This is a genomic window from Staphylococcus sp. OJ82 (assembly GCF_000294465.1).
GTDB lineage: Bacteria > Bacillota > Bacilli > Staphylococcales > Staphylococcaceae > Staphylococcus > Staphylococcus equorum.
The window spans coordinates 346,029-461,371 of sequence record NZ_ALPU01000003.1 but is presented as its reverse complement, the minus strand read 5'-3'; the positions used below and the strand labels follow the sequence as shown (position 1 = coordinate 461,371).

Below are 115,343 nucleotides of genomic sequence, written 5' to 3'. Positions count from 1 at the left end.
ACGCTTTTGTCAAAGATAAAGTTATTGATATTTTGAACTTAATCAATCAAACGGAGCATATTACATATACCTTCAATAGAGATAAAATAAATGTTTCTTGTTCTCCTAAAGTTTTCGCGAAACTCATCCAAATGGTTGCTACTCATAACATTGATGTACTTGGTGCAATATACCAACCACGATTAATGAGTAAAGCTAGGATTTCGTAATTCGTTTATATAATGAAACACAGCCCGTATGGAACCGTTCCATACGGGCTGTGCTTATTTTTTATTATTTATTTAATCTTGCTCTTCTTCGTTAACGATGTTTTCAAAAGCTTCTCTTACTTGTGGTACTGACATACCAACAACGACTTGGACATTTTTACCACTTTTAACTAATCCGTGTGCCATTTGATTATGCGTGAAATAACCACTATCTTCTACTTTATCTATATCATTCACTGTTAATCTTAAGCGTGTCGTACAATTTGTTACGTCCTTGATGTTTTCTTTACCGCCAAGGCCTTCTAAATAATAATTTGCTTTATCTTCGAATTCATTACCAGTAGATGTTGTGTTTGCTTTGTCATCACTACCTTTTTTACTCTTATAATCATTTTTACTATACAACTTCACGTCTTCTTCGTCTTTCTTGCGACCAGGAAGTGGAATATTGAATTTTAAAATTAAGAATCTGAATAAGAAATAATAAATAGCTGTAAATACAAGACCAATAATGATTTGAATTACATATGTTAACCAATGATTTTGTGCTAAAGGTATCCAATTCGTAGCAAAGAAGTCTAATAGACCGCCACCAAAGTTACCTACGAGGCCAAATCCATACATAAGTGTATCCATTGTTGCAGCTAATAATGCGTGCAATACAAATAAATAAGGTGCAATAAATAAGAATGTAAATTCTAATGGCTCTGTAATACCTACAACTACAGCAGTTAATGTAGCTGGGATAAGTAACGCTGCAATTTTTTTCTTATTCTCTTTAGGTGTTGTTGAATACATTGCTAATGCAATACCTATCGAACCAAATACTTTACCATTACCCTGTAACATAAATCCATAAGGAAATTGTTCTTTCAATGGCTTTGTACTCGTCGCAAATTCATTTACATGCGCAAACCATTCTGCTTTTAATCCGTGGTTTACCACTACCGGGCCTACTTCAATTGGTGCATAAATAAAGTGATGTAAACCAGTTGGAATAAGCACTCTTTCTAAGAAGTGATATAGCCATACTCCAATGTAACCTGATCCTATGATAAATCCTTGTAATGAAGAAATGCCACCTTGAATCGTAGGCCAAACAATACATGTTATTAATGCAATAGGTAACATAACAAAAAACGAAATCGTTACTACAAATGTTAACCCTTGGAACACACCTAACATTTCAGGCAGTTTCTTACTATAGAACCTATTATGTATCCATGTCACAATGCTAGAAATTATGATACCACCTAAAATATTGGTATCTAACGTTTCGATCCCAGCAATTGCTTTGAGTCCAGTAACATTCTCGACACCTTTTTCCAAATTAGCTCCAAATGTATGTGGCCATTGCGTGAGAATAGCGTTAATAAATGTATTAAACATTAGATAACCCATTAACGCTGCTAGTGCAGCATGACCAGGTGCTTTTTTAGCTAAAGAAAGTGGCAACCCGACAGCAAATACAATTTCCATGTGATCGAATATTACCCAACCACCAGATTCTACTACGGACCATATTCTAAACCAAGTCGTCCCATCTTCTGCAATACTTCCCATTATTGCAGGATTTTTAAATAATGTAGCAAACCCTAAAACAATACCGAAGAAAGCAAACATCAATACTGGAACTATCATCGCACTCCCAAATCGTTTAATTGCGTTCATAGAAATATACCCCCAAATACTATTAAATTTAGATAACTTACATTCAAATACTTATATGTAAATTTATCATTTTTAGATACGTTTGTTTCAAATCTTATCTCAATACTAAAGGAAACGCTTACATATAAGCAATGGTTTGACTACATTACGAATAGTTTTGTATAATCAGATTATATTTCCAAAACTTGAAAATATTTTCATGAAGTGCGAGGTTATCATATTGTTTTTAGATGAACGCGTTAATAATAACTTTAATAAATTAAATGAGAATGACTTACATATTGCTCATTTTATCAATACACATACGACAGAATGTAAAACCATGAAAATTCAAGACTTAGCAGAATTTACACATGCTTCAAATGCAACTATTCATCGTTTTACGCGTAAATTAGGTTTTGATGGTTATAGTGACTTTAAATCTTACTTAAAGTTTGAAACTGAAAAATCTCATAATCTCCCTTCCGACTCTATCGAGGGATTCAAACAAGACGTCGAAAATACTTTTACATATTTAGAACGTATCGATTATAATCTTGTCACTGATAAAATCAACGAAGCAGAGACCGTCTATTTGTATGGAACAGGTGTCGCGCAAATGAATGTAGCCCAAGAAGCGCAACGTATTTTGTTAACAATTCATAAAAATATTATTGTATTACATGATGTACACGAATTTAAAATGGTACTTAATAGAACTACACCTACAGATATTTTCTTCATTATTTCTCTTTCTGGTGAATCTCATCAATTATCAGATATCACCAACTTATTACAGTTACGTCAAAAATATTTTTTCTCCATTACTACTTTAAATGATAATACACTTGCTCAAAAAGCTAATTATAATATTTATGTTTCTAGCAACACATTTTATCTTGCTGACGGTATAGATTATTCAAGCTTTATAAGTTATCACATATTTTTCGAAACATTATTGCGGAAATTTAATGAGCGCATAGAAAAAGGTGAAATTATATCGTAATAATTCACCTCCTTTATCCTGAGCTTACTTTTGAAATATAACTACACATCTCTATGTTCAAAAACCCTTACCCTAATCCATTAGCATATACTTATGGATTGGGGTAATTTCAATTTACCTTAACTTGATTTCATATGGGACATCTGTAGGTACAATACGAGGTAAAATTTACAAGCTAGGATTTGTGCCCTACAAGTAAGTATGAAACATTTATTGTAAAGTAGATATTATACTTGGTGGAAAGCGTAAAAAAACTGTCAGCAAAGCTAAAACTTTGCTAACAGTTTATATTTAAAATATCTTATTAAATATTAAAGGTCTGATTCAAATTCTTCTAATACCACTTGTAATTTATCAAATAATATTTCGAAACCATGCGCAGTAGAATCATGATATTCTTTTTTCTTCTGCTTATATTCCAGTATTGTATATCTACGTTCTTTTGGCACAAAAGCTTTATAATTAAAAATCATTTGAGCAATGCCCGCTTCTCTTTCGAATATTTCAATTTCAATGGTATCTTCAGAATCACTTAACTCTGGCATACCAATTGTCATGACGATATATTCATATGGCGTTAACGTAATAAAAGAACCTTTTACTACATTTTCTTTCCCTTTACGAACGTCAACAATTTCATAACTTCCATTTTGTTCAGCGTTAATATGAATTGATTTATTTGTTCTATCTGTTGTCATAAACCATTGTTTAAGAAAACGTTGATCTGTCCATGCTTGATATAATAATTCTGGTTCAACTTTAAATAGTCGTTCAAGTCGTATCTCAACGTATTCATTTTCAACATTATATTTACCCACGATTGTTCACCTACTTTCACTCTTAATTCTATTCTAACCTATTCTACAAGACTTCTAAACAATAATCCTATGAATCATAAAATGTTCTAGTCTTTATTTTAAAACGTTCAGCTTCTATATTTTATCGTCAATAGTCAGTAAACGTCAAAATTTTAAACGTCACTTTCGCAAAAACATGTATTTAAGTACTTTTTATAAACTTACTGTATATCAAAGCATAATAAAAAGGGAGGTTCATCAGATACAAACACTGCACTGATTCGCCTTCCCTTTTAACCCCTTATTTCTTATTTAATCTTGGTAAGTTAAAGAAGATTGCAACCAAACCACAAACGCCCAAAATCATTGGATAAATAGAGTAGGGTAATAACTCAAATGGGGATATAGACGCCACGCCTGCTGCTGCAATTAACTGCGGGCTATAAGGTAAGAGCCCTTGGAAACAACTCGCAAACATATCCAAAATACTTGCCGATTTTCTTGGATCTATATCATATTCTTCTGAAATTTCTTTTGCTAATGGGCCAGACATCAGTATCGATATCGTATTATTCGCTGTTGAAATATCCGCTGCACTGACTAACCCAGCTATACCTAATTCTGCGCCACGTTTCGATTTCACTCTATTACGAACAAAGTGAAGTAACCATGTGATACCGCCGTTATGTTGAATAAGCGCTACGAGGCCTCCGATAAGTAAGGCAATCATCGCAATATCTTCCATACCAATAATACCTTTTGAAATGGACTCTAATAAGCCTGTCCAACCAAATGATCCATCTATAAGGCCGATTATTGCTGATAATGCGATACCACCGATAAGTACAATAATTACATTAATACCAATTAATGCTAATATTAGTACCATTAAATAAGGTAAGACTTTGATAATATTATAATCATAACTTTTACTTGCATCAATTTGTGCTCCATTTGTTAAAAACCACAAAGCTATAATCGTAAATATAGCACCTGGCAACACAATTTTAATATTCACTTTAAATTTATCACTCATTTTTGTCTTTTGAGTACGTACGGCAGCGATTGTTGTATCTGAAATCATTGATAGATTATCGCCAAACATTGCACCACCTACAACTGTAGCCATTGTAATAGCTGCTGAGACGTCTGTTGCTTGACTCAATCCAAATCCAACAGGTGCTATTGCTGCTACTGTACCTACAGATGTACCCATTGAAAGCGAAACAAACATACAAATAATAAATAAGCCTACGATAATTAAATTCTCTGGAATAAGTGACAGTCCTAAATTAACTGTAGATTGTACGCCGCCCATGTCTTCAGTAGTTTGAGAGAAGGCACCAGCCAGTATAAAGATGAGCATCATTAAAATAATATTTGAATGACCCGCGCCTTTTGTGAAGACTTCCACTTTTTTATGAAACGTTTCTTTTCTATTTAAAATCAAAGCTACAATAGATGCTACTAAAATAGCTACATTTAAAGGCATTGTTGAAAAATCTCCTGTACCAATACCTACACCTAAAAATAAACCTACAAATACGAGCAATGGAATCAATGCCCAAGCATTACCTTTCTTTGTCTTCTCCATACAAAACCAACTTTCTATAAGGGTAAAAGCGTGAAATTTATTCCCCGCTATTTCTTTGTGTTTCTTTTTGAAAATAAAAAAACTCTTTTCTATTGAAGAAAAGAGTAAACGTTGTGTCTTCGTTCTTATCTTCTAGCATACATCTATGCTACTGGAATTGGCACACGCATCATCATGTTGCCGAAGCATCGACGGGCCAGTCCCTCCACTTCTCTAGATAAGTTATTAAATTGTTTTATTACAGTATATTTTAACTGTAATTCGTGAAATACTGATTTAGCTTAATACGTTAAAGCACGTTTGTCAACATTACTTTGCAACCATACGATATTTTCAACAAGTGTAACACCCTTATTCAGTAGGTCGCACAATCGTAAATGTTTCTCCTAAAGATGCATAGTCATTGCCAGCTAAGCGAGAAATAGCTGTTAACGCTTGGGTATCAATTTTACTGTCTTCAAAGTATACATCATCATCGATATGGAACATAACGACTTCACCAATAATTAAATCAGAACCTTCTTGTGGATCCCCTAATGGAATAATTCTGTTTAATTTACATTCCATACGGATTTTTGCTTGTTGTATTCCTGGCACAGAAACAAGTTCTGAATCAATATATGTTAAATTTGTTCTTTCTAGCTCATTACTTGTACGTTCTATTGGTGCTGCTGTTTTATTAACTTCTTCAACTATGGTTTCATCAGTAATATGAACGACAAATTCTTCGGTTTCTTCAATATTGACTGACGTGTCTTTTCGTTTACCTTCTGAGCGTACAGTAGAAATCATAATCATTGGCGGTGCGCTATTCACTATATTAAAGAAACTGAATGGCGCTGCATTTAAATGACCTGACTTGTCTTGAGAAGTAACAAATGCAATCGGTCTTGGAATAATACTCCCACTCAGTAATTTATAATTTTGTTTTTTAGAAAGTGTATCTGCTTTAAATTGTTTCATATTGTATTATCATACCTTTCAAAAAATAAAAGCTAGATAATCTCATAGAGATTTCTAACTTTTGATATCATTAGTCTAACTGAGTTCCGCCTGTTACACCATAAACTTGCCCAGTCGTATAACTCGATTCTTCGGCAGCTAAATGTACATACACTCCTGAAAGTTCAACAGGTTGTCCTGCTCTACCTAATACTTCTTTTTGACCAAATGTAGGTATTTTAGATTGTGGCTGGCCACCAGATATTTGTAAAGGAGACCAAAACGGCCCAGGTGCTACACAATTCACACGAATACCTTTAGCACCTAATTTCTTCAGATAAACTTTTAGTTAATGAAATGATTGCTGCTTTTGAGGCTGCATAATCATGTAAAATTGGATTTGGATTATATCCTTGCACTGATGAAGTCGTCGTAATTGTAGCACCCGGTTGTAAATAATCTAGTGCTTTTTGAACTGTCCAAAATATAGGATAAACGTTCGTTTCAAATGTTTGAGTAAATGAAGCTGTATCAAAACTTTTTAAATCATCTCTGTATTGTTGATGTCCTGCTACAAGGGTTACATTGTCTAAACCACCTAGTGCATTATAAGCTTGCTCTACTAAATCATAGTTAAATTGTTCATTTCGGAGATCTCCTGGTATTAAAACAGCTTTTCTACCTGCTGCTTCAATCACTTCTTGTACTTCTTCGGCGTCTGTTTGTTCTTCAGGAAGATAATTTATCGCTACATCTGCGCCTTCTTTTGCATACGCTATAGCTGCTGCTCTTCCAATGGCAGAATCTCCACCCGTCACCAACATTTTATAATTTGTTAATCTGCCATAACCAATATATAAAGTTTCCCCACAATCTGGTTTAGGTTCTAATTCTTTTTGTAAACCAGGAACCGCTTGTTCTTGTTTTGGAAAATCTTCACTTGAAAATTTTGTTCTCGGATCTTGGGCTGCCATAATACAACACTCCTTAAATAATTATTATATCTTTACATTACCCAAATTTTATAGGAGTTAATACATATATAAAGTGTTTGGCAACTTATACTTCGTTCAATAATTTTTGCACAAATGTAACAAAATACTCAGGTACTTTTTCTAGAATACGTTCATCTGGGTCATACTTAGGGTGATGTAAATCATATTCACTATTCGACCCAATAAATGCAAAGACGCTTGGGTATTTATTTGAAAAACCAGAAAAGTCTTCCCCAATTGTTAAAGGTTTATCCATAACTTCTACATTATATCCAACTTGTTTCGCTACTTCGATAGCGTCATCCGTTAATTTCTCATCGTTTTTAACGGCGCCTGGTAAACGATGATATAGTGTTTCTATTTCGACATCAAACGCTTCTGCAAGCCCATTTCCAATTGCTCTAAGTCGTTCTTCAATATAAACACGTTTATCTTCATCAAAGCTTCTTACAGTACCTTGGACATATGCTTGATTAGCGATGACATTCCATGTATTCCCACTAGATACTTCACCTATAGTTACAACTGCGCTATCAAAAGCAGATAGATTTCTACTCACAATCGATTGAACACTGTTAATTAATTGTCCTAGAACGATGACAGGATCATTACCCTGTTCTGGTTTAGCAGCATGCGCGCCTGTGCCTTTTATTTTAAATTCAAAACGATCTACAGATGACGTAATTACACCAGGTTTCACTGCAAATTCACCCACGTCTAACGACGGATAATTGTGATAGCCTAACACAGCTTTTGCACCATCAATCGCTCCTGATTCAGTGATATGTAGTGCACCATAACCCAGTTCTTCTGCGGGTTGAAAAATAATACGGACACGCCCTTTTAATTGACTTTCAATGTCTTTAAGTCTTGTTGCTACGGCTAAAATACTGGCCATGTGTATATCATGTCCACATGCATGCATAACGCCTTCATTTGTTGAAGTGAATTCATGTACCACTTGCTCATGAATAGGCAAAGCATCAATGTCTGTTCTTACAGCTACGAATGTTTCACCTTGTCCTACTTCAGCAACTAAACCAGTCTCTAATGGTAAATCAATTATTTTAATATCATACGCTTCTAATATTCGTTTCAATCTTTTTGTCGTCTCATATTCAGCATCTGAAAGTTCAGGGTATTGATGTAAAGTTCTTCTCCAATTCACGTAATCTTCATATTGTGGCATTATATGTCACGTCCTTTCTTATTAATAAAACGGAAAATCATGTAATAACTTATCGTTACAACAACGACGCCTAATGCAAGGTTATTCGTAATTAAAATAAGCAATACAGTAGATATAATTAAAGTACTATTTAACAAAGGTGCTTTGCGAATGAATGGCACCGTTCGTCTATCAAATGTACCAAGTGAAATTGTGATCAACACAGTAGCTAACACTGCCATAGGTATTCGTCCGATAATTTCTCCAAATATAAATAAACAAATCAATAAAAAACTGCCTGTGATGAAAGTAGACACCCTCGAATTTGCACCCATAGCTATGTTAAAGCGCGATTGTCCAACAAGTGCGCTACCGCCAAAACCTCCAAACAAGCCAACGATAAAGTTTGCAATGCCTTGACCAATAGATTCCTTATTCTTATCACTAGTTGTCGAAGTTACAACATCAACCATTTGTGCTGTTAACGTCGTTTGGATTACGGCTACGATAGCCATTGCTACACCATAAAGTAATGCAACCATCACTATATTCAAATCACTCATTTCATTTGGTATGGAAGGTATTGGCATTTTTATATGTATTGAAGCCATATCAGAAACATATTGAATGTTTGGCTTAATCACTCCCGCAAGTAGCGTCAATATAATAATTGCTATTAAAGGTGCTGGTATAAGTTTGATATATTGCCCTGCAAGCCAAATAATAAAGAATGAAGCTATTGCAAACACATATGTCGAAGCTGAAATATTAAATATATGCTTTAATTGGGATGTAAACAATAATAAACCTAATGCATTCATAAAACCAATAACAACACCCGTAGGTACAAAGTTTAACAATTTATTTATGTGACAGTATCCTAATATGATTTGTATGACGCCCATAAACAATGTAGCTAAAATAAGCGCTTTTAGACCATGACTTGCCATTAATGGTGCAACTACTAGCGACACACCACTACTTGGCGCTGAGACCATCAACGTTCTATTGCCAGTAAAGCTCAACACGAGCATCATCAAACCAGTACTTAACATGCCTATCGTTGGACTTACGCCAGCGATGAAAGAGAATGCAATTGCGCCTGGAAGTAATGCAAGGGCAAGTAATATACCTGTGAGCATATTTTGACTTAAATCCCCGCTCCATTGTTTAACATAAGTAGTTTGCCCCACATTCGATGTCACCTCCCATGTATGCTTTAAATAACATGGTACCATAATTGTCAAAATATTTAATCAACTCAAACTTAATTAATTTACACTTAAAAAAGAAGAGTGAACTTGAAAAAGAGCTTTACATTAGCTCTTTTCAAGTTCACTCAATTCACAACAATATAACAATTAAATCTGAGACATACGTATATACCCCAGACTCAATATTATTAGTTATTTAATTTAATTTGGTTATCAACAAGTATTTGACCATCTTTGATTACTTTTTCAGCATGGTTTATACCATAATGATACGGAATATACTCATGGTTTGGTGCATCCCAAATGACGATATTGGCTTTGTCACCTTTATTAATTGTTCCAGCATCAACATCAATTGCTTTCGCTGCATTCACTGTAACAGCATTCCAAATCTCATTCGGTGATAATTTTAATTTCAACGCAGCAATCGACATCACAAGTTGTAAGTTGTTTGTCACACAACTCCCTGGATTAAAGTCTGTTGCAATTGCGATAGCTCCACCATTATCTAACATACCTCTAGCATCTGCGTATTGCTCCTTACCTAAATAAAATGTGGTACCTGGTAGTAATACAGCTACTGTATCGCTATCTTTAAGTTTCGCTTTACCTTCTGTACTTGACGCAACTAAATGGTCTGCAGAAATTGCACCTTCATCAATTGCTAATTCTAGACCACCTAATGGATCAATTTCATCTGCATGGATTTTAACATCAAAACCTAAATCTTTTGCTGCTTGCATATATTTTCTAGATTCTTCTACTGTAAATACGCCTGTTTCGCAAAAGATATCTGCAAAATCAGCATACTGTTTAACTTCAGGTAGTAAATCAATCATTTCTTGTAAAAAAGCTTGATTAGATTTCGCGTCTTTTGGTACTGCATGCGGACCTAAGAAAGTATGTTTCATATCTAAGTTATATTTTTCTGCTAAACGTTTGGATACACGTAGTTGTTTGAGTTCACTTTCTTTATCTAAACCATAACCACTCTTACTTTCAACAGCTAAGACTCCATGTTGTATCATCGTTAACAAATTCTTTTCAGCTTTATTAAATAGCTCTTCTTCAGTTGCATTTCGTGTAGCTTCTACTGTGGATAAAATACCTCCACCTTGCTCAAGTATTTCTAAATATGAAACGCCTTGTCTTTTAAGCGACATTTCATGTTCTCTTGAACCGCCATGCACTAAATGAGTATGTGCTTCAACAAGTGATGGTGATACAACTTTCCCTGTAGCGTCGATTGTTTCCTTCGCCTCATACTCATCTGTATGGGCACCCGAGTAAACCACTTTGCAATCTTTAACAACAACCGTTCCATTTTCAATGATTTCTAATTCGTCTAAATCTTTTCCTTTTAAAGGACGCTCTGTAGATTTTGGTAAAATTAATTCTTTAATGTTTTGAATAATTAAATCGTTCATTTTATATCTCCTTTACCCGTAATCATTGGAATTTTTACACCTTTTTCTTTAGCAACATTAATTGCTGATTCATAACCTGCATCTGCATGTCTTACAACACCCATACCCGGATCTGTCGTTAATACACGTCCTAAGCGACGATCTGCGCGTTCTGAACCATCAGCGACAATGACCATACCAGCATGTAATGAGTAACCCATACCTACACCACCGCCATGATGGAACGAAATCCACGAGCCACCAGCCGCTGTGTTAATTAAAGCATTTAATACTGCCCAGTCTCCCACAGCATCTGAACCATCTTTCATACCTTCTGTCTCACGGTTTGGACTCGCAACAGATCCTGAATCAAGATGATCACGCCCGATAACGACCGGTGCAGAAATTTCTCCGTCACGAACCAAACGATTTAAGGCTAAGCCCATTTTGGCACGTTCTTCAAAGCCCAACCAAGCTATACGAGAAGGTAATCCTTGGAATGCAATTTTTTCTTGAGCTAAATCTAACCAGCGAATAAGCTTTTCATTATCTGGGAATAGTTTTCTCATTTCTTCATCTGCACGTTCGATATCTTTAGGATCTCCACTTAAAGCTGCAAAGCGGAATGGCCCTTTGCCTTCACAGAATAAAGGTCTAATATACGCTGGTACAAATCCTGGGAAATCAAAAGCATTTTCTAAGCCATTATTATATGCAACTTGTCTAATGTTATTCCCGTAATCAAAAGCAACTGCACCATTTTTTTGGAATCCAATCATTAACTCAACGTGTTTTCTCATTGAATCTTGCGATAATGCAACGTATTCTTTAGGGTCTTTATCACGTAGTGCTTTTGCTTCCTCTAAGGAATAACCTTGTGGAATATACCCGTTCAATGGATCATGTGCACTTGTCTGGTCAGTAACAACATCAATTTTAAATCCTTTATCTAAAATGGCTCTGTGTGTGTCTACAGCATTACCAACAAGTCCGATAGATAATGGTTTGCCCTCTTGTCGTGCTTCTTCGGCTAAACGTAATGCCTCATTTAAGTCATGTGTCTTCACATCGCAATAACGCGTTTCTATACGTTTATCAATACGTGTCTCATCAACATCTACACCAATTACAACACCGCCATTCATTGTAACAGCCAATGGTTGTGCACCACCCATGCCACCTAGACCAGCTGTTAAAGTTACTGTTCCATTTAACTTGCCATCGTAATGTTGATTAGCAAGCTCACCAAATGTTTCATAAGTACCTTGAACAATACCTTGGGAACCAATATATATCCAGCTACCCGCTGTCATTTGTCCATACATCATTAACCCTTTTTTATCTAATTCGTTAAAGTGATCCCAATTTGCCCACTCAGGTACAAGTACGGAATTTGAAATTAATACACGCGGTGCTTCTTCATGTGTTTTAAATACAGCAACTGGTTTTCCGGATTGTACTAACATTGTTTCATCCGCTTCTAATGAACGTAACGTCTCTTCTATCGCTTCAAATGCTTCCCAGTTTCTAGCAGCTTTACCAATACCGCCATATACAACTAAATCTTCAGGACGTTCAGCTACTTCTGGATCTAAGTTGTTATACAACATTCTAAGCACTGCTTCTTGTTCCCAACCTTTACATTCAATATCTAAACCTTTTTTTGCTACTATTTTTCTCATGAAAATCACTCCTCATTTTAATTAATTAATTAACCTTTGTTTAATAAATCTTAAAATAGCCATAATGCGAATGGTATCGTGATTAGTAATGTAAGCACTACTCTTTCAAACCATATCAAGACCAATTTACCAACTGAAATTTTTATCTCAGTTGAAAGAATCACAGGTACCACACTTGAGAAAAAGATAATCGCCGAAACACTCATTACTGCTACTATAAATCTCGTAGCTAAATCAGCAGTTTGTGCAATGGCAGCAGGTAATAACATCTCAACAATTGAAATGGTTGAAGCTTGTGCTAATATTGCTACATCCTGAACTGGGAATATACTTATAAATGGGTAAAAAATATAAGATACATATTCTATTATCGGTGTATATTCAGCAATAATTAAACCTAAGAAGCCGATAGACATAATAGAAGGTAATATCGCAATTGTCATTACGACGCCGTCACGTAAATTTTCACGTACGTTTCCTATTAATGAGTCAGCATTTTTAACTGCTAACTTAGCTTCTAACCAAGATTCTTTTAATAAAGGCATATTTCTGCGTTTTTCTTCTTTATATGGTTGGTTCTGATATGTCGTGTTTTTCTCAAATCTTATAGGTGGGAGTTGTACGGTGATGGCAGTAACTATAAAAGTCACTGCAAGTGTGAACCAAAAATAAAGGTTCCAATGTTCAATAATACCTAATGTATTGGCTACTATAATCATGAAAGTAGCAGATACAGTTGAGAAACCTGTCGCAACAATAACTGCTTCTTTATGTGTATATCCACCATTTTTATAGACTTTATTTGTAATTAATAAGCCAATTGAATAACTACCTACAAACGAGGCAACCGCATCAACTGCTGATTTACCAGGCGTTTTAAAAATAGGTTTCATGACTGGTCTCATAATTACGCCAATAAATTCTAATAATCCGTAACCTACTAAAAATGTTAATAAAATAGCACCTACTGGGATTAACACACTTAGTGGTATCGCTAATTTATCGTATAAAAACGGTCCAATACTTTCTTTCAATACAAACCCTGGTCCAAAATCAAAGACAATCATGAAAGCAATGAAGACGCCTAATACTTTAAATAAGCTAAAGATAATATCAGTTTTTGATTTGTTCCATTTTTTATTAATAAATGGATGTAATGCACCTATAATGATTAAAAGTAATACATAATAAGGTAAAATTGGATTCACCAAAAATGTAATCCATTGAACAATATGATCAATCAGAATTGTTGATTTACCATTAATCGTTATAGGTACAAAGAAACATATAATGCCAATTAAGCTATAAATGAAAAATTTCCACATGTACTTCACGCCCCTAACATGAAAGTACGCCTCCCGCTATATCTCTCAGTATAATATGATATGATATATACTACCAATATAAATAAACTAATTATTGATAGTTTAAAACTATAAGATAAATACATATTCACGGAGGAATTATATTGAAAATCATTCAATTAGAGTATTTTGTCGCCGTTGTGAAATATAATAGTTTCACTAAAGCTGCTAACTTTTTACATATTAGTCAACCGTCATTAACGACTACAATAAAAAAAATGGAAGCCAATTTAGGTTATGACCTTTTTATGAGAACTACTAAGGATGTTAAAATCACTGAAAAAGGAATTCATTTTTATAATTACGCGCAACAATTGATACAGAACTATCATCAAACAATCGAAAAAATGTATGACCTCAATATGGGACATGCGCCTAAAATCAAACTATCTATTTTAGAATCAGCAAATCAATGGATTTCTCAAGTGCTTTCTATCCATTTAAAATATAATCCTAACCAGACTTATCTTGTATCTGAAGTGCATGACCAAAATAAAATACTGGAACAACTCATCAATTTTGAAAATCATCTCGCTTTGACCAACGAACAAATTAGTCACGAAGATATTAAATCTATTCCTTTATACGAAGAATCCTATGTCGTTATTACACCTAAAAATGCTTTTCCAGATACTAAAATAACGTCTATTAAATCATTGCCATTATTTTTACCTACAAAAGGCTCTCAAGTGCGTAAACATCTTGATGATTACTTTACACGTATGAATATACATCCAAATATCATTATGGAAGTTGATCGTTTTGAAGCGGCTACGAATTTTGTCCATAGAGGATTAGGATATGCTGTTATTCCACGCGTATATTATCAATCATTTAATGCACGAGATTTAGATGCACTAGAAATGCGTCCCAAACTAGGCCGTTCTATTTATATTAACTATCTAAAAAAAAGAAAGCACTCAGAGCGAGTACTTTCTTTTATAGATCAGTGCATTGATTATTGGGATATTAAAGAATAAAATGATGTAAAAAATTAGCAGATAATTTAGCAGTTCGATTATCCACATCATATTTTGGATTTGTTTCAGCAATACTAACAGTCGAAACTTTCTCATTTGGAATAATACGTTTCGCCAATTCAAGTACAACATGCGGTGATAGACCTAATACAGCATTTGCACTTACACCCGGTGCAAATGCACTATCAATAACATCCATACATATCGTAAACATAATCACATCATGATCATGTACGAAACGTTCTATCTTATCCTTAATTGGAGGAGAAATTTGATGTAACAATTCATCAGAATAAACAAAACCGATGTCTCTTTCTTTCGCGTAATCAAATAGTGCTTGCGTGTTACCACCTTGTTGAATACCTAATACTAAATAATCAGTGTTTTCATCCTGTTCTAAAATTTGTCTAAAGCTCGTACCAGAAGTAGAACCAGATTCTTTTCTAGTGTCAAAGTGTGCATCAATATTGATGACACCAATAGAAGCATCAGGAAACGCCTCACGCGTGCCCAAATACTGTGCATAAGCGATATCATGTCCGCCACCTAATAAAAAGGTTTGGTTATGTCTTTGTATCGATGAAGCAACATAATGCGCAAATTCTTGTTGGGTTTCTTCTAAAGTTTCGTGATTATGTTCAACATTTCCATAATCATAAATTGAACATGTTCTTAAGACTGGCAAATTAGCAAAAGTCTTCTTGATTGCATCTGGTCCTAACTTAGCTCCGATTCTTCCTTTATTAAGTTCAACACCCTTATCAACCGCATAACCTAGCATACCTACACCGTGACGTGGTTCATCGTACTCATCTTCAATATTACGAAATTGTATCGTTTGAAAATGTCTGAATTCTGTTTCCTCTGTTTCACTATCTATTCTTCCTGTCCATAAATCACGTTGTGCTAATTTATACATAGTTCTCCTCCTTTTGAAACTATATCAACACTTAAAGTATACGCTTACATTTTTGCCAATTCAATTATATTTATAATTACCTTTACCCACTTGTTTAAAAGTTAATTTTGAAATTCACATTAAAAATTGTTGCGTTTACACGTTTGATTTTGTAAAAGTATTACATTTCAATGATAAATATTTGAATTTAATTTATTTATCACTAAGAAGTATGTATAATTAAGCATAAATGATTTTTCTGAACCCTATTGGAGGTTACATAATGAATACAAAACGTATACCAGGTTTTCAATGGGCAATGATGATATTTATTTTCTTCATTATTGCTTATGCAGCACCTATTATACTTAAAGATTTTCAAGGTACAATTTCACTTAAAACTTTTGTTTTTGACATAAGTAGCTTAGCACCATTTATTGCTGCTATTATATGTTTACTCGTCTTTAAGCACAGAGGTACGCAACTCGGTAGTTTAAAGTTTTCAATTAGTTTAAAAGTTATAGAACGTATCATTTTAGCACTCGTTATACCATTAATTATTTTTATTATTGCTATGATTTGCTTCAATGTTTATGCAGATAGTTTTGTACTACTACAAACAGAAGATTTATCTGTTTCAATTATATCAATTATCATTGGTCAAATTATCATGGCTTTCTTAGTAGAGTTTGGTTTCCGTTCTTATTTACAACATATTGTTGAAACTAAGATGAATACATTTATCGCATCTATTATTGTAGGGATTATGTATTCAATATGGAATGTTAATATTTCATTTAGCTTTGATTATGCGATATATAGTTTCCTTTATTCTTTCGCTTTTTCAATGATTATTGGTGAACTTATCCGTGCTACAAAAGGACGTACAATATACATTGCGACAATATTCCATGCGACAATGTCATTTGGACTCGTTTTCTTATTTAACGAAGAATTAGGCGATGTGTTCCCAATGAAAGTAATTGCTTTAAGTACAGTTGCTGTTGCCGCTGTTTACATTCTATTAAGCATTATCGTTCGAGCGATTCTTTATTTCTTCACAAAACGTAATTTGGATGAAGTGGATGATAACAACTATCTTGACCATGTTAACGAAACATCTGAAAACGATGCTCAAATCGATGATGATGTTGATGAAGATAGTGTTCAAGATGAAAACAAGACAAACACTTCGACTTCAGACAGCTCAAAATCAACGACTGTTGCAAGTGGTGTTGCTGTGGCCAACCGAACGACACATGACTCAGATCAACAGCCGCACACTGATGACACAACAAAGACGACAGCTTCAACAGTCGATGATAAAGATACAACATCTCCTGTTAATGAAGCAACTGAACAAAACAACACAGATTTTACTACTGATGTTAATCAAAAAAAGACAAACACTGAAAACAACACGATGTATCATAATAGTGATGAAATAAATGAACAAGATGACAACACAAAATCTAATGATAATGACAATAACGACTCAAACAATTTAACTAATAGTTCAGTTGAAGCATCTACTGAAAAAGTAAAGCATGATTCAAATGACAACGATAATGAGTCATTAAAAACAAGTGCGCGTTATTCAACTACTCGTAAATCTTCAGCAGTAAGTAATGCGAAAGCATCCATTACTGAGGATAATCATGTTGAAGACACATCATCAACTGAAGCAAACACTACACACGCAACACATAATGATGCAACAGTAGATAATGATTCAAATGATAAACACACGCGTTCTCCTTTTAATCTTAAAAGTAAACGTGGTCACCGTCGTTAATTACATCAATGCGTTACATTATTAAATCTCGAGGAAGTATTGTATATATAATATTTCCTCATAGAGTGTCGACAAAGTCTCTGGCTTTGTCGGCATTTTTTGTATACATTTTCCGCGAAACCCGTAGTCTTCAACTAGTACTTTATTAACGAGTCAGGCGTCGCCTAAATCACTACCATCTTTATATAAAAAAAGTGATAAATAATCCTTTAGGACCTTTATCACTTTTTTATTATTTATTTATCAAGAACTTTCACACCGTCTGGTGAACCAACAATAATTTGGTCAGCAACATCTAAGAAATAACCAGTTTCCAATACGCCCACAAGATGGATTAAATACTCATGCATTTCGTAAGCGTCTATATTTTCGTATAATTCTAAGTCCAATATATAGTTACCATTATCTGTAATAAAAGGCACATCATCAACAACGCGGCGTATTGCTTTAATATTACCCTTACCATATGACTCAATCTTTTTAGATACGAGTAGCCAATTAAATTTATCTACTTCTACAGGAAGCTTAAACGTTTGGCCTAAATAATCTACGCATTTACTATCATCTATTAAAACAATAAATCTATCTGCCATAGCATCAATTACTTTCTCTCTAAATAGTGCTCCACCGCCACCTTTTATAAGGTTTAATTGGTTGTCTACTTCATCAGCGCCATCAATTGCGATATCAATTTTATCTACATCGTTTACATCGACTACACGCATACCTAATTCTTTAGCGATATAAGCCGTTTTGTTTGAAGTACAGACTCCAGTTATATCAATATGTGCTTGTTCTAATTTCTCTGCGATTTTTGGCACGAGTAGTTCAATTGTTGAACCTGAACCAATACCCACAATCATACCATCTTTAATTTGGTCTAATGCATCATCAAATGTACTTAATTTCAACTGTTTTTTATTCATAATGCTTCCCCTTTACACACAGTACTTTTACCTTTATTGTACATGAGATTTATAAAAATACATAGCTAAAAAACGTAAATATAACACGCTAATATATGTTCACTTGCATATTCCTAAATTTGTTTTAAAATGATAATCACTAAACTGCAGGAGGTACTGAATTATGATTTATACGCTAGATGCAATTTCTACAGGTAAAATTCAAGATTTATCATACAGTACGAAAAGACCAATGCGCTCAGCCTTAAACAAAAAGAGAATCACAAATCAAATGTGGTTATCGAAGACTGGGTTCATTGAAGATGAGCAAGAATATAAAGGGCATGGTGGACCAGATAAAGCGCTATGCCTTTATAGTAAGAAGAACTATGAATTATGGAAAAATGATGTTTCTACATTACCTGACTATGCTATGTTTGGTGAGAATCTAACTGCTGTCGATTTAGATGAAAATGACATTTATTTGGGTGATCAATTCCAATTAGATGAAGCAATTGTAGAAGTATCTGAAATAAGAGAACCATGCTGGAAAATTCAAGAAAAGTATAAAATTCCAGATCTAGTTAAGCGCATGTCGCGTTCTTGCAAGACTGGGTTTTATCTTAGAGTTATCAAAGAAGGGTTTGTAAATGACGCTGCAAATTTAGAATTAATACATTCTTCAAACACGCATATGCCTCTTACAGTGTTCGAACTTAATGACATCTATTATAACGATAATAAAAATATAAGACGTTTAACAGATGCTTTAAAGAACCCCTATCTAACTGACGAGAGACATTTAAAGTTGCAAAAATTTTTAAAACGTGCACAAAACATCGCAGAGAAATAACTATATAAATGGGAACTGGAGAGAAAAATAAATTTTTCTCATAAGGTTTCGGTCTATGATTCGCTCTCGGCAAAGATGTCTAGAAAATAGACTACAAGAATTGCAAGTCTTTAAAAGTTTAATATAAGCCCATTTCCAATTCAGTTAACTACTGCCAATATAAAAATAAGGCTGAGACATAAAGTAATGTCCTAGCCTTATTTGCATAATATCAATTTAGTTTCTATAACTCTTTTTCAAAAATTTTATATGACGTTTTTGAATAGTATGGTTGATTAGCTTCCAATATAGATGGGGCTTTTTCTCCCATTAAGTTAATGTCATTTGGTATACATTGCGTCTCAAGTGTAAAACCAGAATGTGCCTTGTAAATATTAAAGTCACTTTGCCAACTTGTAGTATCATTAAATGTGAAAATTACAACATTTGGCATGTCAGTATTCACTGTTAATAAAAAGCGTTTATTTTCAACGGTCATTTCATTGCCACCTATATCAAATGGATGATCGATGCCGCCAAAGCGTTCCATTTGTGCTTTCACAACTGGATGTTCACTCGTAAAAATGTCTTTAAATTGTATGTTTTTTTCGTTAAACGTGTCCACTAAATCAATTGGTTTCATGCTTTCAACAATATTATCTTCGCCTAATAAATACATATCTAATTTTGAACTTGAAATACTATGGTTATCAATTACATTATTATCTCTATTCAAATTAAAATAAACATGATTCATCGGATTAAATAACGTTTTCTCTGTAGCGGTTGCTTTGTATTCAATTGTCCATTTATGGTCAACATCATAAGTATGAATTACTTCTAGGTCAATATCACCAGGAAAATGGTCGTCTGAACTTTTTATAGTTGTTGTAAAAATAACTTTTACTTGACCTACTTGCTCTTCAATTTCATAATCAAAAAAGCGTGTACCAATACCTTCTGGACCACCATGTATGTTATGTTCACCGTTATTTGCGTCAAGCTGATACGTTTTTCCATCTAATTCGAAAGTAGCATTTGCAATTCTACCACCATAACGACCAATTGTTGCCCCGAAATGAAATGGGTTTTCCTCATAGAATTCATCTGCTTCTACAACATTTCCAAGTACAATGTTATTATCATCGTATTTCCATGAGACAATACGTGCGCCATAATTTGTAAAAACAATTTTCGTTTCTTCATTATCAATTTTAATTAAATCAATACCATTACTTTGGCTTTCTACTTTTGCAAACATCATCAATTACTCCCTTTCAAACCCAATACTTTTTCAAAAGTTAATATTAAGTTTTATCATGAATAAAAACATCACTTACAAACGTGGCCTGTAAATCACAACTCAGAAGGGGATCTTCATTGTGTTTAGGCAATGTAAACTTTCTCACTACAAGTCCAATTAATTTGAATATTTATTTTGAAAATAATAATTCAATTGTAGTAAACAAACCCTATCACACATAATACGATTAAATGTAACAACATCAATGTGATTAACTATGCTTCCCTCTAGCATAAATTAACTTGCAAAGTCACTATGATGCAATAACACAAATCTTGTGTAATATTTAATACTCCCTATTTCTTCTATTACTCTCTTATATTGTAACAATTTAGTCAAATGTTTATCTATACTAATCGTCAATTTTAACAAACAATCATAAAAATTGTTATACTTTTTCTATTATTATACAAATAATAGCCAAATTTTCATTGTATAATATTATAACTTTGTTGAATTCCTCTTTATTCTACTACTTAATTTATATAAGTACATAGTAATTTTATATAAACAACTTTCTATTTACTCTAAAAAGATACGTTTTTTATACACAATAATCGTATCAATATTAAAAAATAAACTACCTCCACATATTACATGGTGATGGTAATTTATTTTAATAGCGCACTTTAAATTATTATTTTTTGTTAAATATACGTTTTACCGAGCTCATAAAGCCTTTATCAAAACTCAAAATCGTATCTTTATAACTACGCACTGCAACCCATAATAGTATAAAAATAGTGATAATAGATATAACCATACTTAATACGATTTCCCAAATAGCAACATCAGGCGTGGATGCACGAACAAACATTACAAATGGTGAAAGTAATGGTATAAAGCTCGTGATTTTCACTAATAACGTATCTGTGTTCATGATACTGAAAAAGGAAATATAGAAAGCAATCATACTAATTAATGTCATTGGCATTAATGATTGATTAATATCTTCTATACGCGCAGTAATAGATCCCAAAATCGATGCTAAAATAATATATGAAAGTATACCAATAATCATTGATATGATACCTACGACGATTAATTGCACAGTCAATTCGTTTGGTTCAATATCAAACCCTTTTAACATATCTCCAATATCAAACACTAAGAAACATATAATGCCAGCCACAATAAATATACTGATTTGGGTTAATGCTACTGAAACCACACCTGCCATCTTCGCAAGTATATGCGTCACTGGTGACACACTCGTAATAATCATTTCAATAACTCGTGATGTTTTCTCAGTTGCGATTTCCATTGCAACTTGGCTCGCATAATTGAAAACGATAAAGAATATGAGCATCACGCCTGCATATACAATCATTGTATTAAAGCCTTTTTGAGCTTCATTTAAATTTGAATTGTTGGCATTATCTGCAAGCACTTCTGAAGTCACTTCACTTTGAGACTGCAATTGTTTTAATTCATCTTGTGATAAGTTTAAATTCGCTGCAACAAATTGTGTTTGTACAGTTGATAATGTTGCTTTTAATTTTTGCTTATCTTGTTCTGAAACAGTATCTTTACTCAATATTTTACCTGAAAGTTTTTGATCTTCACTCAGTTTAATAACGTATGCTTTATCTAATTTTTCGTTTTTAACCTGTGACTTTGCTTGTTTTTCTGATAATTGCTTAAAGTCTGCCCCTTCATCAAGCTGATCACCTTGTGATTTAATGACTTTATAAATTTCATCATTCGATGAGACAACCCCTACTTTATCAGGGCCATCGTCAAATAAATCAATGATTTTATTAATATTCGCCGCTCCAACCATTAACAGAATCACAATAGCTGTGAATATAACAAATGACTTTGTTTTAACTTTATTTTTATAAGTTAAGGAAAAAGTTGCAAAGAATTTATCCATTGACGTCACCTACTTTTGCTATAAAGATTTCATTTAGTGATGGTTCTACAACTTGGAATCTTTTGACGAAACCATACTGTATTACAACTTCATAAATTTTCTCAGCAACCGCTTCTGTCTCAATCATTGCTTTAATTTCTCTTTTACTTCTATCTACATTTAATACACCATCAATGCTATCTATCTCTGACATTTCATGTTCTGTTTCTATGACGACGCTTTTCTTACCATGATTCGCTTTCACTTCATCAATTGGCCCTGAAACAACAAGCTCTCCACGATTTAGAATACAGACATTATCACATAACTCTTCTACATGTTCCATTCTATGAGAACTATATATAATAGTAGTACCAGCATTATTTAAATCTTTAACCGCTGATTTTAATAACTCTACATTTACTGGATCTAAGCCGCTGAATGGTTCATCCAAAATGAGTAATTCTGGTTTATGTAACATACTTGCTAAAAGTTGAATTTTTTGTTGATTCCCTTTGGATAGTGCTTCAATTTTCTTTTCTCTATTTTCATTAATACCAAACCTATCTAACCAATAGTCTATAGCTTCTGTAATTTCTTTGGACTTCATTCCTTTTAAAGTAGCTAAATAACGTAATTCATCTTCTACTTTCATTTTAGGATGTAATCCTCTCTCTTCTGGTAAATAACCAATGTGGTTGTATGAAGTCTTGTCTATGGGTTTGTCATTATATGCAATTTTACCTTCAGTGATTGGCGTTAGACCTAAAATCATTCTGAAGGTTGTCGTTTTTCCTGCGCCATTTCTGCCTAGAAAACCTAACATTTTACCTTGTTCTAAAGATAATGAAATATCATTAACAGCTGTAAAATCTTTATACTTCTTGGTTACATGTTCAATGTTTAGTGACATTGTGTCCCGACCCCTTTCTTTTTAATAATTATATACTTTGATAATACCATTAGATTAAGCAAAGTTACATTTTAAATTTAACTTTGCTAGACATGATTCTATTTTATTAATGATCTTAGCTCATTGCCGTAACTATAATCGATTAAAAATATAACTTTGTTACTTCTTATGCAAATGATAGAACGCAATAAAAAATAACGCTGTTTCCACTTAAACTAAGTTGGTAACAGCGTTTTAATTTCAATATTTTAATTCATCTTGTTTTTGAGTTTGTCCAAGTTGCCCATTTTCTTTTGTATTAAAAATATCTTCATAACCATGAGCACTCGAACGAATGTGATTACCGTATTTATGGCTCGTCCCATATTTATTTGTTCTTCTTTCACTATCCAAACAACAAATAACTAAACAATATATTCCTAAAACCATATAAATGATATATATCAACAATAGCGTAATGATACTAGAAATATTAGCATATTCAGGATCCATTGCATTTATTGATGTAATAATAATATTAGTAACAATTAATACAGCAAAATAAATCACTGGAGTCACCATTTTTCTACCAGTATCATGAAATCTTCTCACCAATAATGCCCAGCCAGGAATCAGTGTAGCTAATCCATATATAACAATATATATACAGGATATGACTATTAAAATGCCCCCAATTATAGTAACTTCACCGGAATAAGATGAAACACCTGAAACAAGCATGATTAAACCTATAATAAGTATTATTAGCGCTGGTATCATAAAAATCAAATGCCATAACGTCATGTACCAATATTCGCTACGACGTGAGCGCCCTTTAAAATTAACATAGTTTGTCCAAAATAATTTGAGCGCTTGAAGAAAACCAATTTTCCGCTCCATATTACTCCCCCTTCATATACATTTGTTAAAGATAATTTTTAAATTACATTAAACTTTGGTACATTATATGTAAATTCTTTAAATATCTCATTTAGTTTAGTGTAACAAACTATTTTGCAAGTAGTAATACAATTTTACTGATTCTAAAAAAAACATTTAAAAATATTTATTTTTTTAAAAACTAGAAACCGGAGGAACAACTCATGGATTTTTTACATCGAGATACAATAGCTATTGCTAAAGATTTATTAGGTGTCAAAGTGGTTTTCCTGGATGAACTCGAAACATTCACTGGATACATTGTAGAAACTGAGGCCTATGTTGGCAAAGAAGACCGCGCTGCTCATGGTTATAATGGAAAAAGAACGCCCAAAGTAGAATCTTTGTATAAACGTGGTGGAACGATATATGCGCACGTTATGCACAATCATCTTTTAATAAATTTTGTCACAAAAGATGAAGGCATTCCTGAAGGTGTATTAATTAGAGCTGTAGAACCTGAAGAAGGTATTGAAACCATGAAATTAAATAGAGGAAAAAGCGGGTTTGAATTAACTAATGGCCCTGGAAAGTGGACAAAAGCATTTAATATCCCTCGACATTTAGATGGTTCTCGCTTAAATGAAGGACGCCTATCAATCGACACTAAAAACCGTAAGTACCCATGCGCTATTGAAGAAAGCGGACGTATTGGGATTCCAAATAAAGGTGATTGGACATTTAAACCACTACGTTTTACTGTAAAAGGCAATCCGTATGTCTCTAAGATGCGTAAATCAGATATGACAGATACAGATTATACGTGGCTCTAATACAATATAATAATATAGAAAAAAGAGCTTCCTAAGATGGAAACTCCGCTACGTTCGTTTCTATTTCTTTTATCGATTGCTTTATTCAACATTACAGACCTCACCACTGTTTAATTTAAACATATTATTTTTGTTTGAAAAATGGCAGTAATTTGGACCGACTCCTGCGGGAAAAGCACTAGCCGAAGACTACAGGCTGAGGCTGTGCCCGCGGAAAGCATGCACAAAAAAGTGTCGACAAAGTCAGAGACTTTGTCGACACTCTGAGAGCTTCCAAAAATGGAAGCTCTTTTTTCTATATCAAGCATAAGTTTTTCATCAACTATTTATTTTTTAACTTTTTATTTCCATCTAATAAACCAAATTGAATTGTTATAATTGTACAAATAACCAATATAACTGGATAGAATGAATATTTTAATACTTCTAAATAGGAGACATCACCATATTGTTCTACCATTAACATCCCACTATCATGGGGTAGAACCATTAAGGCACTACAAGCAAATATATCTAGTAAGCTGGCCATCCGTTTAGGTGGCACTTTATATTCATCACCAATCTCTTTTGCAATTGGTGCAGAAATAATAATCGCTAACGTATTATGTGAAAGTGCAGCAGATAGCACACCTGACATCATACTGATGACATATTCAGCACTTTTACGTCCTGTAGCCTTTCTCTTCATAGCTTGAATGATCCAATCTACACCACCATAGTATCGAATCAATGCTACAAGGCCAGATACTAAGAATGCAACAAGGAAAATGTTGAACATACTTTCCATACCGTCGCCCATTGCTTTAGTAAATTGGAAGATACCCATTTGACCTTGAACCAAACCTAGTAGTCCAGCCATCCCAATACCAAGAATAAGCACAAGAATCACATCTAAACCTGCAATAGCCGCTATTAATACAAATATATAAGGCAAAATATTAATGAAGTTGAAACTTAAATCACCTTCTACATTACCAGTGCCACCAACAATGGCGTATATAATTGCAGTGATAAGCGCGGCAGGCAAAGCAATGAGTACATTCATTTTAAATTTATCTTTCATCTTAGCGCCTACACCATTCGTTGCGGCAATCGTTGTATCAGAAATGATGGATAAATTATCACCAAAGTAAGCACCTGCAATAACCGCTGCACCCGCTGCTGCAACACTTAAATCCGCTGCTTGTGCTACAGCTACACCAACAGGTATAAATGCTGCTTGCGCTCCTGTTGAAGTCCCTAAAGTTAACGCAGCAAACCCACTCATTATAAATATTCCTGGGATAAGTAAACTTGGTGGAATGACGGAAAGTCCCATGTTCACCATAGCTTCTTTACCACCCATTTCAGACGTAACCGTTGAAAAAGCACCTGCAAGTAACAAGATTAATCCAAGATTTACAATGCCTGAGTTCCCTGCATGTTCAGTAAAAATTTGAACTTTTTTCGTGAATTTCGTTTTTCTATCATAACAAGTCCATGCTATGACAATACCTATAAAAATAGCGACATGTCGCGGCAATTGATCAAAAGCATCCTCTTTGCCCATAATCGTAAATGTAATCCCCACACCGATATATAAAACTAAAAATATTAATAACGGCAATAATGCTAACGCACCATATTGTTTTTCACTTCTTAATGATTCACCCATATACTTACTCCTTATAACCTAGTATTTACATATGATATATAGTATATCAAAACTGATAGAATGTCATCGGATAAAACTTCATTTCTTTTATATAATAGTCATTTAGTCTTTTTTAGCTATTTGATTATACTTGATTATTTTAATTTTACTTCCTTTAATTAACTTTAATACTATATAAATTAAGTTCTATTATAAAATTCGGTGTTAAATTACACAAAAAACTATATATTTCTTAGCATTTAATTTTTTTGTAGCATTATCATATTCGAGAATGTATAATAAATATCATGGACTTTTGTAAGCACTTTCTTGCTTTAGTACAAAAATTATTTACATATCACAACTTAGGAGAGATTTATTTGTAAAATGAGGGGGAATGAAAATGCTAGAGCTAGACGCTATTACTACTTTAGCACTCGCATGTGTTTTATATCTTTTAGGGGTATATATAGTGAATCATATTGGCATCTTAAAGCGATTATGTATTCCTGCACCAGTAATTGGTGGTTTGTTATTCTCAGTACTTGTTGCTATCTTACAATCAACGAACATTATAACAATAAAATTAGATTCTGAATTCTTTCAGAACTTCTTTATGCTTGCTTTCTTTACAACAATTGGACTAGGAGCATCATTAAAACTACTACGCTTAGGCGGAAAAGTGTTAATATTATATTTTATCTTTTGTGGGGTTCTTGCCGTATTCCAAAACATTATTGGAGTATCCTTAGCAAAAGTTTTAAATATTCCACCATTACTTGGACTAACAGCTGGTTCAATGTCAATGGAAGGTGGACACGGGAATGCTGCAGCATATGGTCAAACCGTGCAAAACATGGGTATTGATTCAGCATTAACAGCCGCTCTAGCAGCCGCAACATTAGGTCTTGTTGCTGGTGGATTAATTGGTGGTCCTGTAGTTAAATTTTTAATAAATAAATATAATTTAAAACCAGAACACGCAGAAGAAACAACAAAAGATTACAGTAATGTAAAATCTAACGCATATTTAAGAAATCGCATGACACCGACAACAATTTTCCTATTACAATTTTCAATTGTAGCCATCTGTATGGCCATTGGTTCTTATTTAGGTAATACATTCTCGGACATAACAAACATTAATGTTCCTGTTTATGTGGGTGCTATGTTTGTCGCAGTTATTATACGTAATATATCAGAATATAATAATTTAAATCTTATTGATATGAAGATTGTCGATAGTATCAGTGATGTTTCTCTTAGCCTATTCTTATCTATTGCCTTAATGAGTATTCAACTTACTGAAATTTATCAATTAGCGATTCCATTAATCGTTATTGTATTAGTACAAGTCGCATTTATCGTATTATTCTCAGTCTTCGTCGTCTTCCGAGGACTAGGTAAAAACTATGATGCCGCAGTTATGATTGGTGGTTTCATCGGACATGGTTTAGGTGCTACACCTAACGCAATGGCTAACTTAGATGTTATTACTAAAAAACACGGTGCTTCACCTAAAGCTTATCTTGTCGTTCCGATAGTCGGAGCATTCTTAATAGATTTACTTGGTGTACCAATCGTTACAACATTCATTAACATCTTTGGTTAAAGTAAAAATGACATTTGAATCAAACTGAAATATAAACATTTTCAGTTAAATAAAAAGATGATTGAGACAAGTATTTATGTCTCAGCCATCTTTTTTGTTATCTAATATCTAACCCTCTTTGTTCTATCCATGATTCTAGCTTAGGGCTAAAGATCATTTGTGATTGTTTTAAATCTTTAATTGTTGGTGTATCAAGCATTGTCATAATTTTCTTCATGTGATCTGTGAATTGTTCAGCATAATTAATTGCCTCTGTAATACCATGGTGCTCGACTTGGTTTAAAAATGGTCGTGACATACCAACAGCACTAGCGCCTAATGCAAGACATTTCACTGCATCTAATGGCGTTCTCACACCACCACTTGCTAATATATCCATATCTTGTTGGTGTGCAGTACTTTCTAATAGTGATTCAACAGTCGTTTGCCCCCATAAACCAAGATAATCCATATCTTTATATGTACGTCTTTCATTTTCAATATCTACAAAGTTTGTACCGCCACGTCCACTTACATCAACGTATCGGATCCCAATCTCATGCAATTGTTTAATTGTTTCTTTGCTCATACCAAAACCAACTTCTTTAACAATCACTGGTACATCCACATGCGCTACAATTTGCGCAAGATTTTCCATCCATGTAGAGAAAGTTCTATTCCCTTCTGGCATGACAAGTTCTTGAGGTGCATTTACATGAACTTGTAGAGCTTGTGCATCAAGTAATTTCACTGATTCAACTGCTTTATCTACAGGTACATCTGCACCAACATTACTGAATATAATACCATCAGGATTTGTTTCTCTTACTATACTAAATGATGAAATCATTTTACTATTACGTAAAGCAGCATGTGTAGATCCCACAGCCATTGCCATTCCAGTTTCACGTGCAATGATCGCCAGTTTCTCATTGATCTCTTTCGTCCATTCACTGCCACCTGTCATTGCATTAATATATAATGGTTGCTTAAGTGTAAAGTCCTTTAATTCACTTTGTATATTAACATCATCCACATCGATATTCGGAATTGAATGATGGACAAACCTTATTTCATCAAAATCTGAAATTGTAGCATCTTGTTGTGCCATTGCAATTTCTACGTGCTCATTCTTTCTTTGTTCTCTTTTATTATCACTCATCTTATGCCCTACTTTCAATCCTTATTATGTTCACTCTATTATTTAAAACATTACCTATATTTTCAAATATAATATTAAAACCATTTCTCTTTTTTAAAATAAAAAATACTACCTATACTAATTGCTAACATGATTACAAGTACAATGTAATAACCGTAATGCCATTGAAGTTCTGGCATATTTGAAAAATTCATTCCATATATACCTGTAATTAATGTTAAAGGAAGGAATACAACAGATACTAAAGTAAGTATTTGCATAATGCTATTCATCTTATAGTATGAATATGACGAATAATTATCCCTTATTTCTTCAGTCATTTCTTGTGATAAGTTTATTATATTTTCTTGTTTAATCATGTGATCGTCTATATGTTGAATATACATATGATTCTTGTCATCTACAAGTAATTGACTGCTTTCTTTCATATTATCTACTAATTCTCTCATCGGATATATAATACGCTTTAATTTTATGATTTTCGAACGTATTTTAAATACATCATCCATTATTTCTTTAGTTGAGCTACCATGTGTTTCTCTATCTTCTAACTCATAGACTTTATTTTCGATATCATAAATTAATTCAAAATAAGTATCTACAACTTTGTCTAAAATATAAAGTATCACATCTGAAACATCTAAATCCGATTCATAATGGCTTGAGATATATTGCTCTACTTCTTGTAATACCTCAAAATGTTTATGGTGATATGTAATTAACATATTGTCTTTATTGTACAGATTCAGAACCTTGTCTCCAGTATATTGCGAATCAACGCTATGAAACGCTATATACTGATACGTGTTATAAATTTTATATTTAGCCCTTGGAGTCCCATTTATTGTATCATCGATTTCAAGTTGATTAAAATTAAAGTATGATTGTAGCATCTCGTTTTCTTCGTCAGATGGATTATTAAAATCACACCAAATAAAAGTAGCTGATTCAGGAATTTCTTTAAAGTGATTAACTTGGGATAAAGATTCTTTAGAAGTCTGATATTTTATTGTCACACTCATAATTTCCCTCCTCAAATCATTTCTTTTATTTTACCATGAAATACACTGTATGTATGGTTTAGTAAGTTTTAGTTATTTTTCTTTAGTAAATACATTTACATGTTAAAATTTAACTATTACTTTTGTTTTTAACAACCAAGGAGCTGTTTACATGAAAAAGCCTTTTACAGTAGTACAAACTGTTGCCAAAGAAATGATAGATCATAATGGTCACGTACATGATGCCAACTACAATATGGTTTTTAGTGATGCAATAAACCAATTTAATTATCAGCATGGTTTATCACTTCAAGAACGAAAAGCATTAAATTATACAATCTTCACTGTTGAAGAACAGACTGCTTATTTATCGGAATTAATTGAAAATGACCAATTCTACATCAGTGTATATATATATAATTACGACGTTAAAAGAGTACATTTCTTCTCAATAATGAAGAAACAAGATGGGACGACTGTAGCTACAAATGAAGCTATGATGTTAGGGATTAGCAGAGCAACTAAAAAATCCGCCCCATTCCCTCAACATTTTTTAGATCAAATTGTAAGTTATTATGATAATCAAGAACGCATCGATTGGCCTAAACAATTAGGTCATCGTATCAACATTTCACAGTAAGGAGATGTATATTCATGTCACAAAATATAAGAGAAGTCGTACAATTACAGCTATATGATTTATTCGATAATACTAAATTTGAACTTAGTGAACTCAATCAAAATAAAAGTCTCGTTATTAATGGCCCTGATAGTAAACTCATCAAGCGTGGTTTAGATATAAGCTATCTCCAAGGTCAAAAGAAAGCAATCGACGCGATTGATACACTTTTAAAAACATATACAGATGATCGTATATTCATTGAACATTATAATAATTACGCGCTTATTACTTCAGAAGAATTTGAAACATCTGCTTCTAACTTTGGTTCAATGATTGAACCTCAAGATGAATTCGAATTATTTTTAGCAACTCATTATAATCTAATGGGTCAAAAACTAATTATCGATACGATTAATACACTTATAAATAGTTAAACGCAATAAAACAGTTCCAATCTATGTGCAAATTGGAACTGTCTTATTTTCTTCTATTTATACTTTGAGTTTATAAGTTGGCTTTTACTTAAAGTAAATAACTTTATCGTTCATTATACGTCAATTGTATTAACGATTTGTTTAACAACTTTATGAGACTCTCTAATAGGCAATAGTTCGAACGCATGAACCATGTTTTTGTATTCATAATAATGAATTGGTTGTTGACGCTCTTCTAAAATATAAACCAATTTTTTCATATCTGGTTGATAAATCTCACGAGTACCACCAAACATAAATATCGGTGGTAAATTAGTTAAATTACCATTGATAGGTGAAACTTTAGATTCATCTAGTGATAAATCTTTTGACCAATAACGCATAATTTTTTGAATACCATATTTATTTAGAATGACATCTTTCTTTTCTAAATCTTCTGTAATTGCTTCGTTTTGTAGATGCGCATCTAGAAGCGGAGATAGTAAATAAACCTTATTTGGCAACGGTTGTTGCTTATCTTGCAATTGCTGCATAAAGCTTAATGCTAGTGCACCACCTGTCCCATCGCCCATAATGATGATTTCATCACTACTCACTTCGGATAATAATTGATTATACACTTCAAAAATAGCACTGTATGTGTCATCAATATAATACTCAGGTGCTTTAGGATAAATTGGCATAACAATTTCATGTAATGTACTCAATGCAAGCTTATCCATTAATCTCCAATGAAATGCTGAGGGTTGCAATACATTGTAGCCACCATGTATATATAGTATTTTTTCTTGCGACTATGCCTAAAACAAAATCTGAAAAGTTGCATGTTCCCTATAGTTTGCTTATCCAAATCGGATTTCACATTTAATGGTTCTGGTTGTTTATGCTTTTTTTCATTCATTTTTAACCTTGTGTCTAAAAAACGTTCAAAATCTTGCTCACCTTCAAATAAAATTGATCTATGTGGTAATAAATACTTGTTGATAAATTTTGTTGTCAGTCTTGATTTCATTCATAATCAACCCAATCTCTATATTTAATGTGCATTTTATCAGAATTTTTTAATATAATTTAGTATTTAAAATTAATGTTATGGTAAAATTAATACAATGACATAAAAACGAAGATATAATATAATGTAAGTAACATAAAACCCCTATTTTAAATGCTATTGAATATTAAATACATTATATCGATAATTAAAATGTATCAGTTATTTAGCATTATAACAAAACAAAAGTCATAAAATAAGCAGATGCTAATATTAGTTTAGCGAAAGGAGCACCTTATGGCCGAAAAAAACAAACAGTTTGCCGATTTTGAGCACACACTAACGAGCGAGCCTATGCAAAGAGGATCTCGATACGGTAAAAAGAAACTTTCTTGGGTAAACATACTTATCCAACTTCTCGTATTAATATTAGTAGCTATTACAGGCTATAGTATGTTTAAGGAACCTATTTTCAATCTAGTGTTTGTCAAAGAAACAATTAACTTCCACCAACTTACAAACTTTCAAGAAACGATCAATAGCTTCTCTAACTTAAATATCAACGTTGAAAACATTGACAACTTACAAACAAGTGTCGATCGTTTGATATTAGTGTTTTATGTATTTTTTATTGCTTGTATTTTTAGTTTAGTTTTAACTATTTTTACGATCATTTTTAATAGAACTTCATTAAAAATTGTCAATATGTTTGTTATTGCCATTATGTTAGTTATTACATTTGGTTTTTCTTACTTAATTAAAAATATTGCTAGACGTATCGCTGATTCAATAAATCAATATTATGTTTCCGTTAAGCCTATTGATATTTTGACTGAGGCTGATGCAATTCATAATGCGCTCATCCTTTTAGGATGTAGTATTGCATTGATTATTATTAGTATGCTTTTCAGAAATCGTAAACCTCGTATACGTGCTTAATAATGAAAGCATAACTGTTCATTCATTAAGCTAACACAACTAAATTTTAAAATAGAAAGAACCAATCCATTAGACAATGGATTGGTTCTTTCTATTTTGAGAATAGGTACTTATATCTCATTTTTAAATTTTATAGTTACTTTAATTTTCTTTTGATAAATAATGCTCTTTCCCTTTTAAGAAAAGACTTAATATAAATGCAAGTGCACTTAAACCTGTCGCAACTAAAAACGCGCTATTCACACCGTTAATGGAAGCAATTTTCTGAACAAATTCTAACAATTGTGATGTCGCTAATTGTTCGCCGCCCATTGTTTGTGCCATTTCTTGTAAACGATCTTTAATAAATGGATTCGTTTTATCCAAATCTTGTGAATAAGCAGCGATATGTTCAGTTGTTTGTGTTGACATTACAGTCACTAATAACGCTGTACCTATAGAACCTGCAAGTTGTCTTAATGTATTTGATAAGGCATTACCATGAGAAATCAACCGTTGTGGCAAGGAATTCATGCCTGCAGTCATAATCGGCATCATGATAAAACTCATACCAAATGAACGAATCATATAAACTATCATTAAGTGAGTATACGTTGTATTCGTATTCAGTTTCGACAATTCCCAAGTTGCATAAGTCATGATTCCTGTGCCTATAAGGGCTAACGGTTTAATACCAATTGTATCTAATAATTTACCTGCAATAGGACCCATTAGTCCCATAATTAATGCACCAGGTAATAATAGTATCCCTGAATCCATAGGACTAAACCCTTTTAAGTTTTGTAAATACAAAGGCAATAGAATCATACCACCGTATAAACTCATCGTAACAATCATATTGATTATAGTTGTTAATGTGAAACCAGAATATTTTAATACTTCCATATTCAACATCGGTACACGCATTGTAAGTTCTCTAATAACAAAGGCAATAATAAAGATAACACCTAGTATTAATGAAATTAACACGATAGGTGAAGTCCATGTATTATTCCCTGCTTCACTGAAGCCATACAATAGCGCACCAAAACCAATGGTACTAAAGATAATACCTGGGACATCTGCTTTAGGGTTTGTTGTAACTTGATATACTCTAAACCATATATAACCAATAATTAATGCTACCAGTCCGATGATAAACATACCATAGAACATAACATTCCATTGGTAATTTTCAACGATATATCCAGATAATGTTGGACCAATCGCTGGTGCTAAGATCATTGCTATACCTAATGTTCCCATTGCCGCTCCACGTTTTTCTGGTGGGAAAATCGTCATAAATACATTTGTACCTAACGGCATTAATACACCAGCTCCAATGGCTTGCAATACGCGTCCTACCATCATCATTCCAAACGAACCTGATATACCACAGACTAAAGAGCCTAATGTAAATAATGCCATCGCAACTAAAAAGAGTTTCCGATAAGAATATTTATTAAATAAAAACGCACTGATAGGAATTAAAATACCGTTGACCAACATAAATCCTGTCATTAACCACTGTCCGGTATTTGCAGAAATATTAAAATCAATATTGATTTCTGGTAAAGCCACATTCAATAACGTTTGATTTAAGATTGCAATAAACATACCAAAAATCATTGCTACTAAAACTTTGGCTTGTGTAGCACCTTTACCAAACATAAATGAATTATGTTTGGCTTTTAGTTGTTCATTGACTTGGGCTTCTTCTGAATTTGGATTTATAGTTTCATGATTTGAATCAGTTTGTTGTTGTACTTCTTCGGTTTCTGTATTAAAAGTTTCATTTTCATCATCAAGCACATCAGATTCTGATGTAACGTTTTCACTTGTATGATGTGTTATTGCAGATTGTTTCGTTGTTTCGCTAGATTTTTCATTGTTTCTTATATTAAATTTAGATTGATAATTTTCATTTGATGTGTTGTTTTCATGCTTAACATGTTCCATTTGTCGCATTGATTTCTTTTTATTTCTTTTCGTTATAAATAAATTCAATAATCCGACAAGAATGAGCGCTATGACTACGTAAATAATAATGAAGGCCATTGTCATTTCAAGCCCTCCTTAGTTTTTATGGATTTTAACTTCAGCGTTCATTCCTGGAACAACATTATTAGATGGTTTTGAATCTAGTGAGATTTTTACAGGTACTACTTGAGAAACTTTAGTATAGTTACCATCACTGTTTGTTGAAGGCATCATAGAAAAACTTGACGCTGTTGCTTTACCAACCTCTTCTACTTTACCTTTAAGTTCAGCGTCTTCAGCGTCTAGTGTTATATTTACATCTTTACCTTCTTCAACATCTGCAATGTCTTTTTCATCAACATTTGCAGTAATGTATGAATCATCTAAATTATAAGCATAGGCAATTGGCGATCCAGCTTGCGCCATTGAACCTTCCATACCATCAATTTTTACAATTGTGCCGTCTTGAGGCATTTTAATATCCATTTTTTGTGATTGGCCGTCTTCACCTTTTGTTGCAATCTCTGCAACTTTATCGCCTTTACTTAATTTCTCATTATTCTTAACGTCAAAAGATTTAATTTCGCCTGCTGCTGGAGCTGAAACTTTAATTTGCTCACCATCAACTTTGGCATTATCTGTACTGACGAATCCTGTAGCTTGATTATAAAAGTGGAAGCCAACTACTCCTATTATTACAAGAACTACAATGGTAATGACATTAATTAACACCATTTTCTTCATTACACTTTCCTCCTATTTGCTTTTAAAATTCACCTTATATATTATAGAGTCATGCTAAATAAAAAAACACCGACACTTCTACTAAATGTGTCGGGTAAGTAATTATATGTTTTTTGAAGGAGATAAAATGAGACAGAAAGCTAAAAATAAAATCATTCGAAATATGATTATCCTATTAGAAGAACATCCATTTGAACATATTACTATTAAAATGATTTGCGCTTATAGTGGGGTCAATAGAACGACATTCTATGACTATTTTGTGGATAAATATGACCTTTTATCTACAATTCAAACTTATCACTTAAAAAAGTATATAAAATTATTAGATGTTTTATACAATAGCTTTGAACACACAGAAATCAACTATGAGAAATTATATAAATTTTTTAAAATTATTTTGTGCTATATCCATCGTCATTATGGCTTCTTTCACGCAATATTTGTTACACACCCAAATCGTGACTTATTTAGCGATTACGTTAAAGAAACCAAACTCAATTATACAAAATTGTTAGATGATTATACGACCGTAACAAATAAAAAACAGTTTGTTACGTATGCTATCGGTGGGCAACTTGGTATTATCTATTACTGGGTACGTGAAGACTGTATTGAATCACCAAATGAAATGGCACAAATTTTACTTGCAAATGCCATTAAATTAGGGCGTTAATACTGTAATCATTTTCGTATTACAATGTTTTTATAATATAGAAAATAAAAACGGCTGCTAGATATCCACAAAGGAATCTAACAGCCGTTTCTCATTTTCTTTTTATCCAATTTCACTATTTAGGAGCTACACGTTTAAATACATAATAATTTATTATTTGAAGTATAATCAACAATAATCCTACTATTAATATAATCGTGACATAGGGGATATAACTATCTTCCCCCATCACGCCAACTAGTGGTGACACAAGGCCACCTATTAAGAATTGAACTAACCCTAATAAGCTAGATGCACTACCATTGCCGACTGTGTTCTCATCCATTGCAATCGAGAAACCTAATGTCGCTACTCCTGTAACAGGAGCCACTAGAACAATAAAACCTATAAACAATAGCCAGATAGATAGATGCATGTATAAAATAACGCTTATCCATACAACACCCACTAATTGAATGATTGTTAATACACGTAAAAGAACTTGTCTATCAATATAATCCACTAACTTACCTGTCAATTGACTAGAAACAATGAGACTTATACCTACAGATGCAAACATTAGGCTAAATTGCTGAGCAGACATGTCATAAATACGTTGTGCAATAAAAGGAGATGCAGAAATATAACTAAACAATATAACGAATGTCACACCTTGTATAAGCATAGGTAATACAAATCGAGGTGTAGCTAATAACTGTTTGAAACCTTTGAAGATACTAACGAGATGGGGGTTATCTCGTTGTTCAGTTGACAATGACTCTTTAATATTAAATATCGTTCCAAATAACATTAGCAGACCAAATATAGTTAATATAACAAAGACCATACGCCACGTAGAAAATGATAGAATGACACCGCCTAATGCCGGTGCTAATACTGGTGCAACACCGTTTACTAACATGAGTAACGCTAAAAATTTAGTTAATTGTTTTCCGGTATACAGATCACTTGATATCGCTCTAGAAATCACTGCCCCTGCTCCACCACAAAATCCTTGTACAAATCTTAAGGCGATCATCAACCAAATATTATCCACAAAAATAATACCTATACTTGCCAATGTAAATAACGCCATAGCTACGATTAATGGTGTCTTTCGTCCAATAGAATCTGATATCGGACCTACAAATAAATTACCTAATGCTAAACCAATCATAAATAAAGATAAAGTTAGTTGCGAATTAGATGTTGTTGTATTGAAATCTGATTGTATCTGTGGCAAGCCTGGCAAGAACATATCAATAGATAATGCGCCTATCGCAGTTAACGCGCCTAAGATAATAACAAACAGTAAGGAATTCTTATGTTGCTCTTGATAATTGGACATTTCTATTCTCCTCAATGCTGAAGCCCTAGCATTTTTAGCTATTTATTAACACTTCATCTCATATCATTATAAGAAAAAATTCATTGCTATTATTATAGCCTTTGCTAACACAATTTTAAATAGATGTAGTTAAATTGATATGTAAAAGACAAAGGGAGCGATGATAAGAAATCAAAATTTGAAATTTGATTTCTTATCATCGCTCCCACAAAGTTGACTAAAAAATAAGCTTTGCATTAATTTTTTAAATATTTAACTTTGCTCTGAATACTTCACTACTTTTAAATCATTCGCTTTGTCATTACCTTCAAGTTGATATTCTACTTCACCATATTGGCCATCTTCTTTTAATGTTTGACCCGTAACATAGAATGTATCACCTTCTTTTACAATATCAGTAATCTGTGGTTGCTGAAGATAGAATAGTTCATTAGATTTAACGTCTTTTTTAGTATCCTTATATTTTTCACTATCTTCCTTTAAATAGGATGATACTAAATTAAAATCACTTTGACTGCGTGCACTAATCATTGCCGCAGTGTAATCATCGAAAAAACGAGACACCTTATTTCTAAAACTATTTTCTTCTTTTTCTTTTTTCTCAACATACTTCTCGATTTCATCATCATCAAAGTTTAAAGTGACTTGTGTTTTATCTTTGAGGTTATCTGTTTTCACTGTTGTTTCTGCTGATTTAAATGTTTTCTTCTTAGCTTGTCCTTCAGCAGATACCGTTATATCTTTTGTTTTAGGATATGGGCCAAATTCTTTAGCTTTTGCATAATCATAAGTTTTGTCATTGATTTTAACTTTAACTGAATCTGTATCTATTTCAGATGCACCATTTAATTCAACTTGTATATATGCTTCGTTAAAGTCTTCAGTAACATCAACTGATTCATTGTTACTGTCATTAAAATTGAATTTGAGGTGACCATTGAATTGACCGTTCGACATTTCTTTCTTAGCTTCAAGTGTATAATCACCTGGAATAAATTTACCTAAAGAAGTTGGCTTATTTTTCTCAGCTACTACAGTTTTTTGCTTATCATCTGCCTTAAATTTATACATTGTTTCTTGTTTAGGTTTTACAATCGCTTCTTTAGTTGGTGCAGTAAAGCTCATATTATCAAATATTAAATAGCGAGTCCCATTTTTACTGATTCTCAGAACTTTTTCTCCATTTTTGGCTGTGACAAAATCTGAATTCTTAGTATCATTTTGGTTCAATTTCGCAATTTTACTATTTACATCTTTCACAAAGTTATCCATTCCAACTTCATTTTTTATGTATTTAATATAAGCATCAGCTTCATTTTCATCAACACTGTTATTTTGAGTACTCAAAAGAGTTGAAAGTTTTTGCGTATCGTTATTATCTACTGCATTTATTATAATCTCTGATTGCGCTTCAGGTGAATTAAAGTTTCTTACCAAGAAAAAAACAATGATAAGTAAGATAAGGATAAAGAATGCAATACCCCAAGGAATAACTTTACGTACGTTAATATTGGTTGTGTTTTTATTTGTTTTTGTAGAGCGTGTCATTTTTTCTGAATCGCCTTGCTTTGCACGATACCCGCAATGACTACACCTTCTCTGCCCATTTCTTATGTTTTCTCCACACTTCGGACATTTTTGCATTTTATCACCTCTTTACGATTACCCTTGTTTTTTACACTATCCCGCTATTTTAACACATTATAGGATGAAACTATATGGCAGATTAATACTCCATTAATCACTATACTCATGCATAATCAAAGTATACTAATAGTATATTTTAAAGCTAGAATATTTATTATATGTGCCTTGCTTAAAAATTGATATACGCATTTAGTCTAATGCTTTGTTCTTTTACTGAATCGTCTATTGTTCATAACAATGTACCTTCAAAATTAATATCTAAATGTTTTATAAGTTAAAAGAGACTACTAGTCACCCTAGCTTGGATGCTAACAACCACTTAATAAGACTCATCTTTAGCTAATTAAATCTCGATGTATTTTTAAATATGTCCTATCATACTTATATTGATTAATGTTACGAATGATGTTTAATATTAAAGTTCTTCAACCTTTGATCAATGATTTCTAATACATAACGCGCTTGTTCAATTTCATCATCTGATAGATCATGCAGTATATCACTGACTATGTCATTTATAATAGACTTACTTTTTCTATTAAACTGTTTGCCCTTCTCAGTTAATTTAATATATTTTAATCGTTGATCTCCTGTGTCTTCAGATTTATCCCATTGTACAACCTCAGCTTGAATTAATTTTTTTATTCTTCGGCTGACGGCAGCTTTATTTACACCTTGTCGTTCTGTAATTTCTGTTAAAGTCATCGCTTTTCCATTTTCAAGCATTAATATAACGTTTGCCTGTTCTTTGGATACATTGTATTCTTCTCTTAATGCCTTTAATAATTTAGCTAATAATGTATTTACATCATCTATAAATTCTCCCATGAATTCTATATGACTACTTAAATTTTTCACCATTGGTTGCACCTCTTTAATCTCCACTGTATGTAATATCATTTTGTAATTTGTTATATTAATAGTATCAATATTTTAACGTCTATAAAAGTTAAAATATACAATGCTTCCATTTACGGATATTGTATGTTGCTTAATATTAATACTAACGCTTTATCCATTTGCATATTTTAATGGATTCAACTACATTTAATATACTATAAAACACTGGGGTGAAACATGAATATTCTGGCACTACTTTGTAGTTTACTGATAGTACTTATTTTCTTAAGTATGTATTTTAATTTTAAATATTTTGCAAATATTAATATTTTTATTTCCCAGGTAATATTAGGTTATATTGTAATTATCTTACGTATTGGTTCTCATCAAATCCCTATAGACATCATTGTTGTAATGATTATTGGTTTCTTATTAGTACATATAAAACACAAACATATACTGCAGTATCGTATGAGCGCGCTATTTTTAAAACGACTTTATCGCTTATCTTTTAAAATTATCGTTTTCACACTTGCTTGTGCATACATTAGCTTGCTACCTTTTGGATTTAATGTTGTATTCCTATGGTTATCAGCGATTGCCTTTAGCGCGATTTTCACTTTTATTTGTTATGTATCTTGCGCTTCTTGTTATTTAAATCAGAAATATATAGCAAAGTTTGATACGATACTCGTCTTAGGTGCGGGTATTTTTAATGAACATGTCACGCCTATGTTAGCTAATAGATTAGATCGAGCATTAAAATTGTATAATCAACAACCAGATACCCAATTTATCGTAAGTGGTGGACAAGGTCCGGATGAACCTATATCTGAAGCTTTGGCCATGTTTCGTTACTTAGTTGATCGTGGCGTGAACCCAGCTCAAATTTTAATGGAAGATGCATCTACGAGTACATATGAAAACATTAAATTTACAAAAGCACTAATACAGCAGTCATTCAATACAAAACCTAAGATTGTCTGTGTCACAAGTCAATTTCATATTATGCGTGCAGTCCGCTTCGGCCAAAAGTTAGACCTTAAATTAAAAGGCGTAGGAAGTCATACACCTTATCACTTTTTTGAAATTGCCTTAATTAGAGACTTTTTAGCATTAATGTATCAATACAAGTTATTGCTTACAGTTTACTTTGCTACATTATTTTTTGCTTGTATTTTTGCATTGTGGCACATCCCTACTTCTTAGACATATAATGTTAAAAACAACCAGCTTTAAATCGATTAAAAATATCAATTTAGCAAATAGATCAACGTGACATAGTATTAAGTATTTATTAATAGTACTAAACATAAGGTGAATAAGAACGTAAAAAATAAGAGGCTGGGACATATCACATGTCTCAGCCTCTTATTTTTATTGGCAGTGGCTGACTGAATTTAAAAAGCGCTTCGGCCCTTATATTCCATTTAACAGTCAGCTGTGTCGGGATGGCTCATACAACGAAATTTCATTGAAAAAAAATAAATTTCTGTCCCATTCCCTTCTCCCCGTTCTAAAAAGGTTATTTATTATTTTTATCTCCCAAGCGCTTCAAAAGGAATTAGACTTTTATGGGTTATGAATTCACTATTACACCATTATCTAATTCAATTACTCTGTCTGCATACTGAAATAATCGTTTGTCATGGGTAATCATTATACCTATCATTTTTTTACTTTGTATTTGATTTTTAATCATGTGAATAACTTCAGTTGCACGTTCTGCATCTAAACTTGCTGTAGGTTCATCCGCAAGTATAATTTTAGGATTGTTCATCAATGCTCTCATAATCGCTACACGTTGTTTCTCCCCACCAGATAACATATGTGGAAATACATTTAAACGGTGTTCTAATCCTATTTGTTTTAATAACATTTCCGCTCTTTGATTCGCATCATTTTTAGACATCCCAGCTTCTTTACCTATTGTCGTTAATTGTGCTTTCACTTTTAAATAAGGCACTAAATGTGAAGATTGGAATATAAATCCAATTTCATTCAATCTTAATTCTGATGCTTTTTTATCTCCTGCATATAATGGAGAACCATTATACAAAATGTCACCACTATTTTGTGAGAGTAATCCACCTAAAATAGTAAGTAATGTTGTCTTACCTGAACCTGATGCACCATTTAATATTACGAATTCTCCATCATTTACTTCAAAGTTTATTCCTTTTAATACAGGCGTTTCTGATGGACCTTTACCAAATGTTTTTTTAATATCTTTTACTTGTAAACTCATTATTCTCCACCTCCAATTGCTTCAATAGGGTCTACTTTAAACAGTTTAATGAACGATAATACTGCACCTATAATTGCCACTACAATAAATACGCCTACAACTAATAATAGATTAGATAGTGTTACATGGAATGGCATGGATACGGGCATAATTAATGATAAACCACTCACAAATCCTACAGAAATTAACACACCGATCATAGTAGTAATTAATATTTGAATTAATAATGCACTTAATAAATGTTTTGTTTTGATGCCAATTGCTTTTAAGATACCGATTTCTGGTATTTTTTGAATCGTCATAACATAGAAGAATGCGCTAAGTACGATCGCTGAAATCACGAATAAACTTACAATCATCATATTTAATGGCGCTTGCTCTGCTTGATAACTTGGTATTTCACTTGTAATATCATCTTGTGTAAATACTTTGACATCTGAGATTTTATTTATTTCATCTTGTTGTTTACTTGTTAAGTCTTTAACAGGATAAACTGTACTCACTTGTTTGTTCAAATTGTCGAAGCCACTATCACTCATCATCACGACTGAGCTATGTGAATGCATCGTATCGTTGATAACACTTGATACTCTTAATTCTTTACCATCTTTAACTTCAACCATGTCACCAACGTTTATACCTTCTGCAGTGAGCTTACTATTAATTGCAAATTCATTATCTTTTGTTGGATAACTACCTTCTGCCAATTCAGGCTTGTCATTATTCACTGTATTAATCATCACAACATCTTCTTCGGTTTTATCAATTTTTAATGTTTGTGACGCTAATTTTAATGGTTCTTGGTTTGTGATATCTTCTATTTTCTTTTGTTGTTCTGGTTTGATAATTGATTTCTCAATTTGTGGTTGCTTATTGTCCTGTAAAACATATTTTTCAGTTTTCATATTGTCTAACATCGATATATTTTCTCTTGCTAACCCCTGTGCTAATCCGCTAATAAATAGAACCATAATACCTAGTAATAAAATGATTAACATAATTAAAATATAACGGAATTTATAATATTTTATCTCCTGCCATGCTAATTTCATCATTTCCACTCCTTCTCCAAAACTTATATCTAGAGTTTATCCTCCTTATGTGAACTCAATATGAACTTATGTTCATTTTTTAAAAACTTTTGTTATTTGTGAAGTCTATGAGTAACGTTTATAATGACAATAAAATGAAGAAGGAGACATTGCCCATGACAACTTGTCTTATTGTCGATGATGACAAAAAAATATTAGAGTATGTTTCTAATTATATTCGTCGTGAAGGATTAGAAACAATTACGCAATCAAGCGCTGAAGACGCACTGTCCTATCTAGAATCAAATCTAGTAGACATTGCCATTGTAGATATTATGATGGGTGGCATGAGCGGTTTTGAGCTCTGTAAAATTTTAAAAGAAGATTACGATATGCCAGTTATCATGTTAACTGCGCGCGATGCGCTAAGTGATAAAGAACAAGCTTATTTAACAGGCACAGATGACTATGTCACGAAACCTTTCGAAGTAAAAGAGCTCATTTTCAGAATTAAAGCTGTGCTGAAGCGCTATAATATAAATGCTAATAGTGAAATTACTATTGGCAACCTGACGCTTAATCAAGCGTATTTAGAATTACAGACAGCTTCTAAAACAATGAATTTGCCTAATAAAGAATTCCAATTGCTATTTATCCTTGCTTCTCATCCAAGACAAGTTTTTAATCGTGATGATTTAATAGAAAAAATATGGGGATTTGATTATGAAGGTGATGAACGCACTGTCGATGTTCACATTAAACGCCTTAGAAAAAGGCTTGAAAAATTGGAAGCATCAGTAACAATTCATACAGTGCGTGGATTGGGTTATAAGGTGGATGATCATGTTTAAATCACTCTATACACGCATTGCAGTGTATACTATTGTTGTTATGCTCTTCAGTGCAGTAGTCAGTTTTTTATGTACAAATATTATTTATCATAATTTTTTGAAAGAAAATAATGACGCAAAAATTATGCGTACTTTAAAAGATTCAATGGAATATCAAAAAGAATCAAAAATTGATAGTCATCCACCATTTTTCAAACATTTAGGTGAAATGAATTACCAAATTATGACTATTTCAGAAAATGGAAAAAGAACATACTATGGTGAAGCATTCAGAAAAGATAATATAGCACAACAAGATGTTCAAAGTGTATTAAACGGTAAAGATTATCATGGTATTAAAAATTTACCTTACACACCTATTATTACTGGTTTTTTTGAAAATACTACTCAAAATACAGTAGGTATTGCTTTTGAATCCGAAGGTCAAAACTATGCCGTCTTCATGAGACCTGATATTGGTAAAACATTTAGTGAATTTAGAATATTCTTAGCGATACTAATATCGTTATTACTTATTATCTCTATCATCCTAGTTATTTCTTCAACTTATACATTAATTAAACCCATTCAACAATTGAAAAACGCGACAGAACGTCTTATGCAAGGTAATTTTGATACAGCAATTAAAATCACGCGTAAAGATGAATTAGGCACGTTACAATATCGATTTGATAAGATGAGACTTTCATTAAAACAATTAGATGATATGAGACAACATTTCGTTCAGAACGTTTCTCATGAAATCAAAACACCATTGACACATGTTCATCATCTACTTGATCAGCTCAAATTTGCTAAGAGCGATCAGGAACGTGAGCGCTATATTGATGATATTTACCAAATCACTACACAACTTAGCGAATTAACAAAAGAACTTTTATTGTTATCCGAAATTGATAATGGTGCACATCTTGAATTTAAAGATCACATTGAACTTAATCAACTTTTAAAACAAATTATTCGCCATGAACAATTTTCTGCCAATGAAAAAGATTTAATCATCATGTCAGATTTAGAAAATATTGAAATGGTTGGTAACGAACGCTTATTACATCAAGCATTCCAAAACCTCATTACAAATGCCATTAAATATTCAGTTCAAGGCGGCACAATAGATATTATACTTAAGCAGGATTTAGATTCTATTAAGTGTACAATTACAGACGATGGTCAGGGTATGACTGAAGAAACACAATCACGTTTGTTCGAACGTTTTTATAAAGCAAGTAATCATGACAATAGTAATGGCTTAGGCCTTGCTATTGCTAAGGCCATTTTTGAACTACATGGGGGTACGATATCCATAGTAAGCGAAAAAAATAAGGGCACTACATTCTCTATCGAAATCCGTAAAAGTTAAATTAAAAGCGCACGGTTAGCCTAGTATGATACTAGATTAACCGTGCGCTTATTTTCATTGCTTATTATCATATCAATGCCAAAGCAATATTAATTTATTTTTAAATTTTTCGTAATTTCTTCATTCAATTTCGTATAAAGTGCTTCATTATCTGATAGTTTCATGCCATATGAAGGCACCATTGTTTTCACTTTGTCTTCCCATTGTTTAAATTCTTCACCATAGCAGCGTTTAAGCATATCAAGCATGATATCTACTGCTGTAGAAGCACCAGGCGACGCACCTAACAATGCAGACAATGAACCGTCTTCAGAAGTTATAACTTCGGTACCAAATTGCAATGTTCCTTTACCATTTTCTGTATCTTTGATAACTTGCACACGTTGACCAGCTACAACAATTTCCCAATCTTTACTCTTAGCATTAGGAACAAATTGACGTAAGTCTTCCATACGCTCTTCATTTGAAAGGGTAAGTTGTGAAATTAAATATTTTGTTAAACTCATTTCTTTAATTCCTGCAGACAGCATTGTAATTAAGTTGTTTGGTTTCACAGACTTAATTAAGTCCATATTTGAACCAGTTTTCATGAATTTAGGTGAAAATCCAGCAAATGGACCAAATAATATTGTACGTTTTCCATCTATGTAACGTGTGTCTAAATGTGGTACTGACATTGGTGGTGCTCCTACTGAAGCTTTTCCATATACTTTAGCAAGATGTTGCGTTGTAATTGATTCATCTTTACATACTAAGAACAAACCACTTACAGGGAACCCACCAACATGTTTGGATTCTTTAATACCTGTTTTTTGTAGCAATTGTAAACTTGCACCACCAGCACCGATGAACACGAAATCACTTTCAACAAATGTCACGATATCTGTTTGTAAATCTTTAACTTTCATTTCCCAAACACCGTCTTCACGTTGTTTAAGATCTTGTACTTCATGTTCATAATTTAATTCAACTTGCTTTTCTTCTAAGTTTTCAAATAACTTTTTAGTTAATGCACCGAAGTTAACATCTGTACCAGTTTTATCATAACTCATTGCCACTGGTACATGAGATGTACGACCTTCCATCATCAATGGTACCCAATCAGCTATTTTATCTTTATTATCAGTAATTTCCATATTACTGAATAGAATATTTTTGTTTAATCTGTCTACACGTCTTTTTAAGAAATCTACGTTACGGACGCCTTGTACAAAACTCATGTGAGGTACTGGTTTAATAAATGCTTCAGGTTGCGTAAGTTGACCTTGTTTAACTAAGTAATTCCAAAATTGTTTAGTAACTTGGTATTGTTCATTAATTTTTACAGCCTTATTTATATCTATTGAACCATCTTTATTTTCTTTTGTATAATTCAACTCACATAATGCAGAGTGACCCGTACCCGCATTGTTCCAACCATTAGAACTTTCTTCTGCTGGCGTAGATAACCTTTCATACATCTTAATCTCTTTCTCTGGTGCGAGTTCTTTTAATATAGTTCCTAATGTTGCACTCATGATACCGCCACCGATTAAGATGACATCTGTTTTGCTATGTTTTGTGCTCATAACAAACACAGTCCCCCTTTTATATATGTTTATAGAAACGTTATCTTTATCCTTTTAGAAAAGTGGATGAAGCGTTTTCTATAACTAAAAAATAAAAAACCTTGCCGTTATTATTGATTAAAATGTAAAAATAACGAAATATATCTTTATACTTCTCTAATTATATACGTAATCGCCCTATGAAAAAAGGGCTTTCAGTAATTCTACACAAATTTTGTTAATATGTGTTAACCAAACTGTTAGTTAAAAGATCTATTATATCTTCTAAAAAGACGTTAAAATGCTTTTTAAATACTGAAATAAGTTTGATACTACTAATAAAAACACATTATACATTTCATGATATAATGAATTCTAATTTAAGTTAAGAAACATTTGGAGGTTTTCCGATGAAATCAATCACTTTTTTCATGCATAATATCTATGCCATGGGAGGTACTGTAAAATCTATTTCACAATTAGCTAATACACTGGCTAAAAAAGGTCATAAAGTCGAAATCATTTCTATATTTAAAGGTGATTTAAAACCTTATTTCGAACTCCATGATTCTATCGTTATAAAACCTTTAATCAATTATCAGTTGCACCCTAAAAATTTCAAAAATTTACTTTTTAACCGTATTAATAAATACACTTCATTTTCTAAACCTAAAGTACTTTCAAAAAATGAACCAGGTTTAAACCAGTTTTCACGTTATATAGAGAAAAAGATGATTAAATCCATCCGTAAAATTGATACAGACGTTTTAATCGGGACTAGAGCCAGTTTTAATATATTGATTGCAAAATATGCACAAAACAACATTGAAACTATCGGCATGGAGCATATGAATTTTGAAGCCCATCCTGAAGCATTTCAACAAGAAATCATTGATGCATATACCGCTTTAGATAAAGTGACTACACTTACTACTGTAGATAAAATTAAATATCAATCTTATATTCAAACACCTGTTTATGTTGTTCCAAATATTTTAGATGAACCTAGACTTAATAAAACAAAAGAAAAAGTCATTACTGCAGCTGGCCGTTTAGAATATGAAAAAGGATTCGACATACTCATTGATAGTATTAATCCCATTCAGCATATCGTCAGAAAATTTGGCTATAAAGTACACATCTTTGGAGAAGGACAAGAAAGAGATGCATTACAACAACTTATTGATCGATATGACTTATCAGATATTGTTTTACTACAAGGTTCAACGCAACAATTAAATGAACAATTAGCAATTAGTGAAATTACAGTGGTTCCTTCACGTAACGAAGGTTTCGGCATGGTTATCTTAGAAGCCATGAACCAAAGTAATATTGTAGTAAGCTTTAGTGGGAACGCTGGGCCCGATTCTATTATTAAAAATAACGTGAATGGTTATTTAATAGATCATAAGAACGTGACTGAATTGTCGAATAAACTGCGTAGGCTAATCAATCAAGAATTCAAAGAACAAGTCCTTATAGAAAATGGTTTCAAGACCGTAGCTACTTATGCACCTGAGGCTGTTTATCAACAGTTTTCAAATATGCTTAATTCAAAATAAAAAAGATGTTGGAGCATATCAATTTATACTCCAACATCTTTTTTATAGTTAAATATCTATCGTGATTCGGGTCAATCTTTCATCGAAGACTACAAGATAAAACTTTGATTTAGGCAAATAATTATAGATTTATATAAATTAGATCTATCTACGTAAAACAAAAAACTGTCAACAAAGTCTGAACTCTGTCGACAGCTAAATATTATTTATTTCTAGATAAAGAAATTCAAGATAAATGTCCAAATACATATGAAGACGAGCATCGCAATACTATAGCGTAATGTCATTTTCAACAATTGAGATTCTTTACCAACTTGTTGTACAGATGCAGTTGCGATTGCAATAGATTGTGGAGATATAAGTTTCGCTGCTACACCACCAACAGTATTGGCAGAAACGAGTAACGCGCCACTTGCTCCTATATTATTTGCAACAGCTGCTTGAATCGGCGCAAACAACGTATTATTATTTGTCACTGATCCAGTTAAAAAGACACCAATCCAACCTAAAATTGGAGATAGTAATGGGAATATAGCGCCTGTTTTTGCAATACCTTCACCAATTACATTACTTAATCCTGCATACGTCATAAGTTTTGAAATTACTAAGATAAAACATATTGTGATAATTGGTAACCAAAGTTCTTTAAATGAAAGTTTAAATAGTCGACCACCATCAGCAAAACCAACACGTTTAGACATTAAAATAGTAATAATTATTACTAAAAGAATGGCTGTACCTGTTTGACCAATTATGTTTAATGGAAGACTAATTGCTTTATTTGCAATCTCACTATAAGTGCCCGGCAATGTGATGTTAAAGACGAACGCTTCTAATGCGCCACCTGGCTCAAACAGTGCTTTGAAATTTGGTGCACTCCATATCATTACAAATACTGTTAAAATGAAAAACGGGCTCCATGCATAAACAATTTCTTTTGCTTTATGTTGGTCAATTTCTTGTGGTTTTTCTTCTTTATTAATTCTAAAGATATGTTTTGGTTGGAATTTTTTAGAAAATAAAGCTAATGCTAACATTGCACCTAATGGTGGAATAATATCTGCTAATTCAGGTCCAACAAATAATGTAATTACAGCCTGTAATACTGTATAAGTAATACTTACAATTAAGATGGCTGGCAACGTTTCTTTAATACCTTTGAAACCATCAATAATCCATATTAATAGGAATGGTACTGCCATATTCATAATAAATAAAGTGAGCGTAGACATTTGCGATACTGCCATACCTGTAATATCTTCTGGTAATCCTAAAGTGTTAATTACAGTGATAGGTAAACCAATCGCACCAAACGCCCCTGCTGTAGCATTTGCAATTAAACATAACATCGCTGCTTGTAATGGAGCGAAACCAAGTTGAGTAAGTAAAAGAGCACATATTGCAATTGGCACACCAAAACCTGCAGCGCCTTCTAAGAATCCATTAAACGCAAAACCAATAAGTAATAATTGGATACGTTGGTCTTGTGAAATACTAGATATACTATCTTGGATAGTTTGGAACTGCCCTGTTTCAGTTGTAACTTTATATAATAATACTGCCATGATAACAATATAACCAATAGGTATGATACCTTGGAAAAATCCTTCGACAACTGCACCAGAAGCAATACTTACTGGTAGTTTAAAACACAATATTGCAATGATTAATGTAACGACTACAGTAGTAATTGACGCATATATCCCTTTCATTCTAAATACAGTTAAGCATAACAAGAATAAAATAATAGGAATCGCTGCAATGATAGATGAGACTAATACATTGTTAAAGGGGTTAAAAGTTTCTACAAACATTTGCTTCACTACTTCTTTCTATTTAAATTTATATTGAGATAGTTCGTTATTGTGATTTTTTTCACAATGAAATTATAACATTTTCTGTATTAAATACAATATACTTTTTAAAACTTTCCTTATTTTTTCTAGGGTAACACGAAGTTTAAAATTTTAAAACCTGCTCTGCAAGGGATTCATTTATCTCAAGTGCACTCCGTGGTAAAATAGTAACAATAATGATTAAGTAGAGGGATATTAATGATAAAACAAATTGAATTAGTTGAGTGGCAACATTTAGAAACTCAACTAAAAAAAGCAACACTAGAAGATTATACACATTTTGTTGTAATTAACAACAGTATAAAAATACACCCAAATATGATTGAGGCAGTTAATTTGAAGCCTTGCACGATTGTATCTGACTATACTGTTAACCAACAATACATAAATGATTGTCGTTATTTTGGTAAATTAGAGATTACATTTAATGACTGGGTAGAAAATATTAATCACTATCCAAACATCATTTTCCATATAGAAACAACGCAGCGTATTTTAGATGAATTTAATATACAAAATTTATTTGACTTAGCCTTAATATCACTACTGCAAGATGATGTTGTTACTGACAGTCATGTCATTTTTGATTTCAGTCAGTCATTTACTACAAGTAGCAAGATATGGAAGGATATACACCAACTGACACCATTGAATACGACAAAATTTAATTTAAATAAATTGGCATATGAACATAAACATGGGCTTCCATTTAAAATGAATGAAACATTGGCGCCTGAACAAATGCGTTTTACTGATAAATGGTTGAATGCTACAGGTTTCAAAATGCCCCATTGGTTTTTCAATATTGTGCAACGCCAGTCAGTTAAAAAGCATCGAGAGAAAAGCTATATATATGAAAAAAACCCGTCAAAAGTTAAAAATCATATTGTATTCTTAGGCTTTGATTATGGTTTTAGAGGTAACTCTCGTTACTTGTTCAATCATTTTGCTAAACATTTTTCAAAATTACCAATATATTTTATAACCGATGATGTCAATGGTCCAAACTTCATCAAGCCAGATGATCCAAAAGCAAAAGATCTTATAGAAAGCGCATGTGTAGTGATATTAGAAAGTAATATTCCTGATACACTAAAACCTAATGGAACTATTATTCAACTTTGGCACGGTACACCTATTAAAAAACTGTTTTTAGATAGTAATGAACCATCACAAAATCTAAATATTTACAATTACCGAGCACGTAAATATAATAAATGGTTACAGCAAGATTATTTTGTGTGCGATAGTGAATCCATTATTGAATATTTCAAATCTGCTTTTCCACAACAACAAACACATATTTTAAACTGTGGTTATCCTAGAATCAGATATTTGCTAGATAAACAAACGGATCACCATTATATTTCTTTTATTAAACGAGAATTGAAGTTAGACCCTGAAAAAGAAACTTTACTTTATGCGCCAACATGGAAATCTCACCAAGATGATTCAGATCTATTACCTATTAGTGACGGATTACTCAATAAATATAATGTTATATTTAAAGGACATATTGAAGATCAAGCTTCTTATATTCCTGAAAATGCAATTCTTGCACCGCCACATATAGAAGTTCAAGACTTATTATTAGTTTCAGACATTGTACTCACAGACTATTCTTCTATTATTTTTGATGCATTAACAATTAATAAAACTGTTTGTCAGTACACACCAAATCACGCTAAATATATTGCTGAACGTGGGGTCTATGATGAAGTTATGCATTCATTAGCTACTGTTAGATATAGTGATGCTAAGGCTTTGTTAAATGATTTAATTAGTCATCAAATGACAGAGATTCATTCCAATCCCTTTATCAATAAAGATAATCATGCTTTTGAAACACTGTCTCATATTATTAAAAAGTGTAATAAAACATATAACTAATATAGAAATATCGTTAATCATATAATAAAAAGGCTAGGAAATCTCATTACAGTAATGAGAGCTCCTAGCCTTTTTTTGTGTGTATGATTACTACTTCAATTGATTATTGATGATAAGCTGGATCTACAACTCGTACAGTTCCTTGTTGATCTACTGTAGCAATTGCGTATGTTCCTGGTTCAGCTTGATTTTGGAAACTAAAGATATAACTATAATTACCTTCGCTTCCTTCAATGGCATAATCATTATAAGGATTAGATTGACCATTAATTGAGTTAACTTCTGCCATTGCATTATTTAATGAGTTTTGGAAGTTAGGTAAATTCTGTAATGCGGCTTGATTATCAACAGTTCCTGACGAAATATTTTGTGAAACTGGAACCGCATTTTGTCCTTGGTACGGTGGTACATATTCTGATGTCCCTGAATTTGCTGTACCATTGTTTGTATTCGCATTGTTTGATGCATCATTGTTTGCATTCGCATTACCATTTGCTCCGTTTGCATTTGCACTATCTGCAGAACCATTAGCGTTACTACCACTGTTAGTTGCATTGCTATTAGAATTTGCATCACTTGAACTATTAGCACTATCGCCACTATTAGAACTGTTAGCGCCATTACTATCATTTGAATTTGAATCATTGCTATCTGAAGCATTTCCACTGTCGCTTGATGAACTATTACTATCTGAGTCACTATTACTGTTGCTATCAGAACTATCATCATCGCTTGAATTGCTGTCACCAGATTTACTATCTGAATCTTTGTCAGAGCTATCATTGCTCTTCTTGTCATCATTCTTAGAATCTTTTGATTGGTCGTCGCTAGATTTTTTGTCATCTGAACTATCGTCTTTGTTATTACTTTCGTCATCGCCACCATTTGAACAAGCAGCTAAAGCTAAAGATAGTGTCAACGCCCCTGCTAATAATTTTTTCATATAGAAAACCTCCTTATGTTTTAATACTCATAACTTAATAGTTTAGCCATATGTATTAATTTGCCAATAAGTTAGATGAGAATTAGTATGTTATTCACTATAAATTTAAAAATAAACATCTTTTGTCAAAATTCTTTTGAAAGAAAATATAAATTTAATGAGAACTAAAAACTTCAAAACTTTAATTTACATTATTATCAGCTTAATAAATTAACTTAATTTACGATATTTAAATTGTTACTTAATTATTCCATTAATTTATTTGATCCAATTCATGCTATTTATAAATATTTCTCCATAATTAAATCCGTATCGATAATAGAACCTGTATAAAATTGATGTTCTCCAGTCACTGCAAGCCCTTGTTTTTGATAAAATCGATAAGCTTGCGTATTATGCAACCATACACCTAACCAAAGCTTTGATTTGTTCAGATCTTTTGCTTTAGCCACTGCAAAATCAAAGACACTTTTACCTTTACCACTACCTTGCGCTTGAGGTAAAAAATAAATACGTTGTAGTTCAAGATATTCATTACCCATAGCTTCCGTTTGAGCGTCATTAATATTCAATTTAAAATAGCCAATAACTTTATTATTCTCTTTATAAAAGTAAGTGAATGAATTTTTATTTAGTAACTCTTTTTTTAGTTGTTCGACAGCATATGCTTCATTAAAGTAATGTTTGAAATCTTCATCAGAATATTCTCCCTCCTCAAATGTTGTTCTAAACGTTGTCATACACAAATCTCTCAACATGTTAACTTCAGATTGTTTAACATGTTCAATACAGTGGGTCATGATTCCACCTCTATTTCTATTAATATTTGTTATTTATTATACTAAAATAAGGATAATTTTACTATAAATTTTTCATAATTCTGCCATTTTCGAAAGAGTATATTTACAATAATTCTCATCTTGTAACAAAACCAAAAGTTTTTACTTTGAAGCGCTTACTTCTAAAACCTTATGTCTAGCCTTATTGTGTAATTTGCAATTACGTGATAAAGTTGATTCTAGTTTTTTAATTGTGCATAAATATATACATAAGGGAGTGCCCTAAGGCAATGACTGAATCATTTAAAGCTTTTGTGGTCGACGAACAGGACGGCAAAGTAACAAATCAATTTAAAGATATAACTATAGATGACCTTCCAGAAGGTGAAGTGCTGATTAAGGTTAAGTACTCAGGTATCAATTATAAAGATGCATTAGCAACGGTTGAAAATTCAAAAGTTGTTAATACTTATCCAATGGTTCCAGGTATTGATTTAGCAGGTGTAATAGAACATTCTGATACGCATGCATTCGAACCTGGCGAAGAAGTAATCGTAACAGGTTACGATTTAGGGAGCAGTCATTATGGTGGATTTAGTGAATATGCTCGTGTCAAAGAAGAATGGATCGTGCCATTACCTAAAGATTTAACACTGGAAGAGGCTATGATTTACGGAACAGCTGGTTATACAGCAGGATTAGCAATAGAGAAATTAGAGCGTAACGGACTTTCAGTTGAAAAAGATGACGTACTTGTACGTGGTGCTACAGGTGGTGTTGGAACACTTGCTGTTATGATGTTAGATTCTATTGGCTTTGATGTTGTAGCGAGCACAGGTAAATCAGATGTTGAAGAAAAACTTAAATCACTCGGTGCAAAAGAAGTTATACCTCGTATTAGCGAAACTGATAATAAACTCCTTGGCAAACGTACTTGGCAAGGAGCAATTGATCCTGTAGGTGGCGAAAGCTTATCTCAGATTATCAAACAAATAGATTATAATGGAAGTATCGCAGTAATCGGTATGACTGGTGGTCATAAATTTGATAGTTCAGTATTTCCTTTCATATTAAGAGGTACTAGTATTATAGGTATTGATTCAGTTTATACTGAAATGAAACAACGTAAACATATTTGGCGTCGATTAGCTAGAGACTTAAAACCAGATCATTTACACGAAATTAAACAAGTAATCAAATTTAGCAATATCGAAGATAGTATTAAAAAAGTCCTTGAACATAACAATTCTGGCCGTATCGTAATCGATTTCGAAGCATAGTAAAACAACAATTCCTTACCCCTACTTCAATTCATATTTTGAAGTAGGGGTTTTTGCATTTTAAATATAAATTCATTTTTATTCACATATAGAAAATATTCCGTTTGATATAAACACATATGAATTAATAAAAATCTTATACTTTAATATTTACAACCAATATATGAAAGCGTATACTTATATCTATCGAATTAAATCAGGAGGGTTTGGGAATGAAAATAAATAAGAAACTCATCTTTTTCCTTGGTGCCTTAGGTGGATTACTCTACGGTTATGACATGGGAGTCATATCTGGTGCTTTATTATTTATAAAAGATGATATTCCTTTAAATAGTTTTACAGAAGGTTTAGTCGTTTCATCTATGCTTGTTGGGGCAATTGTTGGTTCGGGAGCGAGTGGACCAATGTCCGACAGACTTGGACGTAGACGTGTTGTGTTTATCATAGCAATCATTTACATTGTCGGAGCATTAATACTAGCATTAGCACCATCAATGCAAATCTTAGTGCTTGGTCGTCTAGTTATTGGTTTAGCCGTTGGTGGTTCTACCGCAATCGTTCCAGTATACTTATCTGAAATGGCACCAACAGAACAACGTGGATCATTAAGTTCATTAAACCAATTAATGATTACAATTGGTATTTTATCATCATATTTAATCAACTACGCTTTCACACCAATTGAAGGCTGGAGATGGATGTTAGGTCTTGCTATTGTACCTTCTATCATCTTGCTTATCGGTGTAGCATTTATGCCTGAAAGTCCAAGATGGTTACTTGAACATCGAAGCGAAAAAGCTGCTCGAGACGTTATGAAATTAACATTTAAACATAACGAAATAGATAAAGAAATTGCTGATATGAAAGAAATCAACAAGGTTTCAGACAGCACTTGGAATGTCTTAAAATCAGCTTGGTTAAGACCTACTCTGTTAATTGGTTGTGTGTTTGCCTTACTGCAACAAATCATAGGTATTAACGCGATTATTTACTATGCACCTACTATTTTTAGTAAAGCTGGATTAGGAGATGCTACTTCTATTTTAGGTACAGTCGGCATCGGTGCAGTGAACGTGGTAGTTACAATTGTCGCTATTAATATTATTGATAAAATTGACCGTAAACGTCTATTAATTATCGGTAATATCGGTATGGTTGCTTCATTATTAATCATGGCTATCTTAATATGGTCAATGGGAATTCAATCATCAGCTTGGATTATTGTTGCTTGTTTAACTCTATTTATTATATTCTTTGGTTTCACTTGGGGACCAGTACTATGGGTTATGTTACCAGAATTATTCCCAATGCGTGCACGTGGTGCAGCAACGGGTCTGGCAGCATTAGTATTGTCAATTGGTAGTTTATTAGTTGCACAATTCTTCCCACTCTTGACTGAAGTATTACCAGTAGAACAAGTATTCTTAATATTCGCAGCTGTTGGTATTGTAGCTTTAATCTTTGTTATTAAATACTTACCAGAAACTCGTGGACGTAGCTTAGAAGAAATTGAAGCGGAATTACGTACTAGAACAAATGCAAACGAAGCAAATATAAATGAAACAAAATAATTTCATTATATAAAAACGCTGACATCAGTTTCACCTCATAGCTGACGACAAAATCTTACGATTTTGTCGTCAGCTTTTTTGTTCGCGTTTTCTGTGTGCACAACTTCATCCTGTATCGGTTATTGCTTTATTAGCTAGTCAGGAGTAGGAGCAAATCACTACCATTTTTCAAATAAAAAATTATTCATCATATTAAGGCAAAAGAAATAAATATATTAAAAATTAGTGAATAAATGACTCTTTTCATAGAAAAACACTTTCGTTGAATACATATTAAAATGTATTCAATGAAAGTGTTTTTATGTTATTAGCTGAGCCAACTTTATTATATTTTAATATTTTCGATACATCCCTGCCGAATGCGGTTCTGTCGTTATAAAACCGTATTGTGCATATAGCTGATCTGCTGGATAGTCAGCAATTAAACTGACATATGTGCCTTGTTCAGCTTCAGCAGAAATGTACGCCATAATATTTGTCATAATCAACTTGCCATAGCCTTGCCCTTGATAATTAGGATTAACAGCTATATCAATAATTTGAAACGCTGTCCCACCATCGCCAATCACCCTCCCCATGCCAATAAGCAATTGATTATCATAAATTGATACATCAAAACAAGCATTAGCTAAACCTTTTGCTGCTGCTTTTTGTGATTTCTCACTCAATCCTGCTATTTTGCGTAAATTTCGATACTCTGAAACTGCTGGGGCTTTGTGCTTTATTTCTATCATTTACGAACAACTCCTAAAAAAAGACTATGTAACATTTACCATATCACATAGCTTCTTAGCTTACTTTTGTTTTATAGATATTTTTTCATAACCACTTTATTTGATTCTTTAAACACATCATTGTGACTAGATACATAACCCTCAGGTGTGGCTTTAGGCTCGACATATAATTTAGCTAAGTTTGCGGCATTAGCTGCATCACTAAATGCACTAGCAATAAGATGTGCTTTTGCCTCGTGATAGATAATATCACCACATGCATACAGCCCTTCAATACTCGTAGATGTATTGCCAAAACCTTTAATACTATATTCGTTAAACATATCAACTTGAGTTGAAGATTCTTCTAGTAATGTGTTTTCATGATCAAAGCCATGACTAATAATTACTTCATCAAATGTTTTAGCAATTTGTTCTTTCGTTTCTGTATTTTCTAAAATAACCTGTTCAATTTTAGTTTGTGTAGAATCACCAATAAGTTGATGAATATGTGTGTTAGGTAATTTTTCAACTTCTAATTTATCCAACACATCTTTCATTGCCTCATAACCTTTAATATCTGCTTTACGATAAATTAGTGTGACACTTTTGGCATAACCACTTAAATCATTTGCCCAATCTAATGCAGAATTCCCAGCGCCTGAAATCAATACGTTTTTATTTTTAAACTTTTTCAATGATTGTACTACATAATGTAAATTCGTTAGTTTATAGCGCTCTGCATCTTTGATATCTAATTGCTTAGGATTAATAATACCACCGCCTATTGCAATGATGACAGATTTGGCGTCATAAATATTATGCTTATCCGTTTCAATTTCAAAATGTTGTTCCGCTATTTTTCTAATGTCTAAGACACGTTCTTCCAAATTGACTTCAGGATTAAAATGTAAACCTTGTGTAACCGTATCTTTAATTACTTCGCCACATGGTTTAGGCGCTAAACCGCCAATGTCCCATATAATTTTTTCAGGGTAAACATGCATTTTCCCACCAAGTTTATCTTGTATATCAATAATTCTAACACTCATACCTCGTAAACCCGCATAGAAACTTGCGTACAATCCTGCTGGTCCACCACCAATAATTATAACGTCATTCATAATGAATCCTCCCAAAATCTATCTTTTCTCTTGATACTATTATGCTTGAAATGATAATGATTATCAATGGAAACGCTGTTATTTCTAGTACATTTTACATTAATTTGTATACTTAAAATGGATATAACGATACGGTCATTTTTCTTAGATTATACTTTATTAACGAAGTTTCTCATCTAGAAAATAAAGGAGTGGAACCACCCCGGCAAAGCTGATTAGAAATGACGTATAAAAGCTGAAGTGCTTTTTCAATTCAGTCAGCCACTGCTAATATAATGAAAGAATCTGGGACATGTACTTATCTCCCAGATTCTTTTTAAATTTATGATCATACTTAATGTAGCATTACAATTTATTTTTCATTTTTAGGATCTTTGATAATTGCACCTTTTAACAAGAAGAATAATAAAATAAATCCTGCTGTTAAAATTGTATGTCCGATACCAGCAAATCCTGCAAATGATTCTGGTACTGTTTTACCTATGACTTGATATGTCCCTTTAGTAAACATCATCCCTATTGTTGTTAATACACCTAGGTTAAATATAATGTAGAACCAATTAAATAGATAATAACTACTTAAATTAAAGACTTTTGTTACAGGTAATAAAATAAGATGCATAAACATACCTAATATCAACGTATGTGTGTGTACAACTACAAGTTGTGTTTCACCAGTAAAATCATACGCTAACGTTAATTCACGATAATAAAACCCACTTAGTAAACCTAAGATTGTATAGACTAAAAAAGCATACAATATTCTGCGCATCGAGACTCCTCCTTATAGCTATTATAGGATATTTTTTAAAAAATTACAGTGACAATTCAACAAACTTACTCATTAAAAAGACAAGTCATATTTTTAAGATGACTCGTCTTTTTATTTATTTTATTAAATAACTTTATACACCTATTTTATTTAGCTGTCTTTTTAAAGATTGCTACTAACGACAAAATGATGGCAACAATAGATACAATCCATAGTGCTATTGGGCCATTATTAGATTGACTGCTTCCAGCAGTATCTTCGTTCCCCTTAGCTACTTTAGTAATAGGTGCAGGTTTTTCTGCATCTTCCTCTCCTGTCCATTTAACAGTTTCACCATCATCGTATGTTTGATAAGCATCCCATTTAAATTCGCCTTCTTTTTCAGGATTCGCCACTTGGATTGGTAAATCGATGAATTCATTTGGGCCAATGCCTTTATCTTTTGCCGTCCAAGTAATTTTCGTAATATTACCATCATCATCTTTAGTTAATTTATGATCAAATTGATCATTAGGTTCAACACCAACTACTGTAAGTTCTTTCGGTACTTTTAATTCAATTTTAGTCGTATTTGCATCTTTTTCGACTGGAACTCTGACATCATACTTTTCATATGAACCCGGTTCACTCGTATCTGGATTTAGCGTTACGTGAGCATCTGCACTTTTAGAAAAGCCCACTACAATGATACATGCGACGATTGCTGCCATAATTTGTTTAAACATAATTTTTATCTCCCTTTATCCTGGAATATTGATTTGACTCATAATTACACCAACTAATATCAATATAATTCCCATAATTAATTCAATATACAATGTTACTTTATTTGCGCGATGTTGTTTTCCTAACGCTCGTGTCGTTTGATAAAATCCTAGTGTCATCATGATGAGCGTTAATACCACTTTAACGATGAGCAATGCACTCCATGTTTGTATATTAGTCCAAATAGCTAATATATTTGTTTGGTCTATAGACATCAATACGCCAGAAATTATAATAAGTGCTACTGCAATCGTATTTAATTTCAATAAAAATGCTCTGATAGCATGGCTACTCTGATTTGATTTCGCACGTATGACAAGGAGTAAATAAATCAATGCACCTAACCAAAGTGACATCCCGCCTATATGTACTGTTCTAATTAAAATCGACCAAATAGGCACGCTTTGAGACCATGCGTGTCCAGACATACTCAATGTGATTAGCATTAACATTGTTATGAATACATACCAACTCTGTGACATGTGTTTCAATGTAAATAGCCCTAACAATACTATAATGGCCACCATCGTTAAGACAAATGGCACTTGTATTAGCGCTGCTGTTTGTAATGATAATACATCAGAAACAACATCTGAAGAAAGTGTCATCATATAAACTAAAGCAGTCATTACTGATAGCATCATAAGCATCCATACAATAGGTTTAATATATTGATTAGACTGAAATGTTAATAACCCTTTTCTACTTGCCAATTGATTTACTAGAAATAGGCCTGATAATGTAATAATGAGTCCTTCAGTTATAAAGCGTAATGCTCCAAACCAAAAATCTGCTTTTTCATAAAATGGTGGTGTCGTATCAATTCCATTAGCAGTTTCTTTACCAATTGAAAATTCAAACGTATCGCTTATCTCGTGACCATCTGCTGACATTGTTTGCCATTTTACATTATGTGTTCCTTTTTCTAACTCATCCACAGGAAATGATAATGTCTGTGAAGAACCCGTTGTACTCGGTTTCACTTCAGCAATTTCACTTCCAGTATCATCAAAAATTTGCATACTCGAATATTGTGCGTGTACTGGTTCATTAAATTGTAGTTCAATTTCTCCTGGTTGTTCATTTACAACGCTGTTCGCGTTTGGCGTTGCTTTTTCAAGTGTAGCATGTGCTGACACTTGTTGCGTTAATGCCATAAACACTATGATTATAGTGATGAAAAATATAGACATCGTCGCTTTAGGAAATCTTATAGACAGTTGCACGACAAATCCCCCTACTTATGTCTTGTACTTCTCATCATATTAAATTCAAAGTTTATTCACAATATTAATTATTAATTGTCATTTTTCAGACATATCATTTACATTAATTATTTTAATTCATGTTATATACTTGCAATCAATTTATTACATGTTATTGATTTGTACAATGCTATCTTTTAAAGTATGATGCTTTTATTTTTACAAAATAAATATCACTCATTTCCTCTCTAAACAATAAAAAGCTCATTCCCAAATTGTTGTGATTGGGAATGAGCTTTTTTAATATATGAATTGATTTCAAATTATATTTTAGTTGTTTTCATTATTTTCAACTTGGTCTATTTTATCCACTTTACGCTGTGAACCGCCTTCCCAAGTTACATTGAGATAAGCTTCAACATTCTTTTTAGCGACTTCTATGCCAACAATTTGAGCGCCCATTGTCAAAATTTGTGCGTTATTACTTAATTGTGCACGTTCTGCAGAGTAATAATCATGTGCAAGCGCTGCACGAATGCCTTTGAGTTTATTAGCGGTGATTGCTACGCCAATCCCCGTACCACAAATTAAGATGCCTCTTTCGTTTTGTCCTTGTTGAATGCTTTTACCTACTTCAGCAGCTACATCTGGATAGTCAGTTTCTGCACATTGATGACAACCAAAATCTTCTACCTCATGTCCTAATTGTTCGACATGAACTTTAACCGCTTCTTTTAATTCATAACCATTATGGTCTGCACCAATTGCTATTTTCATACTAATTCCTCCTTATAGATTTAGCTACAGTAATTAAATAAATGATTTAAAAGTTTCTAACATAAGATATGAAGATGTCGCGCCTGGATCAACATGTCCTTGGGCACGATAACCTAGTCTTTTAGAACGTCCTTTATTAGAAATAATCTCTTTCGTGCTATCCATTCCAGACTTCGCTTTCACCAGTGCTTTATTAAAAGCGTCCCCAAATGATTCATCCTTATCTAGTGACGTTTCTAAAGATTTATAAAACGGGTCAAGCGTATCTATCATTGTCTTATCTCCGATTTCAGCTTTACCTCTATCTTTAATACCTTTACTAAAAGCAATCCAAAATTGATATAATGCTACATCATCTAATTCAATTTTGTTTTTTACTGCAACAGCCGCCTTAAGATAACCAGAAGCATAGAGTGGACCCACTGAAGAACCAACTGCATCTAAAAAGCTTTTACCGACTGCAACGCTAATTTTTGCGATATCATTTTGTGTTTGCAATTCATTATTTATCGTTTTTTGTACAGCTTGATAACCAATATTCATCGTTACACCATGGTCACCATCACCAATTTTTCTATCCAATTCACAAAGGATATCTTGTTGTTCTTCAAATAAAGTTGTTAACGCTAAGATATATTGTTTAAATGATTGACTCGTCAACGCCATAACTACTTCCTCCTACACTTCTTTAAAGTTTGGGCAATCTACTGGATGGTCCATACAAGTTTTCAACGTTTCATCTAATTTCATTAAGCTCACCGAAAAGCCGCCCATTTCCATTGAAGTTATAAAATTACCTACATAAGATTTATATGTTTTAATGTTTTGTTCTTTTAAAATTTCATCTACCTCTTTATTTATGATGTACAGTTCCATTTGAGAGGTTGCACCTAAGCCATTAACCAATACAATCACTTCATCATCGGCGTTGTATAGTCCTTCTTTTAAAATATTTTGCATAATCACATGAACTGTTTCTTTTGCTGTGCGAATTGTTGTTTTTTCAATACCAGGCTCACCATGATGGCCTAAACCAATTTCCATTTCATTCGCTTCTAAATCAAAACTTGGTTTTCCAGTTTGAGGTAAGTAGCACGGGCTTAAACCAATACCCATTGAACGGGTATAACCATTAGCTAATTGGGCAATACGTCTTACCTCTTCTAAATCATAACCAAAATCAGCTGCTGCGCCTGCTGCCTTATACACTAGCAACTCTCCAGCTATCCCTCTACGATCATCAATATCTTTTGAAGACGCAACATCATCATTACCTATGACCACTGCAGTTTTGATATCATCTTCAATTTCAGTCATTTCACTAGCCATTTCAAAGTTCATCAAATCTCCAGCATAATTACCATAAATGTATAACATACCGTGACCTTCACTTATTTCTTTAGTTACAGCTTGTATTGGAATAGGAGATGGAGAAGCAAATATATTACCGACAGCAACACCGTCTGCCATGCCTCTCCCTACATAACCTAGGAACGCTGGTTCATGTCCTGAACCACCACCTATTAATACACTTACTTTTCGATTAGTATTGCGTTTTTTTCCAATTAACGCCCTTTGGTGAAGTTTTGAACGTTTAATATAGTCAGGGTAGGCAATCACATAACCAGTCATTAACTCTTCAATGACATTATCGGGGTTATTAATCATCTTTTTCATTTCAATTCTCTCCTTTTTACGATGCTCTATATTTGAACTTGGCTGTTAAGGTACCAGAACAATTTTTAATGATTGATCACCTTTTTTCATTAGTTCAAAACCTTCCTCAAAATCTTTAAGTGCTAATTGATGCGTCACAACGCCGTCTGTTGGAAAATCTCCTTTTGCTATACCATCAATAACAAGCGGATAACAATAAGGTCCTAAATGGCTACCCATCAAGTCTAATTCTTTACGGTCTGATATAATACTCCAATCCACTGTAACGGGATCAGCAAATACTGAAAATTCTACAAAACGGCCTAATTTTCTGATTGCACTCAAACCTTGCTCTACTGATTTAGGATGACCGGTCGCTTCGATGTAAGTATCACAACCATACCCTTCAGTCAGTGCTTTGATTTCTTCGACGACATCTACTTTTGATGGATTCATAACAATATCAGCGCCGAATTTTTTCGCTAATTCTAAACGATCATCTTTCATATCTAGCACTACTAACGTTTCAGCACCTGATTTTTTAGCAGCGCCCACCATGCCAAGTCCTAAAGTTCCTGCACCAGATAACACAACGAAATCACCGAGTTTAACATTCGCACGTTGTACAGCGTGTAGACTACATGCGTAAGGTTCAATTAAAATCGCTTTTTCAATCGGCATATCTTCTGGCACTTTATAATTAATTGCTTCTTTCGTAAATTTCATATATTCTGCCATACCGCCGTTTACATTGTTTTGGAAGCCATATAAATCATGTTTTTCACACATCCAATACTGACCATGATTACAAAATCTACAATCCCAACAAGGTACAATTTGTTCAGAAATTACACGATCATCAATTTCAAAATCTGTAACTTCATCTCCTTTTTCTACAATGCGTGCGATAAATTCATGTCCAGGTATCATCGGTGCCTTGATATATGACGGCTGTGTTTCATCACCCCAAAAGCTAGGTGCCCCATCATATGCTTTGATATCGCCTGCGCAAATGCCGCAAGCTTCTACTTTAACGACAATTTCCTTAGGATTATCAATTGTTGGCGTATCTACAGTTTCATATTTATATTCTCCAGGTGCATAAGCTACAACAGCATTCATTTTTTCCGGATAATTTTTCTTTGTCATTATTAACAGCTCCTCCACTTTTTTAGAAAGCGTTTTCATTTACAATTACAATTCTAATATATATTTTCGTTTCTTTCAAATATTTTTTCGTTTCTTTTCGTTTTGATCTGTTTTTATTTGCTTGTGTACGATTTATGTTAAAATAGTTAATGATACGAAGGAGGATATGATTCATATGAAAATGTACGCGGATGAACGAAGAGAGCATATATATACTTATATAAAATCACATAAACGTGCGACTGTTAAACAGCTTTCAGATTATTTAAATGTGACAGAAGCAACTGTTAGGAGTGATCTTAGACGTTTAGAAGGTGAAAACAAAGTCACTCGAACACACGGTGGTGCAAAAGTAACTGAAAATATGACATCTAAATTAAACTTTTCTTATCGTCTGACACAAAAGCATAGTGAAAAGTATAAAATTAGTAAATATGCATTAAAAAAGATTGAACCACAACAGTGCATTATGATTGATGCAAGCTCTACAACATATGAATTAGCAAAATTATTAGCAGAAACTACGATGGAACTTACAATTATTACAAACGGTTTAGAAAATGCGGTACTTTTAAAAGAGAACCCACATTTAACTGTTCTAGTAGTTGGAGGATTTGTTTCGCAAGACTCAAATGCTATTACTGGTAATATAGATTCACAAATATTAGAAATGTATCATATTGATTATTTCTTTTTATCCGCAAATGGCTTTACACTTGATAATGGATTAACAGACTTCTCACTACCTGAAGTTCAATTAAAAAAACAAATGGTGCGAGAAAGTGAAAATGTAATTGCACTTATTGATAAAAGTAAATTCGATATTTCTTCTACACTTTCCTTTGCAAAAATCAGTGATATCACCGAAGTTATAACAGATGAACCACCAACTCAAAAATGGACACATGACGTCCCTTTCACGCTCACAATTGCACACTAAATAAAAAAGGAACAATGATGAAAACTGTTATTTTAAAAGTTAAATATGACTTTTAAAATATCATAGTACATCATTGTTCCTTATATTTTTGTTATTTTTAAACGCCGCCACTCCAACCTACAGCAGTAAAAATGTAAAGTATAACCGAGCCAACGACAATCCAAATTAGAAATAGTGGTACCATAAATTTAAACCACGAGCCAAAGTTTGCTTTGGCAATCGCAATAGCACCTACTGTTGCACCTAAAGTTGGTGTAATTAAGTTACCTAACCCTCCACCAAACGATAAGGAGGTTAATAACATTTGATCATTAACACCTAACGCATTAGTCACAGGTTGTAAAATAGGAATCATCACGCTCATTAACCCTGAACCAGATGGTACTAGTAAATTAAATATACCTGCGACAATAAATACGATAACAGCTACCATGCCAGACGATGAACCATCAAGTTGTGTAGTAAGACTGTTTACAATTGTGCTCAATATCTTACCTTTTTCTAAAATCACACTAATTGTATTTGCCATGATAATTGCAAATGCTACGACTAACATCGGTTTAGCACCTTCCAAAAATCCATCAACCATTGCAGTTGTCCCTTTTTGTTTTATTAAATAGGCTAAAACAAAACTAATACCAAAAACAGTAATAAATACACCATTGCCGTATTTTTCTGTCCAGTTTAACATACCATTACCTAAGGCTAATATAATCGGTGTCACAATGACTAATGTAGCTACGATGATATCTCTCCAATTTACTTGTCTATCTTCAATTGCCATATCATCATTAATTTTTTCTTTATGATTAAACAGCCACTTTTGTGTCGGCATCATACTCTTATTAGGATCTTTAATGACTCTTCTTGCGTACCAAATCACATATAACAGAGTGATAATTAAAAACACTGCATACATTATAGCTCTTCCACCATAACCAGAATAAAGTGCTACTTCAGGATAAACAATTTGTCCAATTTTAGCCATACCTGAAGGTGAAATTGAAAAAGCCATATACAAAGGTAAAAATGTAATGGCTAGTGCCATAATAGGGTCTAATTTCAAACGATTTACGAGTATGACTCCAAGCGTTACGAACACGATCATTTGATCTCCACCAACGAAGAAACCGATAAACGCCATCAAGGAAAATAACCCGATAATTAATGGCAATGCACCAGCATGTTCGAAACGAAAAATCATATAATTCGTTAATTTTGTCACAGAGTCTAACTGTAATATACCACCCATTGCACCACCTATAAATAGTAATAGTGTAATCGTTTGGGCTGATTGAATCCCCCCATTAAGTATGAGTGTAATAGCATAAAATGGATTCACTGGGTTTTGTGAAATTGCATGATACGTCCCTTGTATCATTGATCCATCTTTACTTGTATCAAATTGCCCAGCAGGAATGACATACGTCAATAAACAAGCAAACATCATCATAATAAGCATCATTAATAGCACATGAGGTAATTGGAATTTTCTTTTCACTTTTGTTTCAGTTTGCTCTGGCGCAGTGTTGACGTTACTATGGTTTACATGTTGATATGATGTTGTACTTGATTCTGACATGAACTTCACTCCTTATATTTAAAAAACAGACGCAACGTTTTAAAACAGAGGCGTCTATCCACTTTATTGATTACTGAGTATTAGTGTGTTACTTCTGTCCTACTATATCTATTTTCTTTAAAAGGAATACCTATATGATCTCGTAATGTATCCCCCTGATATGCTTTATCGTAATAACCTTTTTCTTCTAAGATAGGTAATACATAATTTAAAAACTCATCATATACAGGTCCATTAATATGGGGGCCGAAGATAAATCCATCTGCTGCGCCATGTTCAAACCATTCAATGATTAAATTTGCTACTTCTTCATAAGTACCAGTGAAAGGAGAGCGACGGGCTGTTTCTTCCAAAGCGACATCTCTCAATGTTAAATTATTTTGTTTTGCGCGTGCCGCAATAGAATCTGCAGTAGCACGGAAACTATTTTGACCCACTTCACCTAAATCTGGAAACGGTGCATCGAGATCATATTGGCTGAAATCATGATGATCATAATATCTACCTAAGTAATCTAAAGCTTCGTCAATTGTCGCCAATGATTTTATTTCATCAAAGCGTGCTTCTACCTCATCGTTCGACTTACCAATAACTGGGGATAATATAGGATATACTTTAATGTTTTGTGGATCGCGTCCAAACTTTTTGGCTTGTGATTTAATACTGTCGTAATTACTTTTAGCGGTATCTAGTGATTCACCTAAAGTAAATACTGCATCAGCATATTGAGCTGCATATGCTTGTCCTTTAGGAGATGCACCTGCTTGAAATATAACAGGTTGGCCTTGTTTAGAACGACTAGCATTTAATGGACCCTTAACTTGAAAATATTGTCCTTTATAATCTAACGTATGCATTTTTTCCTTATCTAAATATGAGCCAGTCTCAACATCAAATGTAAAGGCATCATCTTCGTAAGAGTCCCATAACCCTTGAACGACTTGCAGATGTTCCTCAGCAATATCATACCTAACATCATGTTCAGGATGATCTCCTTTACTATAGTTATCGGCACTACCAGCAAGTGGCGAAGTTACTATATTCCAACCTGCACGCCCATGACTGATTTTATCGATTGTTGCGAGTTGTCGTGCAACAGTAAAAGGTTCACTATATGATGTTGAAATAGTACCAACTAAACCAATACGCTGAGTTACCGGAGCAAGCGCAGCTAAAAATGTTAACGGCTCATGTCTATCTAAAAAATGTGGAATAGATTTCTCATGAATAAATAATCCATCTGCCACAAATACAAAACTGAATCCTGCCTGTTCAGCTTTTTTAGCAACATCAAGTTGGAATTCAAAATTTGTACTGGCATCGCTCGGTACATCTTTAGATTTCCAAGCATGCATATGACCACCAGGACCGTTTAACATGATTCCAAAATCGATTTTATTTTGACTCATAATACCCCTTCTTTCTGCTTTTCTTTGTTATTCGTAATAGCTAATTGGTCTACTGTTTTAATTCTTAATTTATGATTTTGAACTGGCATATGTAGCATAAATTCATCTATATTGCCGTCACGATTTAATTGATTTAGCTGTTGCTTAATTTCATCCGCGGAACCATTAAAAACATCTATTTGCTTTTCTTCAACTTCAAAGTCTTCGTCACTTTGTTTTTTAAATGTTTCTACTTGTTCCTTTGTATTAACAGTGATTTTTCTACCATCATCGAAATGTAAAGCATAATTTGTACTACCTTCTTTAACTAATGCCTGTTCGTCTTTATTCTCTGATACAACGGCAGCTACCCCTACAATGACTCTGCCTTCAGGAAATTGTTGCTTATAATCTTTAAGGGCTTGTTGTAATGTTTCAATATTTGAATTTATGAAAAATGCATATATAAACCCAACTTTTTCTGTAGCAGCAAATTGAGCAGAACTTTCACTACCACCTAGTAGATAAATTTGTGGTGTGGAGATTTCATTATTGCGTATCGTTGTTTTTAATTGTCCATAATCTTCGTTTGCAGAAAAATCTCCATTATTAAATTGATTTAATAAATGAAATTTATCATTGAAACTTGTTTGTGGCGACTTTAATTCTGTTTGCAACGCCTGTGTCGCTAAAGGAAAGCCTCCCGGTGCTTTACCTATACCTAAATCGACTCTTCCAGGTGCTAAATGACTAATGAAATGAAATTGCTCTATAACTTTGAATGGACTATAATGTTGCAACATTACGCCACCAGAGCCTACACGTATATTTTTTGTGTGATTCAATATATGTGTTACAAGTATCTCCGGACTCGTACCTGCAACTTCTTCTATATTGTGATGTTCAGCAACAAAGTACCTTGTATAGTTTAATTTATCTGCTAGTTGTGCCAATTCAACTGTACGAGCTATACCGTCGTTTACTGTTTCATTTTTATCTATTGGACTTTGATCAAGAATGCTAATAGCTGTCACACGCTGTCCCCCCATATCAGTTTTCTGAAAAATTTATTATATGTAATATTATGCCTTCTATGACTTTTTGTCAAGTATCCCTATCTCTTTACTAAGGATTAAAAATAAAATGATTTGATACATGTGATTTATTGTTCCAAATACAGCGATATTGGTTAATTTTCAACAATACAAAAAAGTTGAGAAAGTCTGTTTTACAACAAACTTTCTCAACTTTTAATTTTATATTTAATTATACTTTAGTAAGTCCAGCCCACAGTATGTTCTGTTTCTTCTTCACTTGAAAGTTCGTCAATATCAATCATTGCTTCTGATACATTTCTCGAATGATAGCCAATACGTTCTAGTATAGCAATCATATCTAGATATAACAGACCACCTTCTGGTGAACATTCACCTGAACTTAAACGCTTAATATGTTTTTTTCTTAAATCATGTTCAAGTGTATATGAATCGTTACTTAAATTAACAATTTCATCTTTTTTAACTTTGTCATATACGCTAAACATTTCAACTGATTTATCGAATGACATATTCACGTGTGAATAAAGTTTATCGATACTTTGTGCAGCTTTATCAGAGATTTGTACTGGTTCATTGTGTAACTGTTTCAAATCTAATATATACGCTTCAGATAATCCAGCTACTTTTAACATCGTACGGTTTACGTCAAATAACACAGACATTCTTTCTGCATCTTTTTTGGATATTTTCTTCTCAGATATTTTCGTTAAATATTCTTTTACATTGTCATGCATATTTTGAACAGCCGCATGTTTTTGAAGTACTTTTTTCTCATTTTTTTCATTGTATTCACTAACATTCTCTAATAATGAGTATGTCATACGTCCAATGTTTTGGATTTCATCTTGTGCTTCTTGTAAAGCAATACTTGGAGCTCTATTAATTAAATTTTTATCTAGATGTCTAGGTTTATATTTTTCTGTTATATCTTCACCAGGAATAAGTTTTGTTACGATCCAAGCTAGGACAAATATAAATGGCAATTGAATCAATGTATTTGTAACATTAAATGTACCGTGTGCAAAGGCAATCGTCATTTCTGGATTTAAGTGCATTACTCCTTCCATCCATTCAACAACCCATTGATAAATAGGTAAAATCGCTAAGAATATTGCCGCACCTATTACGTTAAACATAACATGTACTGCTGCTACACGTTTTGATGCAAGTGAGCCAGCTAAACTTGCGAGTATAGCCGTGATTGTTGTACCAATGTTGTCCCCTAACAATATAGGTAACGCACCATTTAAACTAACTAAGTCATTCGCATAGAATCCTTGTAGTATACCAATTGTGGCGCTTGAGCTTTGGACAATAACTGTTAAAATCGTACCTGCTGCAACGCCAAAGATTGGGTTAGTTGACATGTCTAACATGAATTGATGGAAACCATCTAAATTAGCTAGTGGTTTTACGGCACTGCTCATTAATTCTAATCCGTAGAATAACGAACCAAAACCAAATAAAATCATACCGATATTTTTAACTTTTCGCTTTTGAACAAAGAATATTAAAAATGCACCAATAGCTAATATTGGTAGCGAATATGCACCAAGATCAATACCTATAATAAATGCTGTAACTGTGGTACCTATATTCGCTCCCATTACAACACCAATGGCTTGACGCATTGTCATAAATCCTGCACTTACAAGTCCAATGGTAATTACCGTTGTACCAGAACTACTTTGAATCAAAATCGTAACTATCGCACCTGCAAGTACGCCCATAAGTGGGTTGCTCGTAAATTTATTTAATATACTTCTAAGACGGTCTCCTGCTGAGGCCTGTAAGCCGTCGCCCATTTGCTTAATTCCGTATAAAAATATACCTAATCCACCGATAAAAGTGAAAATTGTCTCCATAACAGATGAATCCATTGTCACACCTCTTTAAATTATTTGTAAACTATGTGAATTATAACGCATATTTGTAAATTTAGTGTTAATTTTTTATTAAAATTATAGAGTAATTTCTAAATGCTTTTGCAATCATATTTCAACGATATATCAGACCACCTAACAAATGCTTTGCTATCAGTGTTTTCCTATTTATTTTATTGATTTTATGTGTAAAATAATTATGTCTTTTTAATGAATTTAATCATATAAATATACTCAAAAGAGTTAATTCTCTTTATTTACGTTTTTATTGAGGTATATGTATTAAAACCGTCTCCCCAAATTTTGAGAAGACGGTTTTAATTTGAACTTAATGCTTATATAGAAATTTTTCACTAAATGATTGTTATATACTGTTAATTACTTGATTTAAGATGGTAATTCTGATCGTTTCCCACTATGCTTTCTAATCATTGCTGCTAATATCGATGAAATTATGCCGAAAATTATAAATCCTACAAACATCCACATCGTTGAATTCATTTCTAATGACTGATGCATATAGAGTAATTCTCTTAAATATTCAGCATAGTGCGTAAATGGGTTCCAATCCACTATATAGTCTTGATAAAATTTCGGTAACATTTGTTTTGGCGATGTTACGAGTTGCATACTAAAGAACATTGCTATAAAGAAAATAGGAATTGATTTCATACCTAGCCACGTCATTACACCTAAGATTAAACCCATAAATCCTAGAATAGAAATGGATATATAAATTGCTATTTTATTTATATCAGGGAAGTCAAAACCTAACACACCTGACATGAAATAAACATACCCGAATCCACCAACAAATGCTGTAATCACCCCTACAATCATTTGTCCTACTGAAGCGATAATACGTTGCGAAATTTCAACATTATTACTCGTTCTAAATGCAAAGAATAGTAGTAATGAAGCTACAATTGAGCTTATCCAGACTGGCATAAACATTAAGAACGGCGCATTACCACTAGCTTGGTGGTCCTTCACTTCATTCACCTTTTTATTTATTACATTTACAGGCGTTGTAATATCTTTGATATCGCTCGCATCTATTTGCACATTCTGTTGGTCTAATGTATCTAAACTCTGCTTGGAAATTTGTTTGTTAAGATTATCCCCAATACCTTTCAGCATATTAGATGACATTTGTGAAGCCTGCATATTCGCCCCACTATTCGTAAGTGTTTTAAATTGAGCTTGCTTTACTGTTATATCTTGGTTACTACTTTCTTGAGCCATTTTCTGTTGCATTTGTTTGGATTGAGCAGCAGGTATTTCACCTGATTTCACTTTATCTTCCATTTCTTGTTTCTTATTATCCATTACTATCTTTTGAGTTTTACTCATCGCATTTTTTGAAAAATCTTCTTCGAAAATTGCAGCACCAAAATATTTTTGTTCATCTAATCCTTTACGTGCTTCTTTTTCACTATCTACATTGATCCATTTTATTTCGTCAGAGTTACTATCTTTCAATTTATCTTCTAAATTTTCACCTATATTTATATCTTTACTTTGAATAGATGTCCCTTCATCATGATTCACAATTGCGATTGGCATCTCTTTAGGTTGAGGATTATACGCTGGATAAAAACCAATTGAAAAAATTGCAAGTATGATTAATATCGCTATTGGCGCAATCCAAAGTAATTTACTTTTAAATATATTCATACCATTTACCTCCTTATTGAACATCATGTTGATTATTCACTACTTTGTTTATTATAATGAGGTTAATAGAATATTCAATATGCAATAACAATCATATTGTCTTTTTATCAACATATCATTACATATTGTTAATTAACTAAAATGAGGTGACTACTATGCCGGAAGATCGACGTGTACGTAAAACTAAATCAGCGATTAAAAATGCTTTTATACAATTGCTTGAAGAAAAAGAGTTAGAAAAAATTACGATACAAAATATTACCCAATTAGCCGATGTGAACCGTGGTACTTTTTATTTACACTATGAAGATAAATACATTTTACTTTCTGATATGGAAGATGAATTTATATCAAGGTTAGCCGATAGAATTGTATTCGAAAAAGTCATGATGCATGATGTAAGTATTGAAGCATTTGCCAAAGCATTTTCAGAGGAAGTTTTAAAGAATATCATTACTTATTTATATGACAATATTGAATTTTATAAAGTGATTTTTAAACTTGATAGAAAAAGTAAAATAGAAGAAAAAATTTCTGATTTAATGTTAAATAATATGAAAAAAAGCATACCTTTTAGTAATACTGTTTCTGATATTCCTATTGATTATTTTCATAGTTATGTAAATGGGGCCACAGTTTCGTTTATAAAACATTGGGTACAAGACGAAGATAGAATGGATCCAGATACGGTAGTTGATTATTTGTTTAAAATTATCTTTAATGGTCCTTTACGTCTTATGGCAAATGAGCACCAGCATACTGATCATACAAAGTAAACTTGTCATCTTTGTATTTCTCCGCCAGTATTTAAAAGAATTTTAGAGAAAGGAACTATTATTATGATTAGTGCATATAAACACTCACAAACACATGAGATTGTTGAATCTCCATTAGATCAATCCGCTTCTTGGATAAATGTAGTTGATCCAAATTGGGAAGAAATTGATTCCTTAATAAATTTATACGGTATCCCAGAGGATTTTGTTAGAGATCCATTAGATGCTGAAGAAAGTGCTCGTGTAGAATATGATGAAGACACACGTTATTCACTGATTATTCTCGATATACCAGTTGTAAATGATACAAATTTAAAAGTACTTTCTTTTATTACTATTCCTTTAGGTATCATCATTGGCAATAAAAAAATAATAACTGTTTGTAATACTGAAAATGAATTTCTCGAGAACTTTAGTCGTCAAAATATTAATTTACATTTTCATAGTCGCTTTGCACTTAATATATTACTGACGATTTCCAATCACTATAATAGAAATCTTAGATTACTTAATAAAACAAGATTACGCATCGAACGCGATTTAAAAAATAATGTCACGAATAAACAACTTTATAATTTAATGGAAGTAGAAAAAAGTTTAGTATATTTTCTTGCGGCACTTAAAGGCAATGAAGCCATTATCAAAAAATTATTTCGACTACCTGCAATTAAGCGTTTCGATGAAGATGAAGATTTGTTGGAAGATTTGGTTATCGAGAATAACCAAGCCTTAGAAACCACAAAATTATATACAGACATTTTAGAGAGTATTACAACCTCTTATGCTTCATTGCTTTCTAATGAAATGAACAATACGATGAAGACATTAACGTTGTTTACTGTTTTCTTAACCTTACCTACATTAGTATTTAGTTTTTTTGGTATGAATGTACCCTTACCTATAGATAATCACAGCTATGTATCATGGCTCATTGTTATTGCTATTTCATTAGTCATCGTGACGATTGTTGGCGCATTTTTATGGCGTAAACAAAAGCTTTGAAGGCATCCTAAAAATTGATATTTAACATAAAAACAAACCCACGTCGTAATGGCACTGAACCCTTAAAATGGGAACTTAATAAAAACACTATTTTCTAGGATGCTAATTTCCTGAACTCTATAGGAGATAAGTAGCCTAGTTTTTGTTGAATTCTTACTTTATTATAGTTTTCAATGTAATTTTCGACAATATCTATTACAATGTTATTAGAGCTCTTGAGCTCTTTATTTAAGTAGAATGTTTCACACTTTAGCGAGGAATGGAAACATTCAATTGGGGCATTATCAGCTGGCGTTCCCTTACGGGACATGCTTCTGGTAATGCTTTTTTCTTCGCATAATTTATAATATTCATACGATGTGTAAACACTTCCTTGATCGCTATGAAGTATACAACTATCTGGAATTTCTAATTGGTTCAAAGTCTCGTTCACTAAATTTTGATTCTGGTGATTATCTATAGTATAAGCAACTATTTCCCCGTTATAGACATCCATAATTGACGATAGATACAACATTGTATTACCGAAAGGTAAATAAGTAATATCTGTTACAAGTACTTCTAATGGACGATTTGCATTAAAATTCCTCTGTAACAAATTGCCTGTTTTATAGAATGGATTACCTGGTTTTTTAGATTTTTTAGGTTTAACCCTACAATTCAATTCGTTTTCTTGCATAAGCCTTTGCACTTTCTTGTGATTAATTTTTTCCTTACTAAATTTATTTAATTCAGCAGTCACTTTTCTATAACCATAGGTATATTTGTGCTTATGACAAATCGATTTAATTGCTTCTAATTCCGAATTTGTTTCATGTTTTTTACATTTCCAGCGATAATAGGTAGATTTGGGTATGTTAAATACCTCTAATATCATTTTAACTGTATATTTTGATTCTAATGCTTCAACCACTTGTATTATTATTTTGGGCGACACTCCCTTTCCAATTCCTTGTACTTTTTTAAAATTTCTAATTCTGCGTTTTTTCTTTTATTCTCCAATTTTAATTGTTCAATTTCTGAAAGTTCTTCTAATCCCTTTCCGTAGGAATATTGTTTTCCAACTTGTTGATGAAATCTATAATGTTCACCATTTTGGTACCATTTCCACCAAGTTTTCACTTGTGATCTATTTCTAATGTTTAATGTATTCATAATTTCTTTTGCACTATATCCCTCAATTTTCATTTCAATAGCTTTATTTTTGGTTTCTAGTGAATAAGTAACTCTTTTCATAGAAAAACACCTCCGTATAAATTCATTTTAGTATGAATTCAACGAAAGTGTTTTTATTTTATTCCCACAATTGGGGGTCAGTTCATAATTAACGTTGGGTTTGTTTTTATGCGTTATAGCAAAAGTCTAAATCTCACTAGAATTTATATAATTATCCTGCTTCATTTTTATATTTATTTCTAAAAGATAAAGTGTAAGTAACCGCAAAGGCTACGATAAAGGTAATGAGCATCGCAATACCATAATGTAACCAACCATTATTCTGACCGCTAATAGATATAAAACCTGGAAGTCCTGCAGTACCTAAAGCAATTGCTTTAACTTTAAAGAATGAGATATAAGCTGAACCAATACCTGAACCTACAATCGCTCCAATGAATGGATACCTTAATTTTAGATTCACTCCAAACATTGCAGGTTCCGTAATACCTAAAAGTGCTGAGATGCCCGCAGCAGATGCTACACCTTTTAATTTCTTGTTCTCTTTTATAATAAAGAAAGCGGCTAAAGCTGCTGCACCTTGTGCTATATTAGACATCGTCGCTATTGGGAAAATAAATGAACCACCTGTAGACGCACTATCTGCAATCAATTGTGTTTCAATTGCAATAAAACTGTGGTGCATACCTGTAATTACAATTGGCGCATATAGCAAACCAAAAATAAGTCCGCCAATTGCACCACCAAATTCATATAACCACGTTAGTCCATCAGATAACCAATAGCCTAACGTGCGTGTGATGGGTCCAACAAATAAAAATGTTAAAAATGCAGTAACTAAAATTGAAAGTAGCGGTGTTAATAAATTATCTAATACAGCTGGTACTACTTTACGTAAACCTTTTTCTAAATTAGCTAAAATATAAGCAGCTACTAACATTGGCAATACTTGCCCTTGATAACCTACCTGATTTATTTCTAAACCAAGCACATTCCAAGAAGGTATTTCTTTCCCTTCTTCTAAAGCTTTGGGATAATCATAGGCGCTCATTAACTCTGGATGCACAAGAATCATCCCTAAGGCTGCTCCAAGAAAAGCGTTTCCTCCAAAGCGTTTAGCAGCGCTAAATCCAATTAAAATTGGCAGTAGTGTAAATGGTGCATTCGCAAAAATGTTAATCATTTCTGCCAGACCTTTGAATTGATTATGTACTTCTATTAATGACTGTTTATCATAGAAAATACCTGGTGCTGTTAGAATATTATTAATTCCCATTAATAAACCACCTGCTACGATTGCAGGGATAATTGGTACGAATATATCAGATAACATTTTCACAAATCTCTGGAATGGATTCATGTTTTTATTACCTTCTGCTTTTACTTCTGATGTCGTAGCAGCTTCTTTACCTGTTATGCTTTCTAACTCTGCAAATACCTTGTTCACAGTACCTGAACCTATAATAATTTGATATTGGCCACCAGTAGAAAATGTTCCCTTCACAACATCCATTTCGGATAATTCTTTTTCATCTACTAAGCTTTCATCCTTAAGAACAAGACGTAATCGTGTGGCACAATGTGCCATCGCATCTATATTTTCTTCTCCACCGATTGCTTGTAGTATTTCTGTAGCAGATTTTTTATAGTTCATCTCTATACCTCCCATTTAAATAGAACCGGTTCCATAAATATGAATATTTTTATTGTAACCGGTTCCAATAAATTACGCAATAGCTAAATGAACTTTTACACCGCTTATTCTACGATATATATACCACTTACTAAATGATGTTCAGCCCATATTTTCGAGTTCAGAATCAACAACTTTATTATAATAGCCTTGAATTTTACTTATAAAATAATCTTTTAGTTTTAGTATAGATTCTGAATTTGTCTGTGCATCTTCCAGATGAATCTTCCATGCTCTGTCTGGGCATTCAGTTTCAAAAAATTCTTTGTGTATTCTAACGGTATTTCTGTTCACTGGTAAATTGTATTTTTTTAATAATAGTGCAGCAACCCAAAAACTAACTTCTTCATTTTTCATAAATTCTTGATCTGTAAGCACACCATCTCTTTTAGATTGGCATCGTTCTACACCTATAAATTGTGTATTGGCATAGACGTTACCACAATGCCATTCAACATATTCTGTTGGGTGAAACCAATAGCAAGTATCCTGATCTACATAAACACTTGCCCATCCTTTTTCAAGTTCATTTTTTTCGATTCTATTATTTAGCCAATCTATATAATCTTTGGCAGCATAATTCTCAGCATCATCATGAAGAACAATGCCTAATATATAAGGTTTTAAATCAGTTATTTTATTATTTGTGGTATAAAAATTGGAATAAATATGATTCATAATGAATAACCTCCTCTAAATAATACGTATATGAATTAAAAATTCGTTATCGTATAGCAAAAATTTATACGTACCTCACTTTACATTGTTCTAAATTTAATTTTTACATCTTTATAACAACATTATATTCAAAAATATTTATATTTAAAGTATTACTGTTCACAACATTTTATTATATAATGTAATTTGTTCAACAAATCATTTTTCTATTAGGAGTTGCTTTTATGATGGAAAGTACAACACTTTGTATTCATGAATATTTAAGTACATACACACGACGTTGTATCGACCGAGTAATCTTGTTATTTTCTTTAAATAACCAACTTGACGTCGTGATCAATGGGAAACATGAGTCTGTTGGCAGCAATCTTATCGTTATCAATCATAGCGATTTATATCAAATAACGAATGCTGAACAACTTGTTGAATTAATAATACCTGTACAGCAATTTGCGGAAATAGATCAATCATTCTTTCATTGTTATTATAATTTCAAATTGATAAATTCTAGTGAATATATCAAGTATTTAACATTAACTATGATTGAGCAATTAAGTCGCTTAAATGATACGAAATCTTCAAATATCATTGAAATTATTACCATTTTAAATAAAGAAGCTAAAATTAAACAAGATTTTATTTATGTACCTTCTATTCAATCTGAAAGTAACTTGTTAAATAAAATCACTGTATTTATTAAAGCTCACGTCACTCAGCCTATTTTTTCAAAAGATATTTCTAATTCTTTTTATATATCGGCACCGTATATCTCTATTTTGTTCAAGAAATACTTAGGCATAAGTTTTAAACATTATATTGCTAGTTTAAAGATAGCCGCCTCCTTAGCAGAATTAGTTCATAGTAAGGAGACAATCCATGCCATTTCAGAAAATATGGGATTTAACCATTATCCAAATTATACACATCAATTTAAAAACCACTTGAATATGACACCTAATGAATACAGGAAAAAGTTCATGGTATTACAGCGTATCCCTGTTAAGCTAATTAACGAAGACGTTAGTAATTATATCCCCTATTTCGAATCTATTTCAGTAGAAAAGCCATTGCCATCTAATCAAGTCAACATCGAATTGGATCAATTAACCTATAAAGATATTGCAAAAACACCGACGCTTTTTATTCACATTGATGATCTGATGGATATCGTTCAATCAACTTTAAACACTAACCTCAATTTCGCTGATTTATCCGAATCCTATTTAATGATTAACAATGTTAGTAAGCTCGCTTTAGAAAAGTTGAATTTCACTGGCTTGATTGACTTCATTGACTCATTATTTTCAAATAATGTAGGTATCGCAATTAGGGTTAAATCTAGCCATCAATTTAAATTTATTCAAGATATCATCTTACAGTATTTAAAATATAAAAATGAGCACCATTATCAACAATCTAACTCTAATTTTATAATGCTTTTCGATGCTGAACATTTGTCATTAAAAGAAATTAACCGTTTATATATTAAAGTAAAAAATTTAAATATACGTATAAAACTAGCTATAACAGTAGAAGGTGTAATCAAACAAACGCATTCCTTAAAAAGCGCATTTGATATATTACATAGATTCAATTTTGATTTTTACTTTATTGATATTGAACAAAAAGAGGTCCAATCATTGCTTAATAAGAAAAGTAATATGTTTAATCACTCAATGAGCTATTTTGACTATTATAATCAACTCATTGACGCATCTCAAATTCACACCTCTAAATTTGTATATACCAAACTCACCAAAAAGTGTTTTAAATTATATAAAGAAAATACTCCCTTAGAAACTGCCGACTTAATGTGCCATATATTAATTATGCTCAATCGCGGAAGTGGTGTAGGTTACGAATTAATGTCTAAAGATAATATGGATATTGCATTAATGAATCGTCACGGAATATGTGAGCCTTTAATATATCTATATCAAATTGTGAAACCTTTTATTGGTAAACCTTTATCAATTCATGAAAATTATATCGTTTTTAAGGATTTTCAATATATACACATCTTATTATTTAATTCATTGAAACATCGCTTTTCGCCACAAGAAGTACATAAATTTGTCCTAAGACCTCATGCATTACCTACTAAGGCAATGCTATTTATACAAACACTTAACAGAGAACATGGTTTTATTGATTACGCCCTACCAACTTTATTAAATGAAACGTATATCGAACGCACACTTTTACGTCATATAGAACAAGCAAATACGCCAAAAGCCGAGATAAAACAATTTATACGAACAGCTAATCCCCTAGAGTTTGAACTTCATTATGACGAGCTAAAGTATATACGTATCTCACCATTCTAAATAGCAATCAATGTTACACTTAATGTAGCTTATCTTATAAATAAGTCTAAAATAGTACTATTTATTATAAATCGAATAAAATTACCCACTTTATAATTGCATTATTTTAGCATTTCAGATATAAAAGAAGAAACGGATATAAAGGAGATTTCAACTTTGAAAAACAAAAAAATGTTTGCAATTGTTATTAGTTCAGTAATGTTAATTGTTGCTATTGTTTTAGTCGTTATGATGATGTCTAGTGGTCCAAAAGAGACTTACTATGGCTATATGGAAAACAGTACAACAGCTGAAAAAGTAATCAGCGAGAAAGATAAAAAGATAGAAAAAGATGTGAAGTTACCTTCTGAATCTGGCTTTTCACCTAAGAGCGGAGATTTTGTTAAATTAGTAAAAGCTGAAGGTGACGATACTTATAGTGAAATGGAAGTTATCGATCATGACGATATGCCACATGGCTTAATGATGAAAATTCATGACATGGGTGAAATGAAAGGCATGTAATCTACAAGATTATGTAAATGCTTAACTTCTTTACTCACATATATAAGAGCAGTTAAATTTTCTTAAATAGAGATTTACTGCTCTTTTTTTAATCTATATAGTCTCTGTAAAAAAGAAGTATTAATAAAATTAACGAACAAATATTATTTTCAAAGAAACTAACTAAAAAAGAGGCTGAGACATAATGACATGTCTTAGCCTCTTTTTTTATATTGGCAGTGGCTGACTGAATTGAAAATGCGCTTATACCAAGCTTTTTTCAATTCTAGTCAGCTGTGCCGGGGTGGGACGACGAAATTTTATTAGAAAAATTAGATTTCTGTCCCACTCCCTTGTCTATGTTTTTATTTTCTTAGTTAGTCTTTAATTTTATAATCTTTTTTAAATGCATTATGTTTGGCACCTTTGATATCTTTATTTGTCTCCGGATCAAAACCTTGGACTACAATTCCTGTAGTCATGCTGATTGGTTGAACTACATAAGTATGTTTTGGATCATCTTTAAATTTAACTTCTTTATAAAACAAACCTTTTTTAGCACTGTACAGTGTTTCTTCAGATTTAATTTTCTCTGTCAAATTTTGATCTTCCATATAATGATCAACCAATTCTAAGTGTTTATGCCCTTGGTATGTTCTCATGGCAAAGAATAATACAATTGAAATTATAAGCGCTACAAGTAATACACCCATAATTTTAAGAAATGTCTTCATTTATAATCTCCTCTGGTTAACGCGATATCTTTCTATAGTAAAGTAAGTCATTAACTTAATATGTAAGTTATATCTTACTCAAATCATTAATATTCGCTCATTCAAATTGATAATAGTAATAGTATGACTGATTATAATACAATTATAAAGCGTTATAACTGTTTTGTAACAAAATCTCCTTATATTTCAGAGCAACCCAAACATCAAGTTAACATTTCTTAATATCATTTAATACATAAATTCTATTTCAAGTTTAGTCGAATTGATTTAAAGACTATAATCTTTATATGAATTCAAGTAATTAAGACGTACGGAATGTTATAGTATTAAATTTTTACTTATTTAATAAGATAATAGTTAAAAAATAGTATAAAAAGCTATATCTAAAGGTGCGCAACCGTTCCTTGACAATGAATGGTGTTCATAATATGGTTAAATTTCAAAAGGGGTGATTAAATGGAGGAAAAGGACAGCTACCTAGAACAGCAACTATGCTTTCTATTTTATGTTTCTTCTAAAGAAATTATTAAGAAGTATACTTCTCATTTAAAAGAGTATGATTTAACATATACAGGTTATATTGTCTTACTCGCAATTAAGGTGGACGAAAAAATTAATATTAAGACGCTTGATGAGCGTGTCTTTTTAGATTCTGGAACACTTACACCTTTGTTAAAAAAACTTGAGAAAAAAGGTTATGTAACAAGAACTCGTGAGATTGATGACGAACGTAACTTACAAATTGCACTTACTGATAAAGGGACAAACGTGCAAGAACCGCTTTCAAAAGTTTCAAAAAAAGTTTTTAGTGAATTCGATATGGACATAGATGAAGCTATAGACTTAAAAGATACATTGCAAAAATTTGTTAATAAACATTTCTCGAAAGATATTTAAATCATATGGGGTTTGTTGAGGTTAAATGGGACAATGTAATACATACATAACATTTTTATCTTCGACTCACCTCTTTTTAATCCTACTTACTACAATACCCACTTACTTACTTTACTCCTGAAACTTAACTATCCAACGCTTGTTATAAAGCATTCTCTACATCTTAACGTTTCATTTTAAAATGTTTCAACTTTCATGCTAAAATAATGTGAATACAATGATTAATAGTTTGACTTTGATTTTCTTTGACTATTTTATTATAATGTATTTGTAAGGTAAACTAAGTATTCACCTTTATTTTATACTTTTTATAACTTAAACTTCAATTCCATTCGATTAAATATAATAATTAAACTACGCTGAGGAGAGATGTAGCATGACTTTTGAAAATAAAAATTTTAACAATCCGTTTATCGATGTAAATCCAGGTGATTTATTCAGAGATTTTGGAAAACAAATTTTCGAACAATTTCCTGGCAATGAGAGTATTAAATCAGATATTAAAGAATTAGACAACGCCTATATCGTTGAAGCTGAACTTCCAGGTATTAAAAAAGAAAATATTAGTTTAGAATTTGAAAATAATTTGCTAACGATTGAAGGTAAACAAATTGTCGAAGTTCAAGATGAAAACGACACTAAACGTGCAGTACACCAAGAACGTAACCATAGTGATTTGAGCCGCCAATTCCCATTTGAAAATGTTGATGATAGTAGTATCAAAGCTTCTTATGAAAATGGCCTACTCACTGTAACGTTGCCTAAAAAAGAGCAAAAAGAACAACCGAAATCAAACATCAAAATAGACTAAACATTCAAAAATAATAAATAGACTAAACATTCAAAAATAATAAATAGCGCTACATTTCCAATTTATGGTAATGTAGCGCTATTTGTTTTCTTATTTTTTTCTATATTTAAGAAATCAGTCTCAAATTGTCTTTTTTTACGATATGTAGCATGGTAATGATGCCAATAACACCAAAGAATACTAAAAATATAAATGCTAAATGGCTTGTACCAGTCATCATTGTGACATAAGATATGACAATTGGAGGGAAGAAACCACCAAGTCCGCCCATCATTGAAACAATACCATTCGCTGCTCCTGATTCTTTGGCAAAATAGAATGGAACGAGTTTGAACACGAGACCATTACCAGTACCTGCACATATACTAATAAGTAAACAACCGATTGTAAACAATAATATATGACTTGAAAACCCTAAAATAATTGCACCTATAATCATAAATACAAAATCTATCATTAATAAAATAACTGCATTAAATTTATCTCCTAAAATCCCACCTAATGGCCTTAAAAAAGTGGCTAACGCGATAAAGATACCAGATCTAATACCAGCATCTACTTCACTAATACCAAAGTTTTGAACTAAAAAATTCGGTAAAAATAATCCAAACGCTACAAAAGCACCAAATGTAATAAAATACCATAATGATAAATAATAAAGCTTAAGATCTTTCATTAATTTTTTAGACTGCTTAACTAGTGGCACCTTTATTTTTTTCTCATTCGCATCACCCAGAAGAAACATTAAAATTGCAAATAAGACAATAACAATCAAATAGCCTCTAACTGTCGTTTGCCATCCAATCATACCTGCAATAACTGGAGCTAAAAATGAAGAAATTGCAGTACCAATGTTCCCCATACCATATATTCCATTAGCAAGTCCTACTCTTTCTTTAGGAAAATATTTAGGAATTGATGTGACACCGACTGAGAAAATTGCGCCCCCAACACCTAAGAAGAAACCAGAAGCCATTAACATGCCCGGCGTTTGGGCTTGGCTTAAAAAGTAAATAGGAAATAATAGAATAATAAAGCTACAGAAAAACACCCATTTAGCACCAATAATATTAGTTAAATATCCAAATGGCACTCTTAAAATAGAACCCAATATAACGGGTATTGCTAAAATAATTGAAAGTTGATTCCCCGTGATATTAATATCTTGGGAGATAAAAGGCATTAATGGAGATATAATACTCCATGCCATAAATCCAACTACAAGACTTAGCGTTTGTAAGCTAAGTTGGAAACCACCACTTGCTTTGTTCATTCATTTCACCTTCATTTTCATCTATTTAATTTCAATGATTAAATAGCCAGTATTTCGCAGTTACTCTATAATTAAAAAATATGGATATTATTTAATATTTATGAAAGTTCAAACTGGTGTAATATAAACGAATTGAAAATTGCTTTTTGTTTACAAAATACTAGCTACACTTTCATTTTATGTTTATTGTGAAAAAATTAACATAAGGATTATCCCTTAAGTTAATGTGTGGTTTCCCCTATATTCATCAACCATTATTATTACTTTATATTTTGGTTTCACAGCACAGTAAATAAATCTTTTATAAAAAAAGTTAGCACGAAAAAATGACTGAATAGAACAATCATTTTTCGCGCTAACACTATATTGATGAATCTATGTGATTTAAAAGTCGACTAGTTTTTTCTTCATTGCATATTCAACTAATTCAGGTTTTGTTTTTAAGTCTAGTTTTTGCATGATATGTGTTTTATGTGCTTCCACCGTTTTGACAGAGACGAATAACTTTTGAGCGATGTCTTTATTGCCATATCCCTTTGCAATTAAAGGCAAAATCTCGATTTCTCTTTTAGATAAAATTTTAAATGGATCATTACTCGCTTGAGTATCTTGAAACGAATTGTTAACGAATTCGTTTACTAGCGATGTTGTGAGTTTCATATCTACGTAAGTTTCACCTTGGTAAACGGTTCTTATAGCCAATAAAAGCTGTTCATCTGGAGCATTTTTTAAAATGTAGCCTTTGGCGCCATTCCTTAATACATGAAATAAATATTCCTCATCGTCAAACATCGTTAATATCAATATCTTTGTTTCTGGAAAACTCTCAGATATCTTACTTGTTGCAATAAGCCCTGATTCACCCGGTGGCATGCTTAAGTCCATAATTAAAACATCTGGCTTGTATTCCATTACTTTCTGGTACGCTTCTACACCATCAGCTGCCGTCCCAACGACTTCCATATCTTCTTGATAGTTTAAAATCATAGAAAATCCTGTGCGCACAACAGCATGATCATCTGCTATCACTATTCTCAAAATTAATTTCTCCTTATTCCCTTATATTGGAACTTCTAATGTAACGATAGTACCTCTATCAATCTGTGTATCTATACTTACTTCTGCATTAACGAGTTCTGCGCGTTCATTCATACCATAAAGTCCTAACCCGGTACCTTGTGGTTGATCTGTTTTAATAAAGCCTTTGCCTCTATCTATAATTTCTGCAATTAATTTATAGTCGTTTACATGCAAATCAATATCAACAGTATCTACACCAGCATATTTTATTGCGTTAAACAATGCCTCTTGAACAACACGATATACGACTGTTTCAATCTCACTATCAAAGCGATGTGAAGCTAGATTAGAGTGATATTCTATGCGTATGCCATAATTGGCTTCAACTTGTTTGAAATAGGTTTTAAATGCTGCATCTAAACCTAAATCATCCAAGGATGACGGCCGCAATTCAACAGATAAATTACGAATATCATCTATCAATTTGGACATTAATCCTTCTATTCGCTTAGAATTATCTACCAAAGTTCGCATTTCTCTATGGTATTTTAGCAGCCGTAATTCCACATCGATGTTTAACATTTCTTGTACGAGACTGTCATGCAATTCACGTGATATTCTTTTTCTTTCATTTTCTTGTGCAGATATCGTTTTTTGCATCATTTTTCGCTGATACATCTTGTCATGACGCTCTATTTGAGGTGAAACATTTTGTAATGTAAATGCTTTAATATCTTTTGTTTCATCAATAGTTTGATATGTCGCTGTAAAAGGTTCAACTGTACCACGCGTCGTTTTCATAAATACTTGAAAACTTGTATTTCCAACTGAATCAGCTTCTAAAAAGCAATTTGTACATGATTGTAAATCATATTCATTTGTATACCCATCACAGCGACTACATATCGTATTAGTCATTTCTTGGTAGTCATTATCCGGTGAAATAATATCATGGGCTGCTTTATTCATCGCTATCACTTGACCATATTTATCAACAAATACTATTTTTTCAGTTGTATTATTAAAATATTGAACTAACAATTGGTCTATATTTTCCACTTGATTCGTTTTCATAAAATCACCTAGTCTTCTTCATTAAAAACACCCAATTTATTTACGATTGAAATAGAGTGACATGTTTGAGGTAGTGGTCTATTATTTCTTTGACCTAATAATAGCACACCATAAACGTGATTTTCATACCATAATGGTATTGCCATCACTGCTGTTAGCCGTTCACATAATATTATTGGATATTTGTGTTTTTCGCTCGGTAAGAGAAATTGATTGATATCTTCTATCACCATTCGCTTACCTGTTTTCATCACATTTCCTGCAATTCCTTTACCTATTCTAAGCACAATAAGTTTATAGCGAGAATTGGTACTTCCAGATACATAATTCCATTTTATCGGTGACAATTGGTTTTCATCTTTGTAAAATGCCAATCCTGCAAAATCAAAACCTTCTTCAATACGTAGCGTGTCTAAAACGGCTTGATAATTCACTTGTTCATTAAAAGATAATAGGCTCAATCTTTCGCCTCCATTCACACTTTATGCTTTCGATAAATAATGTAACTACGGCTCACATAAGTTAGTGGTACACTCCACACATGAACTAATCTAGTAAACGGCCAAAAAGCCATAATCACAAACCCTAGAAGTATATGCATCTTAAACGCGAGTGGTACATGCGTCATTAATGTAGCATCAGGTGAAAACATAAATAGTTGTCTAAACCATATTGAAATTGTCTCTCTATAATCAAATGTTGGTATCGTTGCATTTGTTACTAAAGTAGCATAGCAGCCCATGAAAACAATAATTAGAAGTAAAAAATTCACAATAATATCTGAGGCAGAACTCAATTTTCTAATGTTCTTTTTAGTTACACGGCGTGCGGTTAGCAACAACATACCTATCATAGTTATTATACCAAATATACTCCCAATATACACTGCTCCTATATGATACAAGTGATCATTAACACCGACTGCTGATAACCAAGATGCAGGTATAACTAAGCCTACAAAATGCCCCATAGCTACGGGAATTATGCCTAAATGGAACATGAGACTGCCCCATTTCAATTGTTTCTTTTCAATAAATTCACTAGATTTAGCAGTCCATGAAAATTTATCAAATTTATATCGTGCGATGTGCCCAATTAAAAAAATAGCTACGCAAAGATAAGGTACAATCACCCATAGAAATTGATTAAACATTTGTCTTCACCTCTGATACAGGTTCGATGCACGCTTTCAAAGTAGCTCTTAATCCTTTGATTAAGTAATAATATGGGCTATCTTTTTCTTTTAATTGTTGTGCCATCGCATAAGTACCATCTTCAATAATCATGATGATAAATTCAATATTTCCTTGTGCGCGTGAATCATTTTGCCATTGTGCGACATATAAAAACTCTAGCATTAAAGGTAAATAATCTGGCAATTCATTGGCTGCCATTTCCAATCCAAACATCTCATATAATACTTTTAATTTAGCGAGTAACTGTCCACGTTCCTTTTGTGTATCAAATTTATTATAAGTCATATAAAGTGGTGCCTTTTTATTAAAATCAAATGTGTCTGAATACAATTGTTTAATTTCTAACAGGCTGAGTTCATGCATCTTTTCACGATAAATTAATAAATCATCAAACGCTGGATGTCCCAAATCAATAACTTCTTCAAATGTTTTCGGATGAAATGTCAATTTTTCAGGAAATTCCAACTGTTGAGCTAAGTAACCAAAAGTTTCTTGATAATAATAATACTGCGTTAGATTAATCACGGAAAATCCCTCCATAGAAATTTTCGTTGTATATCTCTTGTCCTGATTTTTCAGATGCTGTACCCACAGGAACACCACATCCTTCACAATTAGAACCGAAGTATTCTCCACCATAACCTTGGCTACCTTGAGCACGATACGTATCTATATAGTCTTCTTTATGAGATGTTGGAATTACAAAGCGATCCTCATATTTCGCTATAGCTAATAAACGATACATATCTTTTGTTTGGCGTTCAGTTAATCCAAGTCTTGATAATTTATCAATATCAAATGGTTTGTTTGTCACTTCTGCACGCATATAACTTCTCATAATTGCCATACGTTGTAACGCTATTTTAATTGATTCTGTATCTCCAGCAGTAAATAAATTTGCTAAATATTGAATTGGTAATCTCATTTCTTCAATTGCTGGGAATATCATATCAGGATTTCTATTTGCATCTGTTGCCGTTTGTCCTTCAAAATAACTCATAATTGGACTCAATGGTGGACAATACCAAACCATTGGCATAGTGCGATATTCAGGATGCAATGGAAACGCAAGTTTATATTCAATAGCGAGTTTGTAAACTGGTGAATTTTGAGCTGCCTCAATCCATTCCATTGAAACACCATCTTTTTGTGCTTGTTCAATCACTGATTCATCATATGGATTTAAGAATAAATCGAGTTGTTTTTCATATAAATCTTGTTCGTTTTCTGCACTAGCCGCTTCTTCAACTCTGTCGGCATCGTATAGTAAAACACCTAAATATCTCATACGACCAGTACACGTTTCAGAACATACTGTAGGCGTGCCTGCTTCAATACGTGGAAAACAAAATGTACACTTCTCTGCTTTATTGGTTTTCCAGTTAAAATAAACTTTTTTATATGGGCAACCTGTCATACAATATCTCCAACCACGACAAGCCTCTTGATCGACTAGCACAATACCATCTTCGTCTCGTTTATACATTGCACCAGAAGGACATGAAGCAACACAACTCGGGTTCAAACAATGCTCGCATAATCTTGGTAGATACATCATAAAGGTTTCATCGAATTTAAATTTAATATCTTCTTCAATACGTTGAATATTAGGGTCTTCTGGCCCAGTAACGTGCCCCCCTGCTAAATCATCTTCCCAGTTAGGTCCCCAATTCAAATCTAATTTCTCACCTGATATTAGAGAATGTGCTTTAGCGACTGGCGAATGATTACCTGCTTTAGCTGTCGTAAGGTGTTCATAATTATACGTCCACGGCTCATAGTAATCTTTAATCACTGGCATATCAGGATTATAAAATATTTTCCCTAATGCTATTTTTGACCATTTACTACCAGATTTAAGTTCTAGTTTTCCTTTTTTATTTAAGTACCATCCACCTTTATACTGTTCTTGGTCTTCCCATCTTTTGGGATAGCCAATACCTGGCTTAGTTTCTACATTGTTAAACCACATATATTCAGCTCCGGGTCGGTTTGTCCATGTACTCTTACAAGTGACACTACAAGTATGACAACCTATACATTTATCTAAGTTTAATACCATTGCGATCTGTGCTTTAATCTTCAAGCCAGTCAACCTCCTTCAGTTTTCTAACAGCTACATAAACATCTCTTTGATTTCCAATAGGACCATAATAATTAAAGTGATAACTGATTTGTGCATAACCACCTACAAGTTGTGTTGGCTTTAAATGTATTCGTGTTGGTGCATTATGAGAACCACCTCTTGTTTCTGTAATTTCAGAACCTGGGGTTTCAATATGCTTATCTTGAGCGTGATACATAAACATCGTTCCTCTTGGCATACGGTGTGACACAACTGCTCGAGCAGTTACTACTCCGTTTCTGTTATAGACTTCTAACCATTGATTGTCTGCAATATCATGTGCTTTTGCATCCTCTTTTGAAATCCAAACCGTTGGACCACCTCTAAACAGTGTCAACATATGTTGGTTGTCTTGATAAGTAGAATGGATATTCCATTTACCATGTGGGGTTAAGTAGCGTAATACGAGTGTTTGATCATCCATCGAGACATGCTTATCCCTTGTCCCAAATACCATTGGCGGTAAAGTTGGTTTATAGACAGGTAAGTTTTCTCCAAATTGTTGGAATATTTCATGATCAATATAATAACTTTGACGTCCTGTTAATGTTCTAAATGGTACTAAACGTTCAATATTTGTTGTAAAAGGTGAATAACGCTGTCCATTTTTATTTGAACCAGGGAACACTGCAGTTGGAATAACTTCTCTTGGTTGGGCCGTCATATTTAAAAACGTTATTTTTTCTGATGCACGTTCACTAGAAATATCTTTTAATGGCATGCCTGTTTGTTGTTCTAAATCTTCATAAGATTTTTGTGATAATTTGCCATTTGTAGCTGAAGACAAATTCAATACAGCATCTGCTGCACGTCTTGCAGTATCTATTCTAGGTCTACCGTTTCTCACTGAATCTTCTTTGTCATCATTCCAAGTACCGACCATATGTTTCAGCTCTTCATATTGTTCTGACACTGTAAAACTCACACCATGAGCACCCACTTTAGCTTTTTCTAATAAAGGCCCTAGTGTGACATATTTATCAAATATTTTTGTATAATCTCTATCAACAACTGTGAAGCTTGGCATTGTCTTACCAGGAATGGCTTCTACTTCACCTTTAGTCCAGTCCTTTACAATACCATTCACATTCGATATTTCTTGTTGCGTATCATGAGCTAAAGGTGTAGTTACGACATCTTTGTATACGCCTGTAAGGTGTTTTTTCGCAGTTTCTGACACTTCTTTACTTAAAGATTTGAAAATATCCCAATCTGAACGCGATTCCCATAAAGGATCGATTGCCGGATTAAATGGATGTACAAAAGGATGCATATCCGTAGAGGATAAGTCATGCTTCTCATACCATGTCGCAGCTGGCAAGACAATGTCTGAGTAAAGTGGTGTCGAAGTCATTCTAAAATCTAGTGACACAAGTAAATCTAGCTTACCTTCAGTGTCATCTCTCCATTGAATCTCTTCTGGTTTCACTTCTTCATTCGGTTCTGCCAATAGTCCAGACTTTGCACCGAGTAAATGTTTCATAAAATACTCTTGCCCTTTCGCAGAACTAGATATTAAATTAGAACGCCAGAGGAATAACGTTTTCGGATGATTCTTTTTCAAATCAGGATCTTCAATCGCAAACTCTGTATCTCTCGATTTCACAGAATCTACTGCACGTTTTAAAATCGCTTCATTATTAAATTCATTTGCCTCTCTTGCTGCTTCACCAAATGACAAACTATTTTTATTAAATTGTGGATACGAAGGCAACCAACCTAATCTGGCTGCTAGCACATTATAATCTGCTGGATGTTGGTGCTTAATATTCTCAGCTAATGGGGATTTTATACTATCCACATTAGATTCTTCATATTTCCACTGATCTGTCGCAAAATAGAACCAACTCGTGCCATTTTGTAATCTTGGTGGTCCTTGCCAATCTTTGGCGAATGCAAGTGTATTCCACCCTTCAATGGGTCTACATTTTTCTTGGCCAACATAATGCGCCCATCCGCCACCATTCACACCCTGACAGCCACATAGTAATACTAAGTTCAAGATAGAACGGTATATCGTATCTGAGTTAAACCAATGGTTAATACCTGCACCCATAATGATCATCGATTTACCCTTTGTATCAATTGCATTTTGCGCAAATTCACGCGCCACTTGCGTAACCACATCTTGTTTCACACCTGTCACTTTTTCTTGCCATGCAGGTGTATAATATGAATTTGCATCTTTATAGTCCTTCGCTTCTAATTCATGATTAAATCTTTTTATGCCATATTGACTTGTCATTAAATCATAAACTGTCGTTATATATTGTTCTTCTCCATTTGCTAGAGTAATTTTTTTAACCGCAATTGGTCGTTCAAAAATACCATTGCCCTCATTATTAAAATATGGAAATTGTATTTTTTCTAATTTAAAATAATCTTCTGCAAGACTCAGTGCCGGATCAATTTTACTACCGTCTTCATTTTCTAATTTTAAATTCCATTTTTTATCTTTTTCCCAACGTTGTCCCATTGTGCCATTTGGAACCGTTAAGTTCTGGGTGATTTTATCAAAAATGACAGGCTTCCATTCACTATGCTCTACTGTTTCACCTAAGTCATTTGCTCTTAAGAAACGACCTGCTTTAAAACCATTTTCATCTTTATCTAACATGATAATAAATGGCATATCCGTATATTGTTTTGAATAATTTATAAAATGCGCATTGGGTTGATTAACGTAATGTTCTTGCAGTATGACATGCGTCATCGCTTGCGCAAGTGCTGCATCAGAACCAGGATGTGGTGCTAACCAATTGTCTGCAAATTTCACATTCTCTGCATAATCAGGTGCAATTGACACCACTTTCGTTCCTTTATATCGAACTTCAGTCATAAAGTGTGCGTCTGGGGTACGAGTCATCGGTACATTAGAACCCCACATCATAATGTAAGATGCGTTATACCAATCACTTGATTCAGGCACGTCGGTTTGTTCACCCCAAATTTGAGGTGAAGCAGGTGGTAAATCTGCATACCAATCATAAAAACTCAGCATTTCTCCACCAAGTAAACTCACAAATCGTGCACCAGAAGCATAACTCAACATAGACATAGCAGGTATCGGGGTAAAACCAGCTATTCTATCTGGACCAAATTTTTTGATAGTATAAATAATTTGAGCAGATATGAGTTTCCCTACGTCTTTCCAATTCGTTCTCACTAATCCACCTTTGCCTCGTGCTTGTTTATATAATTTTGCTTTTTCCTCATCTTCTACGATAGATGCCCAAGCTTCTATCGTATTATTATCATGAGTTTCTAGGGCTTCTACCCAAAGTTCCCACAACTTTTTACGGATATATGGATAACGAATTCTTAAAGGACTATATTCATACCAAGAAAATGAAGCACCACGTGGGCAACCTCTAGGTTCAAATTCAGGCATATCAGGCCCACAACTTGGATAGTCTGTTTGTTGATTTTCCCATGTAATCACACCATTTTTAACAAATACTTTCCATGAGCAAGAACCTGTGCAATTCACACCATGAGTCGTTCTAACTACTTTGTCATGACTCCATCTTTCTCTATACATTTTCTCCCATTCCCGACTCTTACTTTCTAAGACCGACCAATCACCATTAAATTTTTCTGTCGGCTTAAAAAAGCTTAATCCAAATTTTTTCATTGAAAACACCCTCTCAGATCATTGCCAGTAAAATTTTTAAAGTAGGATTCTATGGTTCACTTCATTCACTGCTTAACTAAATTGTACATTTTTTCACAAATTTCAAATATTAGGGAATCACCTAATAAGCGGTGGAAATACCCTTAGTTTTTAAGTACACACTCTTGAGCAAAAGTAATTTAATGTCCTATAAATATAAAAAAGATGATCTCTATTCACTACAATAGAAATCATCTTATTTTATACTTTGGGGTTATCAATTATCTTCTGAAATCATCTTATTTTATATCCTTAGAGTGAATTTTCTCATCAAAATGCTGCATTAATTGTTGTTCTATAAACAACTGTTGACTGTGATGAAGCTCATGCTTTTCATCAGGGTTAATTAAGCACCATCCACCGTTTTCATAGATATCAAATGCTTGCTCAATTGCCTGTAAACGGGGTCCAGAAATTAAATATTTCTTACTAGCACATTTTTTCAAGGTGCTTTTAATATTTTCATAAGCTGCTATATCTCCTACAATCACTATACCAGGTGATATTTGTTCTAAATCATCAGAAACCTGCTCCGCAATTGTAGTTACCGTACCTATAATATGTTTTTCATTAAAAGAAGAAACATTAAATATGAGCAATACTGGATAATCTACTTGTGTAGTCTGATATATTTCATTCATAATTTCACTCAACCGCTTCACACCCATATAAATAGCTAACGTGCCCCCGTTTATAAGTGCTGTAACATCAACTTGCTGCTGACTATTTTTATTCAGATGCCCTGTCGTAAAAATGACACTATGGGCGACATTACGAATTGTTAATCCTAAACCTACTGAGGCCACAGCAGCACTCGCTGTTGTAATACCTGGTACAACTTCAAAATCAATACCGGCTTGTGACAATGTAACAACCTCTTCATGGACTCTACCAAAAATTGCAGGATCCCCACCCTTTAATCTAACAACACATTTATGGTGCTTTGCAGCTGAAATTAATTTTTCATTTATAACTTGTTGTTGTATATGCTTACGGTATGCTTCCTTACCCACATTTATTATTTCAATTTCTGGTCTTACTAATTGTAAAATGAATGGATTGACTAATCTGTCATACAATATGATATCTGCGCTTCGAATAAGACGTTCGGCCTTTCTTGTTAATAATTCAGGCTGCCCAGGTCCAGCACCTACGAGATATACCTTGCCATAAGTGTTTAGTGGCATATATATACAGCTCCATTATGAATTTCTACATCGTAAACATCCACACATCCAGTATCTGGTGACTGAACGAGTCCCGTTTTCAAATCTATTTTTTGATCATGCAAAGGACAATATACAAATTCACCGCTTACCGTACCTTCTGAAAGTGGTCCTTGTTTATGAGGACATACATTATGAACTGCGTGTATTTCACCTGATTCTGTTAAAAATAAACCAATTTCGATATCGTTTATGATTACCTTTTTGCCAACTAAAGGAACAAGCTCATCGACCGTTGCTACTTTTATTTTTTCTAATGCTTTCATAATTAAACTTTCTCCACTTCAAATATTTTTTGTGCTACTTCATTATTTATAATGTGTGACCATGGTTCAGCTTCTATAGCTTTTTTCGCTTCCATAATACGATTGAACAAATCGTCTTGTCTTTCTTGATTTAATAAAACTGCTTTAACGTTTTCAAAACCTAATCGCTGTATCCACGGTGCAGTACGTTCTGCATAAATACCAGTCTCTCTATAATATTGCATCATCGCACCACATAATTTAATGACCTCATCTTCTGTTTCGACGGTAGTTAAATGTATCCCCTCTGTTACGTCCGTACCGCCATTGCCCCCAATATAAATTTGAAAGCCATTTTCAACGCTGATAACACCAAAGTCTTTAACACCAGATTCTACACAGCTTCTTGGACAACCAGAGACACCCATTTTAAACTTATGTGGCGTGTCGATGTATTCGAATGTCTTTTCTAAACGAATACCTAATTGCGTAGTATATTGCGTACCAAATCGGCAAAATTCCTTACCTACACAACTTTTAACTGAGCGTGTCTTTTTCGCATATGCTGAAGCTGAACGCATACCTAAATCTGACCATATTTGTGGTAGTAATTCTTTTTTAACACCATACAACCCTATACGTTGAGAACCTGTCACTTTCACTAATGGCACATCATATTTTTTAGCAACTTCTCCTAACCGAATTAACTGATCTGCATTCGTAACACCACTGCGCATTTGGGGAATCACAGAAAATGTACCGTCATTTTGAATGTTGGCATGATAGCGTTCATTTGCAAAACGTGACTCAATTTCATCATTATGCTCAAATGGATAAACCATATTCAAATAATAATTAATAGCTGGTCTACACTTTGGACAACCCGACTTATCATTAAAATTGAGTGCATAACCTACTTCCTTAGACGTTTTCAATCCTTTTGCTCTTATCTGAGTAACAATTTGATCACGCGTGAGCTCAGTACATGCACATATACCAGATGGTTTAGAAGCAACAAAATCATCACCTAATGTATACTCTAAAATCTGACCAATTTGCCCTTTACACTTACCACATGAATTGCCAGCTTTTGTTTCTTTTGTGACTGCTTCTACACTAGTAAGACCATGCTCATTAATTGCACTCACAATCTTTCCTTTGCTGACACCATTGCATCCACAAACTGTCTCATCATCTGACATGGCGGCAATACTTATTTCACTCGTTTCTCCGCCTTTATGCATAAGTGAAACCATCGTGTAATCCTCTAATGGTTCTTGTTTTTTCATCATATTAAAAAATCTAGGACCATCATCAATATCTCCATATAAGACTGCTCCGACAATGCTTTCATCTTTTAGAAACACTTTCTTATAATGTTTATTAACACTGTCAAAAACCTCTACACCTTGGATATCTATATCTTCTTTAATTTGACCAGCACTATATAAATCACAACCCGAAACTTTTAAAGAAGTAAATGTTGTGGAACCTCTATAGCCTTCTGTTTCTCGACCGGTTAAATGGTCTGCCAATACTTTACCCTGCTCATATAATGGCGCAACTAATCCATATACTTTACCATTGTGTTCTGCACATTCACCAACTGCAAAAATAGCTCCATCACTCGTTTGCATATAATCATTAACGACAATGCCTCTATTCACTTTTAAGCCACTTGACTGCGCAACTTGTGTATACGGTCGAATACCAACTGCCATGACCACTAAATCTGCTGCTAATGTTGTACCATCCGCTAACAAAACACCGGTAACATCTTCTTGTCCAAGTATTTCTTGTGTACTTGCCTGCAATTTAAAGTGCATTCCTTGTGCTTCTAAATCTGCTTTCAACATATCTGCAGCCTTTTTATCTAATTGCATTTCCATAAGCCATTCAGCAAGATGTACCACAGTAACTTCCATACCTTGATCCATTAATCCACGTGCACATTCTAATCCCAGCAAACCACCGCCGATTACGATAGCACGCTGCTTTGTTTTAGCAATTTCAATCATACGCTCAGTGTCTTCAATCGTTCTCCAACCTATTACACTCGATAAAGATGCACCTGGTATAGGTAATACAAAGGCACTCGAACCAGTAGCAAATATACAAATATCATAATTACATCTAAGGCCATCAGCTGTAATCACTTGTTTAAGTTCTCGATTAACCTCTACTACTGGATCATTTGTAATAAGCTGAATATCATTGTCTTTATACCACTCAAATGGATTCATAATGGTCTCATCCACTGTCATCTTTTTCTGCAATATATTTGATAACATAATTCGATTGTAATTTGGATATGGTTCCTTACCTATAATCGTTATGTTATATTGCTGTGCATCACGTTCTAATATTTCTTCAATCGTGCGTATGCCCGCCATGCCATTACCAATCATTACTAACTGCTTTTTAGACATTGTCTTCCTCCTCATACTCTTCATTTAAAAATGCTTGTACCGCTTTTGATAGTTGTTTCACTCCGCTACGATTTGTACCATTTGATCTAAAATGAATACTTATGTCTTTGTATTTTATTTCGCACATGTTGTAAAAATCAGATTGCGCTTTATCACCTATATGGTTAACAAGTTGATAACGCTTCGCATCTTGCTTAATTAGATGATTAACATCTTCATCATCTGTTGCAGCAAAAATAATATCCGCATATTTAATATCTTCGCTGTCATAACACTTCGTAAACAACTTCATTTTAGGATATTCAATTTCAAAAAATTCCGGTAAAAATTTTTTGCTTATAATAACTAGCGACTGTATGTCTTCCTTAATAAGCTGTTGTACTTTTCTGTACGCAACTTTACCTGCGCCAATCACTACAACACGCTTATCTGACAAGTTGAGTTGAATTGGATACACTTTCAAACACCTCTAATTGTTTAATTCTTTCTGTAATCATCGTTGAGAGCAAAGGGTCAAAATTAATAGCTGCTGTATAATGTATATTACAACCATCATTCATTTGTGCTATATGATGTTTTGCTTTGTTTACCAAAAAGCCGTCATAGAAAAATATGGGTACAATCAATATGTCTGTATTATTTTTTAAATAGTGCAGTAAGTTAAAGCGATAATTGTAGTCACCATATAATGTCATCATAGAAATAGGTATTTCAAACACGTCACAGTCTTGAGTTAACTGCCATAAAGCAATATCAGGATGACGATAACGTTCGCTGCCATGAGCCATTAAAATAATGTGCTGTATTTTAGGATGACTTTTAACTTTAAATAAAATTTTCTGTTTAACTAGCGTTGTCATTAATTTATGTGTGCCAAGTGGCTCAGCAATTTTATATTTAATATGTGGATATTTATTCTCATAAAGTTTTAAAATCATAGGAATATCTTCTAAATAATGCTTTGCTGGAAAAAGTAAAAGTGGAATGATATTAAAACTTTTAGTACCCTGTTGAATACGTGTGTCTAGTACTTGTTCAAGACTTTGATTTTTACTTTCTAAGAAAGCAATATGATAATCACGTACGTTACGACTTACCAATTGCTCCAAAAAATGATGAAGTACTTCATTTTGTTTCCCTTTATTCATGCCATGAATAACAAGTATATAATCAGTCATATGATCCCCCTTTTCTTTACACTTGCATTGTAATATAAATCCAGTTATTTTTGTGAATTAAATCACATGATAGTTTAAAAATAGGGAATCCCCTTATTCAATCACTAATGGGATTCCCTATACATTTATTCAATTTATTAGAATGGTGGCGTACCTAGTACTTCTTCGTCAAAACTTTCCGGTATTAGTACTTTTCTCATGATAACTCCCAAATCTCCATCGTTACTCTCGTGCTCACCGTATATTTCATAACCACGTTTTTTATAAATATCTAGTAGCCAAGGGTGTAAACGTGCAGATGTACCAAGCGTCACTGCTGGTGCTTTAAGCGTGTCTCTTAAATAAGTCTCCTCAACATATTTTAACAATTTACTTCCAATACCTTTACCATCATATGACGGCTTCGTAGCGAACCACCAAACAAATGGATATATTGAGATACGACGTTTTCCTTCCCAAGGATAACGCACCGTAAGCGTTGAAATTATTTCATGATCATCTTCTAGTACAAACATCGTGCTTGTTTTAATATTCTTTTTAACTAATTCAACATTCGCATTAACTGATGGCCAATCTATACCTAATTCCCTTAACGGAGTAAAAGATTCATACATCAATTTTTGTAATGCCTCGGCGTCAGATTCCACAGCAACTCTTATATTATATTCAGACATTTTGTCACTCCTTCTCATTTATAGCTTATTCATTCATGGATAACATCCCTAAAAAATCATAAACCATTTACAATCATATCAATACAATATGGCTTCTTAATTATTGAGTCAATTATTATGTTTTAAAAACTAAAAAAAGCACAATCACAAAAAAATTATGATCATGCTTGTTACTATTTTGAATACCATTAATTATGTAAGCTATTTCGTTTACCATTTAAATACGCATAAACTAGACCAACGAAAATACCTCCACCAATATAATTACCTATAAAGGCGAACACAATATTTTTTAATACGTGTAACCATGCGATTCCATCAAAATCATAAAACACCATACCTGCGTATAGCCCTGCATTAAATACAACGTGCTCATAACCCATAAATACAAAGACGATGACTCCACTAGCAATGAAAAATGCTTTAGTTAGACCGTCTTTAAATTGAATTGATAAATAAATACCAATATTAATAAAGAAATTACAAAATATGGCTTTACCTAAAATGCCATACCATGTGGCATCTACCGTCTTACCATTCACAAGTTTCGTTAAGCTTGCAACCATGTCTGAAGTCATGATTGGCGTGAATTTCATTAAAGCAAATAAGAAAAATCCACCTATTATATTAAATAGAAAACATACCATCATAATACCCAACGCTTTATTCATACCGATAACTTTATAATACCAACCAACTGTTAAAAACATAAAGTTACTCGTTAATAATTCTGAATGTGACAGTACAATTAAAACTAAGGCTAAACTAAATGAAATAGCTCCCATTAAATTTATTAAACCTTCATTTGCACCTGCAAATTGTGTTTTTATAGCTAGCATAAATACAGTAACGATTGCTAGTAAGAATCCTGACATAATTGATTTAAGCGCATAACGACCAGGTGTCTTATCAAACAAAACTTCCTTCATTTGTACTTGATTATTAATATTATCAATCGTTTCTCTCGACATGTAAGTGTCCTTAATGGATTTATTATTATCTACCAAGAAATATGCCCCCTTTTTTATTTTAAAAAAATGATGATTTATCTATACCAATGATGTTATTATATTAGTTTCATTTGATATTTAATAGTCAAAAAATAAGTTTTTTAATTTTGAAATTTAATATATTGCGCATTAGCTTAAAATAACGTAAACTTTACTTGTACTAAAAACAAACACAAGTAAAACCTAAAGGAGGCCTATACTTGAATACACAATTCTCTGTTTCAATCCATATTCTCTCTCTGTTAGCTATAAAAAATGAACCTGTTTCAAGTCAATATATCGCTGACAGTATTAATAGTAATGCCACCTTAGTGAGAAAATTATGTCGTTATTTAAGAGACGGTAATTTTATACAGAGTAGCCAAGGTATTGCCGGTTACAGTTTATCTTGTTCATCCCATGATATTAAACTCGGTGATTTATATAAGCTTATTTTTGCTGACACAACCCATTTCGCCAAAATTCATGGTCACACTAACACAGATTGTCCTGTTGGAAAAAATATAACGCCTGCACTTGATGAAATATATAGTGATGTTGACGAAACGATTATAAAGAAACTTAACGCCTATACAATTAAAAGTGTCATTGATCGCTTTTAAATAAATAGCGCTTGATTAGCATACTATGTACTTAATTTTCATTAAGTATAAACAAGCTAATCAAGCGTTTTATTTTTGTGAAGGAATATAGAAATGAGCGTTCTTATAATGGTATATCAGATGCGAACAATCAAATGGGATGCCAGTTGTTGTATAAAATACTTGTTCATAATTTAAGCAAGGATCGCCCTCATCCAATTCTAATAATTCAGCTTCTTCTTCTTCCAATTTATCTACATTAAAATAAATATCTGAAAACCCAATCTTCACTTTTAAGTTTTGTTCTAAATATTTAAAAATAGACTTTTCTGCTATAGATTCATTTAAAAATAGCACGATATCTTTATTAAAATACGACTGCTCGAAACAAAATATTTCACCATCTACATAAACAATACGCTCTAAAACATAGACTAATGTATCTTTCTCTAACTTTAATTTTTGTCGAACGCTTTCTGGTGAAATGACTTCCTCAACGCGCAATACCTTGTTAGTTACATTTAGTCCTTTAAATTCATCACTAAAACCGCCAGTTGAAAAGAGATTAAGATATCCATCTCTTTTTTTATTACGCACATAGATACCACTACCGCGTGCTTGATAAATATTCCCTTGTTTTTCTAATATTTCCAAAGCTTTAATAATCGTGCTTTTACTCACATTATATTTTATTTTTAATGCCTCAACACTTGGTAATTTATCCCCTGCTTGAAATTGACCACTTTCTATATATTCATTCATTTGTTGAGCAATTTGTTCATACTTGAGCATATACTTACCCCTTTTATATTAAAATTCACCCAATTATAACATGAATGCCAATTTAAACTATCGAACTTTTTATTTGTAAGGGCCTTTACAAATTATACCGGTACAATTAGAATGTAAGAAACGATTACACAAATCGTGTTGATTAACTTATTAAAGGGGTTGGGAAATGTGGCAGACAAAAATAAAGTACTCGCACAAAGTATATTAGAGGCAGTTGGAGGCGAAGCAAACCTTGTCAATAGCACGCACTGTGCAACCAGATTACGATTAGTATTAAAAAGATCTATTCCAAATGCTAAGAAAAAAGTATCGGAAATAGATGGTGTCGTGACTGTTGTGGAAAATAATGGTCAATTTCAAGTTGTCATAGGAAATAACGTCGGTGAAGTATTTAAATTTTTTGAAGCTTTAACAAGTAAACAACCATCCGATGATAATGAACCATCTGAAAATAAAGGGTCAATACTTAACCGTGTCATCGCGACGATGTCTGCAGTGTTCGCACCATTTATTTACATTTTAGCTGCTGCTGGTATATTACAAGGTTTATTAATAATCATAAAACTGATTATTCCATCCTTTGAAAACACAGGCACTTATGAAGTTTTTAATTTCATGTCCTGGGCTCCTTTCACATTCTTACCAATATTCATCGCAATTACTGCTTCACGCCATTTTAATGTAAATACTTATATTGCAATTGCTTGTACTGCAGCATTGGTGAGTCCTGATTTAACAGGAATGGTAGAAAGAATACAAAGCGGAGAAACAATTAAATTATTTGGCATGCCTCTTACAGAGACAAGTTACACTTCATCTGTATTGCCACCCCTTTTCTTAGTTTGGATATTATCCTATGTTGAAAAATACTTAAACAAATGGATACACGATGTAGTAAAACCTTTATTCACACCATTTTTAAGTATCGTCATTATGGTTCCTGTTACGTTACTCGTTATTGGACCAATCACTACCCTCGGAGCACATGGTATTGCTGCTGGCTTTAATTTTCTAGTTGAAGTTGCACCATGGTTAGCAGGCGCACTTATTGGAGGTTTGTGGCAAATATTTGTAATCTTCGGTGTACATTGGGGAATCACTCCTATGGTTTTAGCAAATTTTGAACAACATCAAAGTGATTCTTTCCAAGCATTCCAAACAATTGCCGTAATTTCACAAATGGGAGCTGTTATCGGCGTATTAATAAAATCTAAAAGAACAGAAATTAAACGCGTCGCTTCTTCAGCTGCTGTTACTGGCATTTTTGGTATTACAGAACCCTCAATATACGGTATTAATTTACGCTTTAAAAAGCCCTTTATCATAGCATGTATTAGTGGTGCTCTAGGTGCATTTGTTGCAAGTTTCTTTAATCCTAAATATTATGCATATGCTGGCCTACCTGGTCCTATAACAATTATTAACGGATATAGTCCCGACAATCCTTCATCTATATGGGGCATTGTAATAGGATCAATAATTGCTATCATTTTACCTATTATATTAATTCAATTTTTAGGTTATGGTCATGATACGACAGAAGAAGTAGAAGACACAGAAATTAATTCAAGTACTGACCCTCAAACTAATTCAACAAATAATAATCTTGAAACACTTATTCATAGTCCATTAAATGGACAAGTCATTCCATTACCTGAAGTTGATGATCCTATTTTTGCTGAAGGTATGATGGGTCAAGGTATTGCTATAAAACCTCAGGATAATACAATTTATTCACCAATTGAAGGTACCGTAAGTATGATTGCTAACAGTAAACATGCAGTAGGAATTACTTCTCCTAATGGTGTAGAAATATTAATACATGTTGGTTTAGAAACTGTTCAGTTAAATGGAGAAGGATTTGAACTATTTGTTAATGAAAATGATGCAGTCAAGCAAGGTAAACCTTTAATAAGTTTCAATCAAAAATGGCTTGAATCAAATGGGTACGATACTGTAATTCCAATCATTGTCACTAATTCAGCTGAATTTAGTGAAGTAATTACTACAGATGCAGTACAAGTTTCGCAAAATGATGCATTACTAACAATTATAAATAAATAATAAGAATAAAGGAGTATATAATAATGACTAAATTACCAGAAGACTTTTTATGGGGTGGCGCTCTTGCTGCCAATCAATTTGAAGGTGGTTACGATAAAGACGGAAAAGGCTTAAGTGTTATTGATGTAATGACTAATGGAGAACATGGCAAGCCTCGTGAAATCACGCAAGATGTAGACCCAAATAAATATTATCCAAATCATGTAGGTATAGATTTTTATAATCGTTATAAAGAAGACATCGCATTATTTAATGAAATGGGATTAAATTGTTTACGTACGTCAATCGCTTGGTCTCGTATCTTTCCTAATGGAGATGAAACAGAACCTAATGAAGCAGGACTACAATTTTACGATAATATTTTTGATGAATTGTTAAAATATGGTATTGAGCCAGTGATTACTTTATCTCATTTTGAAATGCCTTTACATTTAGCACGCGAATATGGCGGTTTTAGAAATAGAAAAGTAGCAGATTTTTTTGCTCAATTTGCAGAAACTGTATTCAAGCGTTATAAGGATAAAGTTAAATATTGGATGACTTTTAATGAAATTAATAACCAAATGGATATAGATAATCCGATTTTCTTATGGACAAACTCAGGCGTCCTTATCGAAGAAGATGAAAACTCAGAAGAAGTACTGTATCAAGTCGCTCATAATGAATTAATCGCGAGTGCAAAAGCTGTAAAAATAGGTAGAGCAATTAACCCTGATTTTGAAATAGGATTAATGATTTCTCATGTAGCAATATATCCTTATTCTTGTAATCCAGAAGATATGATGGAATCCGTAAAAGCAAATCGTTTACGTTTCTTCTTCCCAGATGTCCAAGTTCGAGGCTACTACCCTAGCTATGCAAATAAAATGTTAGAACAAAAAAATTATGATATTGGTTGGCAAGAAGGAGATGACAAAATTTTATCAGAAGGTAAAGTTGATTATATTGGTTTTAGCTACTATATGTCTACCGCTGTTAAACACGATGCAAAATCATATACTGGAGAAAATGTTACCAATGGTGGGTTAGCGAATTCTGTCGATAATCCTCATATTCAGCAAAGTGACTGGGGTTGGGCCATTGACCCTACAGGGCTACGCTATACTTTGAACATATTATATGACCGTTACCAAATACCACTTTTCATCGTTGAAAATGGCTTTGGTGCTGTAGATGAAATTGATGAAAACGGTGAAATTCATGATACGTATCGTATCGATTATTTAAAAGCACATATTAATGCAGCAATCACAGCAGTTGACGAAGATGGAGTGGATTTAACGGGCTATACACCATGGGGTATTATAGATATTATTTCTTTCACTACAGGAGAGATGAAAAAACGTTATGGTCTAATTTATGTCGATAGAGATAACCAAGGTAATGGCACTTTAGAACGTAGAAAGAAAGATTCTTTTGATTGGTATCGTAATGTTATTGAAACAAATGGTGAATCATTAAGTTAGTGATAAAGACAGTAATTTTCACTGATTCCTGTGATAATAGTACTAGTCATCGACTAATACTTTTGACTCTAACCTAAGTTAACTATTATGAAGAATATTGATTTACTTAAGTATACGCAAATAGAACTGACGACAAAGCCAAAGACTTTGTCGTCAGTATGAAGAGTAGTACAGAACTCTAATTAGAGCAATTAGAGTTCTGTACTACTCTCTTTTTATATAAAATATTAGTTTTTATACTTACTTAACACATGTAATCCATAAGCAAAGATGCCATATCCTGTTAATGTACGTATAAACCATTTAAATGTAGTATGACTCAAACTTTTTTCATTTAAAAATAACGCCGGTACTAGCGTACTCACCGAATATAGTCCAAGTACTTTAACATAACGTTTATTCAATACACTCACCTCTTTTCATATACTATTATATCGAAAAGAGGCTTAGAATAAACAGGTGATTTTCAACATCTTATTGACTATTCTTATAATTTTGTTAATAGTGTCTCTAAATTATCAAAAGTACTATTCATACCTTCTTCTACACCCATGTCCAACAATTGTTGTGCTGCTTTAGGATCTGGCAATTCTGCTATAGATTTAATCGTAGTTAAACCGTCACTCTTTTCTTCTATATGAATGATGTTATGCATACCTGCCATTTTTTCATCAATATTACCATCTTTGTCTGCAAAGTAATCATAGTAATCAATGAGTATAGGTTTCTTCACTTCATTATAATTAGTCACAGTATAGCTTGTACCTTGAGGCGCACGTATAGCAAAAAATGCATGTCCACCAGTCTGAACATTAAATTGAAATACTTCAGTCTTTGCACCTTGTGGATGAAACCATTGTTCAAATAAAGCACGGTCAGTATAAGCTTTAAATATATTTTGTGCAGTTGTGTTAAAATCTCTCGTAAAAATTATTTTATTTTCCTTAACTTGAACTGTCATTTACGATTCTCCTTCATTCATAATTACATATGATGTTATCTTTTTTACTTTAGCATTTTTGCTATGGCTTTCAAATTCAAAGAAGTCTGCAAAATAAACTGAATCTCCATTTTGAGCAATTTGAGTGCCATGAACTGCGCCTAATTTGCCATGAGAAATATTATGCGTTACTTCCAATGATGCAATGTCGAATTTATGTTCGTTAATTTCATCATAAAACGCTTCAAAACCATGTAATTCAAAAGCGCCAGGAACCTCCCATATAAAATCTTCTGTGACAGCTTCAAATAATTGTGCTTTATCTACTAATATTGAGCCTATTAAAAAATCTAACATTACTTTTCTTTTAGGTGCATTATCACAATTTAAATCTCCCGTTAATTTAAATGGTAAGTCTGACTCGGTTTCATTATTAAAATTCAAGTTGATATCTATTAACGCTTCATGAAGTATTTCAATCGCTTTAGGTCCAATACCATGAATGCCTAATAGTGCTGTACGCTCATACTGTGCTACTTTTTCCAAAGTTGTTATCCCTATATTATTAAGTGCTTGTGTTGCAGGTCTTCCAATTTTCGGCAATTCTGTTGACATGTTATCTCCCCCTATCTTAGTATCACTATACCCATTTCATTGTTTCATTATTTATCAATAAGCATTAATTATAACTCACTAACTTTTATCGTAAGGTAGTTGACAAATTTTACAATTTAAACTACCTTATATTATAAGATAGTGAAAAGAGGGATGATATGTCAATTTCAAATCAAATGATGAAAGGATTATTAGATGGGGCCATATTGGGACTGATTTCTCAGGGTGAAACATATGGTTATGAAATTCTAGATAAATTAAAATCTCAACAATTCCCTGAAATTAGCGATGGCAGTATATATCCAGTATTATTACGACTAAATAAAAATGGTTATGTCACTACAATAACTAAAAAATCGGATACTGGCGGACCAAAACGTAAGTATTATTTATTAACTGAAGACGGTAAAAAAGAATTAGCAAATTTTAAAAGTAAGTGGAACTACTTAAATAATGGGATGAATAATTTAATGAGGAGTGTTGACGTTGTTGACTAAAAAAGCTGAAGATTTTTTACTTAAATTAAGAACCGAATTATTATTTCGTGGCAAGAACGAAGATGAAGTTAATGCGATTGAAGAAGAATTACGTGATCATATTACAATCGCTGAAGAAAACAATGATAATATCAATAATTTACTAAACACGCCTATTAAAGATTATGCTGATAACTTTTCTAAAGAATTGAGTTTAACTAAAGGTATTCATAAATACATACTTTACATTATTTCATTTATGATTGTAATGACAACTGTTCCAAGAATGCTGGATAATTCATTCCAGTTAAGCTTATCGTTAATATTCTATATTTTGTTCATCTTTATTGGTTCTTTTGTATTGGTATTGTTTGTAGTAAAAAAAGTAATTATGAGATGGGGCGATAGTAAGAAAACATATGTTGCTGCTTTCGTTATTGCATCTGTTATTTTCGGAATTTACTTACTGTGTGAATTCGTGTTACGTAACAATCCATTATTTGTTTTTTGGTCACCCAATCAAACTACTAACTTTATAATGGGACTAATACTTTTATTAATAACAACGATTACTTGTTTTGTAATAAAACAAAAATATTTTGCTTTTTTAATATTAATCTTATGTCTCCCAGACCTTATTGGAAAAATATTTACTGGTGGAGATCATACAAACTATAATTTCGTACTGATTACTAGTATCGGTACTATAATGCTTCTCTGGAGTGTTAGTATTTATATATTCTTTAAATATTGGCGTGAGAGAAAAGAAAAGAGTCATTAATCTATATAAAAATAGCTACTAGATACCTATATTAGGTTATCTAGTAGCTATTTTTTTAATAAGCGTTAAATTTTAAACATTTATGTTTCTTAGTCTTCTAAAGCAAATTCTATACTAGCTTGGAATTTCACATCTTTACCAACCATTACGCCGCCTGTTTCCAATTTTTGGTTAAATGACATGCCGTATTTTTCGCGATTGATTGTACCATTTACAATGAAGCCTGCAGTTGTTGCACCATTTAATGGATTTTTACTTGAACCTTCATAAGAAGCATCAAAAGTTTCTTCTTCAGTTACATCTTTAATTGTTAAATTACCCGTTACTGATTTTTCATCTACTGAAGTAATTTCAAATTTTACATCTGGATAATTTTCAGAATCAAAGAAATCTCCACTACGTAAATGACCATCACGGTCTGCTACGTTTGTATCAATTGAGTCAGCTTTAATTACAGCTGTACCTTTAAGAGATTTTAAATCATTAATGTCGCCTTCTAAATTTACATCGAAATCTTTAAATTTACCTTTAACGTTAGAAATCATTAAGTGCTTCACTGAAAATTCTACTACTGAATGTGCTGGATCAAAATTAAATGTTGTCATAAAAAACATACCTCCAAAGTATTATTAGTTTATTTGATACACTTAGTATACCAGATATATTTATTATACCAAGCGAAAAGTTTGCACTTTTCATCTACTTTAATTTCATTCCCTCAATTCACTTTTTTATTCAATTTAAATTTAAAAAGTAATTTGACTTACAGTAAATTTCAATATTAATGCGCTAGCATCTCTGCTTTAATTTCTTTACTACTTAACGCTTTAGGATAATATGTCGGCCAATTATCTAATTCTTTCATCACTTTTTCTTTATCATTACCTATAAATATATGATAGTGATGTGCTTTCTTAGGTGCAATATTATGGTCACTAAATTGGACGTACTTAGGTAAATCTTTATCTCCATTACCCTCTAATTTAAATGTATATCTTACACCTCTATTGCCTTTTTCATATTTCAAAATATCTTTGCCATCATACTTATATTTACCTGACGCTTTTTTGCCGTTCTTCTCAAACATAATTGAGTCACTTGTGATATTGATATTATCTATATCTGTTTTATAACCCTTTTCGTAATACGCTTTATATTCTTTTGCTGTCATTGAATCATCTTCTTCAGCTTTATGCTTCATCACATCATCTAATGATCCATCTTTCAAATATGGATATACTGATTGCCAATCACCTTTATAATCAGCTAATGGTCTATCTTTAACTTGATTATCTTTAAAGTAACCCTCTGAAATTGCTTTTTCATGTTTGCCTTGCTGTTTATCATCATTTACTTTGATATCGTTACTTAAAGCTTTATCAATATTTTTTATATTTTTATCCATAAGGGATTGATAGGTTAAATCCTCATCCTGTTGTTGTTCTTTATTAAGTGATTCCATATTATAAAATTTTAATGGCTTAGCCTTTGTTTCTTTACGAATTGTATCTGTAACTTTATTTGAAACATTATCTTCATATAAAATATATTTTGCTCCTGAATCATTAATTTCATTAACTATTTCTGTTAAAGCTTTTTGAGATGGGTCTTCTGCATTCATGTTTTGAACACCTTTTTGTACAAAACCATATCTTTCAGATAAATAACCCATTGATTCGTGAGAAATAAACACAACATTACCTTGTTCATCTTTTGTAACATCTTTCATTTTGTCATCTATTTTTTTCAGTTCTTTATCTAGTTTTTTATAATTTTCTTCATAATCTTTTTTGTGTTTTGGATCTTTTTTAATTAATTCATCTTTGATTTCTTTAGCAAAAGTTTGATTGAATTTAGGATCTAACCAAACATGCGGATCATATCCTCCGTGATGATGTCCCTCGTGCTCATGCCCCTCTTCTTCTTCGTGACTATGTTGATCTGTAAGTAGTTGGGATTTGTCTAATTTATCTTCTAGCGATAATTTTTTATCTTCATCTTTTATCGTTGATGCCACTTTTTTAGCAACAGGGTCTAGGTTGTCCCCTGTGTATAAGAACAAATCTGATTTACTCGCATTAATTATGTCTTTTTGAGTTGGTTCATAGCTATGTAAGTCTGTGCCTGCTGGATAAATTGATTCTACTGAAACATGTTCTCCTCCAATTTCTTTAGCAAATGATTTTAGCGGAAAAACTGTTGTATTAATTTTTATTTTATTTTTGTCACCTTCACTTTCTTTTTCATTCGTATCACCTTTGCCACATCCTGCTATGACAATTGCAAATGTAATGACCAAAGATATTATGTATAGTGTTTTTTTCATTCTACATCCTCCTACAAATAGTAATGCTTACGATTTAAAATTATAAACTCCCTTCGACCAAAACGCAACACTAAATAATAATGATTACGATTTATTTCGTGTAAAAGAAAAGCCTAAAGTACATTGTTATTACAATTTTTTGTACTTTAGACCTATTAGTTACTCGTTTTTCTCTATTAATTTTTTATAATTGTCGTAATCATACGGATCTTCCACTTTTTCTCCACCTATATAAACTGTAGGTGCAGTATCAATATTTTTATCTTCAGCTTGTTCTTTATCTTTCTGAGCTGCTTTCCATGATTTACTATCTTCAGTTTTATAATCTTTTTTAATTTTTTCTTTTTGTTTACTGTCGATACTTAATTTATCAATTTGTTTATCAACTAGTGACTTAGTTATCCATTCTTTTTCAGCATCGCCTTGTTGTTCAAACATTAATTTTTGAAAATCTAAATATTGCTTCGGTGCAATTTGCTGTACTGCATGACCAGCTCTCGATCCAATAATCGAATCATCACCAAGAAAAGCCATATTCACAAATTCATAATCCACTTTATCTTTATCTATATAATCTTTTTTAAGTTTAGGCATAATATTACTTTCTACTTTTTTACAATAGGAACATTTAAAATCACCATATTCTATAATTTTAATTTTCCCATTGGCATTTTGCTTGTCATCTTTATGTGCATCCTCATCACTTGAGCAAGCAGTTATTAATAACATAGTAGCTATCAAACCTAAACATAGCCATAATTTTTTCATATGCTTTCAAAAACACCTCAATTTTAGATATCAATAAATAAAATTATTCTTTAATATCCATATTTTCTTCTTTATAATCAGGTTCATGTTTGTGTGTATATGCTTTCGAATTAAAATCTTTTAAATGTTTTGCTTTATCGTCTTCAAATTTATAAGTATAATAATGTACTTCTTCGTCTTCTTTAAAAGGCTTATAAGCAAGCATGACATATTTACCCTTTTCATAAACGTATATATTCGCATTCTTTTTGTCGAATTTTTCTTCAAGGTCACCTTTTTGTTTTTCAGATAAGTTCTCTTGATATGTTTGTTGTTTATTTACTGCTTTATCTATTTTATCGGCATACTTCCCACTACTACAGCCTGCTACAATAATCATCGATATAGCGATCATGATCAATAACTTTTTCATTATTTGGCACACTCCTAAATCCAGTTTAACTATTCATGAATCACCTTTAAAATATACTTCTTCCATAAATATTATCATACAATGAACAACTTAAATGTTCTAGAGTGATTTTAAATTCATTCTTTTTAAATATTTTATTTTTACGAATAAAAATTCGGCTCGACAATTTATGTCAGGCCGAATTTATTGTTAATCTGCTAAGTGCATTTTAATTGCTAATGCACCATAATTTAATTCGTCAGTTTGCGAATATATTTGATATATGGCTGCTAATTTTTGAGAAAGCTGTTCTTCCTCTTTAGCACCAATTTCTTTATTTGTATAATGATTAATCAATGCTTGAAATGAAGGGAAACCCACCGTTTCTGTGACGACTACATTGACTTGTTCATCCGTCTCGAGATTTGTAAAAATAATGGTATCTCCATTTTGTACTTCTTGTCTTTTTTCATCATTTAATCTTACTTCGATTGTTTTTGTCCCTTTTTAACTAGATGAAATGGCTCATTATTTAATTTCATCGAATGTTCTATGATACATACACTCCTTTCTTGTATTTATGTTTAAAAATATCACAATTACAAATGTAATTACAGTGTTGTCTATAGCGCTTCGTAACATTAATCTATTATAATTCTTTTTGTTCTGCTCGTATCTTGCGTTGACTTTTCAGCATAAACACACTGAGTAAACTAATAATAGAAATAATAACTGCAAACCAAAATGCGCCATGATACCCACTTAATAAAGCTTCATGTTGTATTTGAGCTGCCATCTCTTGTTTTCCAATACCTTTATAATTACTCATATCAGGTGTGAAGTTTTTAGAAACTTGGGTCATCACTGTAATTAAGCCAGCTGTACCAATAGAAGCTGAAATTTGTTGCACTGTATTCGTCATTGATGAACCATGTGCATTCATCTCACGTGATAACTGGTTCATTGTATGTGTCATTAATGGCATCAATCCCAATGCAATACCTATCATGCGAATTGCATATACCGTTGCAAGAATTGCTGGTGAAGTCTGTTCGTCCATTATTACAAAATAAGAAGTCGTTATTACAACAATGGACATGCCAATTAATGCTAATATTTTAGCACCATACTTCTCATATAAAAATCCTGAAGCTACTGACATTATACCCATTACAATCGCACCAGGTAATAATATAAGCCCAGATTGAAGCGCTGAGTCTTTCATTATATTTTGCACGAACATTGGTAATATTGTTTCAGATCCAATCATTGATATCATTGTAAATGCCATAATTATAATACCTACAGTCAAATTGACTGTTTTTGAATACTGAAAAATCTAGTAATGGCGTTTTTAATTTTGTTTGGCGGATAATGAAAGCTGTTACTAAGATAAGTCCGCCTATTACAGTTGTTAAAACTACTGGATCATTCCAACCATCACGTGAAATCGAACTTGTACCATAGAGTAAACCACCAAATCCTAGTATGGATAATATGATGGATAATACGTCAACTGGTACTTTTCTATTCGTACCCACGTTTTTCACAAACTTAAGTGCTCCGATGAATGTTAATGCTGCGATTGGTGCAACAACAAAGAAAAGTGAACGCCAATCAAAGTATTCAACAAGTACACCTGATAACGTTGGCCCTATGGCTGGTGCTAAACCAATTACTAAACCAAATGTCCCCATGTACTTACCACGCTCATGAGGTTCAAAGATGTCTAATATTGTAGTCATCATCAGCGGTAACATAATTCCAGATCCTAGAGCTTGAACAATTCTTCCCCCTAATAAAATTGAAAAATTAGAGCTAAATCCTGCAATTATAGTACCTATAAAAAATATAAATATTGCTGTTAAAAATACTTTCCTAGTTGAAAATCGTTGAATCACCATCGCTGATAATGGGACAACTACGCCATTAGTCAATAGAAAGGCTGTTGTGAGCCATTGCACTTGTGTGTAATCTATTTGAAAATCTTTCATTATACTTGGTAATGCTGTTGTTAATAACGTTTCATTTAAAAGTCCAAAGAAACCGCCAAGCAACATCATTAATATCA

General features: G+C 32.7%; 100 protein-coding genes, 4 pseudogenes and 1 riboswitch (2 of these 105 cut by a window edge). Of the genes and pseudogenes, 30 read left to right on the top strand and 74 right to left on the bottom strand.

From position 1 onward, the window contains the following. A protein-coding gene (locus tag SOJ_RS04385; protein ID WP_002506885.1) for a hypothetical protein crosses the window boundary here: on the top strand, window positions 1–209 show its final stretch. The gene continues 322 nt to the left of window position 1, outside the view; 209 of the gene's 531 nt are visible here — the last part of the coding sequence; its start codon lies beyond the left edge, outside the window; its stop codon occupies window positions 207–209. A 72-nt stretch (window positions 210–281) separates the two neighbouring features. Here the strand turns inward: SOJ_RS04385 and SOJ_RS04380 are convergent, their stop codons facing one another. After that, complete coding sequence (locus tag SOJ_RS04380) at window positions 282–1,880, bottom strand: alpha-glucoside-specific PTS transporter subunit IIBC (protein WP_002506884.1); 1,599 nt, start codon at window positions 1,878–1,880, stop codon at window positions 282–284. A 220-nt stretch (window positions 1,881–2,100) separates the two neighbouring features. On the opposite strand from SOJ_RS04380, the gene SOJ_RS04375 reads away from it, so the two are divergent. Next, window positions 2,101–2,865: a MurR/RpiR family transcriptional regulator gene (locus SOJ_RS04375; RefSeq protein WP_002506883.1), complete on the top strand. Its 765-nt coding sequence runs from the start codon at window positions 2,101–2,103 to the stop codon at window positions 2,863–2,865. A 311-nt stretch (window positions 2,866–3,176) separates the two neighbouring features. On the opposite strand, the gene SOJ_RS04370 is transcribed toward SOJ_RS04375, so the two are convergent. From SOJ_RS04370 to SOJ_RS04330, 9 genes and pseudogenes are all read right to left on the bottom strand, one after another. Next, window positions 3,177–3,683, bottom strand: a complete 507-nt coding sequence (locus tag SOJ_RS04370; protein ID WP_002506882.1) for an SRPBCC family protein — start codon at window positions 3,681–3,683, stop codon at window positions 3,177–3,179. A 280-nt stretch (window positions 3,684–3,963) separates the two neighbouring features. Continuing rightward, window positions 3,964–5,256, bottom strand: coding sequence for a Na+/H+ antiporter NhaC family protein (locus SOJ_RS04365; protein WP_002506881.1), 1,293 nt, complete (start codon window positions 5,254–5,256; stop codon window positions 3,964–3,966). 122 nt (window positions 5,257–5,378) lie between these two features. Then, window positions 5,379–5,480: riboswitch (SAM riboswitch) on the bottom strand. A gap of 127 nt (window positions 5,481–5,607) precedes the next feature. Then, window positions 5,608–6,219, bottom strand: a complete 612-nt coding sequence (locus SOJ_RS04360; RefSeq protein ID WP_002506880.1) for a flavin reductase family protein — start codon at window positions 6,217–6,219, stop codon at window positions 5,608–5,610. A gap of 70 nt (window positions 6,220–6,289) precedes the next feature. Next, a pseudogene (locus SOJ_RS04355) lies at window positions 6,290–7,172 on the bottom strand (SDR family oxidoreductase). 85 nt (window positions 7,173–7,257) lie between these two features. After that, entirely contained in the window at window positions 7,258–8,382 is a 1,125-nt protein-coding gene (locus SOJ_RS04350; protein WP_002506877.1) for an amidohydrolase, read from the bottom strand. Then, a complete protein-coding gene (locus tag SOJ_RS04345; protein ID WP_002506876.1) occupies window positions 8,382–9,554 on the bottom strand; it encodes a SulP family inorganic anion transporter in 1,173 nt (390 codons plus the stop codon). Before SOJ_RS04345 ends, SOJ_RS04350 begins: the two co-directional genes overlap by 1 nt. Before the next feature lie 209 nt (window positions 9,555–9,763). Next, entirely contained in the window at window positions 9,764–11,002 is a 1,239-nt protein-coding gene (gene hutI, locus SOJ_RS04340; RefSeq protein ID WP_002506875.1) for an imidazolonepropionase, read from the bottom strand. Next, window positions 10,999–12,663 (bottom strand): urocanate hydratase, encoded by a 1,665-nt coding sequence (hutU, locus tag SOJ_RS04335; protein ID WP_002506874.1) that lies wholly within the window; start codon window positions 12,661–12,663, stop codon window positions 10,999–11,001. Before hutU ends, hutI begins: the two co-directional genes overlap by 4 nt. A gap of 50 nt (window positions 12,664–12,713) precedes the next feature. Beyond that, window positions 12,714–13,988: a YjiH family protein gene (locus SOJ_RS04330; protein ID WP_002506873.1), complete on the bottom strand. Its 1,275-nt coding sequence runs from the start codon at window positions 13,986–13,988 to the stop codon at window positions 12,714–12,716. 143 nt (window positions 13,989–14,131) lie between these two features. Between SOJ_RS04330 and SOJ_RS04325 the strand changes: the two genes are divergently transcribed. Beyond that, window positions 14,132–15,007, top strand: a complete 876-nt coding sequence (locus SOJ_RS04325; protein WP_002506872.1) for a LysR family transcriptional regulator — start codon at window positions 14,132–14,134, stop codon at window positions 15,005–15,007. Here SOJ_RS04325 and hutG read toward each other — a convergent pair. Next, complete coding sequence (gene hutG / locus SOJ_RS04320; protein ID WP_002506871.1) at window positions 14,997–15,926, bottom strand: formimidoylglutamase; 930 nt, start codon at window positions 15,924–15,926, stop codon at window positions 14,997–14,999. The two genes, SOJ_RS04325 and hutG, sit on opposite strands and share 11 nt — an antisense overlap. 262 nt (window positions 15,927–16,188) lie before the next feature. Here hutG and SOJ_RS14865 point away from each other — a divergent pair. Then, window positions 16,189–17,032, top strand: a pseudogene (locus SOJ_RS14865) (CPBP family glutamic-type intramembrane protease); the annotation flags it as partial. Window positions 17,033–17,936: 904 nt separating this feature from the next. Here SOJ_RS14865 and SOJ_RS04310 read toward each other — a convergent pair. Further along, window positions 17,937–18,626: a ribose 5-phosphate isomerase A gene (locus SOJ_RS04310; protein ID WP_002506869.1), complete on the bottom strand. Its 690-nt coding sequence runs from the start codon at window positions 18,624–18,626 to the stop codon at window positions 17,937–17,939. Window positions 18,627–18,789: 163 nt separating this feature from the next. On the opposite strand from SOJ_RS04310, the gene SOJ_RS04305 reads away from it, so the two are divergent. Further along, window positions 18,790–19,458: an MOSC domain-containing protein gene (locus SOJ_RS04305; RefSeq protein WP_002506868.1), complete on the top strand. Its 669-nt coding sequence runs from the start codon at window positions 18,790–18,792 to the stop codon at window positions 19,456–19,458. A 223-nt stretch (window positions 19,459–19,681) separates the two neighbouring features. Here SOJ_RS04305 and SOJ_RS04300 read toward each other — a convergent pair whose 3' ends face one another. The 4 genes from SOJ_RS04300 to SOJ_RS04285 all read right to left on the bottom strand — a co-directional run bounded on the left by SOJ_RS04300 (window position 19,682) and on the right by SOJ_RS04285 (window position 24,387). After that, window positions 19,682–20,698 (bottom strand): aldose epimerase family protein, encoded by a 1,017-nt coding sequence (locus SOJ_RS04300; protein WP_037539437.1) that lies wholly within the window; start codon window positions 20,696–20,698, stop codon window positions 19,682–19,684. A gap of 679 nt (window positions 20,699–21,377) precedes the next feature. Beyond that, window positions 21,378–22,616 carry an ABC transporter permease gene (locus tag SOJ_RS04295; protein ID WP_002506866.1) on the bottom strand — a complete coding sequence of 413 codons (1,239 nt, stop codon included), beginning with the start codon at window positions 22,614–22,616 and terminating at the stop codon, window positions 21,378–21,380. Further along, window positions 22,609–23,508, bottom strand: coding sequence for an ABC transporter ATP-binding protein (locus tag SOJ_RS04290; protein WP_002506865.1), 900 nt, complete (start codon window positions 23,506–23,508; stop codon window positions 22,609–22,611). Before SOJ_RS04290 ends, SOJ_RS04295 begins: the two co-directional genes overlap by 8 nt. A gap of 240 nt (window positions 23,509–23,748) precedes the next feature. Then, entirely contained in the window at window positions 23,749–24,387 is a 639-nt protein-coding gene (locus SOJ_RS04285; RefSeq protein ID WP_002506864.1) for a DUF805 domain-containing protein, read from the bottom strand. Window positions 24,388–24,590: 203 nt separating this feature from the next. On the opposite strand from SOJ_RS04285, the gene SOJ_RS04280 reads away from it, so the two are divergent. Next, complete coding sequence (locus SOJ_RS04280; RefSeq protein ID WP_002506863.1) at window positions 24,591–25,199, top strand: DNA-3-methyladenine glycosylase; 609 nt, start codon at window positions 24,591–24,593, stop codon at window positions 25,197–25,199. Between the two features lie 322 nt (window positions 25,200–25,521). Here SOJ_RS04280 and SOJ_RS04275 read toward each other — a convergent pair whose 3' ends face one another. Then, complete coding sequence (locus SOJ_RS04275; RefSeq protein ID WP_002506862.1) at window positions 25,522–26,853, bottom strand: Na+/H+ antiporter NhaC family protein; 1,332 nt, start codon at window positions 26,851–26,853, stop codon at window positions 25,522–25,524. Between the two features lie 382 nt (window positions 26,854–27,235). On the opposite strand from SOJ_RS04275, the gene gltS reads away from it, so the two are divergent. Further along, window positions 27,236–28,444 carry a sodium/glutamate symporter gene (gene gltS, locus SOJ_RS04270; protein ID WP_002506861.1) on the top strand — a complete coding sequence of 403 codons (1,209 nt, stop codon included), beginning with the start codon at window positions 27,236–27,238 and terminating at the stop codon, window positions 28,442–28,444. Between the two features lie 97 nt (window positions 28,445–28,541). Here gltS and fni read toward each other — a convergent pair whose 3' ends face one another. After that, on the bottom strand, window positions 28,542–29,585 hold the full coding sequence (fni, locus tag SOJ_RS04265; protein WP_002506860.1) for a type 2 isopentenyl-diphosphate Delta-isomerase: 1,044 nt from the start codon (window positions 29,583–29,585) through the stop codon (window positions 28,542–28,544). 74 nt (window positions 29,586–29,659) lie between these two features. Then, on the bottom strand, window positions 29,660–30,607 hold the full coding sequence (gene corA, locus SOJ_RS04260; RefSeq protein ID WP_002506859.1) for a magnesium/cobalt transporter CorA: 948 nt from the start codon (window positions 30,605–30,607) through the stop codon (window positions 29,660–29,662). Between the two features lie 151 nt (window positions 30,608–30,758). Between corA and SOJ_RS04255 the strand changes: the two genes are divergently transcribed. Continuing rightward, window positions 30,759–31,226: a thioesterase family protein gene (locus tag SOJ_RS04255; RefSeq protein ID WP_002506858.1), complete on the top strand. Its 468-nt coding sequence runs from the start codon at window positions 30,759–30,761 to the stop codon at window positions 31,224–31,226. 14 nt (window positions 31,227–31,240) lie between these two features. After that, complete coding sequence (locus SOJ_RS04250) at window positions 31,241–31,642, top strand: hypothetical protein (protein WP_002506857.1); 402 nt, start codon at window positions 31,241–31,243, stop codon at window positions 31,640–31,642. Between the two features lie 113 nt (window positions 31,643–31,755). Here the strand turns inward: SOJ_RS04250 and SOJ_RS04245 are convergent. Continuing rightward, a pseudogene (locus tag SOJ_RS04245) lies at window positions 31,756–32,654 on the bottom strand (alpha/beta hydrolase fold domain-containing protein). Between the two features lie 276 nt (window positions 32,655–32,930). On the opposite strand from SOJ_RS04245, the gene SOJ_RS04240 reads away from it, so the two are divergent. Continuing rightward, on the top strand, window positions 32,931–33,572 hold the full coding sequence (locus SOJ_RS04240) for a hypothetical protein (RefSeq protein WP_002506855.1): 642 nt from the start codon (window positions 32,931–32,933) through the stop codon (window positions 33,570–33,572). A gap of 141 nt (window positions 33,573–33,713) precedes the next feature. Here the strand turns inward: SOJ_RS04240 and SOJ_RS04235 are convergent, their stop codons facing one another. Continuing rightward, window positions 33,714–35,615 (bottom strand): DHA2 family efflux MFS transporter permease subunit, encoded by a 1,902-nt coding sequence (locus SOJ_RS04235; protein WP_002506854.1) that lies wholly within the window; start codon window positions 35,613–35,615, stop codon window positions 33,714–33,716. A gap of 12 nt (window positions 35,616–35,627) precedes the next feature. Continuing rightward, a complete protein-coding gene (locus SOJ_RS04230) occupies window positions 35,628–36,275 on the bottom strand; it encodes an HlyD family secretion protein (RefSeq protein WP_002506853.1) in 648 nt (215 codons plus the stop codon). Between the two features lie 127 nt (window positions 36,276–36,402). Here SOJ_RS04230 and SOJ_RS04225 point away from each other — a divergent pair, with 127 nt between their 5' ends. Next, window positions 36,403–36,951 carry a TetR/AcrR family transcriptional regulator gene (locus SOJ_RS04225; RefSeq protein ID WP_002506852.1) on the top strand — a complete coding sequence of 183 codons (549 nt, stop codon included), beginning with the start codon at window positions 36,403–36,405 and terminating at the stop codon, window positions 36,949–36,951. Between the two features lie 115 nt (window positions 36,952–37,066). Here the strand turns inward: SOJ_RS04225 and SOJ_RS04220 are convergent, their stop codons facing one another. From SOJ_RS04220 to SOJ_RS04210, 3 genes are all read right to left on the bottom strand, one after another. Beyond that, window positions 37,067–38,278 carry a multidrug effflux MFS transporter gene (locus SOJ_RS04220; RefSeq protein WP_002506851.1) on the bottom strand — a complete coding sequence of 404 codons (1,212 nt, stop codon included), beginning with the start codon at window positions 38,276–38,278 and terminating at the stop codon, window positions 37,067–37,069. Between the two features lie 252 nt (window positions 38,279–38,530). Beyond that, on the bottom strand, window positions 38,531–39,922 hold the full coding sequence (locus SOJ_RS04215; RefSeq protein WP_002506850.1) for a zinc ribbon domain-containing protein: 1,392 nt from the start codon (window positions 39,920–39,922) through the stop codon (window positions 38,531–38,533). Between the two features lie 399 nt (window positions 39,923–40,321). Then, window positions 40,322–40,786 carry a MarR family winged helix-turn-helix transcriptional regulator gene (locus SOJ_RS04210; RefSeq protein ID WP_002506849.1) on the bottom strand — a complete coding sequence of 155 codons (465 nt, stop codon included), beginning with the start codon at window positions 40,784–40,786 and terminating at the stop codon, window positions 40,322–40,324. A 216-nt stretch (window positions 40,787–41,002) separates the two neighbouring features. Between SOJ_RS04210 and SOJ_RS04205 the strand changes: the two genes are divergently transcribed. Then, window positions 41,003–41,974, top strand: coding sequence for a YdcF family protein (locus SOJ_RS04205; protein WP_002506848.1), 972 nt, complete (start codon window positions 41,003–41,005; stop codon window positions 41,972–41,974). A gap of 370 nt (window positions 41,975–42,344) precedes the next feature. Here the strand turns inward: SOJ_RS04205 and SOJ_RS04200 are convergent, their stop codons facing one another. After that, window positions 42,345–43,013 (bottom strand): ABC transporter ATP-binding protein, encoded by a 669-nt coding sequence (locus SOJ_RS04200; RefSeq protein ID WP_002506847.1) that lies wholly within the window; start codon window positions 43,011–43,013, stop codon window positions 42,345–42,347. Further along, a complete protein-coding gene (locus SOJ_RS04195; protein WP_037539436.1) occupies window positions 43,013–44,065 on the bottom strand; it encodes an ABC transporter permease in 1,053 nt (350 codons plus the stop codon). Before SOJ_RS04195 ends, SOJ_RS04200 begins: the two co-directional genes overlap by 1 nt. Window positions 44,066–44,220: 155 nt before the next feature. Here SOJ_RS04195 and SOJ_RS04190 point away from each other — a divergent pair, with 155 nt between their 5' ends. Both SOJ_RS04190 and SOJ_RS04185 read left to right on the top strand, forming a co-directional pair. After that, complete coding sequence (locus SOJ_RS04190; protein WP_002506845.1) at window positions 44,221–44,895, top strand: response regulator transcription factor; 675 nt, start codon at window positions 44,221–44,223, stop codon at window positions 44,893–44,895. Continuing rightward, window positions 44,888–46,255: a sensor histidine kinase gene (locus SOJ_RS04185; protein WP_002506844.1), complete on the top strand. Its 1,368-nt coding sequence runs from the start codon at window positions 44,888–44,890 to the stop codon at window positions 46,253–46,255. Before SOJ_RS04190 ends, SOJ_RS04185 begins: the two co-directional genes overlap by 8 nt. A gap of 89 nt (window positions 46,256–46,344) precedes the next feature. Here SOJ_RS04185 and mqo read toward each other — a convergent pair whose 3' ends face one another. After that, complete coding sequence (gene mqo / locus SOJ_RS04180) at window positions 46,345–47,823, bottom strand: malate dehydrogenase (quinone) (RefSeq protein ID WP_002506843.1); 1,479 nt, start codon at window positions 47,821–47,823, stop codon at window positions 46,345–46,347. Between the two features lie 389 nt (window positions 47,824–48,212). Between mqo and SOJ_RS04175 the strand changes: the two genes are divergently transcribed. Next, entirely contained in the window at window positions 48,213–49,364 is a 1,152-nt protein-coding gene (locus SOJ_RS04175; RefSeq protein WP_002506842.1) for a glycosyltransferase family 4 protein, read from the top strand. Between the two features lie 212 nt (window positions 49,365–49,576). Here SOJ_RS04175 and SOJ_RS04170 read toward each other — a convergent pair whose 3' ends face one another. Then, the gene (locus SOJ_RS04170; RefSeq protein ID WP_002506841.1) at window positions 49,577–51,178 is read right to left on the bottom strand and encodes an L-lactate permease; all 1,602 of its coding nucleotides are present in this window, start codon (window positions 51,176–51,178) and stop codon (window positions 49,577–49,579) included. Between the two features lie 240 nt (window positions 51,179–51,418). On the opposite strand from SOJ_RS04170, the gene SOJ_RS04165 reads away from it, so the two are divergent. Next, the gene (locus SOJ_RS04165) at window positions 51,419–53,110 is read left to right on the top strand and encodes a CDP-glycerol glycerophosphotransferase family protein (protein WP_002506840.1); all 1,692 of its coding nucleotides are present in this window, start codon (window positions 51,419–51,421) and stop codon (window positions 53,108–53,110) included. A 103-nt stretch (window positions 53,111–53,213) separates the two neighbouring features. Here the strand turns inward: SOJ_RS04165 and SOJ_RS04160 are convergent, their stop codons facing one another. Both SOJ_RS04160 and SOJ_RS04155 read right to left on the bottom strand, forming a co-directional pair. Beyond that, on the bottom strand, window positions 53,214–54,053 hold the full coding sequence (locus SOJ_RS04160) for a hypothetical protein (RefSeq protein ID WP_002506839.1): 840 nt from the start codon (window positions 54,051–54,053) through the stop codon (window positions 53,214–53,216). Window positions 54,054–54,334: 281 nt separating this feature from the next. Further along, window positions 54,335–54,853 (bottom strand): GNAT family N-acetyltransferase, encoded by a 519-nt coding sequence (locus SOJ_RS04155; RefSeq protein WP_002506838.1) that lies wholly within the window; start codon window positions 54,851–54,853, stop codon window positions 54,335–54,337. 269 nt (window positions 54,854–55,122) lie between these two features. On the opposite strand from SOJ_RS04155, the gene SOJ_RS04150 reads away from it, so the two are divergent. Both SOJ_RS04150 and SOJ_RS04145 read left to right on the top strand, forming a co-directional pair. Then, on the top strand, window positions 55,123–56,112 hold the full coding sequence (locus SOJ_RS04150; RefSeq protein WP_002506837.1) for an acrylyl-CoA reductase family protein: 990 nt from the start codon (window positions 55,123–55,125) through the stop codon (window positions 56,110–56,112). A 212-nt stretch (window positions 56,113–56,324) separates the two neighbouring features. Further along, window positions 56,325–57,683: a sugar porter family MFS transporter gene (locus tag SOJ_RS04145; protein ID WP_002506836.1), complete on the top strand. Its 1,359-nt coding sequence runs from the start codon at window positions 56,325–56,327 to the stop codon at window positions 57,681–57,683. Window positions 57,684–58,015: 332 nt separating this feature from the next. Here SOJ_RS04145 and SOJ_RS04140 read toward each other — a convergent pair whose 3' ends face one another. From SOJ_RS04140 to SOJ_RS04100, 9 genes are all read right to left on the bottom strand, one after another. Then, on the bottom strand, window positions 58,016–58,417 hold the full coding sequence (locus SOJ_RS04140) for a GNAT family N-acetyltransferase (RefSeq protein ID WP_002506835.1): 402 nt from the start codon (window positions 58,415–58,417) through the stop codon (window positions 58,016–58,018). Between the two features lie 71 nt (window positions 58,418–58,488). Then, the gene (locus SOJ_RS04135) at window positions 58,489–59,520 is read right to left on the bottom strand and encodes an NAD(P)/FAD-dependent oxidoreductase (RefSeq protein WP_002506834.1); all 1,032 of its coding nucleotides are present in this window, start codon (window positions 59,518–59,520) and stop codon (window positions 58,489–58,491) included. Between the two features lie 352 nt (window positions 59,521–59,872). Beyond that, complete coding sequence (locus SOJ_RS04130; RefSeq protein ID WP_002506833.1) at window positions 59,873–60,292, bottom strand: DUF2871 domain-containing protein; 420 nt, start codon at window positions 60,290–60,292, stop codon at window positions 59,873–59,875. A gap of 146 nt (window positions 60,293–60,438) precedes the next feature. Further along, the gene (locus tag SOJ_RS04125) at window positions 60,439–61,017 is read right to left on the bottom strand and encodes a YcnI family copper-binding membrane protein (protein ID WP_002506832.1); all 579 of its coding nucleotides are present in this window, start codon (window positions 61,015–61,017) and stop codon (window positions 60,439–60,441) included. Window positions 61,018–61,032: 15 nt separating this feature from the next. Next, on the bottom strand, window positions 61,033–62,283 hold the full coding sequence (locus SOJ_RS04120; RefSeq protein ID WP_002506831.1) for a copper resistance CopC/CopD family protein: 1,251 nt from the start codon (window positions 62,281–62,283) through the stop codon (window positions 61,033–61,035). A gap of 309 nt (window positions 62,284–62,592) precedes the next feature. After that, window positions 62,593–63,039, bottom strand: coding sequence for a ribose 5-phosphate isomerase B (gene rpiB / locus SOJ_RS04115; protein WP_002506830.1), 447 nt, complete (start codon window positions 63,037–63,039; stop codon window positions 62,593–62,595). 33 nt (window positions 63,040–63,072) lie between these two features. After that, complete coding sequence (gene dhaL, locus SOJ_RS04110; protein WP_002506829.1) at window positions 63,073–63,705, bottom strand: dihydroxyacetone kinase subunit DhaL; 633 nt, start codon at window positions 63,703–63,705, stop codon at window positions 63,073–63,075. A 12-nt stretch (window positions 63,706–63,717) separates the two neighbouring features. Further along, complete coding sequence (locus tag SOJ_RS04105; RefSeq protein WP_002506828.1) at window positions 63,718–64,716, bottom strand: dihydroxyacetone kinase subunit DhaK; 999 nt, start codon at window positions 64,714–64,716, stop codon at window positions 63,718–63,720. Window positions 64,717–64,761: 45 nt separating this feature from the next. Further along, a complete protein-coding gene (locus tag SOJ_RS04100) occupies window positions 64,762–65,844 on the bottom strand; it encodes an erythritol/L-threitol dehydrogenase (RefSeq protein WP_002506827.1) in 1,083 nt (360 codons plus the stop codon). Window positions 65,845–66,019: 175 nt separating this feature from the next. Here SOJ_RS04100 and SOJ_RS04095 point away from each other — a divergent pair, with 175 nt between their 5' ends. After that, entirely contained in the window at window positions 66,020–66,784 is a 765-nt protein-coding gene (locus SOJ_RS04095; protein ID WP_002506826.1) for a DeoR/GlpR family DNA-binding transcription regulator, read from the top strand. Between the two features lie 97 nt (window positions 66,785–66,881). Here SOJ_RS04095 and SOJ_RS04090 read toward each other — a convergent pair whose 3' ends face one another. The 5 genes from SOJ_RS04090 to SOJ_RS04070 all read right to left on the bottom strand — a co-directional run bounded on the left by SOJ_RS04090 (window position 66,882) and on the right by SOJ_RS04070 (window position 74,372). Next, the gene (locus tag SOJ_RS04090; RefSeq protein WP_002506825.1) at window positions 66,882–68,366 is read right to left on the bottom strand and encodes a Na+/H+ antiporter NhaC family protein; all 1,485 of its coding nucleotides are present in this window, start codon (window positions 68,364–68,366) and stop codon (window positions 66,882–66,884) included. A gap of 80 nt (window positions 68,367–68,446) precedes the next feature. Continuing rightward, window positions 68,447–69,775 carry an LLM class flavin-dependent oxidoreductase gene (locus SOJ_RS04085; protein ID WP_002506824.1) on the bottom strand — a complete coding sequence of 443 codons (1,329 nt, stop codon included), beginning with the start codon at window positions 69,773–69,775 and terminating at the stop codon, window positions 68,447–68,449. After that, window positions 69,772–70,788, bottom strand: coding sequence for an MsnO8 family LLM class oxidoreductase (locus SOJ_RS04080; RefSeq protein ID WP_002506823.1), 1,017 nt, complete (start codon window positions 70,786–70,788; stop codon window positions 69,772–69,774). The genes SOJ_RS04085 and SOJ_RS04080 overlap by 4 nt, the downstream gene beginning before the upstream one ends. A gap of 239 nt (window positions 70,789–71,027) precedes the next feature. Next, window positions 71,028–72,692 carry a Na/Pi cotransporter family protein gene (locus SOJ_RS04075; RefSeq protein WP_002506822.1) on the bottom strand — a complete coding sequence of 555 codons (1,665 nt, stop codon included), beginning with the start codon at window positions 72,690–72,692 and terminating at the stop codon, window positions 71,028–71,030. Window positions 72,693–73,082: 390 nt separating this feature from the next. After that, on the bottom strand, window positions 73,083–74,372 hold the full coding sequence (locus SOJ_RS04070) for an ABC transporter permease (RefSeq protein WP_002506821.1): 1,290 nt from the start codon (window positions 74,370–74,372) through the stop codon (window positions 73,083–73,085). A 155-nt stretch (window positions 74,373–74,527) separates the two neighbouring features. Between SOJ_RS04070 and SOJ_RS04065 the strand changes: the two genes are divergently transcribed. Further along, entirely contained in the window at window positions 74,528–75,148 is a 621-nt protein-coding gene (locus SOJ_RS04065; protein WP_002506820.1) for a TetR/AcrR family transcriptional regulator, read from the top strand. A gap of 63 nt (window positions 75,149–75,211) precedes the next feature. Further along, window positions 75,212–76,150: a magnesium transporter CorA family protein gene (locus SOJ_RS04060; protein ID WP_002506819.1), complete on the top strand. Its 939-nt coding sequence runs from the start codon at window positions 75,212–75,214 to the stop codon at window positions 76,148–76,150. A gap of 94 nt (window positions 76,151–76,244) precedes the next feature. On the opposite strand, the gene SOJ_RS04055 is transcribed toward SOJ_RS04060, so the two are convergent. The 3 genes from SOJ_RS04055 to SOJ_RS04040 form a co-directional block, all read right to left on the bottom strand. Next, window positions 76,245–77,386 (bottom strand): IS3 family transposase gene (locus SOJ_RS04055; RefSeq protein WP_156789159.1). Its coding sequence is split into 2 segments (ribosomal slippage): window positions 76,245–77,116 and window positions 77,116–77,386, totalling 1,143 coding nucleotides; the frame shifts between segments, so codons are not numbered across the junction. A gap of 151 nt (window positions 77,387–77,537) precedes the next feature. Further along, the gene (locus tag SOJ_RS04045; RefSeq protein WP_002506818.1) at window positions 77,538–78,980 is read right to left on the bottom strand and encodes a sucrose-specific PTS transporter subunit IIBC; all 1,443 of its coding nucleotides are present in this window, start codon (window positions 78,978–78,980) and stop codon (window positions 77,538–77,540) included. Between the two features lie 141 nt (window positions 78,981–79,121). Next, the gene (locus tag SOJ_RS04040) at window positions 79,122–79,697 is read right to left on the bottom strand and encodes a peptidoglycan recognition protein family protein (protein WP_002506817.1); all 576 of its coding nucleotides are present in this window, start codon (window positions 79,695–79,697) and stop codon (window positions 79,122–79,124) included. 224 nt (window positions 79,698–79,921) lie between these two features. Here SOJ_RS04040 and rsp point away from each other — a divergent pair, with 224 nt between their 5' ends. Then, a complete protein-coding gene (gene rsp, locus SOJ_RS04035) occupies window positions 79,922–82,024 on the top strand; it encodes an AraC family transcriptional regulator Rsp (protein WP_002506816.1) in 2,103 nt (700 codons plus the stop codon). Window positions 82,025–82,180: 156 nt separating this feature from the next. After that, complete coding sequence (locus tag SOJ_RS04030) at window positions 82,181–82,528, top strand: DUF4889 domain-containing protein (protein WP_002506815.1); 348 nt, start codon at window positions 82,181–82,183, stop codon at window positions 82,526–82,528. A gap of 356 nt (window positions 82,529–82,884) precedes the next feature. On the opposite strand, the gene SOJ_RS04025 is transcribed toward SOJ_RS04030, so the two are convergent. After that, complete coding sequence (locus SOJ_RS04025) at window positions 82,885–83,241, bottom strand: DUF3139 domain-containing protein (RefSeq protein ID WP_002506814.1); 357 nt, start codon at window positions 83,239–83,241, stop codon at window positions 82,885–82,887. A 456-nt stretch (window positions 83,242–83,697) separates the two neighbouring features. On the opposite strand from SOJ_RS04025, the gene SOJ_RS04020 reads away from it, so the two are divergent. Then, window positions 83,698–84,138 carry a MarR family winged helix-turn-helix transcriptional regulator gene (locus tag SOJ_RS04020; RefSeq protein WP_002506813.1) on the top strand — a complete coding sequence of 147 codons (441 nt, stop codon included), beginning with the start codon at window positions 83,698–83,700 and terminating at the stop codon, window positions 84,136–84,138. 376 nt (window positions 84,139–84,514) lie between these two features. Further along, entirely contained in the window at window positions 84,515–84,949 is a 435-nt protein-coding gene (locus SOJ_RS04015) for an Hsp20/alpha crystallin family protein (RefSeq protein WP_002506812.1), read from the top strand. 106 nt (window positions 84,950–85,055) lie between these two features. Here SOJ_RS04015 and SOJ_RS04010 read toward each other — a convergent pair whose 3' ends face one another. From SOJ_RS04010 to SOJ_RS03940, 15 genes are all read right to left on the bottom strand, one after another. After that, entirely contained in the window at window positions 85,056–86,222 is a 1,167-nt protein-coding gene (locus tag SOJ_RS04010) for a nitrate/nitrite transporter (RefSeq protein ID WP_002506811.1), read from the bottom strand. A 384-nt stretch (window positions 86,223–86,606) separates the two neighbouring features. Next, entirely contained in the window at window positions 86,607–87,260 is a 654-nt protein-coding gene (gene nreC, locus SOJ_RS04005; RefSeq protein ID WP_002506810.1) for a nitrate respiration regulation response regulator NreC, read from the bottom strand. Window positions 87,261–87,281: 21 nt separating this feature from the next. Continuing rightward, on the bottom strand, window positions 87,282–88,316 hold the full coding sequence (locus SOJ_RS04000) for a sensor histidine kinase (RefSeq protein WP_002506809.1): 1,035 nt from the start codon (window positions 88,314–88,316) through the stop codon (window positions 87,282–87,284). Window positions 88,317–88,324: 8 nt separating this feature from the next. Beyond that, a complete protein-coding gene (gene nreA / locus SOJ_RS03995; protein WP_002506808.1) occupies window positions 88,325–88,777 on the bottom strand; it encodes a nitrate respiration regulation accessory nitrate sensor NreA in 453 nt (150 codons plus the stop codon). Between the two features lie 14 nt (window positions 88,778–88,791). Continuing rightward, window positions 88,792–89,469 (bottom strand): respiratory nitrate reductase subunit gamma, encoded by a 678-nt coding sequence (gene narI, locus SOJ_RS03990; RefSeq protein ID WP_002506807.1) that lies wholly within the window; start codon window positions 89,467–89,469, stop codon window positions 88,792–88,794. Continuing rightward, window positions 89,462–90,037 (bottom strand): nitrate reductase molybdenum cofactor assembly chaperone, encoded by a 576-nt coding sequence (gene narJ, locus SOJ_RS03985; RefSeq protein ID WP_002506806.1) that lies wholly within the window; start codon window positions 90,035–90,037, stop codon window positions 89,462–89,464. Before narJ ends, narI begins: the two co-directional genes overlap by 8 nt. Beyond that, the gene (narH, locus tag SOJ_RS03980) at window positions 90,030–91,598 is read right to left on the bottom strand and encodes a nitrate reductase subunit beta (protein ID WP_002511493.1); all 1,569 of its coding nucleotides are present in this window, start codon (window positions 91,596–91,598) and stop codon (window positions 90,030–90,032) included. Before narH ends, narJ begins: the two co-directional genes overlap by 8 nt. Next, complete coding sequence (locus SOJ_RS03975) at window positions 91,588–95,271, bottom strand: nitrate reductase subunit alpha (RefSeq protein ID WP_002506804.1); 3,684 nt, start codon at window positions 95,269–95,271, stop codon at window positions 91,588–91,590. The genes narH and SOJ_RS03975 overlap by 11 nt, the downstream gene beginning before the upstream one ends. A 278-nt stretch (window positions 95,272–95,549) precedes the next feature. Continuing rightward, entirely contained in the window at window positions 95,550–96,497 is a 948-nt protein-coding gene (gene cobA, locus SOJ_RS03970; RefSeq protein WP_002506803.1) for a uroporphyrinogen-III C-methyltransferase, read from the bottom strand. Beyond that, window positions 96,488–96,802, bottom strand: a complete 315-nt coding sequence (gene nirD, locus SOJ_RS03965) for a nitrite reductase small subunit NirD (protein ID WP_002506802.1) — start codon at window positions 96,800–96,802, stop codon at window positions 96,488–96,490. Before nirD ends, cobA begins: the two co-directional genes overlap by 10 nt. A gap of 2 nt (window positions 96,803–96,804) precedes the next feature. Beyond that, window positions 96,805–99,210, bottom strand: a complete 2,406-nt coding sequence (gene nirB, locus SOJ_RS03960) for a nitrite reductase large subunit NirB (RefSeq protein ID WP_002506801.1) — start codon at window positions 99,208–99,210, stop codon at window positions 96,805–96,807. Further along, window positions 99,203–99,667, bottom strand: coding sequence for a precorrin-2 dehydrogenase/sirohydrochlorin ferrochelatase family protein (locus tag SOJ_RS03955; protein WP_002506800.1), 465 nt, complete (start codon window positions 99,665–99,667; stop codon window positions 99,203–99,205). The genes nirB and SOJ_RS03955 overlap by 8 nt, the downstream gene beginning before the upstream one ends. Next, window positions 99,636–100,388, bottom strand: coding sequence for a sirohydrochlorin chelatase (locus tag SOJ_RS03950; protein ID WP_002506799.1), 753 nt, complete (start codon window positions 100,386–100,388; stop codon window positions 99,636–99,638). Before SOJ_RS03950 ends, SOJ_RS03955 begins: the two co-directional genes overlap by 32 nt. A gap of 137 nt (window positions 100,389–100,525) precedes the next feature. After that, a complete protein-coding gene (locus SOJ_RS03945) occupies window positions 100,526–101,062 on the bottom strand; it encodes a GNAT family N-acetyltransferase (RefSeq protein WP_002506798.1) in 537 nt (178 codons plus the stop codon). A 188-nt stretch (window positions 101,063–101,250) separates the two neighbouring features. Continuing rightward, a complete protein-coding gene (locus SOJ_RS03940) occupies window positions 101,251–102,069 on the bottom strand; it encodes a formate/nitrite transporter family protein (RefSeq protein ID WP_002506797.1) in 819 nt (272 codons plus the stop codon). Window positions 102,070–102,272: 203 nt separating this feature from the next. Between SOJ_RS03940 and SOJ_RS03935 the strand changes: the two genes are divergently transcribed. After that, complete coding sequence (locus tag SOJ_RS03935) at window positions 102,273–102,674, top strand: Rrf2 family transcriptional regulator (protein ID WP_002506796.1); 402 nt, start codon at window positions 102,273–102,275, stop codon at window positions 102,672–102,674. Between the two features lie 69 nt (window positions 102,675–102,743). Here the strand turns inward: SOJ_RS03935 and SOJ_RS03930 are convergent, their stop codons facing one another. Next, entirely contained in the window at window positions 102,744–103,445 is a 702-nt protein-coding gene (locus SOJ_RS03930; RefSeq protein ID WP_002506795.1) for a GntR family transcriptional regulator, read from the bottom strand. Window positions 103,446–103,613: 168 nt separating this feature from the next. Here SOJ_RS03930 and SOJ_RS03925 point away from each other — a divergent pair, with 168 nt between their 5' ends. Further along, entirely contained in the window at window positions 103,614–105,509 is a 1,896-nt protein-coding gene (locus tag SOJ_RS03925; protein WP_002506794.1) for a beta-glucoside-specific PTS transporter subunit IIABC, read from the top strand. A gap of 23 nt (window positions 105,510–105,532) precedes the next feature. Next, on the top strand, window positions 105,533–106,975 hold the full coding sequence (locus tag SOJ_RS03920) for a 6-phospho-beta-glucosidase (protein ID WP_002506793.1): 1,443 nt from the start codon (window positions 105,533–105,535) through the stop codon (window positions 106,973–106,975). A gap of 227 nt (window positions 106,976–107,202) precedes the next feature. On the opposite strand, the gene SOJ_RS14550 is transcribed toward SOJ_RS03920, so the two are convergent. The 3 genes from SOJ_RS14550 to SOJ_RS03905 form a co-directional block, all read right to left on the bottom strand. Continuing rightward, on the bottom strand, window positions 107,203–107,379 hold the full coding sequence (locus SOJ_RS14550) for a hypothetical protein (protein WP_002506792.1): 177 nt from the start codon (window positions 107,377–107,379) through the stop codon (window positions 107,203–107,205). Between the two features lie 83 nt (window positions 107,380–107,462). Beyond that, window positions 107,463–107,936, bottom strand: coding sequence for an SRPBCC family protein (locus SOJ_RS03910; protein ID WP_002506791.1), 474 nt, complete (start codon window positions 107,934–107,936; stop codon window positions 107,463–107,465). Further along, entirely contained in the window at window positions 107,937–108,530 is a 594-nt protein-coding gene (locus tag SOJ_RS03905; RefSeq protein WP_002506790.1) for a DNA-binding protein, read from the bottom strand. Between the two features lie 158 nt (window positions 108,531–108,688). On the opposite strand from SOJ_RS03905, the gene SOJ_RS03900 reads away from it, so the two are divergent. Both SOJ_RS03900 and SOJ_RS03895 read left to right on the top strand, forming a co-directional pair. Further along, window positions 108,689–109,027, top strand: a complete 339-nt coding sequence (locus tag SOJ_RS03900) for a PadR family transcriptional regulator (protein ID WP_002506789.1) — start codon at window positions 108,689–108,691, stop codon at window positions 109,025–109,027. Next, window positions 109,008–109,787 carry a hypothetical protein gene (locus SOJ_RS03895; protein ID WP_002511497.1) on the top strand — a complete coding sequence of 260 codons (780 nt, stop codon included), beginning with the start codon at window positions 109,008–109,010 and terminating at the stop codon, window positions 109,785–109,787. The genes SOJ_RS03900 and SOJ_RS03895 overlap by 20 nt, the downstream gene beginning before the upstream one ends. Window positions 109,788–109,876: 89 nt before the next feature. Here SOJ_RS03895 and SOJ_RS03890 read toward each other — a convergent pair whose 3' ends face one another. From SOJ_RS03890 to SOJ_RS03870, 6 genes and pseudogenes are all read right to left on the bottom strand, one after another. Beyond that, window positions 109,877–110,392: a YceI family protein gene (locus SOJ_RS03890; RefSeq protein WP_002506787.1), complete on the bottom strand. Its 516-nt coding sequence runs from the start codon at window positions 110,390–110,392 to the stop codon at window positions 109,877–109,879. A 176-nt stretch (window positions 110,393–110,568) separates the two neighbouring features. Beyond that, the gene (gene adcA / locus SOJ_RS03885; RefSeq protein WP_002506786.1) at window positions 110,569–112,113 is read right to left on the bottom strand and encodes a zinc ABC transporter substrate-binding lipoprotein AdcA; all 1,545 of its coding nucleotides are present in this window, start codon (window positions 112,111–112,113) and stop codon (window positions 110,569–110,571) included. A 159-nt stretch (window positions 112,114–112,272) separates the two neighbouring features. Beyond that, window positions 112,273–112,881, bottom strand: coding sequence for a DsbA family protein (locus SOJ_RS03880; protein WP_002506785.1), 609 nt, complete (start codon window positions 112,879–112,881; stop codon window positions 112,273–112,275). A gap of 43 nt (window positions 112,882–112,924) precedes the next feature. Next, window positions 112,925–113,293: a cystatin-like fold lipoprotein gene (locus SOJ_RS03875; RefSeq protein WP_002506784.1), complete on the bottom strand. Its 369-nt coding sequence runs from the start codon at window positions 113,291–113,293 to the stop codon at window positions 112,925–112,927. Window positions 113,294–113,482: 189 nt separating this feature from the next. Next, entirely contained in the window at window positions 113,483–113,764 is a 282-nt protein-coding gene (locus SOJ_RS14170) for an ASCH domain-containing protein (protein ID WP_317134771.1), read from the bottom strand. A 157-nt stretch (window positions 113,765–113,921) separates the two neighbouring features. Continuing rightward, window positions 113,922–115,343 (bottom strand): annotated as a pseudogene (locus tag SOJ_RS03870) (MDR family MFS transporter); it runs 25 nt beyond the window's last position.

Excerpts from the sequence above, each read along its gene's own strand:
- SOJ_RS04170 (WP_002506841.1), bottom strand. The coding sequence starts at position 51,178 with ATGTTTGTAGAAACTTTTAACCCCTTTAACAATGTATTAGTCTCATCT.
- SOJ_RS04020 (WP_002506813.1), top strand. The coding sequence starts at position 83,698 with ATGGAGGAAAAGGACAGCTACCTAGAACAGCAACTATGCTTTCTATTT.
- SOJ_RS04185 (WP_002506844.1), top strand. The coding sequence starts at position 44,888 with ATGTTTAAATCACTCTATACACGCATTGCAGTGTATACTATTGTTGTT.
- SOJ_RS04045 (WP_002506818.1), bottom strand. The coding sequence starts at position 78,980 with ATGAACTATAAAAAATCTGCTACAGAAATACTACAAGCAATCGGTGGA.
- SOJ_RS04155 (WP_002506838.1), bottom strand. The coding sequence starts at position 54,853 with ATGACCCACTGTATTGAACATGTTAAACAATCTGAAGTTAACATGTTG.
- rpiB (WP_002506830.1), bottom strand. The coding sequence starts at position 63,039 with ATGAAAATAGCAATTGGTGCAGACCATAATGGTTATGAATTAAAAGAA.
- SOJ_RS04295 (WP_002506866.1), bottom strand. The coding sequence starts at position 22,616 with ATGGATAAATTCTTTGCAACTTTTTCCTTAACTTATAAAAATAAAGTT.
- SOJ_RS03930 (WP_002506795.1), bottom strand. The coding sequence starts at position 103,445 with ATGCTCAAGTATGAACAAATTGCTCAACAAATGAATGAATATATAGAA.
- SOJ_RS04160 (WP_002506839.1), bottom strand. The coding sequence starts at position 54,053 with ATGAAAAAATTATTAGCAGGGGCGTTGACACTATCTTTAGCTTTAGCT.
- adcA (WP_002506786.1), bottom strand. The coding sequence starts at position 112,113 with ATGAAAAAAACACTATACATAATATCTTTGGTCATTACATTTGCAATT.
- SOJ_RS03975 (WP_002506804.1), bottom strand. The coding sequence starts at position 95,271 with ATGAAAAAATTTGGATTAAGCTTTTTTAAGCCGACAGAAAAATTTAAT.
- SOJ_RS04220 (WP_002506851.1), bottom strand. The coding sequence starts at position 38,278 with ATGTCCAATTATCAAGAGCAACATAAGAATTCCTTACTGTTTGTTATT.
- SOJ_RS04060 (WP_002506819.1), top strand. The coding sequence starts at position 75,212 with ATGATTAGTGCATATAAACACTCACAAACACATGAGATTGTTGAATCT.
- SOJ_RS04095 (WP_002506826.1), top strand. The coding sequence starts at position 66,020 with ATGAAAATGTACGCGGATGAACGAAGAGAGCATATATATACTTATATA.
- SOJ_RS04215 (WP_002506850.1), bottom strand. The coding sequence starts at position 39,922 with ATGCAAAAATGTCCGAAGTGTGGAGAAAACATAAGAAATGGGCAGAGA.
- SOJ_RS04165 (WP_002506840.1), top strand. The coding sequence starts at position 51,419 with ATGATAAAACAAATTGAATTAGTTGAGTGGCAACATTTAGAAACTCAA.
- SOJ_RS04330 (WP_002506873.1), bottom strand. The coding sequence starts at position 13,988 with ATGTGGAAATTTTTCATTTATAGCTTAATTGGCATTATATGTTTCTTT.
- SOJ_RS03905 (WP_002506790.1), bottom strand. The coding sequence starts at position 108,530 with ATGTCAACAGAATTGCCGAAAATTGGAAGACCTGCAACACAAGCACTT.
- SOJ_RS04090 (WP_002506825.1), bottom strand. The coding sequence starts at position 68,366 with ATGTCAGAATCAAGTACAACATCATATCAACATGTAAACCATAGTAAC.
- SOJ_RS04125 (WP_002506832.1), bottom strand. The coding sequence starts at position 61,017 with ATGTTTAAACAAATTATGGCAGCAATCGTCGCATGTATCATTGTAGTG.
- rsp (WP_002506816.1), top strand. The coding sequence starts at position 79,922 with ATGATGGAAAGTACAACACTTTGTATTCATGAATATTTAAGTACATAC.
- SOJ_RS04140 (WP_002506835.1), bottom strand. The coding sequence starts at position 58,417 with ATGATAGAAATAAAGCACAAAGCCCCAGCAGTTTCAGAGTATCGAAAT.
- SOJ_RS04100 (WP_002506827.1), bottom strand. The coding sequence starts at position 65,844 with ATGACAAAGAAAAATTATCCGGAAAAAATGAATGCTGTTGTAGCTTAT.
- SOJ_RS04200 (WP_002506847.1), bottom strand. The coding sequence starts at position 43,013 with ATGAGTTTACAAGTAAAAGATATTAAAAAAACATTTGGTAAAGGTCCA.
- hutI (WP_002506875.1), bottom strand. The coding sequence starts at position 11,002 with ATGAACGATTTAATTATTCAAAACATTAAAGAATTAATTTTACCAAAA.
- SOJ_RS03900 (WP_002506789.1), top strand. The coding sequence starts at position 108,689 with ATGTCAATTTCAAATCAAATGATGAAAGGATTATTAGATGGGGCCATA.
- SOJ_RS04210 (WP_002506849.1), bottom strand. The coding sequence starts at position 40,786 with ATGGTGAAAAATTTAAGTAGTCATATAGAATTCATGGGAGAATTTATA.
- SOJ_RS03920 (WP_002506793.1), top strand. The coding sequence starts at position 105,533 with ATGACTAAATTACCAGAAGACTTTTTATGGGGTGGCGCTCTTGCTGCC.
- SOJ_RS04190 (WP_002506845.1), top strand. The coding sequence starts at position 44,221 with ATGACAACTTGTCTTATTGTCGATGATGACAAAAAAATATTAGAGTAT.
- SOJ_RS04240 (WP_002506855.1), top strand. The coding sequence starts at position 32,931 with ATGGCCGAAAAAAACAAACAGTTTGCCGATTTTGAGCACACACTAACG.
- SOJ_RS04130 (WP_002506833.1), bottom strand. The coding sequence starts at position 60,292 with ATGCGCAGAATATTGTATGCTTTTTTAGTCTATACAATCTTAGGTTTA.
- SOJ_RS03910 (WP_002506791.1), bottom strand. The coding sequence starts at position 107,936 with ATGACAGTTCAAGTTAAGGAAAATAAAATAATTTTTACGAGAGATTTT.
- SOJ_RS04010 (WP_002506811.1), bottom strand. The coding sequence starts at position 86,222 with ATGAACAAAGCAAGTGGTGGTTTCCAACTTAGCTTACAAACGCTAAGT.
- narI (WP_002506807.1), bottom strand. The coding sequence starts at position 89,469 with ATGTTTAATCAATTTCTATGGGTGATTGTACCTTATCTTTGCGTAGCT.
- SOJ_RS03950 (WP_002506799.1), bottom strand. The coding sequence starts at position 100,388 with ATGACTGATTATATACTTGTTATTCATGGCATGAATAAAGGGAAACAA.
- gltS (WP_002506861.1), top strand. The coding sequence starts at position 27,236 with ATGCTAGAGCTAGACGCTATTACTACTTTAGCACTCGCATGTGTTTTA.
- SOJ_RS04365 (WP_002506881.1), bottom strand. The coding sequence starts at position 5,256 with ATGGAGAAGACAAAGAAAGGTAATGCTTGGGCATTGATTCCATTGCTC.
- hutU (WP_002506874.1), bottom strand. The coding sequence starts at position 12,663 with ATGAGAAAAATAGTAGCAAAAAAAGGTTTAGATATTGAATGTAAAGGT.
- SOJ_RS04075 (WP_002506822.1), bottom strand. The coding sequence starts at position 72,692 with ATGGATTCATCTGTTATGGAGACAATTTTCACTTTTATCGGTGGATTA.
- dhaL (WP_002506829.1), bottom strand. The coding sequence starts at position 63,705 with ATGGCGTTGACGAGTCAATCATTTAAACAATATATCTTAGCGTTAACA.
- SOJ_RS03890 (WP_002506787.1), bottom strand. The coding sequence starts at position 110,392 with ATGACAACATTTAATTTTGATCCAGCACATTCAGTAGTAGAATTTTCA.
- nirB (WP_002506801.1), bottom strand. The coding sequence starts at position 99,210 with ATGTCTAAAAAGCAGTTAGTAATGATTGGTAATGGCATGGCGGGCATA.
- SOJ_RS04065 (WP_002506820.1), top strand. The coding sequence starts at position 74,528 with ATGCCGGAAGATCGACGTGTACGTAAAACTAAATCAGCGATTAAAAAT.
- SOJ_RS04145 (WP_002506836.1), top strand. The coding sequence starts at position 56,325 with ATGAAAATAAATAAGAAACTCATCTTTTTCCTTGGTGCCTTAGGTGGA.
- SOJ_RS04255 (WP_002506858.1), top strand. The coding sequence starts at position 30,759 with ATGAAAAAGCCTTTTACAGTAGTACAAACTGTTGCCAAAGAAATGATA.
- SOJ_RS03880 (WP_002506785.1), bottom strand. The coding sequence starts at position 112,881 with ATGAAAAAATTATGGCTATGTTTAGGTTTGATAGCTACTATGTTATTA.
- corA (WP_002506859.1), bottom strand. The coding sequence starts at position 30,607 with ATGAGTGTGACAATAAAATATCAGACTTCTAAAGAATCTTTATCCCAA.
- SOJ_RS03875 (WP_002506784.1), bottom strand. The coding sequence starts at position 113,293 with ATGAAAAAGTTATTGATCATGATCGCTATATCGATGATTATTGTAGCA.
- fni (WP_002506860.1), bottom strand. The coding sequence starts at position 29,585 with ATGAGTGATAATAAAAGAGAACAAAGAAAGAATGAGCACGTAGAAATT.
- SOJ_RS04225 (WP_002506852.1), top strand. The coding sequence starts at position 36,403 with ATGAGACAGAAAGCTAAAAATAAAATCATTCGAAATATGATTATCCTA.
- SOJ_RS04360 (WP_002506880.1), bottom strand. The coding sequence starts at position 6,219 with ATGAAACAATTTAAAGCAGATACACTTTCTAAAAAACAAAATTATAAA.
- SOJ_RS04150 (WP_002506837.1), top strand. The coding sequence starts at position 55,123 with ATGACTGAATCATTTAAAGCTTTTGTGGTCGACGAACAGGACGGCAAA.
- SOJ_RS04135 (WP_002506834.1), bottom strand. The coding sequence starts at position 59,520 with ATGAATGACGTTATAATTATTGGTGGTGGACCAGCAGGATTGTACGCA.
- SOJ_RS04195 (WP_037539436.1), bottom strand. The coding sequence starts at position 44,065 with ATGAAATTAGCATGGCAGGAGATAAAATATTATAAATTCCGTTATATT.
- SOJ_RS04235 (WP_002506854.1), bottom strand. The coding sequence starts at position 35,615 with ATGACAATGGCCTTCATTATTATTTACGTAGTCATAGCGCTCATTCTT.
- SOJ_RS04230 (WP_002506853.1), bottom strand. The coding sequence starts at position 36,275 with ATGAAGAAAATGGTGTTAATTAATGTCATTACCATTGTAGTTCTTGTA.
- SOJ_RS04290 (WP_002506865.1), bottom strand. The coding sequence starts at position 23,508 with ATGTCACTAAACATTGAACATGTAACCAAGAAGTATAAAGATTTTACA.
- SOJ_RS04205 (WP_002506848.1), top strand. The coding sequence starts at position 41,003 with ATGAATATTCTGGCACTACTTTGTAGTTTACTGATAGTACTTATTTTC.
- SOJ_RS04280 (WP_002506863.1), top strand. The coding sequence starts at position 24,591 with ATGGATTTTTTACATCGAGATACAATAGCTATTGCTAAAGATTTATTA.
- SOJ_RS04250 (WP_002506857.1), top strand. The coding sequence starts at position 31,241 with ATGTCACAAAATATAAGAGAAGTCGTACAATTACAGCTATATGATTTA.
- SOJ_RS04275 (WP_002506862.1), bottom strand. The coding sequence starts at position 26,853 with ATGGGTGAATCATTAAGAAGTGAAAAACAATATGGTGCGTTAGCATTA.
- SOJ_RS03945 (WP_002506798.1), bottom strand. The coding sequence starts at position 101,062 with ATGTCTGAATATAATATAAGAGTTGCTGTGGAATCTGACGCCGAGGCA.
- hutG (WP_002506871.1), bottom strand. The coding sequence starts at position 15,926 with ATGTATAAATTAGCACAACGTGATTTATGGACAGGAAGAATAGATAGT.
- SOJ_RS04105 (WP_002506828.1), bottom strand. The coding sequence starts at position 64,716 with ATGAAAAAGATGATTAATAACCCCGATAATGTCATTGAAGAGTTAATG.
- SOJ_RS04175 (WP_002506842.1), top strand. The coding sequence starts at position 48,213 with ATGAAATCAATCACTTTTTTCATGCATAATATCTATGCCATGGGAGGT.
- SOJ_RS04380 (WP_002506884.1), bottom strand. The coding sequence starts at position 1,880 with ATGAACGCAATTAAACGATTTGGGAGTGCGATGATAGTTCCAGTATTG.
- mqo (WP_002506843.1), bottom strand. The coding sequence starts at position 47,823 with ATGAGCACAAAACATAGCAAAACAGATGTCATCTTAATCGGTGGCGGT.
- SOJ_RS04085 (WP_002506824.1), bottom strand. The coding sequence starts at position 69,775 with ATGAGTCAAAATAAAATCGATTTTGGAATCATGTTAAACGGTCCTGGT.
- SOJ_RS04305 (WP_002506868.1), top strand. The coding sequence starts at position 18,790 with ATGATTTATACGCTAGATGCAATTTCTACAGGTAAAATTCAAGATTTA.
- cobA (WP_002506803.1), bottom strand. The coding sequence starts at position 96,497 with ATGCCACTAAACACTTATGGCAAGGTATATCTCGTAGGTGCTGGACCT.
- SOJ_RS04015 (WP_002506812.1), top strand. The coding sequence starts at position 84,515 with ATGACTTTTGAAAATAAAAATTTTAACAATCCGTTTATCGATGTAAAT.
- SOJ_RS04285 (WP_002506864.1), bottom strand. The coding sequence starts at position 24,387 with ATGGAGCGGAAAATTGGTTTTCTTCAAGCGCTCAAATTATTTTGGACA.
- SOJ_RS04350 (WP_002506877.1), bottom strand. The coding sequence starts at position 8,382 with ATGCCACAATATGAAGATTACGTGAATTGGAGAAGAACTTTACATCAA.
- SOJ_RS04310 (WP_002506869.1), bottom strand. The coding sequence starts at position 18,626 with ATGAATAAAAAACAGTTGAAATTAAGTACATTTGATGATGCATTAGAC.
- nirD (WP_002506802.1), bottom strand. The coding sequence starts at position 96,802 with ATGAAAGCATTAGAAAAAATAAAAGTAGCAACGGTCGATGAGCTTGTT.
- SOJ_RS04070 (WP_002506821.1), bottom strand. The coding sequence starts at position 74,372 with ATGAATATATTTAAAAGTAAATTACTTTGGATTGCGCCAATAGCGATA.
- SOJ_RS04025 (WP_002506814.1), bottom strand. The coding sequence starts at position 83,241 with ATGAAGACATTTCTTAAAATTATGGGTGTATTACTTGTAGCGCTTATA.
- SOJ_RS04040 (WP_002506817.1), bottom strand. The coding sequence starts at position 79,697 with ATGAATCATATTTATTCCAATTTTTATACCACAAATAATAAAATAACT.
- SOJ_RS04000 (WP_002506809.1), bottom strand. The coding sequence starts at position 88,316 with ATGAAAACGAATCAAGTGGAAAATATAGACCAATTGTTAGTTCAATAT.
- SOJ_RS04300 (WP_037539437.1), bottom strand. The coding sequence starts at position 20,698 with ATGTTTGCAAAAGTAGAAAGCCAAAGTAATGGTATTGATTTAATTAAA.